112 protein-coding genes, 1 other RNA gene, 2 pseudogenes and 2 riboswitches (1 of these 117 running past the window's edge) are annotated in these 103,986 nt (G+C 49.6%); of the genes and pseudogenes, 84 read left to right on the top strand and 31 right to left on the bottom strand.

The window, feature by feature from the left end:
- Window positions 1–229: 229 nt before the first annotated feature.
- Window positions 230–1,117, bottom strand: a complete 888-nt coding sequence (locus tag AC0YNZ_RS08350; protein ID WP_475826136.1) for a helix-turn-helix transcriptional regulator — start codon at window positions 1,115–1,117, stop codon at window positions 230–232.
- Between the two features lie 126 nt (window positions 1,118–1,243).
- Between AC0YNZ_RS08350 and AC0YNZ_RS08345 the strand changes: the two genes are divergently transcribed.
- The 3 genes from AC0YNZ_RS08345 (at window position 1,244) to AC0YNZ_RS08335 (ending at window position 4,689) form a co-directional block, all read left to right on the top strand.
- Complete coding sequence (locus AC0YNZ_RS08345) at window positions 1,244–2,131, top strand: sugar phosphate isomerase/epimerase family protein (RefSeq protein WP_475826135.1); 888 nt, start codon at window positions 1,244–1,246, stop codon at window positions 2,129–2,131.
- Between the two features lie 31 nt (window positions 2,132–2,162).
- The gene (locus tag AC0YNZ_RS08340; RefSeq protein ID WP_475826134.1) at window positions 2,163–3,215 is read left to right on the top strand and encodes a Gfo/Idh/MocA family protein; all 1,053 of its coding nucleotides are present in this window, start codon (window positions 2,163–2,165) and stop codon (window positions 3,213–3,215) included.
- Window positions 3,216–3,528: 313 nt separating this feature from the next.
- Window positions 3,529–4,689 (top strand): sn-glycerol-1-phosphate dehydrogenase, encoded by a 1,161-nt coding sequence (locus AC0YNZ_RS08335; protein WP_475826133.1) that lies wholly within the window; start codon window positions 3,529–3,531, stop codon window positions 4,687–4,689.
- Window positions 4,690–4,769: 80 nt separating this feature from the next.
- Here AC0YNZ_RS08335 and AC0YNZ_RS08330 read toward each other — a convergent pair whose 3' ends face one another.
- Both AC0YNZ_RS08330 and AC0YNZ_RS08325 read right to left on the bottom strand, forming a co-directional pair.
- Window positions 4,770–5,597 (bottom strand): aldo/keto reductase, encoded by an 828-nt coding sequence (locus AC0YNZ_RS08330; protein WP_475826132.1) that lies wholly within the window; start codon window positions 5,595–5,597, stop codon window positions 4,770–4,772.
- A gap of 17 nt (window positions 5,598–5,614) precedes the next feature.
- Window positions 5,615–6,781, bottom strand: a complete 1,167-nt coding sequence (locus AC0YNZ_RS08325) for an iron-containing alcohol dehydrogenase (RefSeq protein ID WP_475826131.1) — start codon at window positions 6,779–6,781, stop codon at window positions 5,615–5,617.
- A 186-nt stretch (window positions 6,782–6,967) separates the two neighbouring features.
- On the opposite strand from AC0YNZ_RS08325, the gene AC0YNZ_RS08320 reads away from it, so the two are divergent.
- From AC0YNZ_RS08320 to AC0YNZ_RS08275, 10 genes are all read left to right on the top strand, one after another.
- A complete protein-coding gene (locus AC0YNZ_RS08320; RefSeq protein ID WP_475826130.1) occupies window positions 6,968–7,873 on the top strand; it encodes an ArsR/SmtB family transcription factor in 906 nt (301 codons plus the stop codon).
- A 228-nt stretch (window positions 7,874–8,101) separates the two neighbouring features.
- Window positions 8,102–10,171, top strand: coding sequence for a bifunctional aldolase/short-chain dehydrogenase (locus AC0YNZ_RS08315; RefSeq protein ID WP_475826129.1), 2,070 nt, complete (start codon window positions 8,102–8,104; stop codon window positions 10,169–10,171).
- A gap of 15 nt (window positions 10,172–10,186) precedes the next feature.
- Window positions 10,187–10,558, top strand: coding sequence for a sensory rhodopsin transducer (locus AC0YNZ_RS08310; protein ID WP_110773808.1), 372 nt, complete (start codon window positions 10,187–10,189; stop codon window positions 10,556–10,558).
- Window positions 10,559–10,587: 29 nt separating this feature from the next.
- A complete protein-coding gene (gene rhaI / locus AC0YNZ_RS08305; RefSeq protein ID WP_475826128.1) occupies window positions 10,588–11,808 on the top strand; it encodes an L-rhamnose isomerase in 1,221 nt (406 codons plus the stop codon).
- Complete coding sequence (locus tag AC0YNZ_RS08300; protein WP_475826127.1) at window positions 11,805–13,274, top strand: rhamnulokinase; 1,470 nt, start codon at window positions 11,805–11,807, stop codon at window positions 13,272–13,274. Before rhaI ends, AC0YNZ_RS08300 begins: the two co-directional genes overlap by 4 nt.
- A gap of 37 nt (window positions 13,275–13,311) precedes the next feature.
- A complete protein-coding gene (locus AC0YNZ_RS08295; protein ID WP_475826126.1) occupies window positions 13,312–14,070 on the top strand; it encodes a DeoR/GlpR family DNA-binding transcription regulator in 759 nt (252 codons plus the stop codon).
- Window positions 14,071–14,349: 279 nt separating this feature from the next.
- Window positions 14,350–15,072 (top strand): (Fe-S)-binding protein, encoded by a 723-nt coding sequence (locus AC0YNZ_RS08290; RefSeq protein ID WP_110773804.1) that lies wholly within the window; start codon window positions 14,350–14,352, stop codon window positions 15,070–15,072.
- A 2-nt stretch (window positions 15,073–15,074) separates the two neighbouring features.
- Window positions 15,075–16,604: a LutB/LldF family L-lactate oxidation iron-sulfur protein gene (locus AC0YNZ_RS08285; protein ID WP_475826125.1), complete on the top strand. Its 1,530-nt coding sequence runs from the start codon at window positions 15,075–15,077 to the stop codon at window positions 16,602–16,604.
- Entirely contained in the window at window positions 16,597–17,328 is a 732-nt protein-coding gene (locus AC0YNZ_RS08280) for a LutC/YkgG family protein (RefSeq protein WP_475826124.1), read from the top strand. The genes AC0YNZ_RS08285 and AC0YNZ_RS08280 overlap by 8 nt, the downstream gene beginning before the upstream one ends.
- Window positions 17,329–17,402: 74 nt before the next feature.
- Complete coding sequence (locus tag AC0YNZ_RS08275; protein ID WP_475826123.1) at window positions 17,403–18,128, top strand: FadR/GntR family transcriptional regulator; 726 nt, start codon at window positions 17,403–17,405, stop codon at window positions 18,126–18,128.
- A 75-nt stretch (window positions 18,129–18,203) separates the two neighbouring features.
- Here the strand turns inward: AC0YNZ_RS08275 and AC0YNZ_RS08270 are convergent, their stop codons facing one another.
- A complete protein-coding gene (locus tag AC0YNZ_RS08270) occupies window positions 18,204–19,106 on the bottom strand; it encodes a J domain-containing protein (RefSeq protein WP_475826122.1) in 903 nt (300 codons plus the stop codon).
- 324 nt (window positions 19,107–19,430) lie between these two features.
- On the opposite strand from AC0YNZ_RS08270, the gene AC0YNZ_RS08265 reads away from it, so the two are divergent.
- The 7 genes from AC0YNZ_RS08265 to AC0YNZ_RS08235 all read left to right on the top strand — a co-directional run bounded on the left by AC0YNZ_RS08265 (window position 19,431) and on the right by AC0YNZ_RS08235 (window position 24,266).
- On the top strand, window positions 19,431–20,540 hold the full coding sequence (locus tag AC0YNZ_RS08265; protein ID WP_475826121.1) for a rhamnogalacturonan acetylesterase: 1,110 nt from the start codon (window positions 19,431–19,433) through the stop codon (window positions 20,538–20,540).
- Window positions 20,541–20,839: 299 nt separating this feature from the next.
- Complete coding sequence (locus AC0YNZ_RS08260) at window positions 20,840–21,361, top strand: hypothetical protein (RefSeq protein ID WP_475826120.1); 522 nt, start codon at window positions 20,840–20,842, stop codon at window positions 21,359–21,361.
- Between the two features lie 143 nt (window positions 21,362–21,504).
- A riboswitch (PreQ1 riboswitch) is annotated at window positions 21,505–21,548 on the top strand.
- A 145-nt stretch (window positions 21,549–21,693) separates the two neighbouring features.
- Complete coding sequence (gene queC, locus AC0YNZ_RS08255) at window positions 21,694–22,359, top strand: 7-cyano-7-deazaguanine synthase QueC (RefSeq protein ID WP_475826119.1); 666 nt, start codon at window positions 21,694–21,696, stop codon at window positions 22,357–22,359.
- Entirely contained in the window at window positions 22,359–22,811 is a 453-nt protein-coding gene (queD, locus tag AC0YNZ_RS08250; RefSeq protein ID WP_110773796.1) for a 6-carboxytetrahydropterin synthase QueD, read from the top strand. The genes queC and queD overlap by 1 nt, the downstream gene beginning before the upstream one ends.
- Window positions 22,801–23,532: a 7-carboxy-7-deazaguanine synthase QueE gene (gene queE / locus AC0YNZ_RS08245; protein ID WP_475826118.1), complete on the top strand. Its 732-nt coding sequence runs from the start codon at window positions 22,801–22,803 to the stop codon at window positions 23,530–23,532. The genes queD and queE overlap by 11 nt, the downstream gene beginning before the upstream one ends.
- 30 nt (window positions 23,533–23,562) lie before the next feature.
- The gene (queF, locus tag AC0YNZ_RS08240; RefSeq protein WP_110773794.1) at window positions 23,563–24,060 is read left to right on the top strand and encodes a preQ(1) synthase; all 498 of its coding nucleotides are present in this window, start codon (window positions 23,563–23,565) and stop codon (window positions 24,058–24,060) included.
- Window positions 24,061–24,071: 11 nt separating this feature from the next.
- Window positions 24,072–24,266, top strand: a complete 195-nt coding sequence (locus tag AC0YNZ_RS08235) for a hypothetical protein (protein WP_475826117.1) — start codon at window positions 24,072–24,074, stop codon at window positions 24,264–24,266.
- 92 nt (window positions 24,267–24,358) lie between these two features.
- Here AC0YNZ_RS08235 and thiD read toward each other — a convergent pair whose 3' ends face one another.
- Together thiD and thiM are read right to left on the bottom strand one after the other, a co-directional pair.
- Window positions 24,359–25,177, bottom strand: a complete 819-nt coding sequence (thiD, locus tag AC0YNZ_RS08230) for a bifunctional hydroxymethylpyrimidine kinase/phosphomethylpyrimidine kinase (RefSeq protein ID WP_475826116.1) — start codon at window positions 25,175–25,177, stop codon at window positions 24,359–24,361.
- A 30-nt stretch (window positions 25,178–25,207) separates the two neighbouring features.
- Complete coding sequence (gene thiM / locus AC0YNZ_RS08225) at window positions 25,208–26,005, bottom strand: hydroxyethylthiazole kinase (RefSeq protein ID WP_475826115.1); 798 nt, start codon at window positions 26,003–26,005, stop codon at window positions 25,208–25,210.
- Between the two features lie 140 nt (window positions 26,006–26,145).
- Window positions 26,146–26,250, bottom strand: a riboswitch (TPP riboswitch).
- 87 nt (window positions 26,251–26,337) lie between these two features.
- On the opposite strand from thiM, the gene AC0YNZ_RS08220 reads away from it, so the two are divergent.
- From AC0YNZ_RS08220 to AC0YNZ_RS08150, 15 genes are all read left to right on the top strand, one after another.
- A complete protein-coding gene (locus AC0YNZ_RS08220) occupies window positions 26,338–26,895 on the top strand; it encodes an SLOG family protein (protein WP_475826114.1) in 558 nt (185 codons plus the stop codon).
- Window positions 26,896–27,129: 234 nt separating this feature from the next.
- Window positions 27,130–28,491 (top strand): adenosylmethionine--8-amino-7-oxononanoate transaminase, encoded by a 1,362-nt coding sequence (bioA, locus tag AC0YNZ_RS08215; RefSeq protein ID WP_475826171.1) that lies wholly within the window; start codon window positions 27,130–27,132, stop codon window positions 28,489–28,491.
- Window positions 28,488–29,210 carry a dethiobiotin synthase gene (gene bioD, locus AC0YNZ_RS08210; protein WP_475826113.1) on the top strand — a complete coding sequence of 241 codons (723 nt, stop codon included), beginning with the start codon at window positions 28,488–28,490 and terminating at the stop codon, window positions 29,208–29,210. The genes bioA and bioD overlap by 4 nt, the downstream gene beginning before the upstream one ends.
- Before the next feature lie 14 nt (window positions 29,211–29,224).
- Window positions 29,225–30,223, top strand: coding sequence for a biotin synthase BioB (gene bioB / locus AC0YNZ_RS08205; protein WP_475826170.1), 999 nt, complete (start codon window positions 29,225–29,227; stop codon window positions 30,221–30,223).
- A gap of 15 nt (window positions 30,224–30,238) precedes the next feature.
- Entirely contained in the window at window positions 30,239–31,417 is a 1,179-nt protein-coding gene (bioF, locus tag AC0YNZ_RS08200; protein WP_475826112.1) for an 8-amino-7-oxononanoate synthase, read from the top strand.
- A gap of 35 nt (window positions 31,418–31,452) precedes the next feature.
- A complete protein-coding gene (locus tag AC0YNZ_RS08195) occupies window positions 31,453–32,226 on the top strand; it encodes an alpha/beta fold hydrolase (protein ID WP_475826111.1) in 774 nt (257 codons plus the stop codon).
- A complete protein-coding gene (gene bioC / locus AC0YNZ_RS08190; protein ID WP_475826110.1) occupies window positions 32,189–33,058 on the top strand; it encodes a malonyl-ACP O-methyltransferase BioC in 870 nt (289 codons plus the stop codon). Before AC0YNZ_RS08195 ends, bioC begins: the two co-directional genes overlap by 38 nt.
- Window positions 33,059–33,327: 269 nt before the next feature.
- Complete coding sequence (locus AC0YNZ_RS08185; protein ID WP_475826109.1) at window positions 33,328–33,798, top strand: hypothetical protein; 471 nt, start codon at window positions 33,328–33,330, stop codon at window positions 33,796–33,798.
- A gap of 141 nt (window positions 33,799–33,939) precedes the next feature.
- Window positions 33,940–34,143 carry a hypothetical protein gene (locus AC0YNZ_RS08180; RefSeq protein ID WP_475826108.1) on the top strand — a complete coding sequence of 68 codons (204 nt, stop codon included), beginning with the start codon at window positions 33,940–33,942 and terminating at the stop codon, window positions 34,141–34,143.
- A gap of 350 nt (window positions 34,144–34,493) precedes the next feature.
- On the top strand, window positions 34,494–34,646 hold the full coding sequence (locus AC0YNZ_RS08175; RefSeq protein WP_475826107.1) for a hypothetical protein: 153 nt from the start codon (window positions 34,494–34,496) through the stop codon (window positions 34,644–34,646).
- A gap of 249 nt (window positions 34,647–34,895) precedes the next feature.
- The gene (locus tag AC0YNZ_RS08170; protein ID WP_475826106.1) at window positions 34,896–36,173 is read left to right on the top strand and encodes a CynX/NimT family MFS transporter; all 1,278 of its coding nucleotides are present in this window, start codon (window positions 34,896–34,898) and stop codon (window positions 36,171–36,173) included.
- Between the two features lie 45 nt (window positions 36,174–36,218).
- Complete coding sequence (locus AC0YNZ_RS08165) at window positions 36,219–37,109, top strand: LysR family transcriptional regulator (RefSeq protein WP_475826105.1); 891 nt, start codon at window positions 36,219–36,221, stop codon at window positions 37,107–37,109.
- A gap of 113 nt (window positions 37,110–37,222) precedes the next feature.
- Window positions 37,223–37,732 carry a GyrI-like domain-containing protein gene (locus tag AC0YNZ_RS08160; protein ID WP_475826104.1) on the top strand — a complete coding sequence of 170 codons (510 nt, stop codon included), beginning with the start codon at window positions 37,223–37,225 and terminating at the stop codon, window positions 37,730–37,732.
- 36 nt (window positions 37,733–37,768) lie between these two features.
- Entirely contained in the window at window positions 37,769–38,287 is a 519-nt protein-coding gene (locus tag AC0YNZ_RS08155; protein ID WP_475826103.1) for a GyrI-like domain-containing protein, read from the top strand.
- A 231-nt stretch (window positions 38,288–38,518) separates the two neighbouring features.
- A complete protein-coding gene (locus AC0YNZ_RS08150; RefSeq protein WP_475826102.1) occupies window positions 38,519–39,187 on the top strand; it encodes a DNA alkylation repair protein in 669 nt (222 codons plus the stop codon).
- A gap of 1 nt (window position 39,188) precedes the next feature.
- On the opposite strand, the gene AC0YNZ_RS08145 is transcribed toward AC0YNZ_RS08150, so the two are convergent.
- Window positions 39,189–40,583 (bottom strand): MFS transporter, encoded by a 1,395-nt coding sequence (locus tag AC0YNZ_RS08145; RefSeq protein ID WP_475826101.1) that lies wholly within the window; start codon window positions 40,581–40,583, stop codon window positions 39,189–39,191.
- Between the two features lie 121 nt (window positions 40,584–40,704).
- On the opposite strand from AC0YNZ_RS08145, the gene AC0YNZ_RS08140 reads away from it, so the two are divergent.
- The 5 genes from AC0YNZ_RS08140 (at window position 40,705) to AC0YNZ_RS08120 (ending at window position 45,677) form a co-directional block, all read left to right on the top strand.
- Window positions 40,705–41,037: an ArsR/SmtB family transcription factor gene (locus AC0YNZ_RS08140; protein ID WP_475826100.1), complete on the top strand. Its 333-nt coding sequence runs from the start codon at window positions 40,705–40,707 to the stop codon at window positions 41,035–41,037.
- 17 nt (window positions 41,038–41,054) lie between these two features.
- On the top strand, window positions 41,055–41,630 hold the full coding sequence (locus AC0YNZ_RS08135) for a GNAT family N-acetyltransferase (protein ID WP_475826099.1): 576 nt from the start codon (window positions 41,055–41,057) through the stop codon (window positions 41,628–41,630).
- 102 nt (window positions 41,631–41,732) lie between these two features.
- Window positions 41,733–41,966: a hypothetical protein gene (locus AC0YNZ_RS08130; RefSeq protein ID WP_475826098.1), complete on the top strand. Its 234-nt coding sequence runs from the start codon at window positions 41,733–41,735 to the stop codon at window positions 41,964–41,966.
- 79 nt (window positions 41,967–42,045) lie between these two features.
- The gene (locus AC0YNZ_RS08125; RefSeq protein WP_475826169.1) at window positions 42,046–43,779 is read left to right on the top strand and encodes an ABC transporter ATP-binding protein; all 1,734 of its coding nucleotides are present in this window, start codon (window positions 42,046–42,048) and stop codon (window positions 43,777–43,779) included.
- On the top strand, window positions 43,776–45,677 hold the full coding sequence (locus AC0YNZ_RS08120) for an ABC transporter ATP-binding protein (protein WP_475826097.1): 1,902 nt from the start codon (window positions 43,776–43,778) through the stop codon (window positions 45,675–45,677). The genes AC0YNZ_RS08125 and AC0YNZ_RS08120 overlap by 4 nt, the downstream gene beginning before the upstream one ends.
- Before the next feature lie 160 nt (window positions 45,678–45,837).
- Here the strand turns inward: AC0YNZ_RS08120 and AC0YNZ_RS08115 are convergent, their stop codons facing one another.
- The 5 genes from AC0YNZ_RS08115 to AC0YNZ_RS08095 are packed head-to-tail and all read right to left on the bottom strand — an operon-like array spanning window position 45,838 to window position 49,465.
- Window positions 45,838–46,242, bottom strand: coding sequence for a DUF350 domain-containing protein (locus AC0YNZ_RS08115; protein ID WP_475826096.1), 405 nt, complete (start codon window positions 46,240–46,242; stop codon window positions 45,838–45,840).
- 58 nt (window positions 46,243–46,300) lie between these two features.
- Window positions 46,301–47,614: a glutathionylspermidine synthase family protein gene (locus AC0YNZ_RS08110; protein WP_475826095.1), complete on the bottom strand. Its 1,314-nt coding sequence runs from the start codon at window positions 47,612–47,614 to the stop codon at window positions 46,301–46,303.
- Window positions 47,615–47,618: 4 nt separating this feature from the next.
- Window positions 47,619–47,957 (bottom strand): hypothetical protein, encoded by a 339-nt coding sequence (locus AC0YNZ_RS08105; protein WP_475826094.1) that lies wholly within the window; start codon window positions 47,955–47,957, stop codon window positions 47,619–47,621.
- Window positions 47,958–48,440, bottom strand: a complete 483-nt coding sequence (locus AC0YNZ_RS08100; RefSeq protein WP_475826093.1) for a hypothetical protein — start codon at window positions 48,438–48,440, stop codon at window positions 47,958–47,960.
- Between the two features lie 5 nt (window positions 48,441–48,445).
- On the bottom strand, window positions 48,446–49,465 hold the full coding sequence (locus tag AC0YNZ_RS08095) for a potassium channel family protein (protein ID WP_475826092.1): 1,020 nt from the start codon (window positions 49,463–49,465) through the stop codon (window positions 48,446–48,448).
- A 191-nt stretch (window positions 49,466–49,656) separates the two neighbouring features.
- Between AC0YNZ_RS08095 and AC0YNZ_RS08090 the strand changes: the two genes are divergently transcribed.
- From AC0YNZ_RS08090 to AC0YNZ_RS08080, 3 genes are all read left to right on the top strand, one after another.
- Entirely contained in the window at window positions 49,657–50,049 is a 393-nt protein-coding gene (locus AC0YNZ_RS08090) for a phage holin family protein (protein ID WP_475826091.1), read from the top strand.
- Between the two features lie 85 nt (window positions 50,050–50,134).
- A complete protein-coding gene (locus AC0YNZ_RS08085; protein ID WP_475826090.1) occupies window positions 50,135–50,536 on the top strand; it encodes a YhjD family protein in 402 nt (133 codons plus the stop codon).
- Between the two features lie 135 nt (window positions 50,537–50,671).
- The gene (locus AC0YNZ_RS08080; RefSeq protein WP_475826089.1) at window positions 50,672–51,061 is read left to right on the top strand and encodes a cupredoxin domain-containing protein; all 390 of its coding nucleotides are present in this window, start codon (window positions 50,672–50,674) and stop codon (window positions 51,059–51,061) included.
- 70 nt (window positions 51,062–51,131) lie between these two features.
- On the opposite strand, the gene AC0YNZ_RS08075 is transcribed toward AC0YNZ_RS08080, so the two are convergent.
- Window positions 51,132–51,398 (bottom strand): hypothetical protein, encoded by a 267-nt coding sequence (locus AC0YNZ_RS08075; protein WP_475826088.1) that lies wholly within the window; start codon window positions 51,396–51,398, stop codon window positions 51,132–51,134.
- A gap of 103 nt (window positions 51,399–51,501) precedes the next feature.
- Between AC0YNZ_RS08075 and AC0YNZ_RS08070 the strand changes: the two genes are divergently transcribed.
- The 5 genes from AC0YNZ_RS08070 to AC0YNZ_RS08050 all read left to right on the top strand — a co-directional run bounded on the left by AC0YNZ_RS08070 (window position 51,502) and on the right by AC0YNZ_RS08050 (window position 54,307).
- Window positions 51,502–51,789 carry a Dabb family protein gene (locus AC0YNZ_RS08070; protein WP_110773763.1) on the top strand — a complete coding sequence of 96 codons (288 nt, stop codon included), beginning with the start codon at window positions 51,502–51,504 and terminating at the stop codon, window positions 51,787–51,789.
- A 152-nt stretch (window positions 51,790–51,941) separates the two neighbouring features.
- Entirely contained in the window at window positions 51,942–52,361 is a 420-nt protein-coding gene (locus tag AC0YNZ_RS08065) for a DUF86 domain-containing protein (RefSeq protein ID WP_475826087.1), read from the top strand.
- A 133-nt stretch (window positions 52,362–52,494) separates the two neighbouring features.
- The gene (locus tag AC0YNZ_RS08060; protein ID WP_475826168.1) at window positions 52,495–53,130 is read left to right on the top strand and encodes a helix-turn-helix transcriptional regulator; all 636 of its coding nucleotides are present in this window, start codon (window positions 52,495–52,497) and stop codon (window positions 53,128–53,130) included.
- Between the two features lie 218 nt (window positions 53,131–53,348).
- Window positions 53,349–53,831: a DUF948 domain-containing protein gene (locus AC0YNZ_RS08055; RefSeq protein ID WP_475826086.1), complete on the top strand. Its 483-nt coding sequence runs from the start codon at window positions 53,349–53,351 to the stop codon at window positions 53,829–53,831.
- 50 nt (window positions 53,832–53,881) lie between these two features.
- Complete coding sequence (locus AC0YNZ_RS08050) at window positions 53,882–54,307, top strand: YtxH domain-containing protein (protein ID WP_475826085.1); 426 nt, start codon at window positions 53,882–53,884, stop codon at window positions 54,305–54,307.
- A 99-nt stretch (window positions 54,308–54,406) separates the two neighbouring features.
- Here AC0YNZ_RS08050 and AC0YNZ_RS08045 read toward each other — a convergent pair whose 3' ends face one another.
- A complete protein-coding gene (locus AC0YNZ_RS08045; RefSeq protein WP_475826084.1) occupies window positions 54,407–56,047 on the bottom strand; it encodes an MDR family MFS transporter in 1,641 nt (546 codons plus the stop codon).
- Between the two features lie 47 nt (window positions 56,048–56,094).
- Window positions 56,095–56,547, bottom strand: coding sequence for a MarR family winged helix-turn-helix transcriptional regulator (locus AC0YNZ_RS08040; protein ID WP_475826083.1), 453 nt, complete (start codon window positions 56,545–56,547; stop codon window positions 56,095–56,097).
- Window positions 56,548–56,823: 276 nt separating this feature from the next.
- Between AC0YNZ_RS08040 and racE the strand changes: the two genes are divergently transcribed.
- From racE to AC0YNZ_RS08000, 8 genes are all read left to right on the top strand, one after another.
- Entirely contained in the window at window positions 56,824–57,633 is an 810-nt protein-coding gene (gene racE / locus AC0YNZ_RS08035) for a glutamate racemase (protein WP_475826082.1), read from the top strand.
- 121 nt (window positions 57,634–57,754) lie between these two features.
- Entirely contained in the window at window positions 57,755–58,639 is an 885-nt protein-coding gene (locus AC0YNZ_RS08030; protein WP_475826081.1) for a M14 family metallopeptidase, read from the top strand.
- 86 nt (window positions 58,640–58,725) lie between these two features.
- Window positions 58,726–58,968, top strand: a complete 243-nt coding sequence (locus AC0YNZ_RS08025; protein WP_475826080.1) for a hypothetical protein — start codon at window positions 58,726–58,728, stop codon at window positions 58,966–58,968.
- A gap of 42 nt (window positions 58,969–59,010) precedes the next feature.
- Window positions 59,011–59,313, top strand: a complete 303-nt coding sequence (locus AC0YNZ_RS08020) for an iron-sulfur cluster assembly accessory protein (protein WP_110773756.1) — start codon at window positions 59,011–59,013, stop codon at window positions 59,311–59,313.
- 37 nt (window positions 59,314–59,350) lie between these two features.
- The gene (locus tag AC0YNZ_RS08015; protein WP_110773755.1) at window positions 59,351–59,575 is read left to right on the top strand and encodes a DUF1450 domain-containing protein; all 225 of its coding nucleotides are present in this window, start codon (window positions 59,351–59,353) and stop codon (window positions 59,573–59,575) included.
- Window positions 59,576–59,686: 111 nt separating this feature from the next.
- A complete protein-coding gene (locus tag AC0YNZ_RS08010) occupies window positions 59,687–60,301 on the top strand; it encodes a DUF3990 domain-containing protein (RefSeq protein WP_475826079.1) in 615 nt (204 codons plus the stop codon).
- The gene (locus AC0YNZ_RS08005) at window positions 60,264–60,563 is read left to right on the top strand and encodes a hypothetical protein (RefSeq protein ID WP_475826078.1); all 300 of its coding nucleotides are present in this window, start codon (window positions 60,264–60,266) and stop codon (window positions 60,561–60,563) included. The genes AC0YNZ_RS08010 and AC0YNZ_RS08005 overlap by 38 nt, the downstream gene beginning before the upstream one ends.
- A gap of 86 nt (window positions 60,564–60,649) precedes the next feature.
- Entirely contained in the window at window positions 60,650–62,089 is a 1,440-nt protein-coding gene (locus AC0YNZ_RS08000; protein WP_475826077.1) for a PDZ domain-containing protein, read from the top strand.
- Between the two features lie 83 nt (window positions 62,090–62,172).
- On the opposite strand, the gene AC0YNZ_RS07995 is transcribed toward AC0YNZ_RS08000, so the two are convergent.
- Window positions 62,173–64,209, bottom strand: a complete 2,037-nt coding sequence (locus AC0YNZ_RS07995) for an LTA synthase family protein (RefSeq protein ID WP_475826076.1) — start codon at window positions 64,207–64,209, stop codon at window positions 62,173–62,175.
- A gap of 24 nt (window positions 64,210–64,233) precedes the next feature.
- Complete coding sequence (locus AC0YNZ_RS07990) at window positions 64,234–65,379, bottom strand: THUMP domain-containing class I SAM-dependent RNA methyltransferase (protein WP_475826075.1); 1,146 nt, start codon at window positions 65,377–65,379, stop codon at window positions 64,234–64,236.
- A 146-nt stretch (window positions 65,380–65,525) separates the two neighbouring features.
- Here AC0YNZ_RS07990 and AC0YNZ_RS07985 point away from each other — a divergent pair, with 146 nt between their 5' ends.
- Complete coding sequence (locus AC0YNZ_RS07985) at window positions 65,526–66,155, top strand: O-methyltransferase (RefSeq protein ID WP_475826074.1); 630 nt, start codon at window positions 65,526–65,528, stop codon at window positions 66,153–66,155.
- Between the two features lie 533 nt (window positions 66,156–66,688).
- On the opposite strand, the gene AC0YNZ_RS07980 is transcribed toward AC0YNZ_RS07985, so the two are convergent.
- Window positions 66,689–67,366, bottom strand: a complete 678-nt coding sequence (locus AC0YNZ_RS07980) for a DNA-binding response regulator (RefSeq protein ID WP_475826073.1) — start codon at window positions 67,364–67,366, stop codon at window positions 66,689–66,691.
- A gap of 897 nt (window positions 67,367–68,263) precedes the next feature.
- Window positions 68,264–69,484 (bottom strand): MFS transporter, encoded by a 1,221-nt coding sequence (locus AC0YNZ_RS07975; RefSeq protein WP_110773747.1) that lies wholly within the window; start codon window positions 69,482–69,484, stop codon window positions 68,264–68,266.
- Window positions 69,485–69,896: 412 nt separating this feature from the next.
- Here AC0YNZ_RS07975 and hemE point away from each other — a divergent pair, with 412 nt between their 5' ends.
- The 7 genes and pseudogenes from hemE (at window position 69,897) to AC0YNZ_RS07940 (ending at window position 76,883) form a co-directional block, all read left to right on the top strand.
- A complete protein-coding gene (hemE, locus tag AC0YNZ_RS07970) occupies window positions 69,897–70,967 on the top strand; it encodes a uroporphyrinogen decarboxylase (RefSeq protein ID WP_475826072.1) in 1,071 nt (356 codons plus the stop codon).
- On the top strand, window positions 70,960–71,901 hold the full coding sequence (hemH, locus tag AC0YNZ_RS07965) for a ferrochelatase (protein ID WP_475826071.1): 942 nt from the start codon (window positions 70,960–70,962) through the stop codon (window positions 71,899–71,901). The genes hemE and hemH overlap by 8 nt, the downstream gene beginning before the upstream one ends.
- A 17-nt stretch (window positions 71,902–71,918) precedes the next feature.
- Window positions 71,919–73,391, top strand: a complete 1,473-nt coding sequence (gene hemG, locus AC0YNZ_RS07960; RefSeq protein WP_475826070.1) for a protoporphyrinogen oxidase — start codon at window positions 71,919–71,921, stop codon at window positions 73,389–73,391.
- Between the two features lie 99 nt (window positions 73,392–73,490).
- Window positions 73,491–74,795, top strand: a complete 1,305-nt coding sequence (locus AC0YNZ_RS07955) for a CapA family protein (protein WP_475826069.1) — start codon at window positions 73,491–73,493, stop codon at window positions 74,793–74,795.
- Between the two features lie 32 nt (window positions 74,796–74,827).
- Window positions 74,828–75,568, top strand: a complete 741-nt coding sequence (locus tag AC0YNZ_RS07950) for a glycerophosphodiester phosphodiesterase (RefSeq protein ID WP_475826068.1) — start codon at window positions 74,828–74,830, stop codon at window positions 75,566–75,568.
- 46 nt (window positions 75,569–75,614) lie between these two features.
- Window positions 75,615–76,447: pseudogene (locus AC0YNZ_RS07945) on the top strand (DUF92 domain-containing protein).
- Between the two features lie 157 nt (window positions 76,448–76,604).
- Entirely contained in the window at window positions 76,605–76,883 is a 279-nt protein-coding gene (locus tag AC0YNZ_RS07940) for a DUF2277 domain-containing protein (RefSeq protein ID WP_475826067.1), read from the top strand.
- A 112-nt stretch (window positions 76,884–76,995) separates the two neighbouring features.
- Here AC0YNZ_RS07940 and pepF read toward each other — a convergent pair whose 3' ends face one another.
- The 3 genes from pepF to AC0YNZ_RS07925 form a co-directional block, all read right to left on the bottom strand.
- Complete coding sequence (gene pepF, locus AC0YNZ_RS07935; RefSeq protein WP_475826066.1) at window positions 76,996–78,786, bottom strand: oligoendopeptidase F; 1,791 nt, start codon at window positions 78,784–78,786, stop codon at window positions 76,996–76,998.
- 194 nt (window positions 78,787–78,980) lie between these two features.
- A complete protein-coding gene (locus tag AC0YNZ_RS07930; RefSeq protein ID WP_110770666.1) occupies window positions 78,981–79,163 on the bottom strand; it encodes a hypothetical protein in 183 nt (60 codons plus the stop codon).
- Window positions 79,164–79,287: 124 nt separating this feature from the next.
- Entirely contained in the window at window positions 79,288–79,521 is a 234-nt protein-coding gene (locus AC0YNZ_RS07925; RefSeq protein ID WP_056627292.1) for a hypothetical protein, read from the bottom strand.
- Between the two features lie 140 nt (window positions 79,522–79,661).
- Here AC0YNZ_RS07925 and AC0YNZ_RS07920 point away from each other — a divergent pair, with 140 nt between their 5' ends.
- The 4 genes and pseudogenes from AC0YNZ_RS07920 to AC0YNZ_RS07905 all read left to right on the top strand — a co-directional run bounded on the left by AC0YNZ_RS07920 (window position 79,662) and on the right by AC0YNZ_RS07905 (window position 81,801).
- A complete protein-coding gene (locus tag AC0YNZ_RS07920; protein ID WP_475826065.1) occupies window positions 79,662–80,363 on the top strand; it encodes a class I SAM-dependent methyltransferase in 702 nt (233 codons plus the stop codon).
- 79 nt (window positions 80,364–80,442) lie between these two features.
- Window positions 80,443–80,640: a cold shock domain-containing protein gene (locus AC0YNZ_RS07915; RefSeq protein WP_475826064.1), complete on the top strand. Its 198-nt coding sequence runs from the start codon at window positions 80,443–80,445 to the stop codon at window positions 80,638–80,640.
- Window positions 80,641–80,727: 87 nt separating this feature from the next.
- Window positions 80,728–80,963 (top strand): annotated as a pseudogene (locus AC0YNZ_RS07910) (tautomerase family protein); the annotation flags it as partial.
- A gap of 118 nt (window positions 80,964–81,081) precedes the next feature.
- Window positions 81,082–81,801, top strand: coding sequence for a YebC/PmpR family DNA-binding transcriptional regulator (locus tag AC0YNZ_RS07905; protein ID WP_475826063.1), 720 nt, complete (start codon window positions 81,082–81,084; stop codon window positions 81,799–81,801).
- Window positions 81,802–81,894: 93 nt separating this feature from the next.
- Here AC0YNZ_RS07905 and AC0YNZ_RS07900 read toward each other — a convergent pair whose 3' ends face one another.
- Window positions 81,895–83,082, bottom strand: a complete 1,188-nt coding sequence (locus tag AC0YNZ_RS07900) for an MFS transporter (protein ID WP_475826062.1) — start codon at window positions 83,080–83,082, stop codon at window positions 81,895–81,897.
- 133 nt (window positions 83,083–83,215) lie between these two features.
- Between AC0YNZ_RS07900 and AC0YNZ_RS07895 the strand changes: the two genes are divergently transcribed.
- The 3 genes from AC0YNZ_RS07895 to pfkA all read left to right on the top strand — a co-directional run bounded on the left by AC0YNZ_RS07895 (window position 83,216) and on the right by pfkA (window position 85,640).
- The gene (locus AC0YNZ_RS07895; RefSeq protein ID WP_475826061.1) at window positions 83,216–83,533 is read left to right on the top strand and encodes a hypothetical protein; all 318 of its coding nucleotides are present in this window, start codon (window positions 83,216–83,218) and stop codon (window positions 83,531–83,533) included.
- A gap of 78 nt (window positions 83,534–83,611) precedes the next feature.
- Window positions 83,612–84,640, top strand: coding sequence for a tetraprenyl-beta-curcumene synthase family protein (locus AC0YNZ_RS07890; protein ID WP_475826167.1), 1,029 nt, complete (start codon window positions 83,612–83,614; stop codon window positions 84,638–84,640).
- Window positions 84,641–84,671: 31 nt separating this feature from the next.
- Window positions 84,672–85,640 (top strand): 6-phosphofructokinase, encoded by a 969-nt coding sequence (gene pfkA, locus AC0YNZ_RS07885; protein WP_110770660.1) that lies wholly within the window; start codon window positions 84,672–84,674, stop codon window positions 85,638–85,640.
- Between the two features lie 83 nt (window positions 85,641–85,723).
- On the opposite strand, the gene AC0YNZ_RS07880 is transcribed toward pfkA, so the two are convergent.
- The 3 genes from AC0YNZ_RS07880 to AC0YNZ_RS07870 all read right to left on the bottom strand — a co-directional run bounded on the left by AC0YNZ_RS07880 (window position 85,724) and on the right by AC0YNZ_RS07870 (window position 88,294).
- The gene (locus AC0YNZ_RS07880; protein ID WP_475826060.1) at window positions 85,724–86,920 is read right to left on the bottom strand and encodes a putative glycoside hydrolase; all 1,197 of its coding nucleotides are present in this window, start codon (window positions 86,918–86,920) and stop codon (window positions 85,724–85,726) included.
- Window positions 86,921–87,163: 243 nt separating this feature from the next.
- Window positions 87,164–87,358: a hypothetical protein gene (locus AC0YNZ_RS07875; protein ID WP_056627316.1), complete on the bottom strand. Its 195-nt coding sequence runs from the start codon at window positions 87,356–87,358 to the stop codon at window positions 87,164–87,166.
- A gap of 138 nt (window positions 87,359–87,496) precedes the next feature.
- Window positions 87,497–88,294, bottom strand: coding sequence for a YitT family protein (locus AC0YNZ_RS07870; RefSeq protein WP_475826166.1), 798 nt, complete (start codon window positions 88,292–88,294; stop codon window positions 87,497–87,499).
- Between the two features lie 196 nt (window positions 88,295–88,490).
- Here AC0YNZ_RS07870 and cshA point away from each other — a divergent pair, with 196 nt between their 5' ends.
- The 4 genes from cshA to AC0YNZ_RS07850 all read left to right on the top strand — a co-directional run bounded on the left by cshA (window position 88,491) and on the right by AC0YNZ_RS07850 (window position 91,735).
- The gene (cshA, locus tag AC0YNZ_RS07865; RefSeq protein WP_475826059.1) at window positions 88,491–90,095 is read left to right on the top strand and encodes a degradosome RNA helicase CshA; all 1,605 of its coding nucleotides are present in this window, start codon (window positions 88,491–88,493) and stop codon (window positions 90,093–90,095) included.
- Window positions 90,096–90,225: 130 nt separating this feature from the next.
- Window positions 90,226–91,002 (top strand): YesL family protein, encoded by a 777-nt coding sequence (locus tag AC0YNZ_RS07860; protein ID WP_475826058.1) that lies wholly within the window; start codon window positions 90,226–90,228, stop codon window positions 91,000–91,002.
- A gap of 47 nt (window positions 91,003–91,049) precedes the next feature.
- Window positions 91,050–91,232: non-coding RNA, 6S RNA (gene ssrS, locus AC0YNZ_RS07855), on the top strand.
- Between the two features lie 110 nt (window positions 91,233–91,342).
- Window positions 91,343–91,735: a DUF1499 domain-containing protein gene (locus AC0YNZ_RS07850; RefSeq protein ID WP_475826057.1), complete on the top strand. Its 393-nt coding sequence runs from the start codon at window positions 91,343–91,345 to the stop codon at window positions 91,733–91,735.
- A gap of 79 nt (window positions 91,736–91,814) precedes the next feature.
- Here AC0YNZ_RS07850 and tpx read toward each other — a convergent pair whose 3' ends face one another.
- Window positions 91,815–92,333 carry a thiol peroxidase gene (gene tpx, locus AC0YNZ_RS07845; RefSeq protein WP_475826056.1) on the bottom strand — a complete coding sequence of 173 codons (519 nt, stop codon included), beginning with the start codon at window positions 92,331–92,333 and terminating at the stop codon, window positions 91,815–91,817.
- A 102-nt stretch (window positions 92,334–92,435) separates the two neighbouring features.
- Here tpx and AC0YNZ_RS07840 point away from each other — a divergent pair, with 102 nt between their 5' ends.
- Entirely contained in the window at window positions 92,436–93,080 is a 645-nt protein-coding gene (locus AC0YNZ_RS07840) for a rhomboid family intramembrane serine protease (protein WP_475826055.1), read from the top strand.
- Window positions 93,081–93,118: 38 nt separating this feature from the next.
- Complete coding sequence (gene gltC, locus AC0YNZ_RS07835; RefSeq protein WP_110770652.1) at window positions 93,119–94,015, top strand: glutamate biosynthesis transcriptional regulator GltC; 897 nt, start codon at window positions 93,119–93,121, stop codon at window positions 94,013–94,015.
- Window positions 94,016–94,101: 86 nt separating this feature from the next.
- Here gltC and AC0YNZ_RS07830 read toward each other — a convergent pair whose 3' ends face one another.
- Together AC0YNZ_RS07830 and AC0YNZ_RS07825 are read right to left on the bottom strand one after the other, a co-directional pair.
- On the bottom strand, window positions 94,102–94,782 hold the full coding sequence (locus AC0YNZ_RS07830) for a zinc metallopeptidase (RefSeq protein ID WP_110770651.1): 681 nt from the start codon (window positions 94,780–94,782) through the stop codon (window positions 94,102–94,104).
- 36 nt (window positions 94,783–94,818) lie between these two features.
- Window positions 94,819–95,244 carry a MerR family transcriptional regulator gene (locus AC0YNZ_RS07825; protein WP_475826054.1) on the bottom strand — a complete coding sequence of 142 codons (426 nt, stop codon included), beginning with the start codon at window positions 95,242–95,244 and terminating at the stop codon, window positions 94,819–94,821.
- Between the two features lie 522 nt (window positions 95,245–95,766).
- Here AC0YNZ_RS07825 and AC0YNZ_RS07820 point away from each other — a divergent pair.
- The 3 genes from AC0YNZ_RS07820 to AC0YNZ_RS07810 are packed head-to-tail and all read left to right on the top strand — an operon-like array spanning window position 95,767 to window position 98,985.
- A complete protein-coding gene (locus AC0YNZ_RS07820) occupies window positions 95,767–97,128 on the top strand; it encodes an ammonium transporter (RefSeq protein WP_475826053.1) in 1,362 nt (453 codons plus the stop codon).
- A gap of 42 nt (window positions 97,129–97,170) precedes the next feature.
- On the top strand, window positions 97,171–98,238 hold the full coding sequence (locus AC0YNZ_RS07815; RefSeq protein WP_475826052.1) for a DUF294 nucleotidyltransferase-like domain-containing protein: 1,068 nt from the start codon (window positions 97,171–97,173) through the stop codon (window positions 98,236–98,238).
- A 12-nt stretch (window positions 98,239–98,250) separates the two neighbouring features.
- Window positions 98,251–98,985 (top strand): exonuclease domain-containing protein, encoded by a 735-nt coding sequence (locus AC0YNZ_RS07810; RefSeq protein WP_475826051.1) that lies wholly within the window; start codon window positions 98,251–98,253, stop codon window positions 98,983–98,985.
- On the opposite strand, the gene AC0YNZ_RS07805 is transcribed toward AC0YNZ_RS07810, so the two are convergent.
- Window positions 98,971–99,438: a M67 family metallopeptidase gene (locus AC0YNZ_RS07805; protein ID WP_475826050.1), complete on the bottom strand. Its 468-nt coding sequence runs from the start codon at window positions 99,436–99,438 to the stop codon at window positions 98,971–98,973. The two genes, AC0YNZ_RS07810 and AC0YNZ_RS07805, sit on opposite strands and share 15 nt — an antisense overlap.
- 319 nt (window positions 99,439–99,757) lie before the next feature.
- Here AC0YNZ_RS07805 and AC0YNZ_RS07800 point away from each other — a divergent pair, with 319 nt between their 5' ends.
- Entirely contained in the window at window positions 99,758–100,297 is a 540-nt protein-coding gene (locus AC0YNZ_RS07800; protein ID WP_475826049.1) for a TlpA family protein disulfide reductase, read from the top strand.
- Between the two features lie 56 nt (window positions 100,298–100,353).
- Here AC0YNZ_RS07800 and cimA read toward each other — a convergent pair whose 3' ends face one another.
- Window positions 100,354–101,970, bottom strand: a complete 1,617-nt coding sequence (cimA, locus tag AC0YNZ_RS07795) for a citramalate synthase (protein WP_475826048.1) — start codon at window positions 101,968–101,970, stop codon at window positions 100,354–100,356.
- A gap of 203 nt (window positions 101,971–102,173) precedes the next feature.
- Between cimA and AC0YNZ_RS07790 the strand changes: the two genes are divergently transcribed.
- The 3 genes from AC0YNZ_RS07790 to AC0YNZ_RS07780 form a co-directional block, all read left to right on the top strand.
- Window positions 102,174–103,460, top strand: a complete 1,287-nt coding sequence (locus AC0YNZ_RS07790) for a DNA polymerase IV (RefSeq protein ID WP_475826165.1) — start codon at window positions 102,174–102,176, stop codon at window positions 103,458–103,460.
- A 55-nt stretch (window positions 103,461–103,515) separates the two neighbouring features.
- Window positions 103,516–103,752, top strand: coding sequence for a ferredoxin (locus AC0YNZ_RS07785; protein WP_056627358.1), 237 nt, complete (start codon window positions 103,516–103,518; stop codon window positions 103,750–103,752).
- A gap of 145 nt (window positions 103,753–103,897) precedes the next feature.
- On the top strand, window positions 103,898–103,986 hold the start of the coding sequence (locus AC0YNZ_RS07780) for a L,D-transpeptidase (RefSeq protein WP_475826047.1). The gene runs 1,318 nt beyond the window's last position; only the first 89 of its 1,407 coding nucleotides appear in the window; the start codon lies at window positions 103,898–103,900; its stop codon lies off the right edge, out of view.

Raw genomic sequence — 103,986 nt, 5'->3', positions numbered from 1 at the left:
AGTCTAGCCGTAAATTCATGGATATGTCTTCATACCACGAATGGCGTAAAACTCGTTAGCATCATTTCAGATAACACGGATGAGATTTTACACATAAATATGGACTTGACCAGAGCGAGGCAACCAGTAAATGGTAAGCTGCTTAAAGGGAAGTTGGTTCAAGCGCATACGATGAAGCCGAGCAAGCAAGCTTCCTTAGAAATAAGGAATAGGGGCTTGCTTTGCTCCCTCATTTCTTCCGCGCCTGCGAAGGCGTCATGCCTTTATATTGCTTATACAGCTTCGTGAAATAGTTCGGATTCTCGCAGCCGACCAGAGCCGCGATTTCAGTGACGGTATCATTGCTTTCGCGGAGCAGCCGCTCGGCCTCGTTCATGCGGCTTACGTTTACGTATTCGACAAAGGTGCGGCCGGTCAGTTTTTTGAACAGCTTGCAGAAGTGGTAAGGATTTAGGCTGACCTGTTTGGCTGCTTGCTCAATTGATATTTTTTCGCAAAAATTCGATTCGATACGCTGAATAAGCGCCTTAAAGCGATCGCGATTAACGAAGTACGGCTCTGCCGGCTTACCTGCAAGCTGCTGCTCCATAAAGGTGCGGGAAAGCAAAGTAAACAGGACATGCAGCTTCGACTTCACGACGAGCTGATAGGCAGGAGGCTTCGCGGCAAGCTCGGCTATCGCTTCGTCGAGCAGCGGGTAATAACAAAGGCAGCTCTCATCCTGCTCCGCCGGTTTTATGGGAAAGTGAAGGCGGCCCTCCAGATAAGGAGCGACAAATTGAGCGTGCACGGGATCATGGACCCAGTCGTTGAAGAGAGAAGCGTTTAAGACGACGCAATCATAATGGACATTTTCGTAGCGAAGCGCATAGCCGACATGAAGACCTCCGCCCGGTATGATGATGACATCTCCGGCATTAACGATATAAGGCCGGCTGTCGATATGGAATAATGCGCTTCCCTCCCTCATGACGATAATTTCGAAATGCTCATGCCAATGTAAATAGAGGATGCAATCATTAGGCTTTACATCATGACAGCGATTTTGAAACAGCTGAATCGGATATGATTTATGTTCGAGTCTGGTATTTTCCCAAAGCTCCTTTGGATAGGTCATCTTCTGCACCGCCATCACAAGATTCGACTAGTTTTACGCAAGATTGTGTAGAGAATTGTGCTAAACTCCTGGCTATAATGAAGTTGTTAGCAATACTATAAGACAATATTGGAGTGATTTACAAGGATGGAAAACAAATTACGCATCGGAACGCTTGTAGGCGGCGGAAACGCAGATCAAGTCATCCCGCAAATTGTGAAGCATGGTTTCGAATCGTTTAACTTAACTTTTTGGCAAACGACTGGCAGCACGGATCTTGCGGAAATGGCTAAGCGGGTAAGAGCGCTTGCGGATGAGCATGATTTTGCAGTGCCCGCTGTAAGCGTTTTCGGAAATCCGCTGACAGGCGAAGGAAATAACGCAGATACGCTTGCCAGCTGGGAGCGGCTTATCGATCATGCGCATTTATTCGGAGCTGATATTGTATCCGGATTCACTGGCCGGCTGACGGGTCAACCGATTGATGAATCGATTCCAAAGTTTAAGGAAGTGTTCGGAGAGCTGACGCGCAGAGCAGCGGATAAAGGCGTGCGGATCGCTTTTGAAAACTGTGATATGGGCGGTACATGGGCAACCGGCGATTGGAATATTGCGCATAACCCGACAGCCTGGGAACTTATGTTTAATGCGGTGCCGGAAGACAATATCGGACTGGAGTGGGAGCCATGCCATCAAATGGTCAGCTTAATCGATCCGATTCCGCAGCTGCGCAAATGGGTGGACAAGGTGTTCCACGTACACGGCAAAGACGCAACGATTGCATGGGATATTGTAAAAGAGCATGGCGTGCACAGTAAACAGCAGTTTGTATGGCATCGGACGCCTGGCTTCGGCGACAGCAACTGGTCGGATATTATTACGATATTGAGACAGAATGGCTACAAAGGAACGATCGATATTGAGGGATGGCATGATCCGGTCTACAAAGGTGAGTTGGAAATGACGGGACAGGTGCATGCCCTAAACTATTTGAAACGCTGTCGCGGCGGCGATTTTGTACCGAATCCAGTCTAATGAAACGAAACGGAAGCGAGGAGAACACACAATGACAATAAAGCATCGGGTGGTTGTCGCCGGCTGCGGAGGCATGGCGAATACTTGGGTGGACTATGCGAAGGACAGGGAAGATACGGAAATCGTTGGACTTGTCGATATCAAAGAAGAATTTGCGCAGGCAATGGCCGAACGCAAGGGACTTGATTGTCCTACCTTTACCGATATTAAACAAGCGATCGCGGAGACAGGGGCTACGATGGTATTCGATGTCACGATTCCGGCAAGCCATTATACGATTAGTACTGCTGCATTAGAGCTCGGATGTCACGTTTTTGGCGAGAAGCCGCTTGCGGAAACGATGAACGATTGCAATGCTATCGTGCGGATTTCTGAGGAGACAGGCAGGACGCATGCCGTTATGCAAAACCGCAGATTTGATCCGCGCATACGCGCCTTTCACAAGCTGATCGCGGATGGAACGATCGGCAAGCCGGGTTTTGTAGGCGCAGACTTCTTCCTAGGCGCGCATTTTGGCGGCTTCCGCGATGCGATGGAAAGCCCTTTGCTGCTGGACATGGCCATTCATACCTTCGACCAAGCGAGATATATCGTCGGGGCAAATCCGGTATCCGTTTATTGCCTGGAGTTTAATCCTCCCGGCTCATGGTATGCAGGAAATGCAATGGCGATTTGCATCTATGAAATGTCCGACGGTTCGGTATTTAATTATCGCGGTTCGTGGTGCGCGGAGGGCGCGCCTACTTCATGGGAGGCAGCTTGGCGTGTAACCGGCGAGCATGGCACCGCGATTTGGGACGGTCATGGAAATCCGTATGCGGAAATCGTGGCTTCCGGCGATCAGAGCAGCAAATTCATCCGTGATTATGAGCGGGTAGAGACGCAGCTTCCGGAAATGGCGAACACCTTTCATAAGGGCTGCCTGGACGATATGTTCGCGTCGCTTGAGGAAGGCCGTAAGCCGGAAACGGATTGCAGCGACAATATTTACAGCATGGCGATGGTGCTCGCCGCTCTCGAAAGCGCCAAAATCGGCAAAAAAGTGCTGATCGCCGACTTTATGAAGGAAGCTGCAGGCAAATAGCTGCTGTTTTGGGATGCACTTAAACGAGTAATAGAGCTATAGCTTCAAATGTATTTTGTTTCGTTTTATTTTACCATTGGGGGTGTTTTAGCAGTGCAGACTGCTGATGCATCTTCTTTGCTTTTCACGATTTCCAAAATAATCGATTTCTTGATAGATAAACTGAGCGTGTGGATCATTATGAAAACCAGGTGGCGGATCGCTCTTAGTATAGCGATCGTGTGAGGTAGCCGGCAGCGTATAACGGAGGTTGACAGGCAGCGCTTCGCAAGAGCAAAATAAAACATATCAAAAACGAAAAGAGGCGTAATTATTGTCATCTCTAATGGATAGAGTCAAGCAGCTTGCCGTAGGGTTCGATGAAGAAACATTACGTTCGATTGAAATTAATCCGCTTCTGGTTGAAGCGGGCGCCGTCCAAGCGGTTGCTCCTTATTTGAAGGAGCGGCGGTACAGCCGCGTCATTGTCGCGGCGGACGCGATTACTTATGACATCGCAGGAAAAAAGCTGGAAGAACAGACAGAAGCGCTTGGCATCTCCGTTCATGTCACGCATATAAAGCCTGACCGGCAAGGCGATGTTATTGCCGATGAAGCTTCGATCGTACAGCTTCTGCTTGATATTCAGCAGTATAGAGCTGAGGTCGTCATTGCGGCCGGATCGGGAACGATCCATGATATTTCCAGATATGCCGCTTACACAGCGGGCATTCCATTCGTATCCGTACCGACAGCGCCGTCCGTGGACGGATTCAATTCCAAGGGTGCTCCGATCATCATTCGCGGCGAGAAGAAGACGATTGCCGCTATTGGTCCAGATGCGATTTTTGCAGACTTGGAAATACTTGCGAATGCTCCTGCTGCGATGGTAGCGGCAGGCTTTGGCGATATGCTCGGCAAATATACCTCGTTGCTCGATTGGAGCTTTGGCGCATCGGAGGGCGGTGAGCCCTATTCCGAGGATGTAGCTGAAATTACGCGGATTGCGCTTAATAAGTGCGTGGAGCATGCCCCGCAAATCGCAAGCCGCGATCAGGAAGGCGTTCGAATTCTAATAGAAGCGTTAATAGAGTCCGGATTGGCTATGCTGCTGTTCGGCCAGTCGCATTCAGCATCGGGCGCAGAGCATCACCTGTCGCATTTCTGGGAAATGGAATATATCCGTCTTGGCAAAAGACAGCTGCTGCATGGCGCGAAGGTCGGCGTCGCGTGCGCGGAAATTTCCAAGCTCTATCACCGTCTTGCGGCAGAGGAGTCGGGTCTTGCATTTACGGCTAACCCGAACAAGGTTCGAGAGGCGATTGCTGCGCTTCCGGACGAGAAGACGATTCGAGGATGGCTGAAGCAGGTCGGCGGACCGTCTACGACAGAGGAGCTGGGCGTTGATGCGGAACTGCTTAAGCGCAGCTTGCAGGAAGCGCATCTAGTGAGGTTGAATCGTTACACTCTACTTCGGGCCTTCAATACCAAATAAATACGTTAAAGATTGAAATAGGGCAGTCCTCGTGTAGAATCAACTACATGCGGACTGCCCTATTTTGTATTGCGATTGAATTAGAAATTAAAGTTGTCCGGGTCTGGCCCGAAACGGTGATTGCGGTTAAGCGCGCTGATTTGAGCGACTTCCTCTGGGGTCAGGGCAAAGTCGAAAATATCGGCGTTTTCCTGCAAGCGAACCGGATTAACCGATTTTGGAATCGTAACGACTTCATTCTGAAGATCCCAACGCAGCACAACCTGAGCAGGAGATTTGCCGTATTTGGCGCCGATCTCTGTGAGAACGCTCTGATCCAGGTTTCCTTGCATAAGCGGGCTCCAAGCCATGAGCTGAATGTTGCTGCTCTTTGCGAAGGTGCGAAGCTCTTGTTGGGTAAGCAGAGGGTGATATTCCACTTGATTGACCATCGGAATAAATTCGCCGGTCATAATGATATCCTGCAAATGATGAACTTGGAAGTTGCTGACGCCGATTGCGCGCACATAGCCGTCACGGTAAAGCTTTTCAAGCGCACGCCACGTTTCGGTATACTTCTCTTTGACAGGCCAGTGAATGAGCAGCAGATCGATGACGTCGACACCAAGCTTTCGTCTGCTTTCCTCAAATGCCGTAAGCGAGGATTCGTACCCTTGATTCGCGTTCCAAATCTTTGTCGTTACGAAAATTTCGTCACGCGCGATGCCGCTGTTGCGTATGCCGGCTCCAACGCCTGCTTCATTATTGTAAGCTGCTGCCGTATCAATGCTTCTGTAGCCTGCTTCGATGGCAGCGGCAACGGTTCTTTCCGCTTCGCCGTCATCCTTAACTTTCCATACGCCAAGGCCGAGCCAAGGCATCTTCAAGCCATTGCTTAATGTGGTGGACTCAGTCCGTGCAATCGTCATTTATAAATGACCTCCAGTTATAGTGACAATTCTAAAATAGCTTTAACATCCTGTTTCTCTAGGCGCTTGAATGAACCGATCGCGCCGTAACGAACGGCTTCCTCAGCCATGCGATCGAGCTTGTCGCTTCCGATCTCAAAGTCGGCGAGACGTGACTCGGCGCCGATTCGCGTGAAGAAATCCCGTGTCGCTTGAATGCCTTCAAGCGCAATTTCTTTATCCGTTTTGCCTTCCGCATTCACGCCCCATACACGAGTCGCAAATTGAACGAAGCGGTCAATCCGCTCCTCATGCACGTATTTCATCCAGTTAGGGAAAATAACAGCAAGCCCTGCGCCGTGCGGAATATCGTAGATCGCGCTCACTTCATGCTCAATGCCGTGCGAAGCCCAATCATTGGTCATACCGACGCTAATGAGTCCGCCGTTCAAAGCCATTGTGCCGCACCACATTAGGTTGGAGCGGGCAGCGGCATCCTCCGGCTGCTCAAGCGCGGTCTCTACATTTTCGATGACCGTTTGCAGGATGGATTCGCAGAAGCGCTCCTGCAGCGGCGTATTTTCGGTTAAGCTGAAATACTGCTCGAAGACATGCGACATAATGTCGACGGCGCCGTTAACGGTATGATTGCGAGGCACGGTGTACGTAAGCGTTGGATCAAGTATCGAAAATTTTGGATACGTATAAGGGCTGCCAAAAGCGCGTTTCAGGTTTTCCTCCCAGTTCGTTATGACGGAGTTGCCGTTCATTTCCGAACCGGTTGCAGCCAGCGTAAGAATCGTTCCGAGCGGAAGCGCCTTCCCGATCACTGCTTTGCCTGTGAAGAAATCCCATACGTCGCCCTCGTAGAGGACGCCTGCGGCAATCGCCTTGGCAGCGTCGATGACGCTTCCGCCGCCAACGGCCAGAATGAAATCAACGCCTTCTGTACGGCAAATGTCGATCCCTTTGTTTACCGTAGATAGGCGCGGGTTTGGTTCGATATTGGGAAGCTCATGTACCTTGATGCCGGCTTCATGAAGAAGGCCGACCGTTTTATCGTACAAGCCTGTTTTTTTGATGCTGCCTGAGCCGTAAACGAGAAGAATGGTTTTACCGTACTTTGAGGCTAATTGGCCCACTTGACTGGCGGTGCCCTCACCGAAAACGATGTGAGTCGGGTTTACAAACTGGAATGAGTTCATGTTTTACCTCCTAAGGGTATTTAGATAACTAATAAAGTAACTAAATATCTTATAAGTTATGTATACGCCGTTTATTTTAGTGAAATCAATTATAAATGTCAAGCGAAATGAAAGACGAGTATTGAAAGGATAACTTTTTAGTTATATAATGAGTGGCAATTAGATAGAGGTAAAGGGGCAGCAGCAATGGAAGTGGAAGTAAGCAGTCGAAATATGAAGTTTCTTGAATGCTTTTCATCACATACACGGGTAAAAATGATCGAATTGCTTAGCGTTCAACCGATGAATATTAAAAGTCTGTCGCAGGCGCTAGATATAAAGTCTCCTATTGTAACGAGGCATATTCATATGTTGGAGGAAGCGGGAATTGTACGCTGCGAAAGTGTGGCGGGCAAGCGCGGCATGCAAAAAATTTGTCATCTGCAGCTAACGCAAGCTATGCTTTTATTCAAAAATGTGCCGGCCATGGACGAATCGAAGCGCTATAGCGTTTCGCTCCCGGTAGGGCATTATTCGTCGTACCAGATCAAGCCCACCTGCGGACTTGCGTCCGATACCCAAATGATCGGCATGTGCGACGATCCGCGGTATTTTGCCGATCCGGAGCATGTGAGCGCAAAGGTGCTGTGGTTTGGCTCAGGCTTTGTAGAATATCGGATTCCCAATTACATGGTTAATAATGAAACGCCGGAATCGCTTGAAATTTCAATGGAGATTTGCTCGGAAACACCTTGCAGCGTCAGCCATTTGCCATCCGACATCTCGTTTATGGTAAACGGCGCCTGTATCGGCACATGGACCTATCCGGGTGATTTTGGCAGCACGAGGGGCACTTATACGCCGGACTGGTGGTACAAAAACATTCATCACGGCTTAATCAAGACGATTCGCGTCAACAAGCAAGGCTCCTTCATCGATGGCATTCAAGTGTCGGATATTACGATTGAGCAGCTAATGCTGGCCTACGACAAAGAAATTTTGTTTCGCATTTCATGCAGCGCCACAGCGAAAAACTGCGGCGGTGTCACGCTGTTCGGCAAAGGCTTCGGAAACTACAATCAAGACATTGAAGTGACGCTGCGCTGTCTATAATGATGGCCGCTTTCTATACGAGCTGTAAAAAGGGTGCTCCATAAGGTCAAATTGACCTTGCGGGGCATCTTTTTTTATCGATTGGGGCGATTCCGATACACAATGAGTGCGAAATCAATTTGTTCACGAAATCATTTCCGTTTGTGTTTGAAAAATATATATTCAAAAACAAACAAATATGTTATGATCAATTCAAACAAAAACAAAACACAATTCGGAGGTATATCCATGGTACAAAGTTTATGGGAAAACGAAAAAGCAGCACAGCTTGAAGGCGGATTGGCAGAGCTCGTTTACCGCTCCAACATAATTGGCGCAGATCGCCGGGTTTGCAATTACGGCGGCGGCAACACGTCCAGCAAAACAACTGTGAAGGACTTCCGCGGCCGTGACGTTGAAGTCATGTATGTAAAGGGCAGCGGCTCGGATTTGGCTTCGATGAAGGCAGGCAACTTTACCGGTTTGCGCATGGATGATATTCGTCCATTGTTCGAACGCTCCGAAATGCCGGACGAAGAAATGGTTGCTTACTTGGTTAACTGCATGATCGATTCGAAGCACCCGCGTGCATCCATTGAAACGCTGCTGCATGCTTTCCTTCCATTTAAACATGTGGATCATACACACCCGGATTCCATTATCAGCTTGTGCTGCGCGGATAACGGCAAAGCGCTTGCGAGAGAAATTTTCGGCGACCGCTTCGTATGGGTTCCATATGTTCGTCCCGGCTTTAACCTCTCGAAAATGATCGCGGAAGGCGTTCTGGCAAACCCGAATGCAGAGCTTGTGCTTATGGAGAAGCACGGTCTTGTGACTTGGGGCGAGACGAGCGAGGAATGCTATGCACAAACGATCAAAATTATTTCCGAAGCAGAAGCGTTCATTGAATCCCGCTTTGACGAAGCATCGTTGTTCGGCGGCGTGAAGTACGAAGTGCTGGAAGCGGATGTTCGCAGAAGTGTGGCGGCACAAGTTATGCCGACGATTCGCGGCGCAGTCAGCGATGCGAAAAAAATGATTTTGACTTTTGATGATGAGGCGGACGTGCTTGCGTTCGTAAGCGGACAGAATTCACCGCAATTGTCCCAGGTCGGCGCGGCTTGCCCGGATCATCTGGTGCACACAAAGGTCGTTCCTTTGTTCATTGACTGGACGCCTGACGCAGAGGACATCGATGGCTTGAAAGCGAAGCTGACGGCAGGAATCGCGGCTTATAAAGAACAATATAAAGCTTACTTTGACCGCAATAAAAACGAAGGCGACGTAATGTTCGAAGCAGCGCCTCGCGTGATTCTTATTCCGGGTATCGGCATGATCAATACAGGCAAAAGCTGGGCAATGGCACAAGTGAGCGGCGCGCTTTACCACCGTGCGATCGCGGTTATGCGCGGCGCAACAGCGCTCGGCGATTTCGTATCGCTAAGCGAGAACGAGTCGTACAACGTAGAATATTGGCCGCTTGAGCTTTACAAATTGTCGCTTGCTCCTGCTGAAACGGAATTTTCCCGCAAGGTTGCCTTTATTACCGGCGGCGCTGGCGGTATCGGCAGCGAAACGGCACGCCGTTTAGTATCGGAAGGCGCGCACGTCGTGCTTGCCGACCTTAATCTTGAAGGCGCACAGAAGGTTGCTGCTGAAATAAACGAGAAATACGGCGATAACCGTGCGACAGCTGTTAAAATGGATGTGACAAGCGAGGAGCAGGTCGTTGCAGCTTATGCGGAATCCGCGCTTGCGTACGGCGGCGTAGACATTATCGTCAACAACGCAGGTCTTGCGACATCCAGCCCATTCGATGAAACATCGCTTAAGGAATGGAACCTGAACATGAACGTGCTCGGAACGGGTTATTTCCTCGTGGCACGCGAAGCATTCAAATTGATGAAGCAGCAAAGCATCGGCGGAAACATGGTATTCATCGGCTCGAAAAATTCGGTATACGCAGGAAAAAATGCTTCTGCATACAGCGCAGCAAAAGCGCTTGAAGCTCACTTGGCACGTTGTATCGCAGCTGAGGGCGGCGAGTTTGGCATCCGCGTGAATACGATTTTGCCGGATGCGATTTTGCAAGGCTCGGCGATTTGGAACGGCAGCTGGCGCAATGAGCGTGCTGCGGCTTACGGTATTGAACCGGATCAGCTGGAAGAATATTACCGTAAACGCACGACGCTGCTAGTAAACATCTATCCGCGCGACATTGCAGAAGGCATTGCGTTCTTTGCATCCTCCAAGTCGGATAAAACGACAGGCTGCATGCTGACGATTGACGGCGGCGTGCCTGCAGCGTTCACTCGTTAGGAGGCGGTGAACCATATGTTTCTAGCGCGTGGCGAAAAGCAGTGGTATATACCCGACGGCTTTATTCCGCCGGATAGCACGGGAGCGCTCACCAGCCATGAATCGGTTTGCGTGCTGAATTGTTCCTCGGAAGAAGCGCTTATTCGCTTTACGATATTTTTCGAGGATCGCGAGCCGATGGAAGATATTATGGTTGTCGTACAGGGCAGACGCACGAAACATATACGCACCAGCTCGTTGATGAAGGAAGGGGCGCCGATTCCAATCGGCGTTCCTTATGCCATCGAGCTGCTGAGCGATATTCCGATAATCGTACAATACAGCCGTCTAGACTCGACACAAGCGGAGAACACGCTGATGTCAACGATGGCATATCCATTGAAATAATAAACCAAACATGTGAAAGGGTGTTCGTAATGTCTGACCGCGCATATGCGTTTTTTGAAGAACAGCAGCAAGCAAGAGGCATTAATATAAATGAAGTGAAGTCGAGATTGAAAGCGCTCAAAATCGAGACGCCATCATGGGGCTATGGCGACTCCGGTACACGCTTCAAAGTGTTTCAGAAGGAAGGCGTTCCCCGTAACCCGTTCGAGAAATTCGAAGATGCAGCACAGGTGCATCGCCTGACTGGTCTTGCTCCTTCGGTAGCCATTCATATTCCTTGGGACAAGGTAGAAGATTACGGCAAGCTAAGAAGCCATGCGGAAAGTCTTGGGCTATCTATTGGAGCGGTCAATCCGAACCTGTTCCAGGATGAGGAATATATGCTCGGCAGCGTAACGAATTCGGATGCAGCGATCCGCCGGAAAGCAACGGATCATTTAGTGGAGTGCGTGGATATCGCCAAAGAGACCGGCTCGCGCGATCTTAGTTTGTGGTTCGCTGACGGCACGAACTATCCGGGTCAAGGCCATATCCGTAAACGCAAAGCTTGGATGCAAGAGGCTTTAACCGAAATGTACAATGCTTTGACGCCGGAAATGCGGATGCTCATTGAATACAAATGCTTCGAGCCTGCTTTCTATCATACCGATCTCGCGGATTGGGGCATGGCTTACAATCTGGCGCAAAAGCTTGGACCGCAAGCGGAGGTGCTAGTAGATACAGGCCATCACCTGCCGGGCGCAAACATCGAGCATATCGTTGCTTATTTAATTGACGAGAAGCGTCTCGGAGGCTTCCATTTCAATAGCCGCAAATATGCGGATGACGATCTGATCGTCGGTTCCGTTAATCCGTATGAGCTGTTCTTGATTTTCTATCAAATTCTAAGCGCTGCAGGCGACTCTGATGCCGCTATTCGCAGCAATGTTGAGAACATCGCTTATATGATCGACCAATCGCACAATATTGAGCAAAAAATTCCGGCCATGCTGCGTTCCGTTCTGAACGTGCAAACGCAATACGCGAAGGCGCTTCTCATTAACCATGACGAAGTAAACGAGGCTGCTGAGCGCAATGACGTTCTAGGTGCCGAGGATGCTGTCCGCCGCGCATTCGAATTTGATGTAACGCCATTGCTGCACGCGATCCGCGAAGAGCAGGGCTTGCCGCTTGATCCGATGAAAGCTTATCTGAGCAGCAGCTACGGCAAAGACATATTGGTGAGAGGCAAGGGCGGTGCCAGCTGGTGACCATTCTTGCTTACGATCTCGGGGCGAGCAGCGGAAGGGCGCTGCTCGGAAGGTTGATTGACGGCAAAATCGAGGTCGAGGAGCTGCACCGTTTCCCGAATGATCCGGTACAGACCTGCGATCGGCTGCAGTGGGACATTTTACGGCTGCTGCATGAGCTGAAGCAAGGGCTGCTTAAGGTGAAGCACCGCGGCATTAAGCTGGAGAGCATCGCTATTGATTCTTGGTCCGTCGATTTCGGCTTAATCGGGAGCAATGGGGAGCTGCTTGGGAATCCTTACCATTATCGTGATCATCATACGGATGGCGTTATGGAAGAGGTCGTCGAAAAGCTGAGTTCGCAGCGCATATTCGAGCGGACCGGCATTCAGTTTTTACCGTTTAATACGATGTATCAGCTGGCGGCCTTGAAAAAAGCTGATTCGCCGCTATTGCGGGATGCGAAACATTTTCTGATGATTCCCGATTTGCTCCGCTATTTTTTGACCGGTGAAATGCTTAATGAATTTTCCAATGCAACGACGACTCAGCTGTATAATCCGGTAACGCGCAGCTGGGATGAAGAGCTGATTCGCGCGATCGGCATATCGCCGGATTTGTTCGGCAAGGTTGTCCAGCCGGGAGCACAGGCTGGCAGCCTGCGGCCGTCCCTTTGCGAGGAGCTAAGCATCGACTCCGTCCCAGTCTATGCGGTAGCGGAGCATGATACAGGCTCAGCGGTTGCGGCTGTACCTGCGCTTGACCGGTCGTTTGCATACTTAAGCTGCGGCACTTGGTCGCTCATGGGTACCGAGGTAGAAGAGCCGGTCATTAACGAGCTGGCGCAGCAGTTGAATTTTACAAATGAAGGCGGCGCTTATAATACCTATCGCTTACTGAAAAACATTATGGGTCTTTGGATTTTGCAGGAATGCAAACGCTCGTGGGAGCGTGCAGGAATTTCCTACACCTTTCCCGAATTAGTTAAGCTCGCCGATGAGGCGAAGCCATTCGCTGTGTTCATTGATCCTGATGATCCTTTATTTCTTCATCCTGGCGATATGCCGGCTCGAATTGCGGAATATTGCGCGCGCACGGGCCAGACGGCACCCGAGAATGCAGGAGCGATTGTCCGCTGCATTTTGGAGAGCTTAGCCTTGAAGTACCGCAGCGTGCTTGAGCTTACGGAGCAATTGTCAGGTAAGACTTTCGGCGGGCTTCATATGGTTGGTGGCGGCATCCAGAATACGCTGCTGTGCAAGTGGACCGCGAATGCGATCGGCAAGCCGGTATGGGCAGGTCCTGTGGAAGGAAGCGCGATCGGCAATATGATCGTGCAGTGGATTGCCAGCGGCAAGCTTGCGGATATTTGGGAGGCGCGCAAGGTCATCCGGGAGTCATTCCCGGTTGATGTGTACGAACCGGAGCAGCGTGAAGCTTGGGAGAACGCATACGGATTATTTAAACAAACGACGGGAATCGCTTAAACGGCGAATTCAAATATAAGTTAGAAAGAGGTACGCTATGCTGGTCCAGGAACGATACGACAAAATTGTACAGCTGGTAAATGAGAGAGGCAGCATCCGGGTAACGGAGCTGAGCGAGCTATGTCAGGTGACCGAGGAAACAATCCGGCGAGACCTTGACCGTTTGGAGCAAGCCGGACGGTTGCGCCGCTCCCATGGCGGTGCGGTTAGCGTGAAGGATCAGCAGCCGGAAATTCCATATTTCGAGCGGGAGATTACGCAAGCGGACGAGAAGAGGCGGATTGCGGAGGAAGCGATTAAAATGATTCAGCCGAAGGATCGCATTTTGCTCGATGCCAGCTCGACCGCTTGGTATATGGCGGCAAGCATGCCGGATATTCCGCTGACGGTGCTTACCAATTCCATTAAAGTTGCGATGGAGCTAAGCAGCAAGGAGAAGATTGAGGTAATCTCGACCGGCGGCATTCTGGCCTCGCGATCCTTGTCCTATGTCGGTCCGCTAGCAGAGCGTTCCCTCGATGCGTATCATGTGGATAAAGCATTTTTCTCGTGCAAGGGCGTTCATTTGGAGCGCGGCATAAGCGAGTCGAATGAGCTGCAAGCACGCATCAAGCATAAAATGGTAGGCATGGCGGATCAGGTTATTTTGCTCGCCGACTCCAGCAAATTTGGAGTCCAAGCGTTTACGCATGTAGCTGATTTGAGCGATGTTAATACCATTATTACCGATGGCCGTATATCCCCGGAGCTGCTGTCGCAGCTTAAGGAAAAGCAAATTATCATCACAACGGTATAGAGGATAGTTGGCGCTGGCTTCAGCAGAAGCGCAGCGCCGTTGTTGTAAACGGGGGAGTTAGCGAAAAAGCACGTATAGGTGCTTATTGGGTCTGCAGGCAATCTGATTACGTGCAAAAGAGAGCCGTAAGCGCCTAGGTGTTCTTACAGCGCTCAAATTTATTATGAGCTTGTAAGCGCCAATAGGTGCTTACAAGCATCGTTCTTGTCATTATTTTTTTAACAAACTTGTCTGATAACCTGATAAAATTGATGTATAAGTGACGGAAGGGGTGCGGGAATGAAGGTTTCATTATTTATTACTTGCTTAAGCGATGCGCTGTATCCAAGGGTCGGTGAAGCGATGGTGCGTTTGCTGGCGAAGTACGGTGTTTCATTGCAGTTTCCTACGGTGCAAACCTGCTGCGGACAGCCTGCTTTTAACAGCGGATATTGGAAGGAAGCGAGGGAATCGGCGAAAACGATTTTGGATGCTTTTGAAGACAGCGACTTCGTCATTTCACCGTCAGGCTCTTGTACGGGAATGATTCACCATTATCCGAAGCTGTTTGAGGATGATCCGGTCATGCTGAAGCGCGCGAATAAGCTGCAGAGCAAATCGTTCGAGTTCACACAGTTTCTGGTGCAGGTTCTCGGCGTTACGGATGTCGGCGCGGCGTTCCCTCACAAGGTGACGTACCATCCTTCCTGTCATGGCAGCAGAATTCTCGGCGTCAAGGATGAGCCGCTCGCGCTTATTCAGAACGTGAAGGGACTGGAGCTGGTTCCGCTGCCGTTCGCAGAGGATTGCTGCGGCTTTGGCGGAACGTTCGCGGTCAAAATGGCCGATATTTCAGGGGCGATGGTGACGGAGAAGGTCGATCATGTGCTGGAGACGGAAGCGGAAGTGTTAGTCGGTCTCGATATGGCGTGCCTGCTTAATATTGCCGGCAACCTGCGCTATCGCAACGAGCCCGTTCGTGTCATGCATTTGGCAGAGCTTCTATACGAAGGGGTGAAATAAGCATGGCTGGATCAAAGAGCGAGGCAACTGTAAAAGCAAGAGCGGATCTTGCCCTCAATGACGAATTTTTGCGCAAAGCGGTGCGGTTTACGACAGAGCGGCTGCGTAACGGCAAGAAAAAAGCGACAGATGAGCACGGGAATTGGGAAGAGTGGCGGGAGCGCGGGAAGCAAATCCGTCTGCATACGATCGCGCATCTGGATTATTATTTGAACTTGTTTGTGAACAATGCCCGGGCGAACGGCGTTCATGTGCATTTTGCGAATACAGCCGAGGAGGCCGTTAAGCTGACGCTTGATATTGCGGAGCATGCGAAAGCGAAGTCAGTCGTCAAATCGAAATCAATGGTATCGGAGGAGCTGCATCTCAATCATGCGCTTGAATCGATTGGGGTTGAAGCAGTAGAAACCGATTTGGGCGAATATATTATTCAGCTTGCAGGTGAAATGCCGTCCCATATCGTGATTCCGGCCATTCACAAAAACCGTTATCAAATCGCTGATTTATTGTCCAAGGAAGCGGGCTATACGCTGCCTCCGGATACAACGGCGCTTGCAGGCTTCGTTCGCAAAAAGCTGCGCGAGAAGTTTCTGGAAGCGGAAATCGGTATGACGGGCTGCAACTTTGCGATTGCGGAGACGGGCTCGATGGTGCTTTTTGAAAACGAGGGCAATGCCCGCATGGTGACCACCGTTCCCAAGACGCAAATTACGCTCATGGGCATGGAACGCATTATCCCGTCATGGTCTGACCTGGAGGTTATGGCTACGCTGCTGCCGCGCTCGGCAACCGGGCAGAAGCTGACGATGTATATGTCCGGCATTACCGGACCGCGCCGCAGCGAGGATGCGGATGGCCCGGACGAAATGCATATCATCATTATTGACAACGGCCGCTCGCTGCAGCTGGGCGATCCTGAGTTTCAAGAGCTGCTCAATTGTATTCGCTGCGGCGCCTGCTTAAATGCATGTCCCGTCTACCGCCACATCGGCGGTCATGCATACGGTAGCACCTACAGCGGTCCGATTGGAGCCGTGCTAACGCCTTCCTTGAACAAAAACATCGCCGAATGGGATGATATCGCCAACGCCTCAAGCTTATGCGGCGCTTGCTACGAGGCGTGCCCGGTCAAAATACCGCTTCATGATATGCTCGTCTATTTACGGCGGCGCAAGGTGGAGAGCGGGAACGGCAGCAAAATCGAATCTATTGGCATGCAGGGCTTCGCCACCGTCATGGGTAATTCTTCACGCCTAGGCGGCGTGCTTCGGCTGGGTAAGCTAGGGCAGAAGCTTGTCGTCCGCAGCGGTGTCATCAAGACGAAGCTCGGCCCGCTCAAAGGCTGGAATACGTACCGCGTTACGCCTAGCTTGCCGAAGGAGTCGTTCCGCGAGCGCTGGAATACGCTTGATCAGGAGCTGAAGCAGGGCCTCAAGCAGATGGAGCCGTCGATGCAAAATCGGATGGAGGAGCTTGTGCGTAAGCGCGAGCTTGAAGAGAAACAGGGTAAAGGGGGACACGGTCATGGCTGATACGCATAAGGAGTGGCTGGAAAAGCTTGAGGCGGAGTCGCGCGCGAAGCAGGAGCATTTCATGAACGATATCGCTGCCAAGCTTAGACATCCGAGAATGACCCAGAAGCCGCAGCATCCGTTCCGGGGCGCGCCTGACTTCTGGAAGACGTTCGAATGGACGGAAGAGGAGAGGACTCAGGCGTTCACCGACAATTTCCTCTCCGTAGGCGGCCACGTAGCCCGTCTTCAATCGATGGATGAAGCGAAATCCTTTATCGTACAGAAAGCCGGGGAAATGAGCGCCAAATACGTCGTTCGTCAAAACGAGCCGGAGCTGGATGCACTCGATCTTGAAGGCTCGCTTACGGACGCACAGGTATCGGTATGGAATACGGATGCAGAGCAATACTGGCGCGCGCGCGCCGCTGAAGCGGATTTTGGAATCGTGATCGCAGATCATGCCGTCGCATATACGGGCTCGGTTACGGTATTGTCGGCTCCAAATAAAGGCCGCTCCGTCAGTCTGCTGCCGACGGTCCTCTTTATTATTATCCCGGTCGAACGGTTGAAAACGAGACTCGGCGAGGTGCTCGCCACATTCGATGAAGCGGGACGCGAGCAGCTGCCGGCCGGTATTCATTTTATTTCCGGCCCAAGCCGTTCCTCCGATATTGAGAATGATCTGACCATCGGCGTACATGGGCCGGGTATCGTATATGCGCTGATAGTCGGGCAGCATTAAATTTAGTTAACCGGGAATGGGGTTACGCCGCTGCAGGAAGGCGGGCACCGTTTACGCTTGGGAGGTGACATGGCATGCCGTCTTTAGAACTAGAGAAGCTGTCGAAGCGCAATCATTACGAGGAGATTACCGAGCAAGTGAAGCGGCTAATTATGGATGGCAAGCTGAAGGTAGGAGATAAGCTGCCCTCTACAAAACAAATGTCCGAGCAATTTGGCGTTGGGCGCTCGACCACACGCGAGGCTTTGAGCGCGCTTAAAGCGATGGGGCTAATCGACATCCGGCAGGGCGGCGGCTGTCGCGTCATTCGCAATGCCCCGGCTGATATGGAGCTTCCTGAGCTGGCGTCTCTGCGCCTGAACCGCAAAACGGTGCTCGAGCTGCTAGAGGCTCGCGAATCGCTGGAAGTGTCGAACGCCGCAATAGCAGCTGTAAAGCGTACGGATGAGGATTTGAAGCGGTTAGCTGATCTAATCGAAGAGATGAAGCATAATGCTCACGACGAGGCCGAAGGCGAGAGATTAGATCTCCAGTTTCATTTAACGCTTGCCAAAGCTACCCATAACTCCATCATGGTGCGCTTATTCGAATCGATTATGAATCACATCGAAACGGCGATCCATGATATCAGGCGGGTTGAGCTTTACGCGAACGAAGCTGTGGCGGAGCGCCTCTACAGAGAGCATTCCGCGATATTCGAGGCGATTACCGAGCAGGACTCCGAGCTTGCAGCCGAACGAATGAAGCAGCATTTGCAGCATATTGAAAGCATTGTCCGTAAGCATCTGGGCGAGAGCTAGCTTGAAAATAATTAAAGCCCGATTCCTGCATTCATCATCAAGATGGCTGCGGGAATCGGGCTTTTTTGAATACAGCTATTTAATTGTAGCTAAATATTTTTTAATGAATTGCTTCGCTTTTTCCGGGTTTTTGCTGTCAAGGCGGATCCCGATGATCATGTTCTCCTTGTACAGCGGAACCTGATCAACGAGTGCGCTGCTGCTTAGGTCGATGCCGTATACATGCTCTTCCGTATCTTCATCGGTCTTCAGCTTCTGCGCAAGCCCGTCCTTCATCAGCGGCTTAAACTCGCCGTTCACGTCATTGTCGAGGTTCAAGAGGATGCCTTGCGTGCCAACCCACTCAAAAATACTCCTGTCCATAATGTAAACGTCCGGATGCTCGGTCGCTAGGATGAGCACGGCTTTTTGCATATAAGCATATTGCGCTTGCTGATCTGCTGGAACGAAGGTTAACATTGATGTGAATCTTTTCCATTCGGGAAACGCTGTCAAAAGTGCTTTTTCAATCGGCTCTTCTTTAGGCGCGTCTTCCTTCAGCATGTAATTGCCCATAAAGGAAACGCTCAAATCAACCGGCGGCAGGTTTGCGAGCCGCTCCTGCTCTTCGCGGTAATTCATAAAGCTGATAATCCCATAAATGATAAGTGCTACTGCTGCAATGGCGCCGATCGTGTGGAACCTGTAGTAGCGCCAGAAATGGTCCATTTTCTGAGCTTGTCCTGCCATCTTCTTGTACTTGCCGTATTCCTGTTCGTTGAATGCATCCGTCAGCTTACGATCCTCATACTCCAAAATAAGCCGGTACGCTTGCGTAATCTTCGCAAAAGCATCCTCCTCATTTCCCGCGTCGGCCTTCTGCTGCTGCGCTCTGGAGCGGGCTTGGCGCATAAGTGTCGTATAGCGCTTCTCCACTTCCTCTTTGGCCGCAAGCTCTGGCAGCCCCAATGTTTCATAGGCTTGTTTCAATTCGTCCACTTCTGTCACCTCAATTAGTAAGTAGCTCCTGCATGATTCCTATCTATTAGTATACGGAATTCCACGCCTAACGCAAACTTTGACAGATTTCCGCGGTCATTTGTCATTTCCTGTTACGCGCTGCCACTTTCGAAGGTAGACGAGCGGCAATGCCGCGCTGTTTGCAAAGGCTGGCGAACGAATGAAGCTAAAGCATGTTACTCTTTGATCATCGAAGCGCAGAGAGTCGGAATTTTGAACAAAATAACCGAATTATTAACTTCCTATCCTGCTGTAATTTGTTATTCTACGAATAGGACAATTCACGTATAGGATGGTGTTTTCATGACTGTATCGTTCAAATTCGATTTTGGGATCGGCAGTGCGCCGCCGCCACCATATATACAAGTGCTGCCCAGCACAGTTTACGGCGAAGTGCCTGGTTACGGCTTCGAGTCCAATGAGCGCGTCAGCTCGCGCAGTCGCGATGAGACCGATCGTCTGCGCGGCGCATTCTGCATACCGCTGGAGGCTGTATTTACGGTTGATCTGCCAAACGGCTGTTATACGGTTACCGCAACGATTGGCGATGCGATTGCTCCAACTTCTACGACGTTAAAATATGGCGCAGGCCGTATGGTTTTTCATAAGGCGGTTACCACGGCGGGACAGTACGCGGTGCACAACTTTACGGTCAAAGTGACGGATGGGCGTTTGCGGCTGGCCTTCTCAGGCATCGCCCCGCGTATTAATTCGCTTCTAATTGATGAGGCGAACCAAGCGACGACCATTTATTTGGCGGGCGACTCGACGGTGACTGATCAGGAAACGTTCCCTTATGCGGGCTGGGGACAAATGCTGCCTTTATATTTTAAGACGGATGTGGCGATTGACAACCATGCGAAGTCGGGCAGGAGCTCGAGAAGCTTTATCGATGAAGGCAGGCTCGCAGTCATATTGGAGCAAATTAAGCCGAACGACTATTTGTGGATCCAATTCGGGCATAATGACGAGAAGCCGGACGCGGAGCGGGCAACGGAGCCATTCGGAAGCTACAAGGAGATGCTGGCCGTTTATGTGGAGGAAGCACGGGCTCGCGGAGCGCGGCCTGTACTCATCACGCCGATGCACCGCCGCAAGTTTGACGGACTAGGGCGGATTATCGATACGCATGGCGATTATTTGCTGGGCATGAAGCAGCTTGCGGCGGAGCTGGACGTGCCGCTTATCGATTTGGCAGCAAAGAGCAAAGCGTTGTACGAGCAATTGGGCGACGAGCCATCGAAGGCGTTGTTCATGTGGGCATACCCCGGCGAGTTTATACATTTTCCGGATGGCGCTCAGGATGATACGCACTTTCAAGAGCTGGGCGGCATCCAAATAGCCGGATTGGTCGCAGAAGGGGTGCGCGAGCTCGGATTGTCGCCGCTTTTATTGTATTTAAAAGGGCTTTAGTAAGATGAAAAAAGCCAGCTGCGTATTTGGAAAAGCATGAATTAGAGAGACTAGCCGGGATGAAGGCTGGTCTCTTTCTATTTTGTTTATGCGGGCCAGTATTTTCTAAACGTAAATGTTGAATATCTAAGATAACCATGATTATGGTATCATATGGGATGTTGAGGGCCGCCATCTATCTCCTGCGAAAATACAATACAGCTATTTATCCGCATTGGGATAACTTCACGCGATGACGAGCCGACACTTATAGAGCTCTTTCATTGAACTTATATAGCAGTTAAAGCGAGGGAAGCCGCATGTTTGATCCAACCGTTTTTGAAAACTTGAAGGTAGCATTTGAGAATCAGCTTTATGATTTGGATACGCTGGACCGGAAGCTCGATATTATAAATCGGATTGACCGATTGGAGCTGGCTGTTATGTCGCGCGAGTTTGCGCTTCAATTCACACTGGCTGGACGCTCGAAAGTTTCCGCAGAAATACAGCTCGCCGCATCGCTGAAAGATCTGGCGGCTGAAATATTGGAGCTGAAGGGGGAGACCCCGGCTTGCGCGCTGCGGATATGCTTCTATATGCAGGTGAACAATGTCGCCGAGCAATGCGGGCAGGTCGAACAAATCGTGAAGCGTATCTGGGAGCCGGAGTTGGCGCCGACGCAAACGATCAGCTACCTGTTTGGAGCGGAAGCGCCCGTCTATTCCAATAGGATTGAGCTGGGCTTTAACCGCAAAATTAACGAGGAGCAAATGGAGGACATTCCCGTACTGATCGATCATGTCCTGCAGACGCTCGCAGCGCTGGAAGAAGCAGCTGGATAAGGTATACCGGCAGGATGCGCGGCTGCATAAGGCATGCCGTAAAATACTGTCTGTTCCCAATCGGCGGGAGCTGTGCTATAGTACTAGAGAATAAGCAACTAAAGAAGAAATTCCGGAGCCTCGTCAAATGACATGAACGGCTGCCGGGAGAGGTTCGCGAACTCCCTCTATAAAAAACTATGCGAAACGATTGTCCCGAAAGGTGACATCGTCGTTTTTGCGTTCGGCGCGAACAGTCTCTAACTGGGTCGCGCCGTTTCTTTGGTTTTTTAGCTACATATGGAGGATGTCAGGCGATCTCTGTCTTCTCAAACCAGAGAGGGAGATGCAGCATGAAAAAAGAAAAAGCGGTCGTCGTATTCAGCGGCGGACAGGATAGCACTACATGCTTGTTTTGGGCGATGGAGCGCTTCTCGGAGGTAGAGGCCGTTACGTTCAACTATGGACAGCGGCATAAGCTCGAGCTGGACTGCGCGGCGGATATTGCTAAAGAACTTAATATTAAACATCATATACTCGACATGTCCCTGCTTAATCAATTGGCGCCTAATGCGCTTACTAGGGATGAGATTGCAATTGATCAAAAGGAGGGGGAGCTGCCCTCAACCTTTGTAGACGGACGTAATCTATTATTTCTATCCTTCGCTGCGGTCCTTGCCAAGCAGCTGGGAGCGAAGCACATCGTGACAGGCGTTTGTGAGACGGACTTCAGCGGCTATCCGGACTGCCGGGATATATTCGTGAAATCGCTGAACGTGACTTTGAATTTATCGATGGATTATCCGTTTGTAATCGATACGCCGCTCATGTGGCTGAACAAAGAGCAGACATGGGAGCTGGCCGATTCGCTTGGCGCCTTCGAATTTGTGAGGGAGAAGACATTAACCTGCTATAACGGCATAATTGCCGATGGCTGCGGGGAATGTCCTGCATGTAAGCTTCGCAAAAAGGGGCTGGACGATTATTTAGCCAAGGGCATCCGGGGAGTGAAGCGATAATGCTGCAGCAGATTTATCCATCAGCTGTGCACGACTATTGCTATGAGCTGAATAAGGATTTTCAGTTCGCGGCCGCTCATTTTGTACCGGTGGAGGAAGCCGGTAAATGCCGTCAGCTTCACGGGCATACGTATTATGCAAACGTAACGATTGCCGGAGATGAGCTCGATACCGCCGGCTTTCTGGTCAATTTTTCGATCATAAAGCGGCTTATCCATGACCGGTTCGATCATACCTTGCTCAATGACGACAAGGAAAGCTTCAGTGACGTGCAGCCCGACCGTTTCCCCACGACGGAGGTGGTGGCGCGCACGATCTATGAGATCGTTCAGCGCTATTTGGACGGAACGGTTAATCGTCCGCAATGCGTTCAGGTTTTCCTGCGTGAAACGCCGACGAGTTATTGTATCTACCGTCCTAAGCGAAAGGCGGCGGGATTGGATGCAAACTAACAAACGAATTCCCGTTATGGAAGTGTTCGGACCGACCGTACAAGGGGAAGGCATGGTCATTGGCCGGAAAACGATGTTCGTTCGTACCGCAGGCTGCGACTACAGCTGCTCCTGGTGCGATTCAGCATTTACTTGGGACGGCAGCGCCAAAGCAGATATTCGCATGCTGACGGCGAATGAAATTATTGAGCAACTAGAGGAAATCGGCGGCAAAGCATTTGAGCATGTAACGATTTCCGGCGGCAATCCCGCGCTGCTGCCCCAGCTGGGCGAATTAATTGAAGAGCTTCATGAGCGGGGGATAAGCGTTGCTCTTGAGACGCAAGGCAGCCGCTGGCAGGATTGGTTTTGGTTGATTGACGAGCTGACTTTATCGCCTAAGCCGCCAAGCTCCGGGATGGAGACGGATTGGACGGTGCTCGACGATATCGTAGCCAAGCTGGGCGATCGGGCAGTACGATTCAGCCTGAAGACGGTCGTATTCGATGATGAGGATCTCGTTTACGCGACCCGTGTTCATCAGCGCTATCCGAAGGTTCCGTTTTATTTGCAGGCGGGCAACGATAATTTGCAGGAAACGGAGCCGCGGCTCATGCTTCCGTATTTGGTGGAGCGCTATGAATGGCTGATCGGGCAGGTAATGCCGAATTCCGAATTGAATCGGGTTCACGTGCTTCCGCAGCTTCATACCTGGGTATGGGGCAATAAGAAGGGTGTCTAATACAAATAAAGCAAGAGGAGCGAACAAGTCATGGAAGGAAGAAGCAAGGAAGAGCTGCAAGGCGTGACGCTGCTAGGCAATCAAGGAACAAAATACTTGTTCAGTTATTCGCCGGAAATTTTGGAGGCATTCGATAATAAGCATCCGAACCGGGACTATTTCGTAAAGTTTAATTGTCCGGAGTTTACCAGCCTTTGCCCGATGACGGGGCAGCCGGATTTTGCGACTATTTATATTTCATACATTCCCGGTCCGAGAATGGTAGAGAGCAAGTCGCTCAAGCTGTATCTGTTCAGCTTCCGCAATCACGGCGATTTCCACGAGGATTGCATGAATATTATTATGAATGATTTGATTGCACTTATGAACCCAAAATATATCGAAGTATGGGGCAAGTTTACGCCTCGCGGCGGCATATCTATCGACCCTTATTGCAACTGGGGGCAGCCGGGCACCAAATACGAGCAAATAGCGGAGCATCGCCTCATGAATCATGATCTCTATCCGGAGAAAGTGGATAACCGCTAAGTAACCAGTCAATGATCAAAAATGCGCTATGTATGTCCGTACTGCTTTGCAGCATAGCGGCATCCTTAACGAGCTTTGGAATCGTACCGGAGAGGGCAATTGCGTCTCAAAGCGCTCCGCAAGCCGAATATGCTCAAGGAGACAGCATGATCGAGTCAGCCATGAACGCGTTAGACATTCCTCGAGCAGCGCTGGAAAAGGTTTAGCGTCAGGAGAAAACAGCCGAATAGCTTGGATAATTAACAAACGCCGCTTCCGTTACGGAAGCGGCGTTTGTTATGGTTATCTGTATGTTGTCCTAGTCATGCATCCCGCTGCGCAGCCTGCGCTGATACGCAAAATGATTCGTAGGTCCATGGCCGCCGCCGAACCCTAGCTGATCTTCAATGGCGGCTTGAATGAAGGCTTTGGCTGTTCTAATCGCATCCGGTACTGAATTTCCTTGCGCGATAAGAGCCGTTAACGCAGCCGAGAAGGTGCACCCGGTACCATGAGTATGACGGGTATCGATGCGCTTGCTTTCTAAATAGTCGAATCGCTCCCCATCATAAATGAGGTCGACAAGCCGTTCGCTGCCCGTATCATGGCCGCCCTTAATGACGACATAACGCGAGCCCATTTGATACAGGATTTTGGCTGCTTCCTCCCGGTTGCTGAGCGTGCGGATAGGCATCCTCGCGAGCAGCTCAGCCTCCGGAATGTTAGGCGTAGTCACGAGCGCGAGCGGCAGCAAATACTTGATGAGCGATTGAATGGCTTCCTGCTGGAGCAGGGAAGAGCCTCCTTTGGCTACCATGACAGGATCAATGATCAAGTTCTGCCACTTAAACTGTTTTATTTTGGCGGCCACGATCTCTATGATTTCTCCGTTAAACAGCATGCCTGTCTTTAGTGCGGCAGGTTCCAGGTCTTCGCCAATCGATTCAAGCTGCCTTCTAATGGCCGCAGCCTCCATAGGATAGACGCCTTGAACGCCAAGCGTATTCTGGGCAGTAACCGCGGTTATGACGGACATGCCGTATGTGCCGAGCTCTTGAAAGGTTTTCAGATCGGCTTGAATACCTGCGCCGCCGCCGCTGTCTGAGCCTGCAATCGTTAACGCTTTATATATTTTCATCTCATTATCTCCTTCGATCGTATAGTTGCATTACGGCAGCAGCTGCTCAAGCTTTGCATTCTGCTTGAGCGTTTCAGCAGAAACAAGCGCTAATTGATTGATTAATTCAACCTGAAAGTTTCCCGGTCCTTGCCCGGCAGTACGGTCATAGGCTATTTCAGCGGCAACACCGTAGAATGCGAGCGCTTCAGCCACAGCCGCTACCATGGCTTTCCCGCCGACTGCCGCGAAAGCGCCGACCAACGAGCTAAGCAAGCAGCCTGCACCGGTTATTTTCGTTAAAATCGGATGTCCGTTGCCCACCAGGAACGTTGTATTGCCATCGGTAATAACATCCTCTTTGCCGGTAATGACAACGATACAGCCGAGCTTGCGCGCAGCCGACTGAGCGATAGAGATGGCGTTACCTTCGCCTTCGCCGGCATCAACGCCCTTGATGGACCAGCTCTCGCCGATGACATTAGCGACTTCGGCCACATTTCCTCTCAGCACGGCCAGTTTTACGCCTTCGATGATCCTGCGGGCGGCAGCGGTGCGAAAGGACGTAGCGCCTGCGCCTACCGGATCGAATACGACAGGCACATTATGTTCATTGGCGGATTTTCCGGCGAGCAAACAGGCTTCTACGATTTGCTCATCCAGCGTGCCGATATTGAGCACGACGGCGCTTGCCATTTTGGCCACATCGGCAACTTCCTCATGGGCATAGGCCATAAAGGGGGATGCGCCCAGGGCAAGCAGGCCGTTAGCGGTAAAATTGGTGACCACGATGTTCGTAATGTTATGGATAAGCGGATTTTGTTCCCGTATTTTGTTTAGAGCGTTCATCGATACGATCCTCCTTAAGGGGTTCGAAATTCAGCACGGGGTTTCCTGCCTCAGCATTCCTCCGCAGACAAATAAAGACCCGCCCATTTCCGAAGGGAAATGAAGGGTCTAACGTTCAACAAGGCTAGCGGACATGAATGAAAGCTTCTGCTCCACTTCCCTCCGCTGGAATGATCCAGATCAGGTTCCAAGGGTCCGGAGCAAATGCGCTCCATCTCAGCCGTTAAACTCCCCTAGTGAAATTAATAGGTAAATATAAGATTTGTATTTTTTCTACTATAGCATACACTGGAGAGATGTAAACCTTAATTATTGGAAAAGGCGTTGAACAAATGAAAAATCTACTCGTAACAGGCTATCGGGCGCATGAGCTTAATATTTTCAGCCAGAAGCATGAGGGCATCGTTTATATTAAAAAAGCGTTGACAGGAAAGCTGATTCCGCTCATAGAAGACGGACTCGAATGGGTCATCACCCCGGGCCAGTATGGCGTTGATCTGTGGGCTTGCGAGGTCGTCATCGCGCTCAAGGAAATATATCCTCATTTGAGGCTTTCGATTATTACGGCTTACAGCAACCCGGAAGAAAAGTGGAAGGACGATAAAAAGGAATTTTATCAGCAGGTGCTGAGAGGGGTTGATTATTACGCCGCGGTCAGCAACCAGCCGTATAACGGGATTTGGCAGTTTACGGCGCGGGACGAGCTGTTGTTCCGCAAGACGGACGGCATCCTGCTCGTTTACGATGAGGATGCCGGCGAGGGCAGCCCGAAGTTTTTCAAAGAGAAAGCTTTAAAGAAGCAGCAGGCAGACGGATACGGCTACATCAGCATCAGCTCGGAGGACATTCAAAGCATCGCTGACGACGACAATTTGTATTCGGATAATTAATCAAATAGATATCGAATTAGTCAGATGACCCTTCTGTGATTATTGCAGAGGGGTGTTTGTTGTTTTATCCGCAGGCTCGCGCATTGAAGGGTGCAGGATGTTTTTCTTTTATGCTGCGCTTTGAATTCTCTTTACAGCGTTAGTCTGGTCTGCTAGAATGGCTACATTCAATTGTTAACCTTAATGATAATAATTTGGTTAACAATCAAAAAGATTAACGGATGGTGATTTATGATGACACCGCATTATGAACGGCTTGCAGCCATTAATAAGGCTCACTTATGGCATCCTTTTACGCAAATGAAAGATTACAATGACGCTGATCCGCTCATTATCGAACGGGGCGAAGGCGTCCGGCTCTATGACGTTCAGGGAAGAGCTTATTATGACGGCTTTTCATCCGTTTGGCTCAATGTGCACGGGCATAATGTGCCGGAGTTGAATCAGGCGATTACGGACCAGTTAGAACGGGTCGCCCACACTACTTTGCTCGGAATGGCGAATGTACCGGCAATCGAGCTTGCTGAGAAGCTGGCGGAGATCGCTCCGAAAGGCTTACATAAAGTTTTTTACTCCGATTCCGGAGCAACCGGAGTCGAAATTGCAATCAAAATGGCATTTCAATATTGGCACAATCGCGGGGTAAGAGGTAAAACGACGTTCATTACAATGAAGCAGGCGTACCATGGGGATACGATCGGCGCGGTCAGCGTAGGCGCTATTCCGCTTTATCATGACGTGTTCCGCCCCATGCTTTTTCCATCCCATGTTATTCCTTATCCGTATGCTTACCGTCATGAGGGCGGTGCCGCTGAAGCGAAGCAAGAAACACTCACAGCTTTGCGTCATCTTCTTGAGACGCGGTCAGATGAGATCGCTGCGCTCATCGTGGAGCCTATAGTGCAAGGGGCCAGCGGCATCATAGTAATGCCTCAGGGCTGTTTACGCGAGATGGCTGCGCTGTGCCGCGAGTATAACGTACTGCTCATCGCTGACGAGGTGGCGACTGGTTTCGGCCGGACAGGCGCTATGTTCGCTTGCGATCTCGAAGACGTTGCACCTGATCTGATGGTAATCGGGAAAGGCCTTACGGGCGGCTATTTGCCTGTGGCTGCAACGCTTGCGACGGATGAGGTGTACGACGCGTTTTATGCCGATTATCACGAGCAGAAAACATTTTTCCACGGTCATTCTTTCACGGGCAATCCGCTTGGCTGCGCCGTAGCTCTGGCCAGCTTGAAGCTGTTTGAAGAGCGCAGCATGGTTGAAGGCGTGCAGGCGAAGGCGTCATTTGTAGCGCAAAAGCTTGCAGCGCTTAAGGATCGTCCGCATGTCGGCGAAATCCGGCAGCAGGGTCTGATGATCGGCATCGAGCTCGTGCGCGATAAAGTGTCGCGTGAGCCTTACAATTGGGAAGAACGAATCGGCGTACGCACGAGCCAAAGGGCGAGAGAGCTTGGCATGCTTACGAGGCCGCTTGGCAATGTCATCGTGTTCATTCCACCGCTTGCCAGCACAGAAGCAGAGCTTGATGCCATGACGGATATTTTGGCGGAATCGATTGTTAGCGTCACTGAAGGCGGCCGGGTGAAATGAATCAGATCCGCGGATTATTTGTGACAGGTACGGACACCGGTATCGGAAAAACCGTCGTTACGGCAGCGCTTGCCGCTGCCCTTCGCGCACAGAGGCTGAATGTCGGCGTCTGGAAGCCGGTGCAGTCCGGCACGCTTCTTGGCAGCGGCGCTTCTGACGCAGAACGTCTGCTGCAGTACACCGGAATGAATGAGCGGGCCGAGGCGGTTGCGCCATTTACATTTGAAGCCCCGCTAACTCCGCTGCTCGCCGCGAAGCAGGCGGGATTAACGCTAACCTTGCAGGAGATTGTCGCCGCTGGTGAACCGTTAATGAACCGTTACGAATCGCTGCTCATCGAAGGGGCAGGCGGCGTCGCGGTTCCGCTGACCGACGATGCGCTTGTGGCGGACTTGATCGCGGAGCTCCGCATACCGGCACTTATCGTAGCACGCTCGGGACTCGGTACGATTAATCACACGCTTCTCACTGTGTCGTTTCTGCGTCAGTACAAGATTCCGGTCTTAGGCTTTATTTTAAACGACGGCGAATCAGCCGAAATACATGACGACCCGAGCATTGCAACGAACGCGGAGCTGATTGAGCGATACAGCGGCATAAAGTTTCTCGGACGGTTTCCGTGCTTACATGACGAAACGAATACGGAAACGTTGATCCGTACTGTTCGAGAAATGATCCAATTAACAACGATCAGACAAACATTAGCAGTTCAATCTTAGGAGGATGATGAATGATGAGTACAAATGCAGCAAAGTTGGAATGGACGGCGCTTTCCCAAAAGGCGCTTAGCGGCGAATGTTTAACGGTTGAAGAAGGGATTGCCGTGCTTGAAGCGGACAACGATGAGGTGCTTCCGCTGATGCAGGCCGCTTTTCAAGTGCGAAAACATTTTTACGGCAAAAAAGTGAAGCTGAACATGATCATCAACGCGAAGAGCGGCCTTTGTCCCGAAGACTGCGGCTACTGCTCACAATCTATCGTATCGACGGCGCCGGTTCAAAAATATACTTTGCTCGACAAAGACACGCTGCTTGCAGGAGCACGCGAGGCTATGGCACGCAAAGCAGGAACCTATTGTATCGTAGCGGCCGGGAAAGGTCCGACGGAGAAGGAGCTGGATCAAGTTGTGGATGCGGTAAAAGAAATCCGTGACACAATGCCGCTCAAAATTTGCGCTTGTTTGGGCATCTTGAAGGACGGCCAAGCCGAACGTTTAGCGGAAGCGGGCGTACACCGTTACAACCACAACTTGAACACAAGCAAAGCGAACTACCCGTCTATTACTACAACTCATACATACGACCAGCGCGTTGAGACGGTGGAGAAGGTGAAAACATACGGCATGTCCCCGTGCTCCGGCGTCATTATCGGCATGGGTGAAACGAATCAAGAAATTGTTGAAATGGCTTTCGCGCTCCGTGAACTCGATGCGGATTCGATTCCGATCAATTTCCTGAATGCGATTCCGGGAACCCCTCTGGAGAATGCAGGCCGCACGCCGGCTATGAAAGCTTTGAAGGTGCTGGCGCTGTTCCGGTTCATTTGTCCGTCCAAAGAGATTCGTGTCGCGGGCGGCCGCGAGGTCAATCTTCGTACGCTGCAGCCTTTGTCGCTGTACGCTGCAAATTCACTCTTTGTAGGCGATTATTTAACGACTGCAGGCCAAGAGATTTCGTCTGATCATCACATGATTGAAGATTTGGGATTTGAGATAGAATTAAATGCCCTTTAAGAGGCGGTAGTGAACATGAACTGGATGGAAAAAGAACTTGAGCAATTGACTGACGCATCGTTGGAACGCTTCTTGTGTGACAGTGCCCCAGTTCCGGATTGTCCTGGTTATACGGTGCGCGGAGGGCAAGTGCTGCTGAATCTGGCCTCCAATGACTACCTTGGGCTTGCGCAGCATCCCGCGATTATTGAAGCGATTCGCGACATGCTGCTTACCGAAGGAGGAGGCTCCGGCGCTTCACGTCTGGTGACGGGCAACCGGCCGCCTTATGGCCGTCTCGAAGAAGCGCTGGCTGCTTGGCAGCATAGTGAAGCTGCGCTTGTTTTTGCAAACGGCTATATGGCTAACTCCGGTGTTATTTGTGCGCTCGCGGGTCGAGGCGATGTCGTTTTCAGCGATCAGCTAAACCATGCGAGCATTGTGGACGGCATTATACTCAGCCGCGCAGAGCATGCAAGGTACCGGCATAACGATATGGAGCATTTGAAGGTATTGCTGCACAAACACCGAGATAAACGTCGCAAACTGATCGTTACGGATGCTGTCTTCTCTATGGACGGTGATCAAGCCCGCTTACGCGAGCTCGTTTCGCTCAAACAGGAGTACGGAGCGATGCTGATGGTGGACGAGGCGCACAGCGGGGGGATTTACGGCGAACGGGGCGAGGGATTATGCCATGAGCTCGGTCTGCAGAACGAGGTGGATGTCCATATGGGAACGTTCAGCAAATCTTTCGGTGTTTACGGCGCTTATGTGTGCGGCAGCCGGACATTAATCCGCTGGCTAATCAACAAGGCAAGGCCGCTCATCTATTCAACGGCGCTGCCGCCTTCCCTTATAGCCGGTATTTCAGCGTCATTAGGTTTGGTGCAAGCCGATCATTGGCGTCGCGAACGGCTCCATTCGGCTGGAAAATTGTTCCGATCTTCGTTATTTGCGGCAGGCTTTGACGTTGGTGCCGGGGACTCTCCTATCGTACCGGTGATTATCGGCGATAACGAATTGGCCCTTCGTTTCAGTAGAGCGCTCGAAGGGGAAGGTATTGCAGCGGTGGCCATCCGGCCGCCTACCGTTCCCGACGGCACAGCGCGGATTCGCTTCTCCTTATCAGCCGCTCATACCGATAAGGAATTAAGTGATGCTGCGGCCCGAATCCGGCATATCGGTCTTCAGCTGGGCGTGGTGAGTCCATGACGGTATTGGCTCATTCATCAGGAGATCGTTTCGGAATGCAGCAGGAGAAATCCGGTACCATCTTGTGGCTAACCGGATGGAGCTTTCCGAATACAGTCTTCGACCGGCTTCACTCGTTGTTACCGGAATTTCATCATATTACTGTCGATTACAGCATGGCAGATACGCCGGAGGAAATGCTGAAACAGTCCGAGTTGGCTGTAGAAGACTGTTTATCGACGAATGCGGCAGACGCATACAAAGGACCGCTTTTGATCGCAGGCTGGTCGCTCGGAGCGCTGATGGCACTGAGACTTGCAGAAAAAGCGGGAGCGGGCGGTCTTGTGCTGCTCGGGGGGACAGCCCGGTTTACCCGTCCAAAAGAACAGAAGGACCGCGGCTGGCCGGATGCCCATGTCAGGCAGATGATCAAAAGCGTGATGAAAGACCGGCTGGACGTCGAAACCGGATTTCGGCGGAGCCTGTTTACGGAAGCGGAATGGGAAGCCGGTCACAGTGCAAGCCTGCCGCCGTCAGGAAGCTGGACAACTTCGGCGCTAATCGCCGGTCTTCAGATTTTACGAAGCGAGGAGTGCCTCTCCGTGCTGCCGGAAACGGCTTGTCCGGCTCTTATTATCCACGGAACCGAAGATCATATTTGTCCCTACGGCGCTGCGGTGGAGCTGGAGTCGCTTTTGCCGCACGCGGAGTTGATCGCATTAACCGGCTGCGGTCATGTGCCGTTTGCGGGAAGGGAAGCATACATAGCCGAAGCGTTAAGGAGATGGTGGCTTGAGCAGCAGGAAAAACGCGATTCGACGACAATTTAACCGCAGTGCAGCGGGTTCCTATGACAGTCATGCACACGTGCAGCGCAGCATGGCGGACCGTCTTGCAAAACAGCTGCGCGCGGCGGCGGATCAGGGAGAGTCATCGAAGCTGCACATTGCCGAGATCGGCTGCGGTACGGGGACGTTAACCGAAATGCTTGTAAACGATTGGCCGGGCGCATCGATTACTGCGCTTGACCTGGCGCCTGCAATGCTGGAGGCTGCTGAGCAGCGTGTCAGGGCGTCTAACGAAAGAGGCTCGTCCCGGGTTCGCTTTTTGCATGCCGATGCCGAAAAGTGGGCGACCGACGCTCCGGCGCAATCGTTCGATCTGATCGTCTCCAATGCCTGCTTTCAATGGCTCAGCCGTCCGCGGGAAACGCTGGGGAACCTTCGGCGGCTGCTTCGCGCTGAAGGCTTGCTCGTATTTGCAACATTCGGACCGGACACGTTTCGCGAGCTCCACGAGGCGTTTCATGAGGTTTATCGGGCCGGCGGAATGGAGCCTCAGCGGCACGGGCTGTCGTATCTATCGACCACCGAGTGGCAGAGCTTACTTGAGGAAGCAGGCTTCTCCACGATCCGATGCGAGCGTGTGGTTCAAACGGAAAAATATGCTTCCGCAAGAGAATTTCTCCACTCGGTAAAAGCGGTAGGAGCGAGCACCTCGGAAGCGGCCGCTCGTCCCGGACTCAGCCTGCGGCAGCTGTTTACCGGCATGTATAAGGAATACGAGAATAAGTTCAGCATACCGGGAGGCGTCGCTGCCACTTATGATCTTCTGTTTATCCAAGCAGGTGTCTCCCGAAAAAACGGAATAGCTCTCGTTTGAATTAGAACGATTAAAGAGGAGTGCGCCTAACGCAGCTCCTCTTTTTTTGTGGAAGGAAGGGGATTAATTTTCAACTCAAGCGGTGTTACAATTCGAAATTTCATTCCACATTTTCCTTTTTTCTTAGATGCTTTCTTTAAAAGGATTAAGGAGATGTTTAGCGAATATTTTATCGGCAAGTTCTGCTGCTGCGAATAAGTTTCCTTATACCTACTAGCTTCTATTTTAGGGCACCCTATTATAAAAACGTTGAAGTGAGGTGTTAAAATATGCGCTTTTTCTTGCTTCTATTTGTTCTTATTTCTGTGACAAATTGTTCCACGTTCAGTGCTGCCGGTAAGGAAGCGTTATTGATTAACAACTACAATCCACAGACTAATTCCGATATGAGAGTATTTAGTTTATCTTCGGATGAGATTATATCAGCTCAGGTAAGATGGGGACCTGGATTTCACTGGACACTCGAAAGAAATGAGGTTGAATCACTAGTTAAAATATTACGAACAGTTAGAAAGGAAAATATTAGGGCATTTAAGGGGCCTTTTCCGAAAGGAGGACCTTTTCAAGTCAGTTTATCGACAAAATCAAATGAACAATTCACTCTCATGCCTGGTGGTGGTGATGGTTATATTATTTGCCCAGGGGGCAAGGTGTATTTGCCGGAGTTTCAAGAGTTTAGGAAACCATTTATCATTAGAAGAGCAAATGAAGCTGCTGCACTTCGAAGTTTTTCTAATTAAGTATTCAGTACATTAGCGATGCCAATGGTCATTCGTTTACTAGCCTAGATATTTATAAATCAGTTCTCTGCTGCGCCCGTTTCTAATGCGGTAGTTTGGGGTAAAATAGGGCCATACCGTACGATAAAGGTGGTGAGTCATATGAGCAAGGAAACACCGGACCATGATGAGTTTAATGAAATATATAACGAAACCTCCAATACCGTAGCAGGCATCAATACGCCCAAGGAAAATGAGGAATCCAGCCCTTTGGATATGGTCAGCGGTGCGGTTGAGGAGATGGTCGATCACATTCAGCGAACGTTCGAAGGCAGCCAGCAACCGGATGATGCGAAAATGGTTTAGGATATTTTCGAGAATTTGCAGCAATAGTGGAATTGTTGAAGTAACGGGGACGAGCGCTCAATAAACATCAGAAGAAGATCTGCCAAACTGTCGGCAGGTCTTTTCGCAGTCTGGCAGGATTGTATGCTATTAAAATGGAATAGTATGGTTCTAGACTTTCAATATCATGACAATTACTTTGTGGTAGCTCACATTAATTGGCCGCTGACTATTGTTGTTGCGATAATCATTTGTTTTATTATCTATAAGTTTCTAAACCGAAGGCGCGGATAAAAGCAGCCTAGCAGACTCAGAAATCTAACCGGTAACAGCAGCAGAGGAGCCAGTTTAAAACATGGGAGGTAATCCTATTGCAGGAACTTGTCGGCCGCTGCAAGGAATGTAAAAAGCAAATTTTTTGCAATGATGGATTTATCGGCGGAGTAGTATTAGAAGACAAACATTTAATTTGCTTCGATTGTTTTGATAAAGAACAAGAGCAAGCCGTAAATCATAATGATTAAGAGTCTTTGCCGTTGCTGCGGTGAAGGCTCTTTTTTGGGATGCCGAGATTTTCGTGCTTTATACTTTATTACTGCCGCGTGTCGGTGCCCCCTATAAAGATTGCAAACTGCACTAGTATGAACCGGCATTACTTCTCATAACCAAACGGTTATGAATTGTTGAGTTAATATGTATTTTTCGCCGGATCTTTCCGGGCTTATAATTGGAAGGAGCAGAATGGTCTATAATTTAGAGGGGGAACGATAGAAATGACGGGTGCACCGACTGCGGATAAGGCAACTATCAAGAAAACGATGCTGTGGGTGCTGGGAATTTTGTTTATAGCAGCCAATCTGAGAGCGCCGATCACATCGATCGGTCCATTGCTCGGCATGATCAAGAACAGTACCGGAATGAACAGCGCACTGGCAGGGATGATTTCGACGTTTCCGCTGATTGCGTTTGCGGCCGTTTCGCCTTTGATTCCCCGCCTAACCGGTCGAATGGGAATCGAGCCTACTTTGATGTACTCCTTATTGCTTCTGTCCGCCGGAATAATTATGCGCTCGCAGCCTTCCGTGTTCTTCCTGATAGCAGGAACCGCTTTGATGGGGATCGGCATTACAGCCGGGAATGTGCTGCTTCCGAGCATAATTAAAAAACATCAGCCGCAAAAGGCGGGAATTCTGACGGGCGCTTATATCGCTTCGATGAATTTATCTTCTGCTGTCGGCTTTGGGATTAGTCTCCCATTGGCTGAACAAGCTGGATTAGGCTGGCGGGGCTCTTTGTTATGTTGGTCAGTCTTATCCGTGACCACGATTGTCATCTGGCTGCCGCAGGTGTTCGCACAGGGACTTGCAAGGACGGAGCGCCAAATTCAATCGGCCAAGTTCCCTGTTGAGCTGTGGAAGTCCGTAGAAGCATGGAATATTACAGTCTACATGGGGCTGCAGTCGCTGCCTTTTTACCTGCTATCCGCCTGGCTTGGCGATATGCTTGGCCAGCAAGGAATTGAGCCAGCCCGTAGCGGATGGATGCTCAGTATCATCCAATTTACGTCTTTGCCTATGACGTTTATCGTCCCGATTCTCGCGCAGCGGTTCTTAAGCCAGAGCAGGATTGGCATTGCGGCAGGGGGATTCGTCTTTGCGGGTACTGCCGGATTGGCTTTTGGCCCTGTGACTTTGATTCCCGTATGGATGGTCTTGATTGGCCTCGGCACAGGCACGGCTATAAGCTTCGTGCTGTTATTATTCGGATTGCGCACCCGCAATGCGCAGGAAGCGGCGGAGCTTTCGGGTATGGCGCAATCGTTCGGGTATTTGCTTGCCGCAGCAGGGCCTATTTTGTTCGGCTGGATTTATGATTTGACTAACAGCTGGACGATTCCGAGGCTTCTGCTGATGCTCATATCCGTGCTGCTGCTGCTGTCAGGCGCTTGGGCAGGCCGCAAAGGCTATTTATTGAAAGATAGTGAGAATAGCGGTACCGTAAGCGATGTTTACATGAAATGGAAAGAACCAATGCTCAAATTACCGAAATGATATGCAGCAAAACCTAATTTTGCCCATCAAAGGATTGATTCGGAAATGGACCTTTTACAATTGAAATATTTTCAGCTGGTTGCTAAATATCAGCATCTGACAAAAGCAGCCCAAGCCTTAAATATATCCCAGCCTGCACTTAGCAAAATGATTTCGAAGCTGGAAAACGATCTCGGTTATGAGTTGTTTGAACGCAAGGGCAGAAAAATTGAGCTAAATAAGCTTGGAGAAGCTTACCTGCACACGGTCGAAAACGTCTTTGCCGAATTAAAAAACGGAGAGCAGGCGTTAGCCATACTAGCGGAGAAGCAAAGCCAGCTCATTACCGTGGCCGTCACGATACCGACGATTTTGCCGGAGTTGCTAGGCGGCTTTCTGGAGAAGCATCCGAGAGCACGGTTCAGACAATTTCAGGCATCCAGCGAACGAATGAAAAAGCAGCTGGAAACCGGTGAAATAGATGTCGGAATTTCCACAACTCCTATTATGGGGGATGAGATTGAATGGCTGCCCGTCCTTGAAGAAGAGCTTATGCTAACTGTTCCTCTGAATCACCCTTTAGCCAATCGGGGCAGCATCCGTTTAATTGAGGTCAAGGATGATCCCTTTATCGTTATGCCGAATGAATTCGATTTTAGAAGGATGACGGATGCTTTTTGTGCGGAGGCTGGATTTAGTCCTAATTATGCCTTCGAAGGCGTCGAAACCGGCATTACCCAGGAGCTGGTGGAAAAAGGTCTTGGCGTAGCTTTTTTTCCGCCGTTGGTCACAAGTAAACGAGTGTATGATCTGTCAACGGCCAAGCTCGGTATTATCGAGCCCAGATGCAGCCGGACCGTAGGACTCGTTTGGCATAAGCGCCGCGCTTATTCGCAGATTGTACAAGATTTTATTAAGTATACAATTCAATATTTAGAGGGAAAACGGAAATTATGATTACCGGAATAAAATGGTGCTTTTTCTCAGCCGAGGGCAGGAATGTTCAAAAGCATGGGGAAATATTAAAGGATACTCTGCCTAAATAATTTAAAAGGAGAGATTGACCGAATATGATTATTGAAACCAAAATCATCGAGAAACCTGCTTTTAGCGTCGTAGGCATGACCGAAACGATTCAATTTGATTCAACTGTACCGCCATCTGAGAACGCCATTGCGAAGCTGTGGGAGCGATTCGGCAAGCGCATTCCGGAAATTCCGGGTCAGCTCGGCTGGCGAAGCTTTGGGCTCATGCTGCAAAACCCGGATAACCTGCCCGGCGCGCCATTCGAATATACAGCCGCTGTGCAAATCTATCAGGACGGCGATATCCCCGAGGGAATGATTCGCATCGAAGTGCCGGCTGCGCGCTATATCGTGCTGACTTCCCGCGGCCCGCTTGACGGCATTAGCGATGTTTTCGGGCATTTCTGGGGACATTGGCTGCCGAACAGCCCTTACGAATACGACGGAGGCACCCGTACCGGCAAATATGAATTTGAATCTTATGACCAGCGCTACACGCAGCCGGACGACCCGAATAGCGAAATTGACATCTATTTTCCCATTCGCGCGAAATAAGCCAAGGACTAGCGGGAATGAGGGGAGAGGGTTATTTTGCAAGAGGCGATCGCGGTTGAGCTGGCTGAAGTTGCGCCATTCAAGGCGCTGGCAGTACGGACGGGGATGACGCCGGACAAGAGCGGGACGCGATTGGCGTGGAACAAGCTGACGGAGTATGTTCCGCTTGATGATGCGCGGTTAGCGGCAGGGCCTTCGGCGTACGTGTTTATTCCACAGCAGCAATGGGAGCAGGAAGTTGACACGCTCTGGGTTGGGTTAACGGTTCAGGAGTTCGGCAATATCCCAGATGGCGTTGAGACGCTGGAGGTTAACGGGGGGCTGTGTGACAGCGCCCGCGTATATGGGAATGAGGCACATATGTGGCGCGTTTATGAAACGATGTTCTCGTGGTTGGAGCAGTCGCTGGAATATGAGCTTGATAAACGTGATGGCGTGCTCGGTATGGAGACGGTTGCACTCGAACCATTAAACGCGTTGACGATCCCCTATGCGGCAATCGAGACATTCGATTTCACGATGCTGTATCCGGTGCGAAAGAAGTCTGGGGAGTGACGTCTGTTAACAAGAGCTGGATTCGATTATAAGCAAGGAAAGGATGGCGGTCAGTTATCGGTATCCTTTTTTTTCAGTTCAATTTTGGGTTGATAAGCCTTTTTTCAGATATTTGCATGATGAGTCGATCTAACCGGCCCATATAGCAATAAAAATGGATAAGCAGCTCTGACCATCATTGATGGCTCGGGCTGCTTTGTGCTATGTTCAAAGAAAAGGAGCTGCTATCCTATGAATGCAATTGCAAAGGCGCTGGAAATAAAATTTAGAGAGCATGCCAATCCCGAGAAGGCGGAGCCGATGGAGGCGTATATGCGCAATCAGTTCGTATTTCTGGGCATTAAGACGCCTGAGCGAACGCAGCTGCTGCGGGAGTTTTGGCAACAGAACGAAAAGCCGCAGGGCGGGGAACTGCTTCAAACCGCAGAGCAGCTGTGGCAGCTGACGGAGCGTGAATTCCATTATGTGGCGATGGGTTTGCTTGAGAAATACAGCAAGGAGGCGAGGCCGCCATATATCGATGTGCTGGAGCGGTGGGTGACGACTCAATCGTGGTGGGACACGGTTGATTTTTTGGCAGCGCATTTAATCGGTTATCATCTGTCGAAATACCCGGAATTAATTGCGGATTATACGGAGCGCTGGATTGTTTCGGACAACCTGTGGCTGCGCCGGACCGCTATATTGTTTCAGTTGAAATATAAGCAGCATACCGATACGGAGCGGTTATTTGACTACATACGCCGCACGAAGGACGAGAGCGAGTTTTTTATACGCAAGGCGATCGGCTGGGCGCTTCGGGAATATGCAAAAACCGATGCAGCTCTCGTGCACCGGTTTGTTAAAGAAACGGATCTCTCCCCGCTAAGCAAGAAGGAGGCGCTCAAGCATATTTTGTAGCTTATAGCTGCTGGTTGTCCCCAAGCTGCTGCGGCCTGGAAGATGCGTAGTGCAGCCAAGAAACGACAATCGCCAATGCGGCAATGATGCCCATGCCCCAGAAAATAATCGAGAATGAACGGTCAAGCGGGAGCGCGCTTTGCGCGGATAGTACGATACCGCTAATCGCGACACTGAAAGCACCGCTGATGAATTGCAATAGCTGGAACAAGCCCATTCCTGCGCCTACATGCTCACCTGGCAATATTCGCGACAGCTCGTTGGAGACGCTGGAATTTAAGGTAGAGAACGCGACACTCATCAGCATGTATATGACCATGACAACGTAGATGGAACGATCTGCGAATAAGGCGAAAGAAATGGCGGCAGTAAGCAAAAGCCACGGGGTGAGACGAAGCAGCATGCTGTTGCCGTAGCGGTCAATGATTTTGCCAATTCGATTGGAGGCCAGCATCGCGACGAGTGCCCCCGGGAAAATAATGAGACCGGCTTGGCCCGGCGTCAGCTTGAATAAGTGAATGAGCACCTGCGGCAGCAAGAACAGCGTTGAAAAATTGTTAATGTATGATATGACGCCGAGCGAAATGAGGCGTATATACCTTTTATTACGGAACAATGAAGGCTGAACAAACGGATTCAATGCGCGATTGATTCGAATCCAAAATAAAATGAGCGCAGTAATTCCGCCAATAAGCGCAATCCAAAAATGGTTCGTAATAAACAACAGCACTCCGGTTGATCCGATTCCGATAAATGCCGCGCCCATAATGTCGAAGGAGCCTTTGCTTACAGCTTCATCCGGCAGCAGGCGATAGAAAAGAGGGATTAGAAGCAGCGAGATGCCGGTTACGATGAACAGATCGTTCCAGCCCAGATATTGCGTAATCGCGCCGCCGATAACAGGCCCGAGACCAAGGCCGAGCGACGCTGCGGAAGTAATGAGCGCCATCGATTTGCCGCGCCTGGAGAGCGGAATGAACCTTGTGCTGAGTACGATCGTTAAGCTAAGAACGGAGCCTGCTCCTGATGCTTGAATGAGCCGCGCAACAAGAAGAAGCACATAATGATGGCTAAAAAATCCAAGCACGGACGCGCCGCCCATTGCCATTAATCCAATCGTCAGCAATCTGCGAATGGGAACAAAGTCGGAGAGCCTGCTGTAGGTTATGGATGAAATGGCAAATACGATGGAATAGCCGGTTATGATCCATGAGGCTGCTGAAGAGGAAAGCATGAATTCAGCTGTCACCTGAGGAAGCGCCAGATTGAACATCATCGTATTCATAATGACAATAATAATGGTTAAGCCTAGCAGCGGGATGACGAGACCGTCTCGAAAGGCGGGTCGTTCCCCGGCGGTTAAGGGGGACGCGGTAATAGCGGTAGCGTTTCTCATGGGACCTCCAAAGTGGAAATTTGTCATATTTTCATTGTACGATAATTATCGTACAATGAAAATATAGCACGGGTTGTGTTATAATGCAATGAGAGTATGACGAGAAAAGGAGAGAATGCGTTTGAAAATTTTATTTCATCCCAATCGCGATGATATTGAGCTTACTTCCGTGTTGTATGCGTTAAGTGATCCTATCCGGCTTAGCATTGTTCATGCTATTGCTAAGAGCGGCGAGCAATCCTGCGGCTACTTTGACTTTCCGGTCGTGAAGTCTACGATGACGCATCATGTCCGCACCTTGCGTGAGGCCGGCGTGCTGAATGTTCGCAAGCAGGGCACCCAGCATTTTTTGACGCTGCGCGCAGAGGATTTGAATATTCGCTTTCCAGGACTATTAGCTGCCATTATCCAGCACGACGCCTCCATTAGCGACCTTCCCGGAAGCTTAAAATGAACAAAGGAGCTGGATCCATGTCAGTATCGTTTTCATTTCATGCGTTTCCTCAAATGGAAACCGACCGTTTTATTTTGCGCAAAACAGAGGAACGGGATACCCGCGATCTGTTCGAACTTTATTCGGAGGAGGAGGTCCTGAAATATACTCAGCTATTGCCGTTTTCAGCCGAGGATGAGGCATGGCATGAAATGAATTGGCATTTGGAGATTTTTACCCAGCAAATAGGCATAAGATGGCTAATCGAGGAGAAGCGCTCAGGCAAAGTGATCGGCACTTGCGGCTTTTTGCATTATTTAAAGGAATATGGCCGTACCGAGATAGGCTATGATCTGGCTTCAAGCTACTGGCGTAGAGGCGTCATGAGCGAAGTGGCGGCGCCGATTCTCGCTTTCGGCTTCAACCGCATGAAATTAAATCGCATCGAAGCGAAGGTGGATCCTGCAAACGCTGCGTCGATCGGGCTGCTGACTAAGCTCGGTTTCAAGCAAGCCGGCGAATTAAGGGAATACGAAATCGAGGAGGGGAATTTCGTAGAGCTCCTTGTCTTTTCCATGCTTCGCAACGAATTTTCAGTTTTGCAGATGTTGTAAGCATCTTTCGCAAATGACGCTTACAGCGTATAATAGAAGGGAGAGAGTGAAGGCTTACGAAGTAAGTTTTGTTTCACAAAACTTTTGAGGAGGACAACAATTATGTCCATTAGCAAAGCGAAAAAAGCTAGACAAAAGCTGGCGCAGCAAGGGCGCGTGACGCCGGATGTTATGCGGGGCAGCTGGCAGGGCGTCAATCCGGCCATCAAACGCACACCTAGCCTGCAGGAGAAGCAAGCCAAGCTGAATAAGAAACACCGAAGGAATCACGCGAGCTACAGCGATGGTTCCTTTTGCATTTATAAGAGGCAGCAGGCGCGTTGCGAAGCATGTTAGCCTCTTTTGAATTTCATAATTTTGGTATGGTAAAATAGATGATAGTCCTTTATGAATAGCTGAGTGGAGATGATGCCGTCTGTTAAAATTGTTTCGCGATTTGAGAGTGTATGGGTTAATGATCGCCTTCGTGTTTCTGCTCGTATTTTTGCAATCGCTATCAGAACTTTATTTGCCTACACTGATGGCGGATATCGTGAACATTGGCATTATTAAAGGGGATACGGGCTATATTGTGAAGCTTGGCGGCTTCATGCTGCTCATTACCGCTGCGGGCGTTCTTTTCTCCATCGCGTCCAGCTATTATTCTTCCGCTATCGCAGCAGGCTTTGGCAAGCGGATTCGGAGCAAGCTGTTTGCCCATGTGGAAAACTTCTCTTTGCACGAATTTGATAAAATCGGAACGGCCTCGCTCATTACGCGCACAACCAACGATGTGACGCAGGTGCAGCAGGTGCTTATTATGATGCTGCGCATGATGGTAATGGCGCCGATGATGTGCATTGGCGGCATTATTATGGCGGTTTCGAAGGACGCCACGCTGTCGCTCGTATTCGTTGTCGTTGTTCCGGTTCTTGCAGGAACGATTATTTTTATCGGCTCCAAGGGTGTCGTCCTGTTCAAAGCGATGCAAATCAAAATCGACAAGCTGAACCTGGTTCTGCGCGAAGGCTTGACAGGCATACGCGTCATTCGTTCTTTTAATCGGACGGGATTTGAACAGCGGCGCTTCGATAAGGCGAATAAGGATTTGACAGATACGGCCATTAAGGTAAATAAAGTGATGGCGTTTATGATGCCGATGATGATGCTTATTCTTAATTTGTCCAGCATCGCGATTTTATGGTTCGGTAGTATCCGGATTAGCAATAACGATATGCAGATCGGGGATTTGATGGCTTTTCTCCAATATGCGATGCAAATTCTTTTCTCATTGATTATGGTGGCGATGATGTTCATTATGGTGCCTCGCGCTTCGGTATCTGCCGTTCGGATTAATGAGGTGCTCGGCATGAAGCCGGACATTCAAGACGCCCATGACGCAGGGAATGACCGGAGAGCGGGGGAGGGCGGTGCCGTTGAGTTCCGCGACGTTACGTTCAGCTATCCGGGAGCAGAGAAGCCGGCATTGTCGGCGATTTCGTTCACCGCGAATTCGGGCGAGACGACTGCCATTATTGGCGGTACCGGATCAGGAAAGTCGACGCTCGTTAATCTTATTCCACGCTTTTACGATGTCGATTCGGGTCACGTGCTAATCGATGGCTTGGACGTTCGGAGCCTTTCACAGCAAAACCTGCGGGCGAAGATCGGTTACGTGCCCCAGCAGGCAGTGCTGTTCACCGGAACGATTAGCGACAACATCAGGTATGGCAAAGAAGAGGCAGCGGACGAAGAGGTCAGGCATGCTGCGCAGGTTGCACAGGCTGCTTCTTTTATAGCCGAGATGCCGGAGGGCTATGACTCGATTATTTCGCAAGGCGGCACGAATGTGTCGGGCGGACAAAAGCAGCGGCTTTCCATCGCGCGGGCGCTCGTGAGGAAGCCGGACATTTATATTTTTGACGACAGCTTCTCTGCTCTCGACTTTAAGACGGATTCGCTGCTGCGGGCAGCGCTGAAGGAAGAAACGCGGCATGCCGCAGTTCTTATTGTTGCGCAGCGGGTAAGCACGGTCATTCATGCCGATAAAATTATCGTCCTTGATGAAGGCGCAATTGCCGGCATCGGCACGCATCAGCAATTGATGCAAACAAGCGGCGTTTATCGTGAAATCGTATCGTCGCAGCTGTCAGAGGAGGAGATCGCATGAGTGAGCGTCCGCATGATAAAAGACCGCCCGCAGCGGGCGGCGGACCCGGCTTCGGTCCTCCAGGCAGAGGCCCAATGGGGCCTGGCTTCGGACCGATGGGCGCGCTGGGGATGCCGATGCAGAAAGCGAAAAATTTTAAAGGAACGCTTCGCAGACTGCTCGCTTACTTAAAGCCGCAGCGGATGAAGCTGATCTTCGTGTTCTTCATGGCCGTGCTGAGTACTTTGTTCTCTATCGTCAGCCCGAAGCTGATGGGGAACGCCACGACCGAAATATTTGAAGGAATAATGGGCGGCGGCGTCGATTTTGCTGTCATTATGCGTATCGTGCTCATTCTGATCGGACTCTATCTGTTGAGCTCGCTATTTGCCTATGTACAGCAGTATGTAATGGCAGGGGTTGCCCAGAAAACGGTTTACGTGCTTCGGAGCGACGTGAACGATAAGCTGACGCGGCTGCCGCTTTCGTTTTTCGATTCGAGGACGCATGGGGAAATATTGAGCCGGGCCGTGAATGATGTCGATAACATTAGCAATACGCTGCAGCAGAGCTTGACCCAGCTGATTACCTCGATTGTAACCTTGATCGGCGTCATTATTATGATGCTGACGATCAGCCCGCTGTTGACGGTTATTTTGCTGCTTACGCTGCCGCTTAGCTTTTTTGTTGTAAAAGCTATCGCCTCGAGGTCTCAGAGTTATTTCAAGTCGCAGCAAGCGCAGCTTGGGCAGCTGAACGGTCATGTGGAGGAAATGTATACCGGTCATAAAATCGTCAAAGCGTTTGGACGGGAACGCAAATCGGTAGCGGTTTTTGATGAAATTAATGAACGGCTTTACCATTCCGGCCGTAAGGCGCAATTCATTACCGGCATTATGATGCCTTTGATGTCGTTCATAAACAACATTGGTTACGTGCTGATAAGTGTCGTCGGCGGTATTCTAGTGACGCGTCAGGCGATCAAAATCGGCGACATTCAAGCGTTCATTCAATATGCGCGGCAGTTTTCGCAGCCGCTGGCGCAAACGGCGAATATCGCGAACATCATCCAGTCGACGATTGCATCGGCGGAGCGGGTGTTCGAGCTGCTCGATGAGCAGGAAGAGAGCGCGGAGCCGAGCGGCAAAGAAGCGGCGGTCATTGCCTCGCCGAAAGGAAATGTGCATTTTGAGCATGTGAGGTTCGGCTACAAGGAGGATGCTGTCCTTATCGGAGATATGAACATAGATGTGAAGCAAGGGCAAATGGTCGCCATTGTCGGCCCGACGGGTGCCGGTAAAACAACGTTAGTTAATCTGCTCATGCGGTTCTACGAAATAAGGGAAGGCCTTATTACCGTTGACGGCGTGAATATTACAAAGCTGCGGCGGGGTGATCTGCGCATGCTGTTCGGGATGGTGCTCCAGGATACGTGGTTGTTTAACGGCACGATTCGCGACAATATCGCCTATGGATGCGAGGGTGCAACGGATGCGGAAATTATCGAGGCGGCTCAAGCGGCGCATGCCGACCATTTTATCCGGACGCTGCCTGATGGCTACGACACGATTCTAAATGAGGAAGCGTCAAACATTTCACAGGGGCAAAAGCAGCTGCTTACTATTGCGAGAGCCATTCTTGCCGACCCCGCCATTCTTATTCTCGATGAAGCTACAAGCAGTGTAGATACGCGAACCGAGGCGCAAATTCAGAGGGCGATGGGCAGGCTGATGGAAGGGCGAACAAGCTTCGTCATTGCCCACCGATTGTCGACCATTAAGGATGCCGACATCATTCTTGTCATGAATCACGGCGATGTAATCGAGAAGGGCAGCCATGACGAGCTTCTGGCAAAAGGCGGCTTCTATGCTGACCTGTATAACAGCCAATTTTCGAATGAATCGGGCTCGGTAGCCTGATATGGCTGAGGCTGACTTGAGAATGGCGACAAATAGAGAAGAAAATTTCTCTAATTGGTTTGATCCGCGTGCTTAGAGGCCAGTGTGAGCAAAGAAGGGCAACCGCCCGGCAGAAATTGCTGCTGGATGGTTGCCCTTCTTTTGAATGCGCCAGACGCTGCTACATCAGAAACGTGCCGATTACGATGGATACGCCGATGATGACGGAGCGGAGAAGCTGAGCAACGGCAAGATTGCCCTGCTTAATCTGATCACACACTTTAAAGCGCGGCGTAAGAAAATCGAAGACAAGGTAGACCAAGCACAGAATGGCTATGCCGATGGCAGACCAGATAAGCATCGACACCCACGAATGGGAGCTATACGAAACCATTGCAACAATGATACACAATCCCAGCAGCTTGCTGCCCATGTACATGCCTGCAGCCTGATTGCCTTTGCTGATTTCCTCGGAATCGTTATAACGGGTTAGTTTACTGAATACGAATGCTCCCACGCCTAGAATGATGAGCAGGAGAACGAGGCCGATCCCAACATTAGCGGCATTTTGCCAAAATTCATTCATTATTGATCCTCCTCAAAGTTTTGTGATGCAAAACTAGCTTCGTAAGCCGATGCCGCGGTTAGTCTCTAATGGCGGCGGGGCAGTAGTAAGCCATATCGCCTGTAATTTTGGCGCCGACTCTTGGGAGCAGGCCTGCGAAGGAGCCGCCGATGACATAAACGCCGGTTAATAAACAGCCATGGAACTTACCCTCGTCGGTATCTACGTCGGTTTCTTCCATCGCAAAGCGCTGTTGATAGATTTTTGGCTGCTCGCTGTAGTACAGTCTCGTTTCCTCCGCTTCTTCCCCATAATCCTGATGACCCCACTCTTCAGATTCTAGCGTACCGTCGCCTGAATAGAGAGCCGTTCCCTTGCCTTCGCGACCCCAGTAGCTTTTGGCGACATAAGGAATATGCTGCTGAACGAATACCGTATTCTCAAAATAAGTGGGTAGAAGGTATTTGCGAATGATCTCAAGCTCTGCCCCGCCAAAAAGCGGATGGCCGAGCACGTCCCGCGATTGCTCGTTCCGTTCATATAACGCCCAGATGAGCGCCATAAAGCCTTTGCTTTGCGTAATAATGCTCTGCGGCGGATTAATGAGCGCAAGCCGGCCGAGTCCCACGAGCTCCATAAGCGCTTCACCGATCGGCAAGCCGGTGTCCGCCCCGGTATCATGAATTAAATATTCAAGCGGATAGAGGCGGTACAAAATATCGATGCGTTGGCCGTCGCCGTACAAGCCGTCGCCCTCCACGATAACGAGCTGGTCGAGCGGTACGAATAGGACGGAATAGCCGAGCTCGCGAATCACGTCCATCACATATTCCGTATTGCATTTATCTTCAATATGCCAATCGTAGCAGGTGCAAGCGATCGTACCCGTTAAGCCTTCGCTTCGGTAGTGGGCGATAAGCTTCTTGAACGCGTCCTTCAGCGCATTGCGCATTTTCTCGGAAGCGGAGCGGTGAGCGGTGTAACGGCTGACGATTGCATTTCCTAGAAAAGCGGTCTCCGGAATGCCGGTTGGGGTGTCGGTATTATTTTCGATACATTTAAGCCCATGCGCCGTTACGATCCAGTCCTGCCGGGATACCCCGTGGGAAGGCGTTTCCATACGCGCCGCAGGGACCAGAGAGGGATGAATGCCTAATTGCCCGATTAGAAAAGCATCAGGCAAATGCTGCTGCGCAAACCGCAGCGACTTTGTGTAAATCTGGTCGACTTGCTCTGAGGCGGCCTGAAGCTCCTCGAATTCAGCCTGTGTGTACAGCGTTACGGCTGGCAGGCAGTACTGCTTGCCATACATGCGATGGTATGGAATTCGCAGGGCAAGCTCGCCCTGAAACAGCTCGCCATGGGACAGTGAAAGCGGAATGACGCGCTGCACGTGCTTAACCTCCGCTGCTGCCGCTGCTAATGCCGGAGCTGCCGAAGCCTTTTGAAGAGCTGGAGCCGGATTTGTAGCTGGATGATTTTTTATACGTTTGGCCGTTTGAAATATAAGTGCTGCGACTGCTGCCGCTGTTATTATCGCAGTAGCCGTTATTGTCGTAGTCGTTACAATCTGTAGAGTTTGCCGTATTGCAGCCGCTGAGAGCGACGGGTACGGTTAGCATCAAGGCGAAAGCGAGCGCTTTCTGGCTATTCGCTTTAAATTTGGCGCCGGCTGCCGCTGCAGCCTCCTTTGAAGCTCTGCTGGCTGCCCGCTGCTGTGCCTGCTCATCACCCATCTATAAGTTCACCCCTTTCAAAAAAACGACAAGCTTGCTGCGATCCATATCATAGATGGTATAGATCGTCTCATAGGTTCTCTGTTCACTCACAATATAATGGTCAAGCAGAAGCTGGGCGAATGCCAGCAGGCTGGCCGGGGATTGCTGCGCCAGCGTACAAGGATTAAAGCGGTAGCCGTTCCACAGCAAATATTCGACCTCCATATTAGGGGAGATGGTGACGTATTCATAAAGGGCCGCGCGAATCGCCTGCCCGTATACGATATCGTCGGATTCATTATACGGCTTAGCATAAATATGATGGCGTTTGCCGTCCTCGCATTCGTTAGCCGTATGCTCGAATACGCTATTGCGGAATATGGTTGCATTTACGAGCTTGCGTACAAAAATATCGTCTCGCGTTACATCGACTTCGATAATGGTTCGTTCTACGCGTTGTTCTTCCTCCGACCATTCCAAGTAGGTCAGCGTGCTATTCATCGTTACTACCGCCTCTCTGATCTAATCTTCATGATGGTCTCGTCATTCGAAATAACGAATAAGCGGGCAGCGGCCGGTATAGGCGCGTCTAGCTTGCGGTTAATGCTCATGTCGGCGCGATCCGCGATAAGGGTGGCGCCTTTGCGCAGCAGCGCTTGGAAGGCATCGCCATACGTGGACCAACCCGGATCTACGGCAACCTCGAATACGTCCTCGCCATATTTTCTGCTGAGCAGCTGCATGAAAATATCCACATTGCCTTCCTTTAACGCAGATCGTACGGCCAGTCTGGAAACGGCATCATGCGATAAAATAAAATCATTTACTTGTACGTGCCGGAAATTGAGAATATGTTTCTCCAGTATGATTTCAACCGTCGTATGGACAGCGGGAGCCGCCTGTTCAATGCTTGAAGCGATCAGCAGCGATTTGCCGTCGATGAGCGAGGTGTCATCAATATTCGGATCGGCAAAAATAATCGCTGAACGGGCCGAATGAATGTTAGCCTGCTCAAGCACGTCAGCCGATGTTGGATCGCCGCTCACGAAGTGGACCCGCTGTTGGTCGAACGGATGCTTATCACTGTTATCGATAATAATGATGGCCAACTTAGCATCCGAATCCAGCAAATCCTGGGCCGCAAGCTGCGCTTTTTTGCTCCAATTAATGACGATGATATGGTCCCGGCCTTGAAATTTCAATTTTCCACCTTCTCTTCTGCGCTGAAGTTCAGCGATCGAATCGATAATTTTTCCGATTAACAGGCTGAGCAGACCGATTCCGAACACGTATAGCAGTATGGCAAGCACTTTGCCGGGCACCGTCTTTGGGAAGAAATCGCCATAGCCGACTGTCGCGACCGTCGTCATAACCCACCAAAACGAATTAAACCAATGGCCGAAGGTATCCGGTTCAAGCAGGAAAGCAATCGTAGATCCGATAAATACGAGCAATAATGTAAGTAAGAAGACAAAGTAATTGTTTAGACGAAGCAACTTGATCGTAAGTTTCAAAAATAATTGCATGCCTGTCACCCTCGCTCTAAATTATTGCTTTATAAACCATACTATCTTTCCTAGCATTTTCCAATATGAAAATATTTGAAGTTAAAACCCTGCTTCATAGAAAACGGCCTGCCGGCTTACGGGAAGACGGACAACCACCGCCTCTTATGCATATAATATTGCACATTTAAATGAAGGAGGTGTGGTGAATAATGCCCTTAATTTGGCTATGTTCCGTTTTCGGTCTGGTTGGTTCAGTCATTACGTTTGCTTTCGGCAGCTGGGTAGAGTCTCTTACCTTATTAGTAGTTGCGATGGGCATCGATTATGTTACGGGGGTCGCGGCATCAATCAAGGAGGGAAGAGGCTTAAATAGCGTTTTTGGAGCATGGGGCTTGACTCGAAAAGGTTTAATGCTGCTCGTTATTTTGCTCGCTCATCGAATCGATATATTGCTTGAGACGAGCAATGTGACGATGGGCGCCGCCATCTATTTTTATATCGCCAACGAGCTGATTTCCATTACGGAAAATTATGGCCGGATCGGTCTGCCGCTTCCTGAGCGGCTCCGCAAAATAATCGAAGTGCTTAAGGATAAGAAGTAACTTTTGGATAAACGCAATTTAGCTTGCATGAAATCGCCGCCGCTGGCTATAATAAGAACAGATGTTCTTGTTTGGAGGGGTGGCAATGGCCGCAAATGAGGAAGAAGTCCGCGGCAGAGTCAGAACGGCTGCGCATCCGCCGATACAGACCGAGGAAGAGCTCGTGCTGGTGAAGCGTTACGTGCTGCTTGGAATCGTAATGCGTATTTTGGACCATGATATTCGTGTGATCGGCACTTCAGCCATTAAGCTGCCGCGGTTTTATGAATCTATGCTGCGCGGCTTGCAGGACCGGGTGCTGCTTGAACTCGCTGCCATCAGAAGGCAGTTTCGAGAGATGGGCATTAAAGTGTACGAGGAGAAGCGCGAAACGGACGGCTTGCACACCGAGTACGTTTGCCGGGGCTACCATCACCGATTTTTTATGCTGTGGGGCTTTGTGAAGGCGGAGTCCGAACGCGTGTTAAAACAGTATTTGTCCAGCTGATTTTGAATTTGTTCATGGTTTTGTCAAAATAACAAAAAAACTTTTCCTCTTTCCGAAGTTTAAGGTTGAGAACTTCGGACGATCTTATGTAATATAAGAGGTAGACATTATGATCGCAAAGGGGAGCACATAGCAATGCATAAGTGGATTATGTTTACTTTATTTGCAGCGGCGTCGTTGCTGGGCTTATATTTGCTCACATTCGCCTTGCCTGCTAAGCCGGTTGACGAGTCAGCCTCGCTGCCAGAAGGTATGACTTTAATGAAGGTAGTAGCATCCAATGATTTCGTATTTGATCAACCAGAGTACAAAGTTAAGGTTGGAGACAAAGTTAGACTTAAGCTTTCGAATAAAAGCGGTATTCACGGGCTACATATTGATGAGCTTCAAGTAGCTCTGGATAACGACCACCCGGAAACGGATTTGGAATTTACGAAGCCAGGCACATATAAGATCTATTGCTCCATTCCATGCGGGCAAGGACACACAACGATGCATTCCACTTTAATCGTTGAAGCAGCCTAAAGCTAAAACGATTTACAGATTGTAAAAATGCGAAAGGAGCCGAAAGGCTCCTTTTTGTTGAAATGAACAGCTATCGCGCTGAACGGGGATGACGCTCGCTTTCCCGGCCGCGTGCGATGAGCACGTCGGCGATAAAGCCGAGCAGCGCCCACGTGATTACGGTAAGAGCGTACATAAGCAGAACGCTTACCTCATGCACGTCGATAAATAAATCAACGACCCATGAGGGAATGCTGAACATGAAAAAAACAAAATTGTGCGGGTCATAGCCCGTGTAATTAAACAAGCAGATTGCGAGTCCAATAAATGTAGCAACAATTGTAACCGGATAGCGCATAACGTACCGATCTCCTTCTCGTTAAAGATTGCCGTAATGCGACTGCATAGGTTATTATGTGACAAAAGGACGAAAGTCATGCAACTCAGAGGAGGAAATAAAAATGATTACTCATATCGTTTTTTTTAAGCTTAAGGATGGCAGTGAAGAGAGCGTAGCGCGTACCGCACAGGTACTTAGAGATATGGAAGGCAAGATTGAAGTGTTGAAGTCGATCGAAGTGGGTATCGATGTTCTGCATTCGGAGCGCTCTTACGATATCGCGCTTATTACGAAATTCGAATCATTGGAAGCGCTCGAGGTTTATCAGGTGCACCCTGTACATAAAAAAGTGATCGAGCACATGATGCAAGTCCGCGAAGCTTCCGTCAGCGTTGATTTTGAAAGCTGAGAGGCAGGTTAACGTTTTATGAGCGACATGAGAGACGTTTATGAAGTGATGACGTATTTGCTGGTCATTATTTTTAGCAGCATTATTATGGTAGCATGGCTTAAACGCAAGGCGAAAAAAAAGAAGTAAGGCTGAAAGCGGGCGACTGATTGATGTATTATGTAAATCGCGAACAAATTGCCGTGCGGTTGGATTCAATTGCTGAAATCGCATCAGCGCTGCAGTCTCTTGCCGCAAATTGGCAGGGCACGGTGCTTGAAGGATTGGCGCAGGAGAGAGCGCTGCACCTGGCCGTTGAAACGGTAACGGATGTCGGAAGCTTCCTCATCGACGGCTTTATTTTGCGGGATGCGAGCAGCTATGAGGACATCATCGAAATTACGGGAGAAGCAGGCGCTTTTCCGGGCGATATGGAGAAAACGCTGATCGATCTCGTGAAGCTGCGCAAACCGTTAGTTCAGGATTATTATATTTGGCAGAGAACGGAGCTTCATCCGCTTTCCCATACCCTTTCCACGCTGCTGCCAGCCTTCAAGCAATCGGTTGAAGAGTATTTGGAACGCGAGCTGTAGAGCGGGGCAATGAGCTTTTGCTGCCAAATAGAGGTTCTTGCTAAGTAAGCTCGATTAGATTGATTTACGAAAAAGTCAAAATACGATACAATGTCGCTATCAAGCCTGCAGAGGTGGTGAAGGGTTGAAGCGGATGAAAGCGGCAGAGTCTAGAAAAGATAGCTCTACGCGCGAGCGTATATTGATGCTGTTGAAAACAGGCGGCAGAATGAACGCTGGCGACATAGCGAGTGAGCTCGAATTAACGGAGATGGCAATTCGGCGGCATATGTATACGCTGGAGAGCGAAGGCAGCGTCAACATCATATCTGTGCGTCAGGCAATGGGCAGACCGCTCCACGCCTACGAACTGACAGCTCAGGCAGATGAGCTTTTTCCAAAAAATTATCATTTGCTTGCACTCGATTTGCTCGGCGAGCTGGCGGATGACCCGGATACTGCAGCGCTTATTGACCGGATGTTTGAAGGCCGCAAGAAGAAGCTGCTTGAACGTTATGAGCCGCGTATGGCGGGCAAGAGCTTGGAGCAGAAGGTAAACGAGCTTGCTGCCATCCAGAATGCCGGAGGCTACATGACTGAAGTGAAAACACAGAGCGATGGCAGCTATATGCTATTTGAGTATAATTGTCCGATCGCACAGGTTGCCGGTAAATACCAGCAGGCGTGCAGCTGCGAGCTTTCCTTGTTTAAATCCTTGCTAGATGTGCCCGTGGAACGTACGGAATGTTTGGCTAAGGGCGGAGGCAAGTGCAGCTATCATATCGGTTAATATCGGTTAACGGAATAAATGGGAGAACGATAGGATGTCTTAGCAGATCTGAGAAGATTTGCTGAGGCATCCTTTTATTTGTTATAGGAATAGACGATTTTCATTTCGGTTGTGTCATGACAAGCCCATGCTGCTTATACTGTCATTACGCAAGTGGGCATTCGTCTAGAAGCGCGTACGATGAGCGCTGCAATTGATTGAGGAGGAGGGATATGGGCATGGCGGACATAGTTACATGGAGCGCGGCGATAGCTGCAGGCGCATTTGTCGTTTTGGTAGCGGGCATACTGTTAGCATTACGATCAGCGCTTAGCAGGCTGGGGCAATTGCAAGCTTCTGCTGAGTCGATGCGACAGGACTTGAATAAGCTGTCGTTAGAGTTGAGCGGACTCCTACAGCCGGCAGCGGAGACGATTCGCGTCATGCATCGTCAGCTGCAATCGGTGAGCAAGCTGTTCGAGGCGGCAGGGCAGGTTGGAGGAGCGATTGCACATACAACATCGGCAGCCGAGCGCATAACGTCCGTATTGTCGGAATCGGCTGAGCAGCATGCGAAGCGGTATGAGACAAAGCGGCAGGTCGGTGAAGCGCTTGAGTGGGCTGAGCTAGGAATGACTGCATGGCAGCTGTGGCAAACTAGCCGAAAGGCAGCGGCGCCTGCTGAAGATGCACATGAACCCGTATTCGAATCGGAATCCTGATCAAAGAGCAGAAGACGAAAAGCACGCTAACAATGAAAGGAGCGACTACAATGTCAACACGTAAACAATCAAAAGGATTTTTGCTGGGCGCATTAGCTGGAGGAGTTGTCGGCTCGATTACTGCTCTGTTACTCGCGCCAAAGCCTGGCAAGGAGCTGCGTCAGGATATTTCGGCTCAAGCGCAGAAGGTTAGCGATACGACAGTGAGGGTTGCAGGTCAAGTAAGTGACACGACTGGCCGTTTTGCAAGGCAAATCGGAGATCAAGCGGCACAATTCGCAGACAAAACGAAGCAAGCGGCTAGCAGCGTTGTAAGCAGCGTAAGGGGAAGAAACAAAGGCATCGAGGAGACAGAAGCGATTTCTGACTCGACGGAAATTGTAGCCCTGTCGGAAGCAGGCGGTTTACAAGAAACAAGCGCGATCGAAGCGGTAGAAGCCGGGGAAACAGAAGCGGCTGCATCGAAAGAATTTTAATCGTTTAATGAATGACGAAGCCAGCTTAAAGAAAAGAAAAAGGCAAACTGCTTGGAGCCGCGTCTCCTGCAGTTTGCCTTTTTTTAGTAATATGGGCTTCTAGATATGATTCATTTGGGGTTCAGAGCCTGCGGATTCCTTTTCTTCCTTCGGCGGCTGAACGAGCTTCACGTTTTTCAACAGCAGCGTAAGCGCCGTTCCGATCAATATGAATACGAGTCCGACCCAAAACACCGTATGCAGAGAATCGATAAGCGTAGACTTTACGACGGGCACCATTTGATCTGTAAGCTCTTTCGGAAATTGCGCGAGCACTTTCGGATCAAGCAGTGTTGAATAAATGGCTTGCGGATTCGAAGCAACGGTTGCCGAGGTTTGCTCCGCGAATTGCTTCGCTTCCTCAGGAAGCTGCCCGAGCAGAGGTACCAGCGTTTCCTTTAGATGGCTGCTCGATTGCATGTTCATGACGGCACCTAGCAAAGTCATGCCGAACGTGCCGCCGATTTGACGGAAGAACGTGCTCGAGGACGTTACAACGCCCAGCTGCGATTTCGGATACGATTCCTGCAGGACGAGTGTCAGCAGCGGCATAACGAGACCGATTCCGATACCCAAAATAACCATAAACGACGATGCCGTCAGCTTATCCGTCGTTGCGTCCAGCGTTGTGAGCAGGAAGAACGCGACGGCTACGACGATCATCCCGATTGCAAGCTGCAGGCGAACGCCGATTTTGTATACGACCTGACCGCCGATAACGCTGAAGATCATCATCGATACCATCATTGGCATCATGACGGTACCGGATTCGGAAGCCGAAATGCCGACGATCCATTGCATGAAGAGCGGCACGAACATAATGGCGCCGAACATGCCAAGGCTCATAAAGAAGCCGATCCCGTTGATCATAGTAAACGTTTTGTCTTTAAATAGCTTAACTGGCAAAATAGGCTCTTCCGTTGTCGACTCGATACGAACAAACAGCGTGAGCGAAATGGCGGCAAGAACGAATAAGCCAATGATTTGCCAAGACAGCCAATCGAATTCACTGCCGCCGAGCGACAGACCCAGCAATAAGCTGACTACGCCGACAATCATGGTGAAAATGCCGGCCCAGTCAAATTTAACGCGGCCTTCTGCTTTCTTGCCGCTAAGCGAAATCGCAATCAACACAGCAGCAAGCACGCCAACAGGCAAGTTAATATAGAAAACAAAGCGCCAATTCCAAGAATCGACGATCCAGCCTCCCACCTGAGGTCCCAGCACGGAGGAAAGACCGAATACGGCTGCAAAAACGCCTTGCCATTTGGCACGCTGCTTGCCTGTAAACAAGTCCCCGATAATGATCATAGCCATCGGCATCATAATACCGCCGCCCAGGCCTTGAATTGCGCGGAAAATAATAAGCTGTTCAATGTTTCCAGCCACGCCGCATAGGGCGGAGCCGATTATGAAAATGATAATTCCGCTGACATAAACGAGCTTCCGTCCTAGCAGATCGGCGAGCTTGCCGGCAATTGGGACAATCGTGGTCGAAGTGAGCATGTAGGCGGTAGTCAGCCATGCCATCAGCTCTAAGCCGCCCATCTCCCTGATGATGGTCGGCATGGCGGTGCCGACGATTGTACCGTCCAGCGCTGCAAACAGCATCGCGATGAGCAGGCCGATGATCAACAAACCCCGCTTGTTGGCGGAATCAGCTGCTATGAGTGGCGCTGCCGCTTGTTTTGTATTTTCCATTTGTATTTATCTCCTGTTCTTCTGTTATTCAGTCGGTTCGCTTTCCGTTAATTATCCTTCGAAAGCTCGCCTGCTATTTTCTCGAACGTTTGAACGAATCGAAGCATCTCCGCTATGTCCATCTCCTTTAAGTAATGCTTCAGCAAGGCTTCAACATCGCCCTTTATGCGCTGCAGCGCTTCGGCTCCTTTGTCCGTGCACTGCACGAGCACGACGCGTCGATCTTTCGAATCGTGGATTCGCTCGGCGTAGCCGTTGTTCACGAGCCGATCGAGCATCACCGTAATGGCGCTCGGCTTCACTTCCATTTTTTCTGCTAAGCGTGATACGGTAATGTTCTTCTCGCTCGAAATAATGCTCAATATAAAGCATTGGGGAGCGGTCAAATCATTGTCCAGCTTCTGCGAAATGAGTGATCCGATTCGGCGGTGTGTTGTCGTCATGGCTTTATTGAACCGTTCGACGATATGCTCAAAAGTCGGATCAGTCTGTGGCTGCATGTATTGTCACCTCTTTGTTTCAGTATTTAATAGTTAAAGTATTTAAATATTAAGTTATATACATTTAAATTGTCAACAGGAAATTGAAGCGGGGGAGCAGCCTAACTTTGAACAGCTTGTCATGCAAAAAAACAGCAGCCAGCGCATGATTGCAGGTATGCCGCTTCGTTGAACCTTGTCCGAATCTGCGATAAGATGTAGGTACGTTTTTGTGCCTGTATTCATATGCTATTTTGACTTGATTCATTACACTTTGTTTAGGAAAGCGGTGTGTTCGTGCAGCAACCGATTGCGATACTAGATTCAGGCGTAGGTGGACTCACCGTTGCCAAGGAAGTTATGCGACAACTACCGCGCGAAAAAATTATTTACTTCGGAGACACGGCCAGGACGCCATACGGTCCGCGTTCATCGGAAGAGATTGTTCGCTTTACGAGAGAAATTGTTGATTACCTAATCCAATTTAATCCCAAAATGATTGTTATAGCATGTAACACGGCAACGGCTGCCGGACTTGACGATATCCGCTCAAGAGTTACGATTCCCGTTGTAGGCGTCATTAATCCGGGTGCCAGGGCGGCGATCGGCCTTACGGTCACGGGCTGTGTCGGCGTCATCGGAACGGAGGCGACGATCAAGAGCGGCGCGTACGAGCAGGCTTTGCGAGAACTGTCGACAAATATACAAGTGATCAGCGAGGCATGTCCGAGGTTTGTGCCGTTAGTTGAAAAGGGAAAATTCCGTTCCACTGAAACGTATGAGACGGTGCGCAGCTCCATCGGTCATTTGCGGCACTTTCCAATGGACACATTAATACTTGGCTGTACGCACTATCCGTTTTTGGCTGAGACGATATCAGAGGTGATGGGTCAAAGCGTCAAGCTGATCAGCTCGGCAGACGAGACGGCGCGGGAGATCAATGCGATATTGCAGGAAAAAAACAAGCTGGCGCGCGGCGACATGGTGCCTTTGCACCAGTTTTTTTGCAGCGGCAATCCGCTATTGTTCAAGTCGATTGCCCAGCAATGGCTGGGTGAGCATATCCAGATGACGCCTGTCGTATGGCAAGTGCCGAATATTTGTTAAACGTTTGAATAGAAGCCGGGTCCTGTGAGGGACTTGGCTTCTTTTTGTCGTTTGCTTCATAGGACATATATAACAGCGCATACGATGATAGAACAAATCCACGCAGCTGGAGGCGATCGTTATGTACTCTGTACAAAACTATGGCTATCTCGATTTAGTAGAAGGCGTTAGGCAGCTAGCGGGAAGATATCCGTTTCTGTCGGCGCATGTCATCGGAAGAAGCGTGATGGGCAAGCCGTTGATTGCCCTTCGCTGCGGATGCGGCCCGCGACTTATTCATATGAACGGCTCTTTTCATGCGAACGAATGGATAACCTCTGCTCTGCTTATGCGCTTCGTTGCAGATTTATCCGCAGCTTATTGCAGCGGCGAGCAGATTGGCGGTCAGCAAGTGGAGGATCTCTGCAGGAACGTGACGCTCTGGGCAGTCCCGATGGTTAACCCCGATGGTGTAGAGCTCGTTCAACAAGGCGCTCCGCCATCGCATCCGTTTCATAGACAACTGAACGAATGGAACGGAGGATCCGATCAGTTCAGCGGCTGGAAGGCCAACATTAGGGGCATTGATTTGAATGATCAATTTCCCGCCTTTTGGGAAGAGGAGTGCAAGCGCAGAGGAATAGAAGGGCCTGCGCCGCGGGACTACCCGGGGCCCTATCCGCTAAGCGAACCGGAGGCGGTCGCGATGGCCCGTTTCACGGAGACGATGGCATTCGATGCTGTCATGGCGCTTCATACGCAGGGACGGGAAATTTATTGGAATTACCGCGATTACGAGCCGGCTGAGGCGGAGCACCTGGCTGGAAGGCTTGGGAGGGTAAGCGGCTATAAGCCGGTGAAGCTGGCGGGCAGCGATGCGGGCTATAAGGATTGGTTCATCCACCGGTTCCGCAGGCCTGGATTTACGGTAGAAGCGGGGTTCGGAGAAAATCCGCTGCCGATGAGTAATTTTGACAATATTTATGTAGAGCTGCAGCCGCTGCTGCTAGAGGCGCTTCGTCTTTAGCGGCTTTCGGCCGTCTGTGCGCAGTAGGTAAACAGGGGTGCTTATGCTATAATAATCGGAAAAGGTCAGCAAAGGTGGAATTTCTGATGCGTAAATTGCTGTCGCTGCGCCACTGGCAGCGGACGTTTGTCCGTATTTTTCAGCTGCTTCGTTCTAAGAAAGTTTCACTGCCGGACAAGCTGATTTTTTCCGTGCCTGTACTGCTTTATTGGGTGATGCCGGACGTGCTTCCGTTACCGTTTTTGCCTATCGACGATATCGCGGTAACGATGCTGCTCGCGGAATGGTTTGCCCGCAGAATGGAGACCAAGTATAATATGAAATTATGATCATTGCCGTAAGGCATAACGATAAGAGGAGCTGGATAAACGATGAATTGCAAAATTTCCAAAAACGCAGCAAAGGTTATACAAGTTGAGCTGGACAAGCCTGAGAACGCGGGTAAATTGCTGCGCGTCTACGTTACACACTCGCATGGCGACCATGCTCATTACGGCATGGGGATTGACGAGCCAACGGAGAAGGATGAAGTCGTAACGACAGACAAAGGGATCGACGTTATTTTGGAGAAGGGCAATGAATTTCTGGATGGCGTCCGCATCGATTACTTCTATGTGCCTGAAGAAGGCTTTGCCGTTACGAATCCAAGTAAGGGCAACCACGGCGATCACTAGGATTTATAAGTATCCGGTTGAAACAGGAAGATGAATTATGGCTAACGATATACGGGTTTGTGATAAGTGCAAGCACATGAAGATGAAATCGATTGTGCCGAAGCTGCAAAAGCTGGTGCCTGACGCGGAAGTTCGAGTCGGCTGCAAGTCCTATTGCGGGCCTTGCGCAAGGTACGCATTCATTTTTGTTAACGGCCGTTACGTTAAGGCGGCAACAGAGGATGAGGCGATCGAGAAGGCCCTTCCTTTTATCAAAAAATAAGCTTCAATTATCATTTCATACTTAAAGCACACAACAGGACCCTGCGATTGCTCTATTCGTAGGGTTTTTGCGTAAATAGGAGCAACCATGCGAAACGAGGGGAGCACGAGGGTGGACATAACGACGCCGCAGCTGTTATATCACGGAACGACAAGCGAAACGGTGCAATCGTTTGGGCAAAAGCTGTTAAATTCGCCTTATTGGCGTCCAGGCAAAGATTTTGGAGAGGGCTTCTATACGACGATATCGCTAGCGCAAGCCCGCAAATGGTCGCATAAAGCGGCGAAGGAGTCATGGGAAGGAGGCCGTCCCTGCGTGCTCGTCGTTGAGCTGACGTCGGTACCGGACCGGGTTGAGCCGTTGTTATTTTTATCCGACTCGCCGGCATGGGCATCCTTTATCTACGCTCACCGCAAGGCGACGGTTAAGGGCAGCGATCCATGCGAATTCCATCCGGACATTATAATCGGCCCGATGGCGGACAACGACACTGGAAAAATCGTACATAAAGCAGTACAATTAAAGAAAGATGAGCATTGGTTCTATGAACAGATTACGCTATCGCGCAAAGGCAGGAAGCTGGATTCGCTCCGGCTCGGCAACCAGGTCGTCTTTTGCTCCGAACGGTGGGAAACGCATTTAAAGCTTGTCGGCTATCATATTTATACGGGAAGCAGGTGGATGTATCATGAAAGCGAAACCGCAGGTCAGGTTAAGCTTGTATGAGCGGGGAATAGTAGAGGCGTTAGTAGGCGAATACGGCTATACCGCAGCGGACGCGAGAATGCTGGTCGTGGAATATATCGAAGTCGTCCGCAAGCTCGCCGGCTATGACAATTGCGGTCATTACGCGCAGCTTCTCGATCGGGCGCGCCGTATGAACCATCCTCCGTCGCAGTGGCTTGAACGTATCCAGGACGTGGAGAAGGGCGAGCTGAGAGACAGGGGCATCGAATCGGAAGAGCGCCAATATTTGCAAACGAAGTAGGACCCCGCGATATGGATCGTCGGGTCTTTTGTTTATTTTACGGCTGCGGCACATACTAGTCAGAGGAAGCTTAGGAGGAAGAACAGATGCTGAAGCCGGCACGCTATTACTTATTTGGACTGGCCGTGGCGCTGGCTTGTTTGGTTGCGGCAGAGCTGATTTGGCTGCCGGCGCCGCTTAGGACCGGCAGCGGGATGCAATGGATCGAGATGATTGATCGGTTATTCAATGCGCTGGCGCTTGTTCCGCTCAGCTGGGCGTTCGGTGCTTTGCTCGGCGTATGGCAGCAGCGGAACTGGAAGAGCTTTGCGATTTTACTGCAGTTATTGCGGCTTATAACCGCCGGACTTGGGATTGTCGGGGCGGGCTATGTGCTGCTTGCACCGGAGAAGCTGTTTCAGCTGCTCGTTGTCATTGGCGCCGCGGCACCGCTTGTTTTTATGGATATGCTGCTCAGCGAGGGGCTGGAGCGCGCGCGTGCGGCGAAGGTGTTGCGAGAGGGAGAGCTGCGTGCAAGCGCTAAAAAGGGGCGTCTAACGCTTCTGTGGCTGCCGATACGGGGCATCGTCGTATTAATGATTACGATAGTGCTGCTCTTGGCTTTGCTCTGTCCAACAGGCTACCAGGTCACGTACCCGGGCATGACGCTGAATATGAACCGCTACGCCCATGTGGAGGGGGGGAATCGGGGCGGCACGATTAACGGTGTACTCGTATTCGAAAGGCCGGCGGTGCCGGCTGATTGGCTGTATGCGAGTCTTCTGCCGATGTACAGCTTCGAGAAAATACCGGCTGATGAGCCTCCGCTGACGGAATCGTATGCGCAAGTCGTTCTGATGAAGACGGATGCAAACAGCATAGCTGCCGCCGTTGCCATGAAGAAAGCCGGCGTTGGAGGCGGTATAACAGCAGATGGGGTTAGAGTTATTGCGGTGGTGAAGGACAGTCCGGCCGACCAGCGGCTGCAGGCAGGCGATATTATCGTTCAGCTGAACGGACAGGCCGTTCGTTCCATAGCTGATTTGACAGCCTATATGACGAAATCCGTCAAGCCCGGCGATTCCGTCGTGGTGAAGCTGAGAAGGGATGGGGCTGAGACGGAGGTTGAGGTTAAGACAAGAGCATCGGAGGATGCGCCTGAACGGCCTGCATTCGGTATTTCGGTACAAACGGAGCTGCATCTAGACATCCCTCGCAGCGTCGGTTACAAACGATTCATGGCGCATATTGGAGGACCGTCGCATGGCGCTATGCTGACGCTTGCGCTTATCGATCAGCTGACGCCCGGCGGTGTTACATACGGCAATCGGGTAGCTGGAACAGGTACGATTGAAGCGGACGGCTCGATCGGCCTGATTGGCGGCATTAAGCAGAAGGCATACGCGATCAGTCGCACGGATGCGGACGTATTTTTCGTGCCGGCGGCGCTTGAAGAGGCGGCCCGCAGCGGAGCGCCCGCTCTAAACATCGTACCAGTGAAAAAGATCGATGATGTGCTAAGCTGGCTTTCACAGCATAAGAAGTAGGAAGCAAAAAAAGGGCTGCCCCGAGTTTGGTATCGAGTCAGCCCTTCTTTACTGTGCAAAAAAAAATAAAATTTTAACTGGCCTCACTTACGGCTAGCTGTTTCTACATCACCGCTGGCGCGCGCTTCTGTAGCATCTTGCTCCTTGAAGTCATTGATCAGATCGTTCATAACGATTTGATCGGACATGTTCAGCTCAGTGCGAGCGCCTTCGATGGCGCCAATGCATGCGCTTAAATCGCCAGCTGTATGGCTTTGTATATTCCAGCAGGTGCTATGCTCCGCTATTCCGTCGGCAGATGGCATATAGTAGACGGCACCGTCGGTGAAAGCGCCGTTTCTCATCACGACTTTTTTACCGAAAAGCGGTTTATCCGTCAGCAGAGGAGTGCCGATCAAGTATTGATCGGAAGTTGAAATGCCAAGCAAATGCATGATCGTTGGCGTTATATCAAGCTGTCCGCCTACCGCGGTATACGTACCCGCATGCTCGTCCTTAGGCAAATGAACGATCAAAGGAACCTGCTTTAAAATCATTTCACGCTCAAGATCGTCAAGCTTCTTGCCAAGGAATGTCTCGAACAGCGACCAGTCTTTGATCGAGTTATCGTGATCCCCGTACATCACCAGAATTGTGTTGTTCCAAAGTCCTTCCGCTTTCATTCTGTCCACCAGCTCGCCGAGCGCGGCATCTACATAATGAATCGTCTGCAAGTAATCGCCCATCATCGTACCACCCAGCTCACCCAGGTTTAGCTTCTTCTCCGCAGCAGGAATCACGTAGGGATGATGGCTGGACAGCGTGATGAGAAACGAATAGAAGGGCTGTTTCTGTTCGGATATCACATCTAGCGATTGCCTGAAAAAAGATTTGTCTCCAAGCGCCCACCCGATTTTTTCATCCAGCGTAAAATGCTTCAAGCTGTAAAATTGATCGTACCGCATATTGTGATACATCGTATTACGGTTCCAAAAGCCGCCCTCATAGGAGTGGAAAACGGTAGTCCCATAATCGTTTTCCTTTAAAGTTTTGGACATGCAGTCAAACTCGTTCGGTGCGTATTGGATGAATACGGAACCGTTTGCGACCGGCTGCATCGAGCAGTTTGCTGTAAAATCGGCATCCGAGGTTCTGCCCTGGGCGGTTTGATGATAGAACTGGCTGAAATAAGCGCTTTGCCCGATCAGGTCGTTTAGATGAGGCGTAATCTCTTGACCGTCAATAGAACGATTGATCATAAAGTTTTGAAAAGCCTCAAGCTGCACCATTAGAACGTTGCTTCCTTCGTACGCGCCAAAAAGCGCATCCTGCTCGAGCGCACCGCGCAGGTCGCCGCGCGCTTCAATCCACTTTTGCGCTTCCGTGGATTGCTCGGCGGTAACGGTCTCGGCATCAAGCCAGTTCTGCTTCACATAACGGTATACGTCATAGCCGTGAAAACCAAGTGCGCCCGTGACATTATAAATCGATAGGTTCCACCAGTTGCCGACGAAAATCCCTTGGCCCCATGTACGCTTAGTTTCATTCACATTCGTGAAAACAAGCGACGAGCCGATGGTAAAGATGACGGCGCTCAGCACGATGCGGACGACCGCTTTTTGCCAGATGGGAGCTGCTGGGCGATGCTCGTTCGCATGGCGGAGATCGCCGCGGCCGCGCCAAATCACATAAACCGCAAACGGAATAATAACGAACCAGTCAAAGAACAAAATAAAATCTTTCGCATGAAGCAGCGTTCCGATGCTGTCGCCTAGAGAATCTACTTGTCCGAGCTGAAGCAGTACCGGGACCGAGATTAAATCTTGAAAGTAACGATAATAAATGAGATCGGCATATAAAACGAAGGATGCGATCACATTTAGCGCAATAAGTGAAACAATCCGCCCGCGCGCGGGCAGCCAAATCGTCCAGAAGCTGAAGAGCAGAACGGCGCCCAGCTCAATAAGAGCATCGATACCGGTCATTTTCATGTTGGCTACATGAAGAATTTCTGAGAACCAATATAGTTTGGCGAGCATCACGCCAGTAAACAACAGCAGGTCGACAGCCTTAAGCCGCTCAAGCCCGATTAACAGTATGCTCATGCCGCGGCGTACTGGATTTTGTCCACTAGATAACATAAGTGAAATATCCTTCCTCTCTCGCTACTGCCGATTTCCGCGAGGAGGAAGCGGTCCGAAAAATTGCAGATAATTACACTCGATACGTCCGTTAAACAGCTTCCGTCGCTTATCAGCCGGGCGTCCGAAATAATGCTCGATCGTCGTAGACGGACTAATTGAGAAATACGACCATGTCGGATAGTGGAGTGCAGTTAAACCGAATTGGCGCAGCGCGGCCTCGGCTTGCACGTCATCGCCAAGCCGTTCGCCGTATGGCGGATTCGTAATGATAACGCCGTAATCGCCCTGCAGCTTTACTTTTGCAACAGGCTGGACGGATAGCTTAATCTCTTTGCCGAATCCTGCCTTCTTGATCGCAGCCTCTGCGATTTCGATCGCGCCCGGATCAATATCGGAGCCGGCAATTTGGAGCGGAATATTATCCTTAACGGAATCAAACGCCTCTTCGCGCGCTTCATCCCACAACTCATCCGGAATGAGCGGCCAGCCTTCACTGTTAAAACTCCGGCGAAGTCCAGGCGCAATGTTCCAACCGATCATAGCAGCTTCAATCAGTATCGTGCCTGAACCGCAAAAAGGATCATACAGCGGCCGTTCAGGACGCCAGCGGCTAAGCTGAACGAGCGCAGCTGCCAGCGTTTCCCGAATCGGAGCTTCGGTAGCTACTTTGCGATAGCCCCGTTTGTGCAAGCCGTCGCCGGTCGTGTCAAGCGTGAGCATCGCACGGTCATTCATAAGCGTTACTTCAATAACGTAACGTCCACCGTCCTCGGGGAACCACTCGGTGCCGTAGCGCTCGGTCATTTTGTCCACGACTGCCTTTTTTACGATGCTTTGGCAGGCTGGAACGCTTGTAAGCTGTGACTTTTGCGAGCGGCCGTTAACGGGAAATTCTCCGTCGTTCGGAATCCATGCCGGCCAATCGAGCGCTTTCGTGCCTTCAAACAGCTCCTCGAAGGTGGTTGCAGGGAATTCTCCCATTTTAATAAGGATCCTGCCTGCGGTACGCAGCCAGAGATTGGTTCGGCAAATATCGATCGGCCCGCCTGTGAAATTAACGCGTCCGTTTTCCACTTGCAAGTCGGTATACCCTAAATCTTTCAGCTCGCGTGCGACAACCGCCTCAAGCCCCATCGGCGCGGTTGCGATTAGCTGTAACTTTTCCATTTTACACTCTCTCTTCATCTATACTTTACGACGGTAGAAGTCACGATTAAGACATATGCTTGTAACCCTACGAACAAAAACATACAATCAAGTATAGGACAAACCAGGTTGTTTTTACAAATTGCAAAAATGGAGAGAGAAAAATAATGTTGCTGAACGAACAATATGTAGATTCACTTTATGGGGCAGATGCCGATCTTGAACGAGCAAAAGCAGGGATAGCAGCGAGCGGAATGCCGGATATATCCGTTGCTGACGGCTATGGCAGGCTGCTCACGATGCTTGTATCGCTGTCGAATGCGGAAAGTATTGTAGAAATAGGCGCGCTTGGCGGGTATAGCGGCATTTGCTTGGCACGAGGGCTGCGGGAGGGCGGCAAACTGGTATCGCTCGAGCTGCTGCAAAACTACGCGGATTTAGCCAAGTTGCATATGGAAGCGGCCGGTTTAGGAGACAAGGTGGAGTATATGGTTGGCGATGCGAAGCTCAGCTTGGAGGAGCTCAAGTCAGCCGGCCGAAAATTTGATTTCTTCTTCATTGATGCGGATAAAGAAGGCTACCCGGTCTATCTGGACTATGCGATTGCTCTCGCTAATCCTGGAGCTGTCATCGTAGGCGATAACATTCTGCTTCGCGGCAGAACGGTTGATCCAGCCAAAGCGGGCCCGTCGGTTCGCGCAGTACGTTCCTTCAATGAAACGATCGCATTAGACGAACGCCTGCAGAGCACGGTGCTGCCCGGCTACGACGGATTGGCGATAGCTATTGTCAAATAAGACTAGCAAACGACGCCCAGAGGGACTTCGGTATGATGCCGGTATCTTTCCGGGTGTTGTTTTTGTCAGCTGATGCGATGCTGTAAAAGCTGCGGCAGAAGCTGCCACAGAAGCTGTTTATTTTATACGGCTTCTGAAACACCTGTACTTATTCGACAAATGATTGATCTTTGAGACCAGGGTGGCCACCCGTGCGGATGGTCACCCTGGCGGATGGCGATCCGGGCGCATGGCCAATCTGGCACATGTCCACCTTGGCGCATGGCCGCCCGTGCGGATGGCCATCCTGGCAACTGTACGCAAAGCAAAGTAACATTAGTGTTGTTTTACGAAACTAATTTATCGTAATGACTTAAAAGTGACGAATTAGTTAGGTTTTGAGAACTTAAACGACGTTTTTTTAACGAGAGAATAAAAAATGGCAGATTAATTCGATGGAATTCAATTAAACGCGATTTGCTGGGATGTAGCTTAAATTAGTTCGATGAAATCAAACAAAATGATTCCAAAGTGTTTCAGGAAGGGGACAGAGCTTACATGATATATAGTCGTGAAGAATGATCCATCCGCCATGAATGAATGCGTTGCTGTCCGCCGCCGTCAGCTTTCAGCCAGCCTTTTTGTTCAAGTCTATGCAAGTGTCTGCGGGCCGTTTGATATCCGCATTGTAGAGTCATTTTGACATCTGCTAAGTGTAGAGAACGCTCTAAACGTAAGGCCAGCCGTAAAATATCCCGTTCATTGGCAGTTAGCTCCTCATGAGCATTCATGTCGCCGAATATTCTGCCTATCATTTGCTGAAGCAGCTGCTGCCATAATCGAGGACGCTGCTCAATATCATCGTAGCCTATTCGAATGACAATCCAATTATCGTTTTGAAGATGCATTTGACGAACCCATTGATCGCAAAATTGCCTGCGGGACAGGTTGCGCAGATGCGGCCCGTACCCATCTACCTCAATAGCAATTTTGATATTGGATCTAATATATGCAAAATCAACATAACGGAATCCCCCGCTAAAATCTTGTACCTCGAACTCAGGATGGAGATGCTGAAAATGTCCGAAGGCTGGCCACCAAACGTTCCGAAGCATCTCATGTTCGGCGTGGTTATGCCCATCCTTTAATCTTCTCCTTGATTCCCCCTTACGTTTCTTCATATGCTGTTCTAACCAAGGCTGATAAGTATCTTCGAATGCCATAGTCTTCAAGGCGAAACCTTCTTTCTCCTAAAATAAAAAAGGCCGCTGCCGCAGGGAGTTCCTGCGAAAGCGGCGCATGCTTTGCGACCATTAAAAATAATTGGTTGAGTATACTGCTATAGTAGCACACCATTTAACCAAATGGCTACTAGCTCCGAACAATTTCTAAACCATTTTCAAACTGACTCCAATCCGACTTCAACCCGTCTCCAACCTGTCTCCAACCCTGCTACCATACCTGCTTCTTGAATAGTTAGATTCGGTGAAACTAATTCCGGCGATCCACTTAAAAGTTACGGTTTAGTTTTATTTGGCGAACTTAAAAGCAGCTTTTTTTCAATGCAAAATATAAAACGGTCGATTAAGTAGGCAAAATGGAACTAAACGACTAAAGTTTCGATTGACTCCCCAATTAGTTTGGCATTATAGAACTAAACGTACGGGAACCAAATCATCGGCGGGAGACGAGCTCCGGCGAACCACTTAAAAGTTACGGTTTAGTTTTATTTGGCGAGCTTAAAAGCAGCTTTTTTTCAATGCAAAATATAAAACGGTCGATTAAGTAGGCAAAATGGAACTAAACGACTAAAGTTTCGATTGGCTCCCCAATTAGTTTGGCATTATAGAACTAAACGTACGGGAACCAAATCATCGGCGGGAGAAGAGCTCCGGCGATCCACTTAAAAGTTACGGTTTAGTTTTATTTGGCGAGCTTAAAAGCAGCATTTTTTCAATGCAAAATATAAAACGGTCGATTAAGTAGGCAAAATGGAACTAAACGACTAAAGTTTCGATTGGCTCCCGTATTAGTTTGGCATTATAGAACTAAACGTACGGAGGACCAAATCATCGGCGAGAGACGAGCGGGTGAATGTATTCTCCCGCCCAGCCCGTCTAGCGGACGCATCAGCCGTCTTTGCCTTGCTGTGGCAGCGGCCGCTTGCGCAGCAGCGACTGCCACACCCATCCCGCATTAACCATAAGCATGACCGAGGATAGGATGAACAAGCCTTGAATGCCGATCCAACCGGAGAGGGCGCCGCCGGTAATAGGGCCGATCATGTTGCCAAGGCTCATCGTACTGGTGTTAAAGCTGTAGGAACGGCTCTCCATACCGTCCGGTGTGTATTTGCGTATAAGGGAGTTTACCGCTGGAATAAGCCCCCCAAGAAAAATGCCAAGCATAAAACGGGCTAGCAGCAATTGCCATACGGTTCCTGCCAAAGCTTGCGGTATAAAGGCGAGCGAGGCTCCGACAAGCGCGACCCCGAGCACACGCTCCGCGCCAATCCGGTCGCTAAGCTTGCCAAGCAGCGGCGAGGCTACGAGATTGGAAAGGCCTGTAACTGAACCGACGAAACCTGCATAAAAGGCAAGATTAGCGGTTGTGCCGTGCAGTTCCTGAACGTAGAGCGGAATAAGCGTCATCGGACTCATCATCGCGAATTGGATGAGGAAAGTGACGGCGAACAGCGCGGTAAGCTGAGGAATTCCGCTTAGCTTCCGGAAGCCTTCAATGACGGAAGCCTGCACGCGGGCAGCTGCCTTCATGCGGTCGAAGGGCTCTTTTACGACCAGCAAGGCAAGCAGCGAAGCCGCAAACAGCAAAGCTCCCGTCAAATAGAAAATCGGCCGGAAGCCGATCGTATCTGCAAGCAAGCCGCCGATGAATGGACCGAGTATCGTTCCGGCAATCCCGCCGGATTGAATCGTTCCCATTGCGAAGCCCATCCGGTTTTTGGGCGTTGTTGCGGAGATCAAAGAAATCGAGGCAGGGTTAAAGCCGGAAATCGTACCGTTCACCATACGAAGCAGCAGTAAATGCCAAGGGTTAGTGGCAAAGCCCATTAATACCATAACAATCGACATGCCGAAGCCTGATCGAAGCAGCATCATTTTGCGGCCGTACCGGTCCGCCATCTTCCCCCATATCGGTTGAAAAATAAAGGAAGAAACAAAGTTTCCGGCAAAAATAAACCCAGCCCAAACACCGATCTCATGCTTATCTTTTAAGCCTAAATCAAATTGTAAATAAAGAGACAAGAACGGAATGATCATCGTCATCCCAGCCATAACGAGAAACTGTCCGAACCACAACACGATCAGATTTTTTTTCCATTGTTCCATAATCAAAGTATATCATAAGTTATACTGGAATTTCCTTTGGCCGGTTGATCTGAAGCACAGCGATCAGAATAGGCAATTCGCAGCAGCCGCCAAGCCGGATTTCGACATCCGTAAATTATTGCAAGCAACATACAACGGAGCGGCAGACCTGAACGTTACGGAACTTTTGCCCGCAGGCGAGTTGCCGTCAAAGCTGCCATTCAGGGCCTGTTAAGCGGGAAACCGGGAGCCGGGTCCGCCAATGAAAGCTTCTTTCTTATCATTCCTCCTGCAATAATTCATGCGCTTTTCATGCAACTAACGGCTGATTGTCATACTATTGTCATAGGAAGCCGATAAGCGGCAGTTGTTAGGTTTGATGAAAAAGGGCATAATGGAAGCATAGGAAAATTCATAGAAATGGGGAACGGGAATGTCTTATAACGACCGTTTCATACGGGCTTGCCGGAAGGAACACGTAGATCAAATACCTGTATGGTACATGCGACAGGCAGGAAGGTACGATCCTGATTATCGCAAAATAAAAGAAAAGTATTCATTGCTCGAAATATGCAAGCAGCCGGAGCTTGCGGCTGAAGTGACGATGATGCCGATCCGCAAGCTGGGCGTCGACGCCGCTATTTTATACTCGGACATTATGAATCCAGTTGCTTCGATCGGCATAGATTTTGATATCGTCGCTAACATCGGGCCGGTAATCGCGAACCCGATTCGTTCTGCGGCTGATGTAGAGCGTCTGAAGCCTATCGACGTGGAAGGGGATCTCAGCCATGTCATTGAGACGATTCGTATACTGGACCGTGAGCTGGAAGTTCCGCTTATTACGTTCGCTGGCGCGCCATTCACAATTGCAAGCTATTTAATTGAAGGAAGGCCTTCCAAAAACTATTTACGCACGAAAGAAATGATGTACAGCGAGCCGAAGTTATGGCATGAGCTGATGCGTAAGCTTGGCGACATGGTCATTACTTATTTGCGTGCGCATATTGCGGCAGGCGGCAAAGCTTTTCAATTATTTGATAGCTGGGTAGGCGCCTTGACCCCTGCAGATTTCCGGCAATTCGTATTGCCGACGATCGAGCGTATTTTCGCAGAGCTGTCGGATTTGCCGCAGCCGAAAATTTATTTTCCGGGCGTTAGCTCAGGCGAATTGCTTCCGGAGCTGCAAAATGTGAAGGCAGATGTGATCGGTCTTGACTGGCGTGTATCGATCGATGAAGGCCGTCGCAGATTGGGCGGCGGATTTGCGGTACAAGGCAATTTGGATCCGACAATATTAACTGCGCCGATCAGAGTTATTGAATCGTATGCGAAAGAAATTATCGATAGCGGCATTGAGAAACCCGGATTTATTTTTAACCTTGGGCACGGTTTATTCCCGGAAGCTTCGCTCGAGAAGCTGGCTGAGTTAACTGCATTCGTACATTCGTACTCGAAGAAAGCGATCGCAGACAGAAGTCTGAAGGAGGCCAGTCATGTCTGAGCATAAAGGGCAAAAAACCGGTGTGCTCGTTATGTCCTACGGCACTCCGGAGTCGATGGACGATGTAGAGGCATATTACACGCATATTCGACGCGGACACGCTCCGACGCCTGAGCTGCTTGCAGAGTTGAAAGGCCGTTACGAAGCCATCGTGGGCGGAGTATTTCCTTTGCGGGAAAATACGAACGGGCAGGTAGCCGGTCTGCAGGACAAGCTGGAGCAGCTGGCACCGGGCCAGTTCGTCTGCTATCAGGGCTTGAAACACGCAAAACCTTATATTGAAGTCGGCGCCCAGGAAATGGCCAAGGACGGCATCACGCAAGCGGTTGGGATCGTGCTGGCCCCGCATTTCTCAACGATGAGTGTAGGCAGCTACATTAAGCGTGCAGAGGAGAAGGCGAAGGAGCTTGGCATTGCGATGACTTTCGTAAAGCAATACCATATGCATCCGAAGCTGCTGCAGGCGCTAACTGACCGGGTTGCAGACGGAATAGGCCGTTTGGCCGCCGCTGCGAACGGGGAAGAGAATGTGAAGGTGCTGTTCAGCGCGCACAGCTTGCCTGTGAAAATTCGCGAGCTTGGCGATCCGTACGAGCAGCAGCTGCTTGAAACTTCTGCGGCGGTTGCGAAAGCGGCTAATGTAAAGGATTGGCAGTTTACATGGCAAAGCGCGGGTCGGACTAGAGAGCCTTGGCTCGGACCGGATATTTTGGAAACATTGCCTGTGCTGGCGGAAGAGGGCGTCAAAGCGGTGCTCGTTGCGCCGGTCGGTTTCGTGTCGGATCATTTGGAAGTATTATATGATCTTGATATTGAAGCGCAGGCTGCTTCGAAACAGCTGGGCATAGCTTTAGACAGAATTGCGATGCTGAATCGCGATCCATTATATATGGAAACGTTGGCGGAATCGGTTATCGAGGCCTTGAACAGCTAAGGGAAGGAATGAATGAGATGCGGAGAATCGGAAACCCTGATCGAATTGTCATTATTGGCGGAGGGATCAGCGGACTGAGCTCCGCTTTTTATTTGCAGCGGGAAGCGGAGCGACAGGGCAAGGAGATAGAAATTACCATCGTAGACGGTGCTCCTGCCTTTGGCGGAAAAATTAATACGCTGCAGCATGACGGGTTTGTCATCGAGAAGGGACCGGATTCTTTTTTGGCGCGCAAGCAGGCCATAATCGACTTGGCGATGGAGCTTGGTTTGGGGGACGAGCTGACGACAACGAATCCGGGAGCGAAAAAAACATATATTTTGCATGAACGCAAGCTGTACCCAATGCCGCCTGGGCTTGTGCTAGGCATACCGACGGAGATTGGCCCATTCGTAAAGACTGGATTATTGTCATGGGGCGGCAAGCTGCGCGCTTTGCTGGATTTGGCGCTGCCGGTCCGCAAAGAAAACAGCGATGAGTCGCTTGGCGGCTTTTTGGAGAGGCGGGTAGGCACTCAAGTGATGCGCCGTATCGCTGAGCCGCTGCTCGCGGGCATTTATGCGGGGGATTTGAAGAAGCTGAGTCTGCAGGCAACCTTCCCGCAGTTTGCAGCGGCTGAACGCAAGCACGGCAGCCTTATTCGCGGCATGATGCATAACCGTAAGGCCAGCGCTGCTGCCGGTGCTCTGCCAGCCGTTGCGAAGGGAGGCACCTTCCTGACGTTTAAGGGCGGTTTATCGACGCTGGTAAAGGCGCTTGACGAAGCCTTGAGCAAAACGCAGAGGCGTCTTGGCACGAAGGTTACGGAGATTAGGCGCAATGCGGAAAGCTCAGCAGCAGCGGGCAGCATGCGTGAAGTATCCGCTGAGGGCGAGGCAGGCCGTTACGAGGTTGTGCTGGACACCGGAGAATGCCTGCAGGCTGACCGGATTGTGATGACGGCACCGGCTTATGATGCGGCGGGTCTGCTGGAACCATTGACAGATTGCAGCGAGCTCCGGAAAGTCAATTACGTATCGGTGGCAAACGTGGTTATGGCGTTCGATAAGTCTACGTTTGGACTTGATTTTGACGGATCAGGGTTTGTTGTGCCCCGCTCGGAAGGGCTGCATATTACGGCTTGCACATGGACGTCAAACAAATGGCTGCATACGAGTCCGGATGATAAGGTGCTGCTGCGCTGCTATGTCGGCCGATCCGGAGCCGAGGAAATCGTTAGACTGCCGGATGCAGAGCTTGTAAAGGCAGTACGGAAGGATATAGAAGAAACGATGGGCATTAAGGCAGTGCCGACGTTTACTGAAATTACGAGATTGCCTCGTTCAATGCCGCAATATCCGCTCGGACATTTAACGAATATGAAGCAGCTTCGGGAACGTTTTGAAAGGGAGCTGCCGGGCGTCTGGATCACGGGCGCGGCATTTGATGGCGTCGGTCTACCGGATTGCATCAGACAGGGTAAGGAAGCTGCGCAGGCGATTTTAAATTAAGGTCTTTTAATTGTTCCCCATCAAAGGTGGATCATTGCTATAATGGTAGAGTCTATCGATTTTTGGACTTTTAAACCTTACATAGAGGAGCCATCTTTCATGCAAAAATCACGGTCCGAAACGCATAAGCGGGACAAGCTTAGCCGGAAAAAAAGGCTTAAAAGACTCATTATCGTTAATTTCACGCTGCTTGGTATCCTTATAGTAGTGCTCGGCGCATGGCTTGCCGCAGCGAACTCAGATAAGCTGCATGACTGGTTTAGCTTTGCAGGCGGCGATAAGAAGGAGCAGGCGGAGGCGGCACAGCCTAATGTGAGCGCCGAAAATTCAGGGAATGGTGCGGGATCAGCGGAAAACCCGAATTCTTCCATAGAAGATCCGAGCAATAAAGGCGAAGAGAAAATGCCGTCTGAGGAAGACAAAGCTGCTGCGACGGCGCCTGAAAGAGCAGACAATGAAGCTGACAAAATTAGCCTTTCCTTTGTCGGAGATGTGCTGGTCGAGCAATATGTGAGTGCAATTACAGAGCGCAAGGGCTATGAATATTTGTATAAGCCGTCGATGCTGTACTTAAGCGAGCCCGATCTTACGGCAGGAAATTTGGAATTTCCGATAACGAAGCGAGGAGTGCCGGTCGAGGGCACGCCGTACGTGTTCAAAGGCTCGCCGGATGTGCTGCCGTCGATGCGCAATGCCGGCTTCGATGTCATGAGTCTTGCCAACAATCATACGCTTGATCAAGGCGTGGAGGGCATGCTCGACACGATGAAGTATTTGGATAAGGCCGGAATAGCGCATATGGGCGCGGGCAAAAACGACACGGAAGCTTTTACTCCCCTCATTAAAGAGGTACGGGGCATTAAGGTTGCCTATATCGGCATAAGCAGAGTGCTGCCGTTCAATTCGTGGAAAGCAGATAAAAATGTAGCCGGCGTAGCGGAAAGCTACGATACAAAACGAGCGGTTGCCGCTATTGCGAAAGCGAAGAAGCAGGCGGATGTCGTAGTTGTAATGGTGCATTGGGGCAAGGAGCAGGTCGATCAGCCTGAGGAGTACCAGAAGGATTTTGGAAGACAGTACATTGATGCCGGAGCGGATCTTGTCATCGGCAGCCATCCGCATGTGCTGCAGGGCTTTGAGATGTATAATGGCAAATGGATTGCATACAGTTTAGGAAACTTTATTTTTAGCAATTATCCGAAGGAGAAAGCGGCAGAAACAGGGGTGCTTGACGCGTTATGCTCGAAGAACGGCGACTGTGAACTGACGTTCCATCCAATGATTACGGTTCAAGCGCAGCCGACTCCCCTTAAAGCGGATACGGCAAAGGCGATGCTGGACCGGTTGTCCGCCCTTTCGTTTGGCGTGAAGCTCAATGAGGATGGCACAATCGTTCCTAAATAACGGAAACCACCGTCTGAAAGGATGATCGCATAATGAGAAATCCGTGCGTTGCGCACCGAGGCTGGTCGAGCCGCGCGCCGGAGAACACGATGGCTGCCATACGACTTGCAATCGCTGATCCTGATGTGGAATGGATTGAAATAGATGTTCATCTCTCGAAGGATCATATACCGGTAGTTATACACGATTACACGCTGCGCAGAACGACGAACGGAAGAGGCAATGTGAAGAGCCTGACGGCTGCTGAGCTTACGTCCCTCGATGCGGGCAATTGGTTTTCGCAAAAATATCAAGGGGAGCCTGTTCCGACGCTTGAGCAGGTGCTCAAGGAAGCGGTAGGCCGCTGTAAGCTTAATATAGAGCTGAAGACCGATGGAATCCGTTACCCTATGATTGAGCAAAAGGTACTCGCATGCATTCAGGCTTATCGGGCGGAGAAGGAAGTCGTCATCACGTCCTTTCATGAAGGGACGCTATACCGTATGCGGAAGCTCTCGAGTCAAATCCGTACCGGACTTATTATTGACGGTTGGCGCAATACGCTGCCGAAGGAGCTGAAGGAGCTCGGCTCCGATTTTCTGTCCATCGGCTATTCAAGATTAAATAAAGAGCGAGTCGCGCTGCTTAAAAACGCAGGCATTCAAGTGATGGCCTGGACGATCAACGAGAAACGCGCGATCCGTAAAATCGCCGCGCTGGATCCTGATATAATGATCTGCACGAATTATCCGGAGCGGTGGCACGAGCTGCGGCTTCAGAGCGTGATCAGGTAGGAGCACTCTTTTCGGATATGAGCTTAAGCAGGAGGTTGCCCGTTTCATGGTTGGATTGCTGGAGGAATGGTGGTTAAGGCTGCTTGCCGGACTAATAGGAAGCGGCCTTATTGCCGCAGCTGCCTATCGCATGCGCTCGTTGTCCGCATCAGGCGCATGGTCGGCGATTATGATGGGCACAGGCTATGTCACATGGGGAGAGCCGGTCTGGTTCGGTTTGCTGATCGGCTTCTTTGTCTCCTCGACGCTGTGGTCGAGATGGAAGCGAAAGCATCGTGCGAAGGCATCGGCCGAAGCAAAATATGAGAAGACCGGACGCCGCGATGCCGGCCAAGTCTGGGCAAACGGCGGCGTCGGCTTGCTCTTGTGCGCCGCCAATGCGCTGTGGCCGGATGAGGGGTGGCTGTTCGCGTACATCGGCGTGATGGCAGCCGTGAACGCAGATACTTGGGCCACCGAGATCGGAGCCCTAAGCAAGACGGCGCCGCGATCGGTGACGAGCGGCAAGCCGGTTGCTGCAGGAACGAGCGGCGGGGTCACGCCGCTCGGCAGCGCAGCAGCGCTCGCAGGCGCCGTGTTCATCGGCGCCGTTGCCGCGCTGCTGCTGGCGGCCCCGCAGCGGCGGTCTATATCGCCGCTGCGGCCGCCGCCGGCCTGGCCGGTGCCTTCGCCGACTCCTTGCTCGGCGCAACCGGCCAGGCCATGTACCGCTGCCGGGTATGCGGCAGCGAAACCGAGCGCGCCGCGCATTGCGGCAGCGCGGCGGAGAAAGTGCGCGGCTTCGCCTGGCTTAACAACGACAGAGTGAACCTGCTGTCGTCGCTTTTCGCAGGCGGGCTGGCATGGATCATCGGTCAATTGCTGCTGTTTGTCCCTTAGTACAACATATCTCAACGCCAAAAACATCGCGGGAGCCGCGATGTTTTTCATTTTATATGCAAGGTTAATGATTCTGCCCAACACCGCATGATTCACTGGCATGGGAGAATTGATGTGTTGTAATATTGGTGTACTACAAGAATAAAAGGAGATTGCTATGTGTCGAAATATAAAGACGTTATTTAACTTTGATCCGCCGGCCACCGACGATGAGATTTTGGCGGCCTCGCAGCAATTCGTGAGGAAGATCTCGGGCTTTAACAAGCCTTCACAGGCCAACGAGGAAGCATTTAATCATGCAGTTGAGGAGGTCGCTGCCGCTGCGCGAACTTTGCTCCATACGCTCGTAACGAGCGCCGATTCTCGTAATCGCGAGGTGGAGATGGAACGTGCCCGCGCCAGGTCTGCGCGAAGATTCGGAGTTGGAGAGGGTTAACGTGTGATGCGTTGCAAATGAACGGCTAGCGAGAATGAATCGTATGAGCAGCAGCGGGATATTTCACAATAAAAAGACCGCCAAGCGAGCTTGGCGGTCTACCGTATTTTGTCTACTTCGTCAATTGCTCCATCTGTCCGATAAGTTCTTCGAACACGCTCATCGCTTGCTCGATCGGCTCAGGAGAGGACATGTCGACGCCTGCCTTCTTCAGAATGTTGATGGAGAAGTCGCTGCCACCGCTTTTCAGGAAACCGAGGTAGCGTTCAACCGCAGGCTCGCCTTCCTCCAAGATCTGCTTGGAGAAGCTGGTGGCTGCCGAGAAGCCCGTTGCATATTTGTACACGTAGAAGCTGTTGTAGAAATGGGGGATACGTGCCCATTCCATTTCGATATCTTTATCGATGACCATGTCATCGCCGTAATACAAGACGTTAAGATCATAATAGATTTTGCTAAGCTCCTGCGGAGTCAGCGAATCGCCCTGCTCGGAGCGCTCGTGTACGATTTTCTCGAACTCTGCAAACATCGTTTGACGGAATACGGTCGTACGGAACTGATCCGCGTAATACGTAAGCAAATACATTTTTTCCTTCGGATCTGTCGATTTGCCAAGGAGATAATCCATCAGCAGCGCCTCGTTCAATGTAGAAGCGACTTCAGCCAGGAAAATCGTGTATTGGGCGTCGCGGTAGTTTTGATTCGTGTCCGAGTAGTAGGAATGCAGCGCATGGCCCATTTCGTGCGTCAAAGTGAACATGCTGTTCAAGTTGTCTTTATGGTTAAGCAGCACATAAGGATGCGTTCCGAAAGCGCCCCAGCTATATGCGCCGCTGCGCTTTCCTTCATTCTCGTAAACGTCAATCCAACCGTTGTCAAAGCCTTCTTGCAGCACCTTCAAATAATCTTCGCCTAGCGGTTTTAAGCTTTCGCTCACCGTTTTTTTAGCTTCCTCGAACGTAATGTCCAGTTTGAACTCGTCAACGAGGGGGGCGAATAAGTCATACATATGAAGCTCGTCTAAGCCAAGCAGCTTCTTGCGTAGATTCATATAACGGTGCATGAGCGGTAAATGCTTGTGAATCGTTTCGATCAGGTTCGTATATACTTCCTGCGGAATGTTATCGCCGTAGAGAGACATATCCAGCACAGAATCGTATTTCCGAGCCTTCGCATAAAAAATATTTTTCGTTACGTTTGCAGTTAACGTAGAAGCGAGCGTATTTTTCAGCTTGCCGTAAGTATCGTACACCGCTTTAAACGCTTCGCGGCGCACATCTTGATTTTTGCTTTCGAGAAATTGTATGTAACGGCCGTGTGTCAGCTCGATCTCTTCGCCGTCTTCATTTTTCACTTTAGGGAACTTCAAATCCGCATTGTTCAGCATGCCGAAGACGGTTCCGGGCGCGGAGCTCATGTTGCCCACCTGAGCAAGCAGCGCTTCTTCGTTCTTCGATAAAACATGAGCCTTTTGGCGGCGCATTTCTTCAAGGGTGTGGCGGAATTTGGCAACCGACTCATCTGCTATGATCGCATCCAGCTTCTCATCCGGGAGGCTGAGCACTTCAGGCGTAATGAATGAAAGAGCCTCTCCCGATTCAACGCTTATTTTTTTCGATTTATCGGAAAGCGCTTGATAGGTCGGTTCTGCGGTATCCTCGTGATGCTTCATATTTGCATATACATAAAGCCGTTCCACATGCATCGACAGTTCATCCTCCAGCTCGAAGCAGGCTTTAAGCTGAGCGACGTCTGCCAGTTTTCCTTGGAATTCAGGGATTTTTTTGATTAGTGCCTTCGCTTCCGCAAATTCCTTGTCCCAAGCAGCTTGGCTTTCAAATAAATCCTCTAGCTTCCAGCGGGTCTCCGGTGCGGATTCTGAACGTTTCGGTACGTGATTCATCGAATTCCTCCTTGGTATGGATAAGGTTGGTAAGACATGCCCATTATATGCTGCCGCATCTTTAGAAGCGGCAGAACCCGGCATGAGGCTTAAAGCAAGCAGCAGGGGGAGCCATTTCATCCGGTTATCACCTCGGAACACAGTTTGTGTTTACTATGTCCGGACGCGGCGCACAGTATTCAACAGCCCGCCAGCTATGCAGCACCCATCGTAAGAAAGGCATAAACAATAAGAAAGAACGCAAACGCAATGAATGCGATGGATACCATCGCAAGACCGCGGCGCAAACCAAGGGGCAAGGAGTTACGCTTCAAAATAACGATCGCTCCAAGCGAGAAGGCTGCAATAATAAAAATAATCGAAGCGGTAGGATCCATCTGCGGGTAAGGCCTCCTGAAAATAAACTGGCTGGAACGGCAGCTTCATCATTTTACCTATGCAATGCGGCGTAACGTTATGTTCGCCGCAAAGGGTAATTTTTCCTGCCTCAGAGCGTAAGTATTATACTTCCTTCAAAGCGCGCATAATCGATTCTAATTCTTCTTCGCGGCCTGCAAAGTCGGAAGCGCGAAACCGGTTTTGCGCCCAATGCAGCATTTCTGGACGGCTAATGAACGTATGGGTGTCTTCTCCCCATTGATCGGAGATTTCCCGGACGATGAGCGTCTTGCCTTGTACTTCTACAGTCAGCATATTGTATTTGTCGGTCTTATAAATTTCGTGTTTTTTGAACATGTGTGATTTCCACCTTTGTAGTAGTTAATTATGGTATTATTACATCATAGCCATTATGGTGACTGTAATCAATACGGCAACGCAACAAGCAAGCTTAGTTGAGACGAGATTTGATGAGACGAGAAGAGGAGAGTGCAGGAATGAGTAAGCAGGGTTATGAGCAAATTGGTGTCGCTATGACATGCAGAAGCTATGAGGAATATGTTAGAATGTTCGATTTGCGGCAATCGGATTTGGAGGACGGTACGGTGCTTGACGTAGCGGCAGGCGGCTCTTCTTTTACGGCAGAGGCAAACGCTAGAGGGTATACAGCTTATGCTGTTGATCCCAGGTACGGAGCGGGAATTGATGCGTGGATCGAAGAGGCAGCGCAGGAGATCGATACATCGACTGCTAAGCTTGCAAAGATAAAGGAAAGTTTTGACTGGAGCTATTATGGCTCGCTTGATAACCATCGGGCAGGCCGAGAGGCGTCTATAGCGCGATTTGCTGCCCATGTACGGGATAGCGCCGAAACGGATCGCTATGTATATGGCCTGCTGCCTAAGCTTCCATTCGCAAATGACCAATATTCACTTGTGCTTTGCAGTCATTTTATGTTTTTGTACGCCAATCAATTCGGACCTGATTTTCATATAGAAGCTATTTTAGAGCTAATGCGCATTTGTAAGCCAGGCGGTCAAATACGCATTTATCCGCTTATATCATTAAATTGGGAGCCATATCCCGAACTTAAGCAGCTGATTGAGACGATATCGGCGAATGGAGGAAGGGCAGAATTGCTCGCTTCAAGACTTCCATTTATTCCTGGATCGAATCAATATTTGAAAATTTTACTTTAATTGCTTTTTCTTTCTTGAATCGATATAATAATTCTACTCGCCATCTCAAAAGGGCGGTTATATTTAGGAGGTTGTTCAATTGAAAGGAACAGTTAAATGGTTTAATGCGGAGAAAGGCTACGGCTTCATCCAAACAGAGAGTGGAGAAGACGTTTTCGTACATTTCTCAGCAATTCTAAGCGAAGGCTTCAAATCTTTGGATGAAGGGCAAGCGGTCGAATTCGACATTACTGAGGGTAACCGCGGTGCTCAAGCGGCCAACGTCACTAAACTATAGGAACAATGTGCGAATGAACGATTGAAGAGGGCTCCCTGGCGACAGGGGGCCTTTTTTTAGTAAGGCAATGATCTATTTTTGCTAATGGACAAAAGATTCCATCGTTTTTTTCCATATACCATTATTGAAATCAGTATTTTTGAAGGCAGGTCAGAAGCAGCCAAACAAAATTGTACCAGCTGCTATTCCAGAAGCTTTGCCAACACTTCGATATTTCTCCGCAGGATGTCGAAATTACTATTTTTGAAACGCCAAAGCATAACTGGGGGATATGCGGGATGCCGGGAGACGAGCTCTCGTTAAAGTACAAAGTGAATGTATAGCGCAAAACAAACACGTAAGTCGCTTCAGATGAAGTGCGATAGCGCCCGCTTTCATTGACCGAGACCAGTCTGCGATGATAAACTGTTGCTTGGAAACTTTGTCAGGGGAGCGAGCATAATGAAATTCAAATTGTTCAAAGACCGTAAAGGTAAGGCCGATCAGGCTAAAAATAACAAGTTCGTTAAGCTCGGACGTGAAATTTACGTTCAAGCGCGCAGAGGCGGACCGAACCCGGATGCTAACTTCGGTCTGAAGACGGCGATCGCCAATGCAAGAGCAGAGCAAATGCCGAACGATAATATCGAGCGGGCGATTAAGAAGGCTGCAGGCGCTGGAGAAGGCGTTGAATACGAGGAAATTATGTATGAAGGCTATGGTCCAGGCGGCGTAGCTATTATGGTTAAATGCTTGACCGACAATCGGAACCGGACGGCTGCTGATGTCCGCTCCGCGTTTAACAAGCGCGGCGGAAACATGGGCGAGAGCGGCTGCGTAGGCTATATGTTCGATCATAAAGGACTGCTTGTCGTGGATCGTGAAGTTCATGAGACGGACGAGGATTCGATGATGATGATTGCGCTTGAAGCCGGTGCCGAGGATGTTGTCGTTAATGATGACAGCTTTGAAATTTTGACGCATCCGCATGAGTTTGAGCAGGTGAAGAACGCGCTTGAGAAGGATGGCTATACCTTTGTAAATGCCGGCGTAAGGTGGCTGCCGCAAAATATGGTCAAGGTAGAAGGCGAGAACGCGGACAAGCTGCTTAAGATGATGGATGCTTTTGAAGATAACGACGATGTGCAGGACGTATATTCCAATTTTGAAATTGCTGAGTAGGCTGTACTTCTAGTTATAGAAACAGGGCTGCTACCTAAGCGTGTGATATGCACGCTTTACGGAGCAGCCCTGTTTGCTTTTTGTTAAGGTCTATTAACGGTCTAAGCGGCTGATATAGTAACGTGCCAGAAACGCCGCTGCGGCAACGAGCGCAAAGCCGGCACCCATCCGGAAGAAAACTTCACGTCCAAAATGCTCGTAAATATAGCCGCCGAACATCCCGCTGATCACTCCCGCAAGCCCCGTCCAGACAACGGCATAAACGGCTTGTCCGGAAGCGCGGTACTCGTCAGGTATGAGCTGCGACAAGTAGCGCAGCGCGGTAGAGAAATAAATGCCGAATGAGATGCTGTGCATTGCTTGCGTTGCGATGACCCAGCGCGGATCTTGAATATCGCTCAGCAGCCAAAGGCGGACCGCGTACATGATAGATGCGATCATGAGCAGAGGCAGCTCTTTAAATTTATGGCCGTATTTGCCGAGCAGATACAGAATAGGAATCTCGCTTAAGGCGGATACGAGCCATGCAAGCCCGACGAGCGAGTCGCTTGCGCCCATTTGACGCATAGAGACGGCAAGAAAGCCCTCGTACATCCGGTGCGGGATGGATATCGTCAATATGATTAAAAAGAATAGCAGTACATCGCGCTGGCGGAGGAGCTTAAAAAAGCCGGAGAAATCGATTTTGCGGGCGCTTCCCTGATAATCCTTGATTCTAGTCGTTAGGATTAGCGTGATGGCAATCGTGCAAAGGGCAAGCGGGAGCGTCCAATGTGAGCCGATCCCCTTTAGTATGAGTCCGAACGTATACGCCGTTACAGCAAATCCTAGCGATCCGAATATGCGGATAAGCGCATAAGGCGTTCCGGTATACTGACTGGACAATAGAAGCAAGCTGTCGCTTAACGGATTAATAGGTGTCTGAAAAAAATAAAAGCCCATCATGACAAGGCAAACAAGCGCAAAGTTTTCAATGGGGAAAAGCAGCGATATCATGACGAGCTGACCGAACAGCAGAAGCATAAGCAGCTTTTTGATCGTTCTGTATTTGTCGCTAGCCATGCCTAGAATGATGTTGGCGAAGATTGATATGAAAGGTCCGGTCGAATAAATAATGCCGATTTGTTGCTCTGAAAAGCCTCTATCCAAAAAATATAGCGGTATAAAGGAGACGACCATCGCCGCTGTAGAATAGGCTGAGAAGCTGTAAATACGCAGCGACAATGTCTCCTTGCGCGCTGTCTTAGAGGGCTTTACCCGCGCTATCTCTGGTGTGTCCATCGTTGAAAGCTCACTCCATCCCTGTCTTAAACAATATGAATATTAGTATAGCATGGTTTGGCAGACGTACCAATGAGATTTGAAGCTGGATTATTATGAGTCGAAATGGTACATTTAGATGTGGAGGTTTACAATGGGAGCTTATCGTTTTGACTGGAATGAACGGCTTCGGATCCGTATTCCCGTGCTGGAAATGGAATGGGAGCAGTATGAACCAAATAAGCAGCTTGCAATCGTTGAGCAGTGGGAGCTTATACGAGGGACGATTCCTGATCGGATCATGGAATTTGAACAGCTCATCAACTTAAAGCAAGCTCAGCTCTTTGAAGAAGACAGCTTTGAGCAATCCTGTATACTAAACTACGAAATTGCCGATTATGCAAGTAGGATTAATGATTTGCACATTTGGTATCGCATTGACCAGCAATTGGAATCACGCCGACATTCATGAACATGAATTTGAGGAGGGTGCATCGTGAGATTGACGACTTTAACAGGCAATAGGGTGCCCCAGAGCCCGTTAAAGCTCATGCATCGTGTATATAAGTATGTACTGCCCGAAGTGGAGCGGGAGCTAGTTACGCATCGTCTCATGGCGGAGCGGATACCAGATGCCGAGCTGCGGACGCAGGCACTTAACAGCATGGACAGCAAGAAGTTTCATTGCCAAGGTGGCGGTGTATACGCTGCGGCAAATTTAGAGCGGAGACATTTGCTTATTCCGTTAATTGTCGCACTGCAAACTATTAGCGACTACTTGGACAATCTTTGCGACCGCAGCACTTCTCTTGATTCGGATGATTTTCGATTACTGCATCAATCGATGCTCGATGCCGTCAATCCCGAAGCCCGGCTTCAGGATTATTACGCTTTGCGTAACGAGAAGGACGATGGCGGCTATTTGCATCACCTCGTTCGGACGTGTCAAATACATATTGCGCAGTTGCCTTCCTATAGAAACGTGCAGCAGCATGTGACCGAGCTGGTCGGCCTATATGGTGATTTGCAAGTGTACAAGCATATTCGCAAAGATTTGCGCGAGGAGCATTTGCTCGCATGGTGGGAGCTGCACCGCAGCGGCTATCCGAATCTGCACTGGAATGAATTTGCTGCGGCTGCAGGCTCTACGCTAGGCATGTTCATGCTGTTTCTGGCTGCAAGCGAAGACCGTCTATCCGAACAGGACGCGGAAGCGATCAAAAATATTTACTTTCCGCATGTATGCGGCCTCCATATTTTACTCGATTATTTAATCGATCAAGCAGAGGACCATGCAGGCGGAGATCTTAATTTTTGCAATTATTATGATAATGAAAGTCTGCTTGTTGAGCGTCTCGGAACCATCGTGAACCGGGCGCGTGAGGATGTGAAGCAGCTTCCTGCTTCCCGTTTTCATCGTTTGATTATTGAAGGGCTGCTAGCCTTATATTTATCAGACCCGAAGGTCCGCCATCAGGCGGAAGTCAGAGATGTTTCGAGGAGGCTAATGAAGAACAGTCCGCTAACGCGTCTGTTTTTTCTTATCAACAGCATCTGGATTCGGAAACAACAGGCCTAACTATAAAAATGACAAAGTGGAGGAATGGACCATGTCTGCAGTCAAATCAATCGCAGTACTGACAAGCGGAGGAGATTCGCAAGGAATGAACGCAGCTGTTAGAGCTGTTGTAAGGAGCGCATTATTTCACGGTTTAGATGTTTACGGAGTTCAACGCGGCTATCAAGGGCTAATTAATGATGATTTGCGCCAAATGGATTTGCGTAGCGTAGGCGATATTATCCAACGCGGCGGCACGATTTTGCAAACAGCGCGTTGTAAGGAGTTTATGACAGCGGAAGGACAGCAGCGCGGAGCGGAAGTGCTTCGTTCCAGAGGTATCGACGGTTTGGTCGTTATTGGCGGCGACGGCTCTTACCAAGGTGCGAACAAGCTGAGCAAGCTGGGCATTAAAACAATGGGTCTCCCGGGTACAATTGACAACGATATCCCGTTTACTGACATCACGATCGGCTTTGATACCGCGGTTAGCATCGTTGTCGATGCGATTAACAAAATCCGCGATACGATGTCTTCGCATGAGCGTTCATCAATCGTCGAGGTAATGGGACGTCACTGCGGCGATATCGCGCTTTATGCCGGTCTTGCAAGCGGTGCGGAGACGATTCTCGTACCTGAGGTATCTTTCGAGCTTACTGAGGTTGCCGATCGTATGAAGACGAATTTTGCCAAAGGGAAGCGTCATAGTATTATCGTCGTCGCAGAAGGCGCTGGTAAAGGCGAGGAAGTCGCAAGTCAAATTACGGCTAACAGCGGCATTGAGCCGCGCGTAACGGTGCTTGGCCACATTCAACGCGGCGGAACGCCAACTGCAATCGACCGTATTTTGGCAAGCCGGCTTGGAGATTTTGCAGTAAGACAGCTAATGGCCGGCGATTCAGGCAAAGCTTGCGGCGTCATTCGCGGTGAGCTTGTAACGACGGATATCGATACCGTAGTAAATACGAAGAAGCCGTTTGATATGGGTATGTATGAGCTGGCCCTTCGTTTGTCCCAATAATAGTAACATGTCTGCAACAAAAAAAGTCCACCTGCGCTGCGATAGCGAAGGTGGACTTTTCTGTTGCAAAAAAGCCGTTCAGGTTACTTATAAATCACGCCAGGGGAGTATTTATTGCCCGCATTCCAGAGCAGGTACTCATGAATGCCGGTGTCTTGAAGCGCTTTAATTTGTGCTTCGACCTCGGCCTTGCCATACTTCATATAATGACCGCTGCCTAACCAGCTTGCTGTGAAATCTTGAATCCAAGGCCGAATGATCGGTTTAAGGCCCAAGGTTGGATCAAGTTTCTTATGTGTGTCGAGCATAGCCCCTTTTATAGTCTCATAAGGGCTCCGGTCCGGATCCTTCTGCTTAAACCAGCCTGTGCTGTAGTGACTAGGATAAACCATGGGTGAAATAACATGAACATCATTCGATATTTTCACGAAATCCTGGCCGATCCCTTCGGCTGCAGGCACAGATGCTGCGTATCCGAATATGTCGACCGAAACGCGCACGCCAAGCGGCTCAAGCTGCTCGCGGGCGTATTTGACGAAGCCGGCGACCGCGTCGACGCGGCTTTGTTCCGTTTTGTTATAGGTAAGATAGGCTGCTTTTTTCTCGAAGCCTTCGGGAAAACGCACATAGTCGAATTGGATCTCCTTGAAGCCAAGCTTTGCCGCTTCCTTCGCGACGGCGATGTTATAATCCCAAACCTCCTTGCGGTAAGGATTTACGAAGCTGTCGCCACGGCCGTTTTTCCAGATCGTGCCGTCCTGGTGGAGGAACGAGAGCTCGGGCTGCTTGCGGGCCAGTACGGTATCCTTGAAAACGACGATTCTTGCAATCGGATAAATATTGTGCTGATTAAGGGTTACCATAAGTCCATTAATGTCACTTATATATTTCTTTGAAGCGCCAACCTTTTGCAGCTCGGGTGTCGTCGTAGGGTATGTAATATACCCGTCGTCATCTTTAATATCGATAACCATACTGTTAAGCTCAGTACTGTCAACCAGCTTTAACAACGTCTCCATACGCGCACCGCCGGCGCTGTGTGCCGTTACATAAATCCCTTTGATCGGCGGGGTATCCGGCTGCGGATCTTTCTTGACATTTGCTGCTTCTGAGGTTCCAGCGTCGATGGTACCGTTTGCGGGCGAATCTGGTTGTATGATCGTTTGACCGGCTGCGGTGTTTAAGTAGGCAACAGCTAGCTGTTTCGTTGCGGCACTATGATCTCCGCTTCCAGTGAGCAAGTTGTACAGCAGCAGTAAGCTTGAAATGATGATGTCCATTTTGCTCTCTCCCCGTAAGCTATTCTGTTCAAATTATAAAGCAGACGACAGGTCTTGGTCATCAACTTTTTTGAACGTATAAGAAAGTATATGTTGCATTTTTGCGTGCAAGCTCATTTTTTCTTAACGAAAAAAAAGAAAATCGATTAGAGGATATTTGCAGCTATTCGGGCTGGAGAATAAACAAAAAGCCAGTCGAGGTTGTCTCGACTGGCGTCTAACGAATTCATGTGTCCCGCATTGTCATTGTAACAAAGCTTCTCTCTGCTGATTGCAAATACTATGCTGCACAATTTCCATTGCGTCCGCGGGCTCGAGTAGCGCAAGACCGTCACGCAGCACAATGCTGATGTCCAATTCACGTTCAGTAAGAAAAGGACTAAGCTCTGGGGCAAGCTTCTCTACAATTTGAGACAATTTGACCGTTTCCATATCCATTGAGCATCACCCTTTCATATCGAATGTTTAGGGGAAATCATATGGCAAGAAACCAAAGCTACGGGATACAAACATTATATCAGGATCATTTTCAAAAACATAGGGACACTCTGTAAAATCCATATTTGCGTATATGGTTTATTCTTTTGGCTTGGAAAAGTCGCCGATGACGCCCACCGTCTCCACGATGTTAATGAATGCATGAGGGTCAATGGTGGTAATCGTTTTGCTTAGTTCGGCTAATTCGTATTTCGTTCTTACAGTCATCAGCATATCTCGATCTGCCAAGGAATATGCGCCACGCGTTTTAATTATCGTAATGCCGCGCGGGTGCGAGAGCAGCTTTGCAAGCAGCTCCTCGGTTTTGGTCGTGATAATGAAGGCTGTTAATTTAACATGCCTTACATGGATAAGATCTACTACTTTGCCTGCGGAGAAGATGGACAAGAGCGAGTAAAGAGCCGAATCCCAGTTTTGGGTAAACATAACAAGCAAAGCGATTACGGCGCCATTTAATATGAAAATAATCATTCCCACCGGCAAATCGCGTCTTCGTGTAACGATGGACGCAATAATATCGAATCCGCCTGACGAACCTCCGTAACGCAGCGTTAAGCCGCTGCCAAAGCCGACCAAAATACCTCCGAACACAGAGCCGAGTACGATGTCTTCGGCAATTTGAGCGACCGGGATGATCTGCAGGAACAATGTAGACAATATGACAGTGTATATGCTCCAAATTATAAAACGATGGCCAACTGCGAACCATCCCCATAGTAAGACGGGCAAATTAAGGATGAAATAAAGCCAGCCGATATTGCCGCCGGTTACATATCCAATCACCATGGAAATGCCGGATATGCCACCGCTTAACAGCTGGTGTGGAATGAGAAATAAATTGAAGCCTAAAGCGATGAGCAGGGAACCTGCTGTCATAATTGGTATCGTTATTAGGTAACGCAGGGAGTGTGGATTCAATACATTCGCCCCAATGCAACTGACATGTGTATTTACTCATTTTGTTCCACTTAGTATGGCTTTAATTGGTTTACTGGTATTCATGATTGAATGTGTGCTATAATGATTTGGATATTCTTAAGTAGGCTGAAGATAAAAGGAGTTTGAGAAAAGTTTGAAAACATTTGCAGAATTTGGCTTAGAACCGAAAGTATTGCAAGCTATTACCGAACTTGGATTCGAGGAATCTACCCCGATTCAAGACAAAGCGATCCCTATAGCTATGGCAGGTACAGATCTTATTGGCCAAGCACAAACGGGTACAGGAAAGACAGCGGCATTCGGAATTCCGCTCATTAACAAAATTCCGACAAGCGAGGAACGCATTGTCGCATTAATAATGACGCCAACCCGTGAACTCGCTATTCAAGTGGCTGACGAGATCGGGAAGTTAACTCGATACAAAGGTCTTCGCTCGCTGCCGATTTACGGAGGACAAGAAATTGGCCGTCAAATCCGTGCATTGAAGAAGAAGCCTCAAATTATTATTGGAACACCAGGTCGTTTGCTTGACCACATCAACCGTAAGACAATTCGTCTCGATGATGTGCAAACGGTCATTTTGGATGAAGCTGATGAAATGCTTGACATGGGCTTCATGGATGACATCCAGTCGATCTTGAAGCAAGTGCCTGAAGAGCGTCACACGATGCTGTTCTCCGCTACTATGCCGGTTAATATTCAGAAGCTTGCACAGCAATTCCTGAAAAACCCTGAGCATGTTTCGGTAATTCCGAAGCAAATCACAGCTCCATCTATTGAGCAATCATACATCGAAGTGCACGAGCGCCAGAAGTTCGAAGCACTCAGCCGCTTGCTCGATATGGAATCCCCTGAGCTTGCAATCATCTTCGGCCGTACAAAACGCCGGGTTGATGAGCTTAGCGAAGCGCTTCAGAAGCGTGGTTACACGGCTGATGGCTTGCACGGCGATTTGTCTCAAAATCAACGGGATAGCGTAATGCGCAAATTCCGTGACGGCAGCATCGATGTATTGGTAGCAACGGATGTTGCTGCACGCGGTCTCGATGTTTCCGGCGTAACGCATGTTATCAACTTTGACCTTCCGCAAGATCCGGAGAGCTACGTTCACCGTATCGGCCGTACAGGCCGCGCAGGTAAAGAAGGTACTGCTTGGTCGTTTGTAACGCCTCGTGAAACTGATCACCTTCATTTCATCGAGAAAATTACCCGTCAGAAGATGAACCGCAAGCCGCTTCCAAGCATTGCTGAGGCTATCGAAGGTAAGCAACGCGTAACGGCTGAACGTCTTCTTGAAGTTGTGCAAAACGATGAGTTCACGGAATACAAAGCGATTTCCATTCAATTGCTTGAGCAATATGATTCCGTTCACTTGCTCTCCGCAGCAATCAAATTGCTGACAGGCGAGAAGAAAAACGTGGAAATCGAATTGACGCCGGAAGATCCGCTTCGCGCGAAAAAACGTAAACCGGACATTCGTTCGAATGGACGTCCGTTTAACCGCAGCGGCTCATCCTCATCATACGGCGGCAACCGCAGCGGCGGCGGCGGATACCGTGGTCGCGATGACAGACGCAGCAGCGGCGGCACTGGCGGTTCCGGCGGCACTGGCGGCAGCTCACGCGGCGGCTACGAGTCACGCGGTAACAGCGGCGGCTACGGCAGCAAAAGAAGCAGCGAAGGACGCACTGAAAACCGTCGTCCGAAAAGCTCTTCCGATGGTTACGTAAACAACTAATTAATCTTTACCTGAGTATTTTCCAAAAAAAACCGAGAAAGTCCGTGACCCTAACGGGCATCCGGACGTCTCGGTTCTTTTTTTGTTATTGTCCGGTAGGATCAATCTTACTTTTCTGGAGGCAGATCAGATGGAACCAAGAGGGTTAATGGGTGGATTTTACCGAATTTCCGAATGGATTATGCGGTTATCGGTTATCAATGTATTATGGATAGTCTGCTCTATTCCATTCGTATTCTTTGCGTGGGGATTGCTTTTATCACAGGATGAAAGTCAGGTGTATTCCGCGTTAATTGCAATGGCTGTCGTTGCTCCGTTTACCTTGTTTCCAGCTACTGCGTCAATGTTTGCGGTTGCCCGCAAATGGGTAATGGGTGAGAGCGATGTCGCTCTGTTCAAAACTTTTTTTCGTGCCTACAAGGAAAATTATAAACAAAGTATGCTTGGCGGTATTATTTATACGATACTGCTGGCGATTATGATTGTTGATTTTATCGTATATCGTGAACAATTGAATTTGTTGTCATATATCTTCATTGCTTTTCTTGTTTTGTTAATCGTCTCTTTATTTAATTTTTTCTCCATGCTTGTCCATTATCATATGAAAACGTTTCAATTACTGAAAAACGCTGTACTCATTACGATCGGCAAACCTTTCCGTTCGCTGTCTACTGCAATAATGAGCGGAGCTGTCATCTTTTTCAGCACGCGGTTTACGTTTCTTATTCCTTTCTTTATGGGCAGTATCATCGCATACTTGGCATTCTGGAATTTCCATTTGATTTACCAGAAGCTGCAGGATCAAGCGGAGAGAGCGCGTTTGGCGGAGGAAGAAGAAGCAGAGAAAGCTGCGGAGCTTGACCGTATCGATTTGGTTAAGGATGATTCGAACGACTCCATTAAATAACAACCGATCAAAGTTTACTTTTTCTTAAGTTCAGTCTATAATAGCAATACCTCCTGCGATGCTCGTTACGGCTTTACGCTGTTTTGAACCAATGGCTGTTTCACGGGAGACCAATATCGAAGCGTAGCTGACATGCCCCCGAAACGGGATCTCAAAAGCGGTTCTGCGGTCACCCACCTGCGTAAGCGGGTTCAGAAACATGTGAGTCGGACGGCATAGGCGGGTTCTCATTTTCAAATGAAGAGCATTTGCTGGTTAAATCCGGTGATAGCTCTTTTTTCATTGGACAAATCATGGTATCATATAGAGTAATGTACATAGATGCCGGAGGGGGAGATCGTTGTTGTTGAAGCGGGCCTTAATCGGGCTTCTGCGCAGTCATGAACAGACTGGCGACAGAGCCAAGGATCCAATGCTCAAATCTCATTTCTACAAGCTGCCGAAAGATAAGGTTTGGGATGAAGTGATATCGACTCTTAAGAAAATGCAAGGCTATAAGGTGCTGCACGAGGTGCAATCCGTTGGTGAGATTGTACTTGAGAAACGCACGGCATTTGGAAGAACGATGGACATTACCGTTTCCGTCATTAGTGTAAATCCGCTGCAATCGGCTGTCGATATTTATTCAGCGTCCCGTGGATCGTTAGGGGATCTTGGTTCTAATTACAGAGTCATCCTGGATTTATACCGTACACTTGATAAGAAGCTTGCTGCATTTAAAGTTAACAGTTAATACATAAACAAAGCGAGGAAGGATATCCTTCACTCGCTTTGTTTGCAATATTTGAAAAATAAGCTCTATAGGATGCGGATTAAACGAGCGCTTTGACAGCGTTGATCGCTTGCTCATAGTTCGGGTGCTCAGTCATTTCAGTCAAGTATTCAACGTATTGAATCGTGTCATTAGCATCGATAACGAAGATCGAGCGTTGATCAAGACCAAGCTCTTTAATGTATGCGCCGTAAGATTCGCCGAAGCTATGTGCTTTGTAGTCAGATAGCAAAACGACTTTGTCGATGCCAGCCGCGCCGCACCAGCGGGCTTGTGCGAATGGAAGGTCAACGCTGACTGTGAGGACAACAACATTATCGCCCAGTGAGCCTGCAACTTCATTAAAACGGCGAGTTTGCGCATCGCAAACGCCTGTATCGATGGAAGGTACAACGCTGATTAATTTGATTTTACCGGAGTAGTCCTTGAGAGAAACATTTTCTACGAGCGATTTGTTAAGGTTGAAATCAGGAGCCTGGTCTCCCGCCTTCAATTCTGGTCCAACTAATGTGATCGGATTGCCTTTGAAAGTGGCGACTCCATTACGTTCTTGTGTCATTTGTAAAAATTCCTCCTCTAATTTGAATGGTCAATACCAGGTTTATTATAATCGTTATGAAACGGCCTTGTCCAATTGTTGGAGAGGAAAGGTGATGATTTAATGATTTTCTTGCGGTATGAGAGCTTTCGCTCTTATTTAAAGCTCTATCCGGTTACGGCTGCTGTGATAGCTCTAAATATTATTTATTTTATCGTCATTGTCATTAACGGTAATCCGAATGAAGGGCTGCATGCGATTCAGTATGGCGCATTCGTTACCAATCCGAAGCTTGATCCTTATGGCATGCTGGAGCCGTGGCGTTATGTTACCTCGATTTTCATGCATTCAGGGATTGAGCATTTGCTTTACAATATGTTTGCCTTGCTAATATTCGCACCGCCGCTTGAGCGTCTTCTAAATAGCGTCAAATATGCTTTCTTTTATATACTTTGCGGTATCGCGGGTAACGGAATGAGTGCATGGACCAATGTTCTCGAAGGAAGCTTCGACACTCACGTAGGCGTAGGAGCTTCGGGAGCGATTTACGGCGTGTACGGTGCGTTTTTATACATTTCCTTGTTCAAGAAGTCGAGATTAGATGAGGGCTCTCGTAAAACGGTTTATACGATATTAATTTTTGGGGTTATTTATTCCTTCCTTGCGCCGAGCGTTGACTTGTGGGCCCATGTTGGAGGTGCTCTGGCTGGTTTCCTACTTTACTTTGTATTCGATCGCTTGAATACGCAAAGAAATAAAGCGCTTTGAATGAAAACTATGGATATACGGGAGAGAAACGAACAAGTATGGAACTTCGTCAGCTTTATTATTTTGTAAAGGTAGCAAAAAAAGAACATGTCACGCAAGCGGCTGAAGAGCTGCATGTGGCACAATCGGCAGTCAGTAGGCAAATTCACCAGCTGGAAGAAGAGCTTGGCGTCAAGCTATTCGTTCAAAAGGGAAGAAACCTGCAGCTCACGCCGGTCGGCCAGCTTTTTCTGAAGCGTGCTGAAGTCATCTTGGCTGATTTAGAGCGGGCTGTCATTGAAATACATGAATTTCTGGATCCTGAGAAGGGTGAAATCAGACTCGGTTTTCCGCATAGTTTAGGGATTTCATTGATTCCTCAGGTCGTTGCTGCCTTCCGCAAGCTGCATCCGAATGTGAAGTTTCGATTTAAGCAGGGGATGTACCCGTCGCTTATACGTGACATGATCAAAGGTGATATAGATTTGGCATTCATATCTCCTTTTCCCGATGAGCATGAATTTGTATGCGGCGAAGTGCTGCTCACAGAGGAGCTGTATGCCATATTGCCGCCAGGCCATCGTCTATCTGACAAGGAATCGATTGAGCTGAAGGAGCTTGAGGATGAGACATTCGTTTTGTTTAGTGAAGGCTACTCGTTAAGGCCGATCGTCTGGGAAGCCTGCCAGGAGGCGGGATTTACACCGAAGATCGGTTTTGAGGGGGAAGAGACGGATACGATTCGCGGATTAGTGGCTGCAGGGATGGGTGTAAGTTTACTGCCGGAAATGGCGCTTCACTACACGGGCCCGCTGCATCCTACAAAGATGCGTGTAACCGAGCCTCAAGTAACAAGAACAATTGGGCTTATACGGCGTTCAAATGAGAAGCTGCCGCTTGTTGCAAAAGTATTTCACGGTTTTTTGCTCCGTTATTTTCAAGAAGGAAATAAGTAGCTAGGCAGGATAAATATAAGAGGAGCTGTTCCAACTGGTCTATAAAGACCATTTGAAACAGCTCCTTTTTTGCGTATCAAGTTTTGTTATTCTTGGCGGCTGCCGCCTACAAAAATTAGTATATACCTTATAAGCTCAAGCAAGGAAAGGAGGGCTGCCGCTACATAAGTCAAGGCTGCTGCATTAAGTACCTTTGCAACGCCGCGCTCCTCATCGTTCGTAATGAAGCCTTCTGCTATCATAATATCTCTTGCTCGGTTGCTGGCATTAAACTCAACCGGCAGGGTGATGATCTGGAACGCTACCGCAACCGAGAAGAAGATAATGCCAAGTCCGATCAAATTCAGTGCCGAGAAAAGGATACCGGCGATGAATAGGAATGGGGCAACGCCAGAGGCGAAATTAACGATCGGGAAGATGCGGTGGCGCAATACGAGCATCGGGTAATGCTGTGCATGCTGGATTGCGTGTCCGACCTCATGACAGGCGACGGAAACCGCTGAAATTGTATTTTCGTAATAAACAGGCTCCGATAGACGAACAACGCGGTGAATAGGGTCATAATGATCCGTGAGTACGCCTCGTACAGGTTCGATAGGCACATCGTGTAATCCGCTGGAATCGAGCATCCGCCGTGCTGCCTGGTAGCCGGTTAAACCGCTGTTAGCTTGAACGCGAGTCCATTTCTTGAAGGTTCCCTTAACACGGAATTGTGCCCAAATCGTTAATATAAAAGCAAGTACGATTAAAATGTAAATAAACGTCATTGAGTCATTCCTCCATTATAGTGATGAAATATACCGCTACATGAGGGAGCTTTTGTTGATGAGAAGCATCAGCGCCTCGATACAGGCTGCTGTCTGCGGCATAAGACGCGTGTAGAGGTGATTAGCCTGGCGGGGCTTGAGCTTCTTGATTACGGGCTCCAGCTCCTTCACTTCACGCTCCAGTTGGCTTAGATGATGCTGCAGGTCGGTTAGCTTGCGCGAGACTTGCTCCTCAGGTGTGATTTTGCTCCAGCTTTCAATGGTTGCTTTTATCTCATCTAAAGTATATTTATCTTTTTTCATCTGTTCAATACGCTCTAGACGCTGCAAGGTTTCATCAGCGTAGAGGCGATAGTTTTTGGCTGAACGCTCAGCAGGTTCTATTAGACCGATTGAGGTGTAATAATCAATTGTTCGCGGGCTGATTCGCGCCAGCTTGGACAGTTCTCCGATCCGATACATATTTATATCCTCCATTCGTTCAATATAAGAAAGTGAAATGTCGTCATACCCTATATTTCACTTTGAAAAGCAGTACTGCGTAACCATAGATCAAAGGTGGTTTAACTACTATACTCTTAATGATAATAGGAAAGTAACTGTACAGTCAAACGTGTTACATGACCATGCCGCTAGATCTTTCCATTCTTATAAATATGAGAAAGTTTTATTTTGTTTCTTCTATATATAATGTTAAATTTAATTTAATACAGACATGCAGTCGTTCGAGGGAACTATCATGAATTCCACAAGTAGGAGTCAATGCCTACAAAAAGTGAAAATGCGAAGGATGAATGGGAAAGATGGGGGGTTTTGGGGTTGATTTGTTTAAAAACTTAACGTTCGTGTCAGATTTCGTGCCGAATGTTTGATTTTTTTTATAAAATTAGATAAAACGTATTGTCAAACTGAGCACTACTGACTATAATGACATTAAGTCTTTCCTCTCATGTAAGGAAACATAACACTTAGGGAGTGGTCGTATTGATTAAGAAAACGATGTTGGCTTTGGGAATCTTTACCTTATTGTTTCCAGTAATGGCGTTTGCAGAGGATCCTTCCGCCGCAACGTTGAACATGGGTCTAAACTCGCTCTGGGTTATGCTCTCGTTCATTCTAGTTCTACTTATGCAAGGCGGATTCATCCTGCTTGAAACAGGTTCTACTCGCATGAAAAACGCTGGCCACGTTGCAGGTAAAACGATTTTCACAACGGGCTTGGCTGCACTTATTTATTGGGCATTTGGTTACGGTATCGCATTCGGCGGCGATAGCGGAGTAAATGCATTGTTCGGCTGGGGTAACTTCTTCTTCGATCCGGCAGTTGCTGCAGTAGAAGGCGACAGCTATCCAAGCACTGTATTCTTCTTGTTCCAATTGGCATTTGCAGCAGTATCGCTATCCATCGCATGGGGCGGTTTCGCAGAAAGAGCGAAGCTTTCATCTTATATCGTATTTACCGTTTTCTTCATCGCAATTATTTACCCGGTAGTTGCTCACTGGATCTGGGGCGGCGGCTGGCTGGCTGAAGACGGAGCGCAAGACTTTGCAGGTTCTACAGTCGTTCACTTAACAGGTGCGCTTGCAGCTTTCGCAGCAACGGTTCTACTAAAACCGCGTATCGGTAAATTTAACAAAGACGGCTCAGCAAACGAAATTCTAGGCCATAACCAAGTGTTCACAGCACTTTCTGTCCTGCTTCTATGGGTTGGCTGGTTCGGTTTCAACGCGGGTAGCACAGTAGCTATCGGCGACGGTTTCTTCGGATATGTTGCGTTTAACACGATGCTCGGCGCAGGCGCAGGCGGCGTGGCAGCACTTCTTATTTCTTGGGCGGTTACAGGCAAGGCAGATATTACATCTATGCTTAACGGTACGCTTGCAGGTCTTGTTGCCATCACGGCATCTTGCGCATACGTTGCTCCTTGGGCTGCGGTAGTAATCGGCCTTGTAGCTGGTGTGCTGGTATTCTACAGCGTGAAGTTCTTCGAGAAAATTAAAGTCGACGATCCGATCTACGCTTTGTCCGTTCACGGCGCAGCTGGTGTATGGGGTACGCTTGCTAACGGAATTTTCGCAACACAAGCGCTTGCTGAGAAAGTTAACGTTGGTCAAGGCGGTTTGATCGATACGGGCAGCTGGAAGCAGCTTTGGGTGCAATTCGAATCCGTTGTAGTCGTAGGCGCATTCGTACTTGCAGCATCGTTCCTTATCCTTGGCATTATGAAACTTATCATGGGCTTCCGTGTTACGGAAGAGCAAGAAATTATCGGTCTTGACCTTAGTGAGCATGGCGCTTATGGTTATCCTGAGCAAATGAAAAAAACAGGAAACATTCACGGGTAATGGATTGATCATGATGGACTGACCGAAGGGAGAGGGCGTCGCATGAGTGATCCGGTGCGATTGCAGCTGCTTAAGCAGATTGGCTCAGCCGATCATGTAGAAGGGCTGCGTAGCTTGCGGGATCAGGTACACGAGCAGATGGAAGCTCTTCTCCCAACGCGTCCGGTCGAACAATTTAATGTACAACTTAATGAGGTGCATGATGCGGTTATTCAACGCTCAATTATCCTCGCAGAAGCGGAAATGGCACGGTTGGGGAAGGGTTCTCCCCCCGTGCCTTACGCGTATATATTGTTCGGTAGCGGCGGTCGGAAAGAGCAGACTTTGTCAAGCGATCAAGACAGCGGAGTTGTCTATCAGGATCCAGTAACTGATTCAACGGAAGTAAAACAATATTTTAAAGAGCTATGCGATTTAATTGTTCTGAATCTTCGGAAGGTGGGCTATCCGCCTTGCGAGGGGGATGTGATGAGCAGCAATCCGGAATGGTGCTTGTCTTTATCGGAGTGGGGCAATAAGCTGAATCATTGGTTTGAGGAGCCTGCGTGGGAAGCCGTTAGATACTTGCTTATCATTGCGGATGGACGATGTGTATATGGCGAGCAAAGGCTGGTCGATGAGCTTAAGGATTTATTTTTTACCGATATGCTGAACCATCAGATCATTCTGCAGCGCATGCTGGATAACACGTTGCGCCATAAAGTGCTGTTGGGCTTTTTTGGCCAATTATTAAAGGAGCAGTACGGCCAGGATTCGGGCAGCCTGGATATTAAATACGGCGCCTATATACCGATGGTTAATTCGATTAGGCTCTTATCCGTTCAGGTGGGTATCCGGGAAACATCAACATTAGAGAGAATCAAAATGCTTGTGAAGGCCGGGAACATGTCCGAGTCGGACGGAGCTGTATATGCTCAAGCATTTCGTGTTTTTTTGCGGCTCAGATTGATGACTACCGAACAAAATGTAAATGATTTATATGCTAATAATGGTAAGCTGTCCAGCCGTAAGTTGACGAAGGAATTGACGGATGAACTAAAGAGTAGTCTGCGTCTAGGCAAGAAGCTGCAGCGAGCGGTATTCAAGCAAACAATGCGCAGGCTTACGTAAGGCGGTGGAGGAATGAAAGAACCAAAAGGCGTCGGTCGCATGTGGAACCTATACAAAATGGGAGGATTTACGCCTGCCATCGCATCTATGCTAGGCTCGCAAAATGCGCAGCAAATGGCGTTTATTCGAAATGTCAATAAAGAGCAGCGTAAGCAATCCATGTTCGACATGCCGCTGCGGGAGCTTGAGGTTGTTGTATTTGATCTCGAGACAACAGGCTTCTACCCGACGAACGGTGACGAAATTATTTCGTTTGGCGCTGTTATGTTGCGAGGCGGAGAGCTCGTGGAGAGTGAATCGTTCTACAGTCTTGTCAATCCGAAGCGGAAAATTCCGAAAGCGATCATCGAATTAACGGGCATTACGAATGAAATGGTGGAGGATGCGCCCGATTTAATGCAGGTGCTTCATGACTTTATGGAGTTTGTCGGCAGGCGCTTGCTTATTGCCCATGCTTCCGGTCATGATAAGCAGTTTCTAAACGCTGCCTTATGGAGGACATCTAAAGTAAATTTAAACCACAGAGTGCTGGATACGATGATGGTAGCGAAATGGTTGGAGCCGAACCTCGCAGGATACAGCCTTGATGAATTGCTCGAGAGCTGCTGTATTCCTATTACGGAACGGCATCATGCGCTGCAGGATTCAATAATGACGGCTAAGCTTTGGCAAAATTATTTGGCAAGGATTTTGGAGAGAAATATTACGACACTAGGTGACCTATATGCTTATTTAAGTAAGCACTAGCTGTAACGGCACGAACGTCCCTTGTGAGCGGCGATAAGGCTGAACATGAGGAGCTTCGCTGTTTTGCAGTGATATAATCCAATAGGTAAGCTCGGATGCAGGGAGGAACCCTTCAGAGTCGCTAGAAGACGGAACGGCCTCTGTGCGTGGATGAGAGTGAAATAAGCCGACAAGCGTTTGTCGGTTTTTTTGCATTTCATAATAAGCGGTTGTCCACTCTGCCGGATCGAAGGAGAATGAATGCGTTGGATCGATGTGTGTATTTGTTATAGGGATAATAGTATCAATGACGTAATAGTCTGTTGCGCCCGATAATTGTGCAGAAGGGACTGAGGCAGCTTGACTGCTTGCAACAATACCGCAAGCTTCTCGAGGCTTAGCCTTCGCACAAATTTGGATGAGCTTATCATAGGCTGATTTGGTAATAAAACCCTTATTTTGACCCGCTTCCATAGTAACGCCTCCCGATTAACGAGTTTAATATAAAGCAGAATCGATGTATTAATTCAAAATAATTTATCCATTCGGTTCCAGCAAATATAGTATAACGGAATACGGTTAATTTCGCACGTCTGTTGCTCTAGATGGGTTGAAAGGTATGATTGTCGATGTGCTTGCCGACAATATGCTTACAACGTATGGTTGGCTGTCCTGTTCAGGGATTCGTGACGTTTTTATGGCTAATTCGCCTCATGGGTTGAGCTTCCATACGGTGCATGATACCATGAAGCCATACAGGTATGATGATATTTCAAGAAAAGGAAGGTACTTCATGAAACGCGTCATTGCGCTTTTTGCGATTGCATTTGTGTTTGCTGGCTTAGCTGTATTTCAATATAAAACGGATCGACCTGACGCGGTTACGCTGGCTGCTCCTGCTGCTGATTTTAAGCCGAAAGCGGGATTTGTTGCAACGGCTTTCAAGCTTCCAGCCCTTGATGAGCAATCATATGAAGTGGGCGGCAAGAAGAGCAAGCTGACTTTCGTTAACTTTTGGGCTTCCTGGTGCGGGCCTTGCGAGCTTGAAGCACCCGACCTGCAGCGTTTGCATGAGCAATATGGAGACGTGATACAGCTCTATGGCGTAAATGCGACGAAGTACGATAAAGAGCGTGCTGCCAGAGATTTTGTTAATGAGCATGAGTTTACGTTCCCGATATTAATGGACCGCGCGGGCGATGTGACGAAGCAGTACAAAGTCGATACGTTTCCGACAACGTTTCTAATCGACAGCGAGGGCGTTATAAGAGAGAGAATTAACGGTGTCATCACTTATGCGGAATGGGAACGTCTAATTGAAAAGTGGATGTAAGAAGAAAAAAGGGCTGCCTGTGCGTCATACAATGACGCGCAGGCAGCCCTTTTTGATTAATGATTCACAAGACCGATACGATCGAGCGGATCAACATGTGTGCTATCTACCTTTACCATACCGAGCAAGGCGTAACGTATGCTGTCCACAAGCGCTTCCCAGCTTGCTTCGATAACGTTGTTAGAGACGCCGACTGTACTCCACGTATTATCAAGTCCAGTCGACTCGATAAGAACACGAACCTTAGCTGCAGTAGCGTCCTTCTCGTCGATGACACGGACTTTATAATCGGAGAGATGGATACTTTCAATATCCGGATAAAACTGCACCAGCGCCTTGCGCAGGGCGTTATCCAGGGCGTTAACCGGCCCGTTGCCTTCAGCTGCCGTATAAACCTGCTGACCGCCAACGTTAATTTTTACGATGGCTTCTGAGATCATTTGGCCGTTCGTTTTTTCAACTAGCATTTTAAACGATTCAACCTTGAAAACTTCCTTAGCTTCGCCCCCGAAAGCTTCGCGGAGAAGGAGCTCCAAGGAAGCGTCGGCACCCTCGAATTGGTAGCCTTGATGCTCAAGATCCTTAATCTGATCCATGATGAGCTTAGTTTTCTCGTTATTCGTATTCACGTCAAGACCGAGCTCTTGCGCCTTAGAAATAATGTTGCTTTGTCCGGCAAGCTCCGATACGAGAATGCGCTGCTTGTTTCCTACGAGTTCTGGCTGAATATGCTCATAGGTTTTCGAATCCTTCATAATCGCAGAGACGTGAATTCCCCCTTTGTGGGCGAATGCGGCGTTGCCGACATAAGCTTGACCGACAGGCATGTGTACGTTTGCGATTTCGCTGATGTACCGGGCTGTTCCTGTGAGCGTGCGCAGCTTCTCCTCCGGCAGCACATCGTAGTTCATCTTGATTTGAAGATTTGGTATGATGGAGCACAGGTTTGCGTTGCCGCAGCGTTCGCCGTAGCCGTTAATCGTACCTTGCACTTGACGCGCGCCGGCCTGAACGGCGGCAAGCGAATTCGCAACGGCCAGCTCGCAATCGTTATGCGTATGAATGCCGATTGGCGTCGTTAATTCCTGTCTGACTCGCGTTACGATTTCATGGATTTCATTTGGGAGCGTTCCGCCGTTCGTATCGCAAAGTACGAGCCAATTTGCGCCAGCTTCCTGTGCTTTCTTCAGCACCGAAACGGCATATTCCGGATTATTCTTATAGCCGTCGAAAAAATGCTCTGCGTCAAACAACGCTTCCATGCCGTTATGCTTCAGAAAAGCGACCGAATCATAAATCATCGCGAGGTTTTCTTCCAGCGTCGTTTGCAGCGCTGTATGTACATGGAAATCCCATGACTTACCTACAAGCGTAGCGGCAGGGACGCCGGATTCAGCGATTCGCACAAGGCTCGCATCCTGCTCAGCTAAACTGTTTTTGCGGCGGGTGCTGCCGAATGCGGTCATTTTGGCATTAAGTTTAAATGCTTTGATTCTTTGGAAAAACTCAATATCCTTGCTGTTGCTTCCCGGATTGCCGCCTTCGATATAATGAACGCCCAACGCGTCGAGCTTCTGGGCAATTTTTAATTTATCATCCGCGGACAGGCTGATCCCTTCGCCTTGTGTACCGTCACGCAGCGTCGTATCAAAGATTGAAATGTTTGTTGTCATTAACGGGACGCCTCCTTCACTCATAGCCTTTACAAATCATAATGTACTATTATAACACTTGTTGCCGTGAAAGTAGAGGGGGGCTTGTAATTTTTGTCCCATTTTTCCGGAGCGCGTTGACTGGGCCCTTATGGAATTGTATGCTGGGGGTGATCAAGCTTATGTAAGCTTATTGTTCCGAATAGGCGGTGTATCGCACAGTGATGACAAATGTGAATGAGCATTATCCGGCCAAAGGCCGTGTTATCATTCATTTGGATATGAATGCCTTCTATTGTTCCGTGCATGAAGCAGAGGAACCTGAGAAATATAAGGACAGGCCAATAGCGGTATCGGGCAGCGTAGAGCAGCGCAAGGGAATCCTCGTAACCTGCTCATATTCAGCAAGGCGGAAAGGAATTAAGACCGGCATGACGGTGAGACAGGCGCTTAAGCTATGTCCTGAGCTTATTTTGATAAAGCCTGATTTTAATTTGTACCGCAAATATTCACATGGCTTTATGGCCATTGCAAGACAATACACGCCGCTCGTGGAGGCTGTTTCCATCGACGAGTGCTACATGGATATTACTGGCTCGAAAATGTTCGGTTCACCGCTGGAAATTGCTGCGTCGCTTCAGCAGCGAATTATGTCCGAGTGGTCGCTTCCCTGTTCCATCGGCTTAGCTCCGAACAAACTGCTGGCGAAGATGGCTTCCGATATGAAGAAGCCGAATGGTCTTACCGTACTGCGCATACGGGATGTAAAGAACGTTCTGTGGGATAAGTCATGCGATACCTTGTTCGGAATCGGAAAGAAAACGGCCGATAAGCTTGCGAAGCTGAACATTCGGACGATCGGTCAGCTGGCAGCAACAGATGAAATACTGTTGAATAAACATTTTGGCGTAACAGGCTCCTGGATGAAATCCGCAGCTCACGGAATCGACCGCTCCGAGGTTAATCCTAACAGGGAGCGAAATAAATCGATTGGGCATACGACGACGCTCCCGAACGATATAACCGCGCGCGAGGATGTATACCGCGTGCTGCTTAATTTGGCGGATCAGACGGGGCGAAGGCTGCGGAGGCAGAAGATGGTGGCTTCAACCGTCCAAATTACGATACGCAAGCCGGATATGACGACGATTGCGCGCTCCCATACGCTTGCTGCCCCAACGCAGGCGTCTGATGATTTTTACAGGGAAGCCTGCAAGCTGTACGACCGGCATTGGAAAAACGGCGAGCCGATCCGCCTGCTTGGCGTTACGCTGCAGAACCTGGCGCTGCTTGATGATACGGCCATGCAGCTCGATTTATTCAGCTATGAGCAGCAGCCCCGCAAGGAGGCGCTGACTTTGGCGATGGACCGTCTCCGCGATAAGTATGGAGAGGATGCGGTTCTAACCGCAGGAATGCTGGGCGACGATCCGTCGACCTTAATTAGGAATAAACGAATTCGCGGTACATCCTTGCAAAAGGATGATACTTTGTTATATATTGATGAATGAAGCTTGACTGTTAGAGACGAGATTATTCCGTATATTTATTTTGGGAGGGATTTCCATGGGTAAGTTTACTTGGGTAGAAAAAGATACGTGCATCGCTTGTGGAGCTTGCGGAGCGACCGCTCCTGACATTTATGATTATGACGACGAAGGTCTTGCAGAGGTAATTTATAAAGCTGACGGAAACAAAGGTAACACAGAGATTCCAGAAGATTTGTTTGACGATTTGCAGGATGCGGCTGACGGCTGTCCTACCGACTCGATCAAAATTGCTGACGTGCCATTCAACTACTAATTTTTTGTTATGACGAGAAGCTCCTCCCCGCTATCAGCGGAGGGGAGCTTTTTCTATGCCTGCATAAGGCAAATCGAAACCGGGATACAAATCAGCGTGAGTCCTGCCGATAAAAAGGTTATACCGCATGTTGGGAGGCTGGGTGATGGACTCGCCGGATGATCTCTTATATTTGAAGCAATTTGTGAAGCAGCACCCCGGGAATCAAATGGGATGGTATTTGTTAGGCAAACA

Source organism: Paenibacillus sp. J2L1-98 (assembly GCF_056269405.1).
This window is presented reverse-complemented; position numbering and strand designations above follow the sequence as displayed.

What these genes read in the sequence shown, in the direction of transcription:
- AC0YNZ_RS08350 (WP_475826136.1), bottom strand. Translation starts at nt 1,117, where the DNA reads ATGACCTATCCAAAGGAGCTTTGGGAAAATACCAGACTCGAACATAAA.
- AC0YNZ_RS08345 (WP_475826135.1), top strand. Translation starts at nt 1,244, where the DNA reads ATGGAAAACAAATTACGCATCGGAACGCTTGTAGGCGGCGGAAACGCA.
- AC0YNZ_RS08340 (WP_475826134.1), top strand. Translation starts at nt 2,163, where the DNA reads ATGACAATAAAGCATCGGGTGGTTGTCGCCGGCTGCGGAGGCATGGCG.
- AC0YNZ_RS08330 (WP_475826132.1), bottom strand. Translation starts at nt 5,597, where the DNA reads ATGACGATTGCACGGACTGAGTCCACCACATTAAGCAATGGCTTGAAG.
- AC0YNZ_RS08325 (WP_475826131.1), bottom strand. Translation starts at nt 6,781, where the DNA reads ATGAACTCATTCCAGTTTGTAAACCCGACTCACATCGTTTTCGGTGAG.
- AC0YNZ_RS08320 (WP_475826130.1), top strand. Translation starts at nt 6,968, where the DNA reads ATGGAAGTGGAAGTAAGCAGTCGAAATATGAAGTTTCTTGAATGCTTT.
- AC0YNZ_RS08315 (WP_475826129.1), top strand. Translation starts at nt 8,102, where the DNA reads ATGGTACAAAGTTTATGGGAAAACGAAAAAGCAGCACAGCTTGAAGGC.
- AC0YNZ_RS08310 (WP_110773808.1), top strand. Translation starts at nt 10,187, where the DNA reads ATGTTTCTAGCGCGTGGCGAAAAGCAGTGGTATATACCCGACGGCTTT.
- rhaI (WP_475826128.1), top strand. Translation starts at nt 10,588, where the DNA reads ATGTCTGACCGCGCATATGCGTTTTTTGAAGAACAGCAGCAAGCAAGA.
- AC0YNZ_RS08295 (WP_475826126.1), top strand. Translation starts at nt 13,312, where the DNA reads ATGCTGGTCCAGGAACGATACGACAAAATTGTACAGCTGGTAAATGAG.
- AC0YNZ_RS08290 (WP_110773804.1), top strand. Translation starts at nt 14,350, where the DNA reads ATGAAGGTTTCATTATTTATTACTTGCTTAAGCGATGCGCTGTATCCA.
- AC0YNZ_RS08285 (WP_475826125.1), top strand. Translation starts at nt 15,075, where the DNA reads ATGGCTGGATCAAAGAGCGAGGCAACTGTAAAAGCAAGAGCGGATCTT.
- AC0YNZ_RS08280 (WP_475826124.1), top strand. Translation starts at nt 16,597, where the DNA reads ATGGCTGATACGCATAAGGAGTGGCTGGAAAAGCTTGAGGCGGAGTCG.
- AC0YNZ_RS08275 (WP_475826123.1), top strand. Translation starts at nt 17,403, where the DNA reads ATGCCGTCTTTAGAACTAGAGAAGCTGTCGAAGCGCAATCATTACGAG.
- AC0YNZ_RS08265 (WP_475826121.1), top strand. Translation starts at nt 19,431, where the DNA reads ATGACTGTATCGTTCAAATTCGATTTTGGGATCGGCAGTGCGCCGCCG.
- AC0YNZ_RS08260 (WP_475826120.1), top strand. Translation starts at nt 20,840, where the DNA reads ATGTTTGATCCAACCGTTTTTGAAAACTTGAAGGTAGCATTTGAGAAT.
- queC (WP_475826119.1), top strand. Translation starts at nt 21,694, where the DNA reads ATGAAAAAAGAAAAAGCGGTCGTCGTATTCAGCGGCGGACAGGATAGC.
- queD (WP_110773796.1), top strand. Translation starts at nt 22,359, where the DNA reads ATGCTGCAGCAGATTTATCCATCAGCTGTGCACGACTATTGCTATGAG.
- queE (WP_475826118.1), top strand. Translation starts at nt 22,801, where the DNA reads ATGCAAACTAACAAACGAATTCCCGTTATGGAAGTGTTCGGACCGACC.
- queF (WP_110773794.1), top strand. Translation starts at nt 23,563, where the DNA reads ATGGAAGGAAGAAGCAAGGAAGAGCTGCAAGGCGTGACGCTGCTAGGC.
- AC0YNZ_RS08235 (WP_475826117.1), top strand. Translation starts at nt 24,072, where the DNA reads ATGATCAAAAATGCGCTATGTATGTCCGTACTGCTTTGCAGCATAGCG.
- thiD (WP_475826116.1), bottom strand. Translation starts at nt 25,177, where the DNA reads ATGAAAATATATAAAGCGTTAACGATTGCAGGCTCAGACAGCGGCGGC.
- thiM (WP_475826115.1), bottom strand. Translation starts at nt 26,005, where the DNA reads ATGAACGCTCTAAACAAAATACGGGAACAAAATCCGCTTATCCATAAC.
- AC0YNZ_RS08220 (WP_475826114.1), top strand. Translation starts at nt 26,338, where the DNA reads ATGAAAAATCTACTCGTAACAGGCTATCGGGCGCATGAGCTTAATATT.
- bioA (WP_475826171.1), top strand. Translation starts at nt 27,130, where the DNA reads ATGACACCGCATTATGAACGGCTTGCAGCCATTAATAAGGCTCACTTA.
- bioD (WP_475826113.1), top strand. Translation starts at nt 28,488, where the DNA reads ATGAATCAGATCCGCGGATTATTTGTGACAGGTACGGACACCGGTATC.
- bioB (WP_475826170.1), top strand. Translation starts at nt 29,225, where the DNA reads ATGAGTACAAATGCAGCAAAGTTGGAATGGACGGCGCTTTCCCAAAAG.
- bioF (WP_475826112.1), top strand. Translation starts at nt 30,239, where the DNA reads ATGAACTGGATGGAAAAAGAACTTGAGCAATTGACTGACGCATCGTTG.
- AC0YNZ_RS08195 (WP_475826111.1), top strand. Translation starts at nt 31,453, where the DNA reads ATGCAGCAGGAGAAATCCGGTACCATCTTGTGGCTAACCGGATGGAGC.
- AC0YNZ_RS08185 (WP_475826109.1), top strand. Translation starts at nt 33,328, where the DNA reads ATGCGCTTTTTCTTGCTTCTATTTGTTCTTATTTCTGTGACAAATTGT.
- AC0YNZ_RS08180 (WP_475826108.1), top strand. Translation starts at nt 33,940, where the DNA reads ATGAGCAAGGAAACACCGGACCATGATGAGTTTAATGAAATATATAAC.
- AC0YNZ_RS08170 (WP_475826106.1), top strand. Translation starts at nt 34,896, where the DNA reads ATGACGGGTGCACCGACTGCGGATAAGGCAACTATCAAGAAAACGATG.
- AC0YNZ_RS08165 (WP_475826105.1), top strand. Translation starts at nt 36,219, where the DNA reads ATGGACCTTTTACAATTGAAATATTTTCAGCTGGTTGCTAAATATCAG.
- AC0YNZ_RS08160 (WP_475826104.1), top strand. Translation starts at nt 37,223, where the DNA reads ATGATTATTGAAACCAAAATCATCGAGAAACCTGCTTTTAGCGTCGTA.
- AC0YNZ_RS08150 (WP_475826102.1), top strand. Translation starts at nt 38,519, where the DNA reads ATGAATGCAATTGCAAAGGCGCTGGAAATAAAATTTAGAGAGCATGCC.
- AC0YNZ_RS08145 (WP_475826101.1), bottom strand. Translation starts at nt 40,583, where the DNA reads ATGAGAAACGCTACCGCTATTACCGCGTCCCCCTTAACCGCCGGGGAA.
- AC0YNZ_RS08135 (WP_475826099.1), top strand. Translation starts at nt 41,055, where the DNA reads ATGTCAGTATCGTTTTCATTTCATGCGTTTCCTCAAATGGAAACCGAC.
- AC0YNZ_RS08130 (WP_475826098.1), top strand. Translation starts at nt 41,733, where the DNA reads ATGTCCATTAGCAAAGCGAAAAAAGCTAGACAAAAGCTGGCGCAGCAA.
- AC0YNZ_RS08120 (WP_475826097.1), top strand. Translation starts at nt 43,776, where the DNA reads ATGAGTGAGCGTCCGCATGATAAAAGACCGCCCGCAGCGGGCGGCGGA.
- AC0YNZ_RS08115 (WP_475826096.1), bottom strand. Translation starts at nt 46,242, where the DNA reads ATGAATGAATTTTGGCAAAATGCCGCTAATGTTGGGATCGGCCTCGTT.
- AC0YNZ_RS08105 (WP_475826094.1), bottom strand. Translation starts at nt 47,957, where the DNA reads ATGGGTGATGAGCAGGCACAGCAGCGGGCAGCCAGCAGAGCTTCAAAG.
- AC0YNZ_RS08100 (WP_475826093.1), bottom strand. Translation starts at nt 48,440, where the DNA reads ATGAATAGCACGCTGACCTACTTGGAATGGTCGGAGGAAGAACAACGC.
- AC0YNZ_RS08095 (WP_475826092.1), bottom strand. Translation starts at nt 49,465, where the DNA reads ATGCAATTATTTTTGAAACTTACGATCAAGTTGCTTCGTCTAAACAAT.
- AC0YNZ_RS08090 (WP_475826091.1), top strand. Translation starts at nt 49,657, where the DNA reads ATGCCCTTAATTTGGCTATGTTCCGTTTTCGGTCTGGTTGGTTCAGTC.
- AC0YNZ_RS08085 (WP_475826090.1), top strand. Translation starts at nt 50,135, where the DNA reads ATGGCCGCAAATGAGGAAGAAGTCCGCGGCAGAGTCAGAACGGCTGCG.
- AC0YNZ_RS08080 (WP_475826089.1), top strand. Translation starts at nt 50,672, where the DNA reads ATGCATAAGTGGATTATGTTTACTTTATTTGCAGCGGCGTCGTTGCTG.
- AC0YNZ_RS08075 (WP_475826088.1), bottom strand. Translation starts at nt 51,398, where the DNA reads ATGCGCTATCCGGTTACAATTGTTGCTACATTTATTGGACTCGCAATC.
- AC0YNZ_RS08070 (WP_110773763.1), top strand. Translation starts at nt 51,502, where the DNA reads ATGATTACTCATATCGTTTTTTTTAAGCTTAAGGATGGCAGTGAAGAG.
- AC0YNZ_RS08065 (WP_475826087.1), top strand. Translation starts at nt 51,942, where the DNA reads ATGTATTATGTAAATCGCGAACAAATTGCCGTGCGGTTGGATTCAATT.
- AC0YNZ_RS08060 (WP_475826168.1), top strand. Translation starts at nt 52,495, where the DNA reads ATGAAAGCGGCAGAGTCTAGAAAAGATAGCTCTACGCGCGAGCGTATA.
- AC0YNZ_RS08055 (WP_475826086.1), top strand. Translation starts at nt 53,349, where the DNA reads ATGGCGGACATAGTTACATGGAGCGCGGCGATAGCTGCAGGCGCATTT.
- AC0YNZ_RS08050 (WP_475826085.1), top strand. Translation starts at nt 53,882, where the DNA reads ATGTCAACACGTAAACAATCAAAAGGATTTTTGCTGGGCGCATTAGCT.
- AC0YNZ_RS08045 (WP_475826084.1), bottom strand. Translation starts at nt 56,047, where the DNA reads ATGGAAAATACAAAACAAGCGGCAGCGCCACTCATAGCAGCTGATTCC.
- AC0YNZ_RS08040 (WP_475826083.1), bottom strand. Translation starts at nt 56,547, where the DNA reads ATGCAGCCACAGACTGATCCGACTTTTGAGCATATCGTCGAACGGTTC.
- AC0YNZ_RS08030 (WP_475826081.1), top strand. Translation starts at nt 57,755, where the DNA reads ATGTACTCTGTACAAAACTATGGCTATCTCGATTTAGTAGAAGGCGTT.
- AC0YNZ_RS08025 (WP_475826080.1), top strand. Translation starts at nt 58,726, where the DNA reads ATGCGTAAATTGCTGTCGCTGCGCCACTGGCAGCGGACGTTTGTCCGT.
- AC0YNZ_RS08020 (WP_110773756.1), top strand. Translation starts at nt 59,011, where the DNA reads ATGAATTGCAAAATTTCCAAAAACGCAGCAAAGGTTATACAAGTTGAG.
- AC0YNZ_RS08015 (WP_110773755.1), top strand. Translation starts at nt 59,351, where the DNA reads ATGGCTAACGATATACGGGTTTGTGATAAGTGCAAGCACATGAAGATG.
- AC0YNZ_RS08005 (WP_475826078.1), top strand. Translation starts at nt 60,264, where the DNA reads ATGAAAGCGAAACCGCAGGTCAGGTTAAGCTTGTATGAGCGGGGAATA.
- AC0YNZ_RS08000 (WP_475826077.1), top strand. Translation starts at nt 60,650, where the DNA reads ATGCTGAAGCCGGCACGCTATTACTTATTTGGACTGGCCGTGGCGCTG.
- AC0YNZ_RS07995 (WP_475826076.1), bottom strand. Translation starts at nt 64,209, where the DNA reads ATGTTATCTAGTGGACAAAATCCAGTACGCCGCGGCATGAGCATACTG.
- AC0YNZ_RS07990 (WP_475826075.1), bottom strand. Translation starts at nt 65,379, where the DNA reads ATGGAAAAGTTACAGCTAATCGCAACCGCGCCGATGGGGCTTGAGGCG.
- AC0YNZ_RS07985 (WP_475826074.1), top strand. Translation starts at nt 65,526, where the DNA reads ATGTTGCTGAACGAACAATATGTAGATTCACTTTATGGGGCAGATGCC.
- AC0YNZ_RS07975 (WP_110773747.1), bottom strand. Translation starts at nt 69,484, where the DNA reads ATGGAACAATGGAAAAAAAATCTGATCGTGTTGTGGTTCGGACAGTTT.
- hemE (WP_475826072.1), top strand. Translation starts at nt 69,897, where the DNA reads ATGTCTTATAACGACCGTTTCATACGGGCTTGCCGGAAGGAACACGTA.
- hemH (WP_475826071.1), top strand. Translation starts at nt 70,960, where the DNA reads ATGTCTGAGCATAAAGGGCAAAAAACCGGTGTGCTCGTTATGTCCTAC.
- hemG (WP_475826070.1), top strand. Translation starts at nt 71,919, where the DNA reads ATGCGGAGAATCGGAAACCCTGATCGAATTGTCATTATTGGCGGAGGG.
- AC0YNZ_RS07955 (WP_475826069.1), top strand. Translation starts at nt 73,491, where the DNA reads ATGCAAAAATCACGGTCCGAAACGCATAAGCGGGACAAGCTTAGCCGG.
- AC0YNZ_RS07950 (WP_475826068.1), top strand. Translation starts at nt 74,828, where the DNA reads ATGAGAAATCCGTGCGTTGCGCACCGAGGCTGGTCGAGCCGCGCGCCG.
- AC0YNZ_RS07940 (WP_475826067.1), top strand. Translation starts at nt 76,605, where the DNA reads ATGTGTCGAAATATAAAGACGTTATTTAACTTTGATCCGCCGGCCACC.
- pepF (WP_475826066.1), bottom strand. Translation starts at nt 78,786, where the DNA reads ATGAATCACGTACCGAAACGTTCAGAATCCGCACCGGAGACCCGCTGG.
- AC0YNZ_RS07930 (WP_110770666.1), bottom strand. Translation starts at nt 79,163, where the DNA reads ATGGATCCTACCGCTTCGATTATTTTTATTATTGCAGCCTTCTCGCTT.
- AC0YNZ_RS07925 (WP_056627292.1), bottom strand. Translation starts at nt 79,521, where the DNA reads ATGTTCAAAAAACACGAAATTTATAAGACCGACAAATACAATATGCTG.
- AC0YNZ_RS07920 (WP_475826065.1), top strand. Translation starts at nt 79,662, where the DNA reads ATGAGTAAGCAGGGTTATGAGCAAATTGGTGTCGCTATGACATGCAGA.
- AC0YNZ_RS07905 (WP_475826063.1), top strand. Translation starts at nt 81,082, where the DNA reads ATGAAATTCAAATTGTTCAAAGACCGTAAAGGTAAGGCCGATCAGGCT.
- AC0YNZ_RS07900 (WP_475826062.1), bottom strand. Translation starts at nt 83,082, where the DNA reads ATGGACACACCAGAGATAGCGCGGGTAAAGCCCTCTAAGACAGCGCGC.
- AC0YNZ_RS07895 (WP_475826061.1), top strand. Translation starts at nt 83,216, where the DNA reads ATGGGAGCTTATCGTTTTGACTGGAATGAACGGCTTCGGATCCGTATT.
- AC0YNZ_RS07890 (WP_475826167.1), top strand. Translation starts at nt 83,612, where the DNA reads ATGCATCGTGTATATAAGTATGTACTGCCCGAAGTGGAGCGGGAGCTA.
- pfkA (WP_110770660.1), top strand. Translation starts at nt 84,672, where the DNA reads ATGTCTGCAGTCAAATCAATCGCAGTACTGACAAGCGGAGGAGATTCG.
- AC0YNZ_RS07880 (WP_475826060.1), bottom strand. Translation starts at nt 86,920, where the DNA reads ATGGACATCATCATTTCAAGCTTACTGCTGCTGTACAACTTGCTCACT.
- AC0YNZ_RS07875 (WP_056627316.1), bottom strand. Translation starts at nt 87,358, where the DNA reads ATGGATATGGAAACGGTCAAATTGTCTCAAATTGTAGAGAAGCTTGCC.
- AC0YNZ_RS07870 (WP_475826166.1), bottom strand. Translation starts at nt 88,294, where the DNA reads ATGACAGCAGGTTCCCTGCTCATCGCTTTAGGCTTCAATTTATTTCTC.
- AC0YNZ_RS07860 (WP_475826058.1), top strand. Translation starts at nt 90,226, where the DNA reads ATGGAACCAAGAGGGTTAATGGGTGGATTTTACCGAATTTCCGAATGG.
- tpx (WP_475826056.1), bottom strand. Translation starts at nt 92,333, where the DNA reads ATGACACAAGAACGTAATGGAGTCGCCACTTTCAAAGGCAATCCGATC.
- AC0YNZ_RS07840 (WP_475826055.1), top strand. Translation starts at nt 92,436, where the DNA reads ATGATTTTCTTGCGGTATGAGAGCTTTCGCTCTTATTTAAAGCTCTAT.
- gltC (WP_110770652.1), top strand. Translation starts at nt 93,119, where the DNA reads ATGGAACTTCGTCAGCTTTATTATTTTGTAAAGGTAGCAAAAAAAGAA.
- AC0YNZ_RS07830 (WP_110770651.1), bottom strand. Translation starts at nt 94,782, where the DNA reads ATGACGTTTATTTACATTTTAATCGTACTTGCTTTTATATTAACGATT.
- AC0YNZ_RS07825 (WP_475826054.1), bottom strand. Translation starts at nt 95,244, where the DNA reads ATGTATCGGATCGGAGAACTGTCCAAGCTGGCGCGAATCAGCCCGCGA.
- AC0YNZ_RS07815 (WP_475826052.1), top strand. Translation starts at nt 97,171, where the DNA reads ATGAGTGATCCGGTGCGATTGCAGCTGCTTAAGCAGATTGGCTCAGCC.
- AC0YNZ_RS07810 (WP_475826051.1), top strand. Translation starts at nt 98,251, where the DNA reads ATGAAAGAACCAAAAGGCGTCGGTCGCATGTGGAACCTATACAAAATG.
- AC0YNZ_RS07805 (WP_475826050.1), bottom strand. Translation starts at nt 99,438, where the DNA reads ATGGAAGCGGGTCAAAATAAGGGTTTTATTACCAAATCAGCCTATGAT.
- AC0YNZ_RS07800 (WP_475826049.1), top strand. Translation starts at nt 99,758, where the DNA reads ATGAAACGCGTCATTGCGCTTTTTGCGATTGCATTTGTGTTTGCTGGC.
- cimA (WP_475826048.1), bottom strand. Translation starts at nt 101,970, where the DNA reads ATGACAACAAACATTTCAATCTTTGATACGACGCTGCGTGACGGTACA.
- AC0YNZ_RS07790 (WP_475826165.1), top strand. Translation starts at nt 102,174, where the DNA reads ATGACAAATGTGAATGAGCATTATCCGGCCAAAGGCCGTGTTATCATT.
- AC0YNZ_RS07785 (WP_056627358.1), top strand. Translation starts at nt 103,516, where the DNA reads ATGGGTAAGTTTACTTGGGTAGAAAAAGATACGTGCATCGCTTGTGGA.